The sequence below is a fragment of the Actinomadura sp. NPDC047616 genome (genome assembly GCF_040642915.1).
Lineage (GTDB): Bacteria > Actinomycetota > Actinomycetes > Streptosporangiales > Streptosporangiaceae > Spirillospora > Spirillospora miaoliensis.
In genome coordinates, this window is the sequence record NZ_JBEYTB010000002.1 from 499,538 (window position 1) to 613,278 (window position 113,741).

Annotated in this window: 104 protein-coding genes and 2 riboswitches (1 of these 106 cut by a window edge); of the genes, 38 read left to right on the forward strand and 66 right to left on the reverse strand. The window is 74.0% G+C overall.

The window, feature by feature from the left end; all coding sequences use genetic code 11:
- Positions 1–676 carry the 5' portion of a lysylphosphatidylglycerol synthase domain-containing protein gene (locus ABZ801_RS06530; RefSeq protein WP_360693679.1) on the reverse strand. It extends 371 nt beyond the left edge of the window, so the window shows 676 of its 1,047 coding nt (coding positions 1–676); the start codon lies at positions 674–676; the stop codon falls past the left edge of the window.
- A gap of 305 nt (positions 677–981) precedes the next feature.
- Positions 982–1,560 (reverse strand): glucose-6-phosphate isomerase family protein, encoded by a 579-nt coding sequence (locus ABZ801_RS06535; RefSeq protein ID WP_360693683.1) that lies wholly within the window; start codon positions 1,558–1,560, stop codon positions 982–984.
- Positions 1,561–1,830: 270 nt separating this feature from the next.
- Here ABZ801_RS06535 and ABZ801_RS06540 point away from each other — a divergent pair, with 270 nt between their 5' ends.
- The 11 genes from ABZ801_RS06540 (at position 1,831) to ABZ801_RS06590 (ending at position 15,145) form a co-directional block, all read left to right on the forward strand.
- A complete protein-coding gene (locus ABZ801_RS06540) occupies positions 1,831–2,667 on the forward strand; it encodes an SDR family NAD(P)-dependent oxidoreductase (protein ID WP_360693686.1) in 837 nt (278 codons plus the stop codon).
- 4 nt (positions 2,668–2,671) lie between these two features.
- The gene (locus tag ABZ801_RS06545; RefSeq protein ID WP_360693689.1) at positions 2,672–3,820 is read left to right on the forward strand and encodes a galactitol-1-phosphate 5-dehydrogenase; all 1,149 of its coding nucleotides are present in this window, start codon (positions 2,672–2,674) and stop codon (positions 3,818–3,820) included.
- Positions 3,817–4,905 carry a zinc-dependent dehydrogenase gene (locus tag ABZ801_RS06550; protein WP_360693692.1) on the forward strand — a complete coding sequence of 363 codons (1,089 nt, stop codon included), beginning with the start codon at positions 3,817–3,819 and terminating at the stop codon, positions 4,903–4,905. Before ABZ801_RS06545 ends, ABZ801_RS06550 begins: the two co-directional genes overlap by 4 nt.
- Positions 4,902–6,398, forward strand: a complete 1,497-nt coding sequence (glpK, locus tag ABZ801_RS06555) for a glycerol kinase GlpK (protein WP_360693695.1) — start codon at positions 4,902–4,904, stop codon at positions 6,396–6,398. The genes ABZ801_RS06550 and glpK overlap by 4 nt, the downstream gene beginning before the upstream one ends.
- A gap of 59 nt (positions 6,399–6,457) precedes the next feature.
- Positions 6,458–7,417, forward strand: a complete 960-nt coding sequence (locus ABZ801_RS06560) for a hypothetical protein (protein WP_360693698.1) — start codon at positions 6,458–6,460, stop codon at positions 7,415–7,417.
- 260 nt (positions 7,418–7,677) lie between these two features.
- Positions 7,678–8,577 carry a MurR/RpiR family transcriptional regulator gene (locus tag ABZ801_RS06565; protein WP_360693701.1) on the forward strand — a complete coding sequence of 300 codons (900 nt, stop codon included), beginning with the start codon at positions 7,678–7,680 and terminating at the stop codon, positions 8,575–8,577.
- Positions 8,578–8,943: 366 nt separating this feature from the next.
- Positions 8,944–9,897, forward strand: a complete 954-nt coding sequence (locus ABZ801_RS06570; protein WP_360693704.1) for a substrate-binding domain-containing protein — start codon at positions 8,944–8,946, stop codon at positions 9,895–9,897.
- Between the two features lie 3 nt (positions 9,898–9,900).
- Positions 9,901–11,427: a sugar ABC transporter ATP-binding protein gene (locus ABZ801_RS06575; RefSeq protein ID WP_360693707.1), complete on the forward strand. Its 1,527-nt coding sequence runs from the start codon at positions 9,901–9,903 to the stop codon at positions 11,425–11,427.
- A 23-nt stretch (positions 11,428–11,450) separates the two neighbouring features.
- A complete protein-coding gene (locus tag ABZ801_RS06580; RefSeq protein WP_360693710.1) occupies positions 11,451–12,476 on the forward strand; it encodes an ABC transporter permease in 1,026 nt (341 codons plus the stop codon).
- Positions 12,477–12,746: 270 nt separating this feature from the next.
- On the forward strand, positions 12,747–13,697 hold the full coding sequence (gene pip, locus ABZ801_RS06585) for a prolyl aminopeptidase (protein WP_360693713.1): 951 nt from the start codon (positions 12,747–12,749) through the stop codon (positions 13,695–13,697).
- A 68-nt stretch (positions 13,698–13,765) separates the two neighbouring features.
- Positions 13,766–15,145, forward strand: a complete 1,380-nt coding sequence (locus ABZ801_RS06590; RefSeq protein WP_360693716.1) for an amino acid permease — start codon at positions 13,766–13,768, stop codon at positions 15,143–15,145.
- A gap of 87 nt (positions 15,146–15,232) precedes the next feature.
- Here the strand turns inward: ABZ801_RS06590 and codA are convergent, their stop codons facing one another.
- The 4 genes from codA to ABZ801_RS06610 are packed head-to-tail and all read right to left on the reverse strand — an operon-like array spanning position 15,233 to position 21,909.
- Positions 15,233–16,516, reverse strand: a complete 1,284-nt coding sequence (codA, locus tag ABZ801_RS06595) for a cytosine deaminase (RefSeq protein WP_360693718.1) — start codon at positions 16,514–16,516, stop codon at positions 15,233–15,235.
- Complete coding sequence (locus ABZ801_RS06600) at positions 16,513–17,961, reverse strand: acyl-CoA synthetase (protein WP_360693721.1); 1,449 nt, start codon at positions 17,959–17,961, stop codon at positions 16,513–16,515. The genes codA and ABZ801_RS06600 overlap by 4 nt, the downstream gene beginning before the upstream one ends.
- Before the next feature lie 29 nt (positions 17,962–17,990).
- Positions 17,991–19,820: a hydantoinase B/oxoprolinase family protein gene (locus ABZ801_RS06605; RefSeq protein ID WP_360693724.1), complete on the reverse strand. Its 1,830-nt coding sequence runs from the start codon at positions 19,818–19,820 to the stop codon at positions 17,991–17,993.
- A 31-nt stretch (positions 19,821–19,851) separates the two neighbouring features.
- Positions 19,852–21,909 carry a hydantoinase/oxoprolinase family protein gene (locus ABZ801_RS06610; RefSeq protein ID WP_344955474.1) on the reverse strand — a complete coding sequence of 686 codons (2,058 nt, stop codon included), beginning with the start codon at positions 21,907–21,909 and terminating at the stop codon, positions 19,852–19,854.
- 186 nt (positions 21,910–22,095) lie between these two features.
- On the opposite strand from ABZ801_RS06610, the gene ABZ801_RS06615 reads away from it, so the two are divergent.
- The gene (locus ABZ801_RS06615; protein ID WP_360693727.1) at positions 22,096–22,470 is read left to right on the forward strand and encodes an FKBP-type peptidyl-prolyl cis-trans isomerase; all 375 of its coding nucleotides are present in this window, start codon (positions 22,096–22,098) and stop codon (positions 22,468–22,470) included.
- Positions 22,471–22,504: 34 nt separating this feature from the next.
- Here the strand turns inward: ABZ801_RS06615 and ABZ801_RS06620 are convergent, their stop codons facing one another.
- Together ABZ801_RS06620 and ABZ801_RS06625 are read right to left on the reverse strand one after the other, a co-directional pair.
- Entirely contained in the window at positions 22,505–23,395 is an 891-nt protein-coding gene (locus tag ABZ801_RS06620; protein ID WP_360693730.1) for a carbon-nitrogen hydrolase family protein, read from the reverse strand.
- The gene (locus ABZ801_RS06625; protein WP_360693733.1) at positions 23,392–24,024 is read right to left on the reverse strand and encodes a carbon monoxide dehydrogenase subunit G; all 633 of its coding nucleotides are present in this window, start codon (positions 24,022–24,024) and stop codon (positions 23,392–23,394) included. The genes ABZ801_RS06620 and ABZ801_RS06625 overlap by 4 nt, the downstream gene beginning before the upstream one ends.
- Before the next feature lie 245 nt (positions 24,025–24,269).
- On the opposite strand from ABZ801_RS06625, the gene ABZ801_RS06630 reads away from it, so the two are divergent.
- The gene (locus tag ABZ801_RS06630) at positions 24,270–25,124 is read left to right on the forward strand and encodes a polysaccharide deacetylase family protein (protein WP_344955466.1); all 855 of its coding nucleotides are present in this window, start codon (positions 24,270–24,272) and stop codon (positions 25,122–25,124) included.
- Here ABZ801_RS06630 and cutA read toward each other — a convergent pair.
- From cutA to ABZ801_RS06655, 5 genes are all read right to left on the reverse strand, one after another.
- Complete coding sequence (gene cutA, locus ABZ801_RS06635) at positions 25,061–27,517, reverse strand: aerobic carbon-monoxide dehydrogenase large subunit (RefSeq protein ID WP_360693736.1); 2,457 nt, start codon at positions 27,515–27,517, stop codon at positions 25,061–25,063. The two genes, ABZ801_RS06630 and cutA, sit on opposite strands and share 64 nt — an antisense overlap.
- Complete coding sequence (locus ABZ801_RS06640) at positions 27,517–28,065, reverse strand: (2Fe-2S)-binding protein (protein ID WP_360694155.1); 549 nt, start codon at positions 28,063–28,065, stop codon at positions 27,517–27,519. The genes cutA and ABZ801_RS06640 overlap by 1 nt, the downstream gene beginning before the upstream one ends.
- Positions 28,065–28,982 carry a xanthine dehydrogenase family protein subunit M gene (locus tag ABZ801_RS06645; RefSeq protein ID WP_360693739.1) on the reverse strand — a complete coding sequence of 306 codons (918 nt, stop codon included), beginning with the start codon at positions 28,980–28,982 and terminating at the stop codon, positions 28,065–28,067. The genes ABZ801_RS06640 and ABZ801_RS06645 overlap by 1 nt, the downstream gene beginning before the upstream one ends.
- Positions 28,979–30,490, reverse strand: coding sequence for a solute carrier family 23 protein (locus ABZ801_RS06650; RefSeq protein WP_360693742.1), 1,512 nt, complete (start codon positions 30,488–30,490; stop codon positions 28,979–28,981). The genes ABZ801_RS06645 and ABZ801_RS06650 overlap by 4 nt, the downstream gene beginning before the upstream one ends.
- A 315-nt stretch (positions 30,491–30,805) precedes the next feature.
- Positions 30,806–32,566: a PucR family transcriptional regulator ligand-binding domain-containing protein gene (locus tag ABZ801_RS06655; RefSeq protein WP_360693745.1), complete on the reverse strand. Its 1,761-nt coding sequence runs from the start codon at positions 32,564–32,566 to the stop codon at positions 30,806–30,808.
- Positions 32,567–33,153: 587 nt separating this feature from the next.
- Between ABZ801_RS06655 and ABZ801_RS06660 the strand changes: the two genes are divergently transcribed.
- The 4 genes from ABZ801_RS06660 to ABZ801_RS06675 all read left to right on the forward strand — a co-directional run bounded on the left by ABZ801_RS06660 (position 33,154) and on the right by ABZ801_RS06675 (position 38,305).
- Complete coding sequence (locus tag ABZ801_RS06660) at positions 33,154–34,125, forward strand: DUF2877 domain-containing protein (protein WP_360693748.1); 972 nt, start codon at positions 33,154–33,156, stop codon at positions 34,123–34,125.
- Between the two features lie 26 nt (positions 34,126–34,151).
- Positions 34,152–35,612 (forward strand): FdrA family protein, encoded by a 1,461-nt coding sequence (locus tag ABZ801_RS06665; protein WP_360693751.1) that lies wholly within the window; start codon positions 34,152–34,154, stop codon positions 35,610–35,612.
- Complete coding sequence (locus ABZ801_RS06670) at positions 35,605–37,029, forward strand: DUF1116 domain-containing protein (RefSeq protein WP_360693754.1); 1,425 nt, start codon at positions 35,605–35,607, stop codon at positions 37,027–37,029. Before ABZ801_RS06665 ends, ABZ801_RS06670 begins: the two co-directional genes overlap by 8 nt.
- Positions 37,030–37,093: 64 nt before the next feature.
- Complete coding sequence (locus tag ABZ801_RS06675) at positions 37,094–38,305, forward strand: aldolase (RefSeq protein ID WP_360693757.1); 1,212 nt, start codon at positions 37,094–37,096, stop codon at positions 38,303–38,305.
- 113 nt (positions 38,306–38,418) lie between these two features.
- Here the strand turns inward: ABZ801_RS06675 and ABZ801_RS06680 are convergent, their stop codons facing one another.
- The 5 genes from ABZ801_RS06680 to ABZ801_RS06700 all read right to left on the reverse strand — a co-directional run bounded on the left by ABZ801_RS06680 (position 38,419) and on the right by ABZ801_RS06700 (position 42,729).
- Positions 38,419–38,886, reverse strand: a complete 468-nt coding sequence (locus ABZ801_RS06680; protein ID WP_360693760.1) for a nitroreductase family deazaflavin-dependent oxidoreductase — start codon at positions 38,884–38,886, stop codon at positions 38,419–38,421.
- Positions 38,887–38,971: 85 nt separating this feature from the next.
- On the reverse strand, positions 38,972–39,568 hold the full coding sequence (locus tag ABZ801_RS06685) for a nucleotidyltransferase family protein (RefSeq protein ID WP_360693763.1): 597 nt from the start codon (positions 39,566–39,568) through the stop codon (positions 38,972–38,974).
- A complete protein-coding gene (locus tag ABZ801_RS06690) occupies positions 39,568–40,686 on the reverse strand; it encodes an XdhC family protein (RefSeq protein ID WP_360693766.1) in 1,119 nt (372 codons plus the stop codon). Before ABZ801_RS06690 ends, ABZ801_RS06685 begins: the two co-directional genes overlap by 1 nt.
- The gene (locus ABZ801_RS06695) at positions 40,679–41,809 is read right to left on the reverse strand and encodes a VWA domain-containing protein (RefSeq protein WP_360693769.1); all 1,131 of its coding nucleotides are present in this window, start codon (positions 41,807–41,809) and stop codon (positions 40,679–40,681) included. The genes ABZ801_RS06690 and ABZ801_RS06695 overlap by 8 nt, the downstream gene beginning before the upstream one ends.
- Before the next feature lie 5 nt (positions 41,810–41,814).
- Positions 41,815–42,729 carry a MoxR family ATPase gene (locus tag ABZ801_RS06700; RefSeq protein ID WP_360693772.1) on the reverse strand — a complete coding sequence of 305 codons (915 nt, stop codon included), beginning with the start codon at positions 42,727–42,729 and terminating at the stop codon, positions 41,815–41,817.
- A 155-nt stretch (positions 42,730–42,884) separates the two neighbouring features.
- Between ABZ801_RS06700 and ABZ801_RS06705 the strand changes: the two genes are divergently transcribed.
- From ABZ801_RS06705 to ABZ801_RS06715, 3 genes are all read left to right on the forward strand, one after another.
- Positions 42,885–44,189, forward strand: a complete 1,305-nt coding sequence (locus ABZ801_RS06705) for a sulfite oxidase (protein WP_360693775.1) — start codon at positions 42,885–42,887, stop codon at positions 44,187–44,189.
- 64 nt (positions 44,190–44,253) lie between these two features.
- A complete protein-coding gene (locus ABZ801_RS06710) occupies positions 44,254–45,654 on the forward strand; it encodes a selenium-binding family protein (protein WP_360693778.1) in 1,401 nt (466 codons plus the stop codon).
- A complete protein-coding gene (locus ABZ801_RS06715; protein ID WP_360693781.1) occupies positions 45,655–46,284 on the forward strand; it encodes a hypothetical protein in 630 nt (209 codons plus the stop codon).
- A 6-nt stretch (positions 46,285–46,290) separates the two neighbouring features.
- Here the strand turns inward: ABZ801_RS06715 and ABZ801_RS06720 are convergent, their stop codons facing one another.
- The 14 genes from ABZ801_RS06720 to ABZ801_RS06785 all read right to left on the reverse strand — a co-directional run bounded on the left by ABZ801_RS06720 (position 46,291) and on the right by ABZ801_RS06785 (position 60,421).
- Positions 46,291–46,902: a Uma2 family endonuclease gene (locus tag ABZ801_RS06720; protein WP_360693784.1), complete on the reverse strand. Its 612-nt coding sequence runs from the start codon at positions 46,900–46,902 to the stop codon at positions 46,291–46,293.
- A gap of 150 nt (positions 46,903–47,052) precedes the next feature.
- Entirely contained in the window at positions 47,053–47,502 is a 450-nt protein-coding gene (locus ABZ801_RS06725; RefSeq protein ID WP_360693787.1) for a PH domain-containing protein, read from the reverse strand.
- The gene (gene hisG / locus ABZ801_RS06730; protein WP_344955429.1) at positions 47,492–48,367 is read right to left on the reverse strand and encodes an ATP phosphoribosyltransferase; all 876 of its coding nucleotides are present in this window, start codon (positions 48,365–48,367) and stop codon (positions 47,492–47,494) included. The genes ABZ801_RS06725 and hisG overlap by 11 nt, the downstream gene beginning before the upstream one ends.
- Before the next feature lie 44 nt (positions 48,368–48,411).
- Positions 48,412–48,924 (reverse strand): 6,7-dimethyl-8-ribityllumazine synthase, encoded by a 513-nt coding sequence (gene ribH, locus ABZ801_RS06735; protein ID WP_344955427.1) that lies wholly within the window; start codon positions 48,922–48,924, stop codon positions 48,412–48,414.
- Positions 48,921–50,186 (reverse strand): bifunctional 3,4-dihydroxy-2-butanone-4-phosphate synthase/GTP cyclohydrolase II, encoded by a 1,266-nt coding sequence (locus tag ABZ801_RS06740; protein ID WP_360694158.1) that lies wholly within the window; start codon positions 50,184–50,186, stop codon positions 48,921–48,923. Before ABZ801_RS06740 ends, ribH begins: the two co-directional genes overlap by 4 nt.
- Positions 50,187–50,218: 32 nt before the next feature.
- The gene (locus ABZ801_RS06745; protein WP_360693791.1) at positions 50,219–50,857 is read right to left on the reverse strand and encodes a nicotinamide mononucleotide transporter family protein; all 639 of its coding nucleotides are present in this window, start codon (positions 50,855–50,857) and stop codon (positions 50,219–50,221) included.
- A complete protein-coding gene (locus ABZ801_RS06750) occupies positions 50,854–51,453 on the reverse strand; it encodes a riboflavin synthase (protein WP_360693794.1) in 600 nt (199 codons plus the stop codon). Before ABZ801_RS06750 ends, ABZ801_RS06745 begins: the two co-directional genes overlap by 4 nt.
- A 103-nt stretch (positions 51,454–51,556) precedes the next feature.
- Positions 51,557–51,687, reverse strand: a riboswitch (FMN riboswitch).
- A gap of 157 nt (positions 51,688–51,844) precedes the next feature.
- Positions 51,845–52,519: a ribulose-phosphate 3-epimerase gene (gene rpe, locus ABZ801_RS06755; RefSeq protein WP_344955421.1), complete on the reverse strand. Its 675-nt coding sequence runs from the start codon at positions 52,517–52,519 to the stop codon at positions 51,845–51,847.
- A 12-nt stretch (positions 52,520–52,531) separates the two neighbouring features.
- Entirely contained in the window at positions 52,532–53,497 is a 966-nt protein-coding gene (locus ABZ801_RS06760) for a phosphatase PAP2 family protein (protein ID WP_360693798.1), read from the reverse strand.
- A 125-nt stretch (positions 53,498–53,622) separates the two neighbouring features.
- A complete protein-coding gene (locus ABZ801_RS06765) occupies positions 53,623–55,053 on the reverse strand; it encodes a transcription antitermination factor NusB (protein WP_360693801.1) in 1,431 nt (476 codons plus the stop codon).
- Positions 55,053–55,979: a methionyl-tRNA formyltransferase gene (gene fmt, locus ABZ801_RS06770; RefSeq protein ID WP_344955415.1), complete on the reverse strand. Its 927-nt coding sequence runs from the start codon at positions 55,977–55,979 to the stop codon at positions 55,053–55,055. The genes ABZ801_RS06765 and fmt overlap by 1 nt, the downstream gene beginning before the upstream one ends.
- 1 nt (position 55,980) lies before the next feature.
- Positions 55,981–56,526 carry a peptide deformylase gene (gene def, locus ABZ801_RS06775; RefSeq protein ID WP_344955413.1) on the reverse strand — a complete coding sequence of 182 codons (546 nt, stop codon included), beginning with the start codon at positions 56,524–56,526 and terminating at the stop codon, positions 55,981–55,983.
- 68 nt (positions 56,527–56,594) lie between these two features.
- The gene (locus ABZ801_RS06780; RefSeq protein ID WP_360693805.1) at positions 56,595–58,271 is read right to left on the reverse strand and encodes a hypothetical protein; all 1,677 of its coding nucleotides are present in this window, start codon (positions 58,269–58,271) and stop codon (positions 56,595–56,597) included.
- A 17-nt stretch (positions 58,272–58,288) separates the two neighbouring features.
- A complete protein-coding gene (locus ABZ801_RS06785; protein WP_360693808.1) occupies positions 58,289–60,421 on the reverse strand; it encodes a primosomal protein N' in 2,133 nt (710 codons plus the stop codon).
- Positions 60,422–60,561: 140 nt separating this feature from the next.
- Here ABZ801_RS06785 and ABZ801_RS06790 point away from each other — a divergent pair, with 140 nt between their 5' ends.
- Positions 60,562–62,229 (forward strand): MFS transporter, encoded by a 1,668-nt coding sequence (locus ABZ801_RS06790; RefSeq protein ID WP_360693811.1) that lies wholly within the window; start codon positions 60,562–60,564, stop codon positions 62,227–62,229.
- Positions 62,230–62,418: 189 nt separating this feature from the next.
- On the opposite strand, the gene metK is transcribed toward ABZ801_RS06790, so the two are convergent.
- From metK to pyrR, 13 genes are all read right to left on the reverse strand, one after another.
- Positions 62,419–63,612 (reverse strand): methionine adenosyltransferase, encoded by a 1,194-nt coding sequence (gene metK / locus ABZ801_RS06795; protein WP_344955405.1) that lies wholly within the window; start codon positions 63,610–63,612, stop codon positions 62,419–62,421.
- Positions 63,613–63,813: 201 nt separating this feature from the next.
- The gene (coaBC, locus tag ABZ801_RS06800; RefSeq protein WP_360693815.1) at positions 63,814–65,037 is read right to left on the reverse strand and encodes a bifunctional phosphopantothenoylcysteine decarboxylase/phosphopantothenate--cysteine ligase CoaBC; all 1,224 of its coding nucleotides are present in this window, start codon (positions 65,035–65,037) and stop codon (positions 63,814–63,816) included.
- Between the two features lie 24 nt (positions 65,038–65,061).
- Complete coding sequence (gene rpoZ, locus ABZ801_RS06805; RefSeq protein WP_285492526.1) at positions 65,062–65,316, reverse strand: DNA-directed RNA polymerase subunit omega; 255 nt, start codon at positions 65,314–65,316, stop codon at positions 65,062–65,064.
- Positions 65,317–65,340: 24 nt separating this feature from the next.
- Positions 65,341–65,895 carry a guanylate kinase gene (gmk, locus tag ABZ801_RS06810; RefSeq protein ID WP_344955562.1) on the reverse strand — a complete coding sequence of 185 codons (555 nt, stop codon included), beginning with the start codon at positions 65,893–65,895 and terminating at the stop codon, positions 65,341–65,343.
- A gap of 169 nt (positions 65,896–66,064) precedes the next feature.
- A complete protein-coding gene (mihF, locus tag ABZ801_RS06815) occupies positions 66,065–66,391 on the reverse strand; it encodes an integration host factor, actinobacterial type (protein ID WP_285492525.1) in 327 nt (108 codons plus the stop codon).
- Positions 66,392–66,931: 540 nt separating this feature from the next.
- On the reverse strand, positions 66,932–67,645 hold the full coding sequence (gene pyrF / locus ABZ801_RS06820) for an orotidine-5'-phosphate decarboxylase (RefSeq protein ID WP_344955400.1): 714 nt from the start codon (positions 67,643–67,645) through the stop codon (positions 66,932–66,934).
- Complete coding sequence (locus ABZ801_RS06825; protein WP_360693820.1) at positions 67,642–68,631, reverse strand: dihydroorotate dehydrogenase; 990 nt, start codon at positions 68,629–68,631, stop codon at positions 67,642–67,644. Before ABZ801_RS06825 ends, pyrF begins: the two co-directional genes overlap by 4 nt.
- On the reverse strand, positions 68,632–69,555 hold the full coding sequence (locus ABZ801_RS06830; RefSeq protein ID WP_360693823.1) for a dihydroorotate dehydrogenase electron transfer subunit: 924 nt from the start codon (positions 69,553–69,555) through the stop codon (positions 68,632–68,634).
- A 74-nt stretch (positions 69,556–69,629) separates the two neighbouring features.
- Positions 69,630–72,971, reverse strand: coding sequence for a carbamoyl-phosphate synthase large subunit (carB, locus tag ABZ801_RS06835; RefSeq protein WP_360693826.1), 3,342 nt, complete (start codon positions 72,969–72,971; stop codon positions 69,630–69,632).
- Positions 72,972–73,086: 115 nt separating this feature from the next.
- The gene (gene carA / locus ABZ801_RS06840) at positions 73,087–74,217 is read right to left on the reverse strand and encodes a glutamine-hydrolyzing carbamoyl-phosphate synthase small subunit (RefSeq protein ID WP_360693828.1); all 1,131 of its coding nucleotides are present in this window, start codon (positions 74,215–74,217) and stop codon (positions 73,087–73,089) included.
- Complete coding sequence (locus ABZ801_RS06845) at positions 74,214–75,503, reverse strand: dihydroorotase (RefSeq protein ID WP_360693831.1); 1,290 nt, start codon at positions 75,501–75,503, stop codon at positions 74,214–74,216. The genes carA and ABZ801_RS06845 overlap by 4 nt, the downstream gene beginning before the upstream one ends.
- The gene (locus tag ABZ801_RS06850; protein WP_344955388.1) at positions 75,500–76,441 is read right to left on the reverse strand and encodes an aspartate carbamoyltransferase catalytic subunit; all 942 of its coding nucleotides are present in this window, start codon (positions 76,439–76,441) and stop codon (positions 75,500–75,502) included. The genes ABZ801_RS06845 and ABZ801_RS06850 overlap by 4 nt, the downstream gene beginning before the upstream one ends.
- Entirely contained in the window at positions 76,441–77,052 is a 612-nt protein-coding gene (pyrR, locus tag ABZ801_RS06855; RefSeq protein WP_360694161.1) for a bifunctional pyr operon transcriptional regulator/uracil phosphoribosyltransferase PyrR, read from the reverse strand. The genes ABZ801_RS06850 and pyrR overlap by 1 nt, the downstream gene beginning before the upstream one ends.
- A gap of 446 nt (positions 77,053–77,498) precedes the next feature.
- Between pyrR and ABZ801_RS06860 the strand changes: the two genes are divergently transcribed.
- The gene (locus ABZ801_RS06860; protein ID WP_285492517.1) at positions 77,499–77,993 is read left to right on the forward strand and encodes a transcriptional regulator; all 495 of its coding nucleotides are present in this window, start codon (positions 77,499–77,501) and stop codon (positions 77,991–77,993) included.
- A gap of 156 nt (positions 77,994–78,149) precedes the next feature.
- Here the strand turns inward: ABZ801_RS06860 and ABZ801_RS06865 are convergent, their stop codons facing one another.
- The 3 genes from ABZ801_RS06865 to ABZ801_RS06875 all read right to left on the reverse strand — a co-directional run bounded on the left by ABZ801_RS06865 (position 78,150) and on the right by ABZ801_RS06875 (position 80,564).
- A complete protein-coding gene (locus tag ABZ801_RS06865) occupies positions 78,150–78,434 on the reverse strand; it encodes a hypothetical protein (RefSeq protein ID WP_360693835.1) in 285 nt (94 codons plus the stop codon).
- Between the two features lie 510 nt (positions 78,435–78,944).
- Complete coding sequence (locus tag ABZ801_RS06870) at positions 78,945–79,460, reverse strand: SAV_6107 family HEPN domain-containing protein (RefSeq protein ID WP_344955379.1); 516 nt, start codon at positions 79,458–79,460, stop codon at positions 78,945–78,947.
- 354 nt (positions 79,461–79,814) lie between these two features.
- Positions 79,815–80,564, reverse strand: coding sequence for a L,D-transpeptidase family protein (locus ABZ801_RS06875; protein WP_360693838.1), 750 nt, complete (start codon positions 80,562–80,564; stop codon positions 79,815–79,817).
- Between the two features lie 65 nt (positions 80,565–80,629).
- On the opposite strand from ABZ801_RS06875, the gene ABZ801_RS06880 reads away from it, so the two are divergent.
- The 5 genes from ABZ801_RS06880 (at position 80,630) to ABZ801_RS06900 (ending at position 83,492) form a co-directional block, all read left to right on the forward strand.
- Positions 80,630–81,103, forward strand: coding sequence for a YbaK/EbsC family protein (locus ABZ801_RS06880; RefSeq protein ID WP_360693841.1), 474 nt, complete (start codon positions 80,630–80,632; stop codon positions 81,101–81,103).
- The gene (locus ABZ801_RS06885) at positions 81,100–81,459 is read left to right on the forward strand and encodes an arsenate reductase family protein (RefSeq protein ID WP_360693844.1); all 360 of its coding nucleotides are present in this window, start codon (positions 81,100–81,102) and stop codon (positions 81,457–81,459) included. Before ABZ801_RS06880 ends, ABZ801_RS06885 begins: the two co-directional genes overlap by 4 nt.
- Positions 81,460–81,507: 48 nt before the next feature.
- Complete coding sequence (locus tag ABZ801_RS06890) at positions 81,508–82,437, forward strand: hypothetical protein (protein WP_360693847.1); 930 nt, start codon at positions 81,508–81,510, stop codon at positions 82,435–82,437.
- 25 nt (positions 82,438–82,462) lie between these two features.
- Entirely contained in the window at positions 82,463–82,792 is a 330-nt protein-coding gene (locus tag ABZ801_RS06895) for a hypothetical protein (protein WP_344955369.1), read from the forward strand.
- Positions 82,793–82,907: 115 nt separating this feature from the next.
- Positions 82,908–83,492, forward strand: coding sequence for a GNAT family N-acetyltransferase (locus ABZ801_RS06900; protein ID WP_344955367.1), 585 nt, complete (start codon positions 82,908–82,910; stop codon positions 83,490–83,492).
- A 43-nt stretch (positions 83,493–83,535) separates the two neighbouring features.
- On the opposite strand, the gene metF is transcribed toward ABZ801_RS06900, so the two are convergent.
- Entirely contained in the window at positions 83,536–84,468 is a 933-nt protein-coding gene (gene metF / locus ABZ801_RS06905; protein ID WP_344955365.1) for a methylenetetrahydrofolate reductase [NAD(P)H], read from the reverse strand.
- 181 nt (positions 84,469–84,649) lie between these two features.
- On the opposite strand from metF, the gene ABZ801_RS06910 reads away from it, so the two are divergent.
- Positions 84,650–85,702 carry a polyprenyl synthetase family protein gene (locus ABZ801_RS06910; RefSeq protein WP_344955363.1) on the forward strand — a complete coding sequence of 351 codons (1,053 nt, stop codon included), beginning with the start codon at positions 84,650–84,652 and terminating at the stop codon, positions 85,700–85,702.
- Positions 85,703–85,949: 247 nt separating this feature from the next.
- Positions 85,950–86,933 carry a serine/threonine-protein kinase gene (locus ABZ801_RS06915; RefSeq protein ID WP_344955361.1) on the forward strand — a complete coding sequence of 328 codons (984 nt, stop codon included), beginning with the start codon at positions 85,950–85,952 and terminating at the stop codon, positions 86,931–86,933.
- Positions 86,934–86,990: 57 nt separating this feature from the next.
- On the opposite strand, the gene ABZ801_RS06920 is transcribed toward ABZ801_RS06915, so the two are convergent.
- The 4 genes from ABZ801_RS06920 to ABZ801_RS06935 all read right to left on the reverse strand — a co-directional run bounded on the left by ABZ801_RS06920 (position 86,991) and on the right by ABZ801_RS06935 (position 89,852).
- Positions 86,991–87,149, reverse strand: a complete 159-nt coding sequence (locus ABZ801_RS06920) for a hypothetical protein (protein WP_344955359.1) — start codon at positions 87,147–87,149, stop codon at positions 86,991–86,993.
- 130 nt (positions 87,150–87,279) lie between these two features.
- A complete protein-coding gene (gene thiE / locus ABZ801_RS06925; RefSeq protein ID WP_360693854.1) occupies positions 87,280–87,966 on the reverse strand; it encodes a thiamine phosphate synthase in 687 nt (228 codons plus the stop codon).
- A gap of 200 nt (positions 87,967–88,166) precedes the next feature.
- Positions 88,167–88,541 (reverse strand): Rv2175c family DNA-binding protein, encoded by a 375-nt coding sequence (locus tag ABZ801_RS06930; RefSeq protein ID WP_344955355.1) that lies wholly within the window; start codon positions 88,539–88,541, stop codon positions 88,167–88,169.
- A 108-nt stretch (positions 88,542–88,649) separates the two neighbouring features.
- Positions 88,650–89,852 carry an FAD-dependent oxidoreductase gene (locus ABZ801_RS06935; RefSeq protein ID WP_360693859.1) on the reverse strand — a complete coding sequence of 401 codons (1,203 nt, stop codon included), beginning with the start codon at positions 89,850–89,852 and terminating at the stop codon, positions 88,650–88,652.
- 103 nt (positions 89,853–89,955) lie between these two features.
- Positions 89,956–90,070, forward strand: a riboswitch (TPP riboswitch).
- Here ABZ801_RS06935 and thiO point away from each other — a divergent pair.
- From thiO to ABZ801_RS06965, 6 genes are all read left to right on the forward strand, one after another.
- A complete protein-coding gene (thiO, locus tag ABZ801_RS06940) occupies positions 90,061–91,182 on the forward strand; it encodes a glycine oxidase ThiO (RefSeq protein WP_360693861.1) in 1,122 nt (373 codons plus the stop codon). Its footprint overlaps the riboswitch before it by 10 nt.
- Positions 91,179–91,385 (forward strand): sulfur carrier protein ThiS, encoded by a 207-nt coding sequence (thiS, locus tag ABZ801_RS06945; RefSeq protein ID WP_344955349.1) that lies wholly within the window; start codon positions 91,179–91,181, stop codon positions 91,383–91,385. The genes thiO and thiS overlap by 4 nt, the downstream gene beginning before the upstream one ends.
- 101 nt (positions 91,386–91,486) lie before the next feature.
- Positions 91,487–92,242 (forward strand): thiazole synthase, encoded by a 756-nt coding sequence (locus ABZ801_RS06950; RefSeq protein ID WP_344955558.1) that lies wholly within the window; start codon positions 91,487–91,489, stop codon positions 92,240–92,242.
- A 159-nt stretch (positions 92,243–92,401) separates the two neighbouring features.
- On the forward strand, positions 92,402–93,385 hold the full coding sequence (locus ABZ801_RS06955; protein WP_360693865.1) for a DMT family transporter: 984 nt from the start codon (positions 92,402–92,404) through the stop codon (positions 93,383–93,385).
- A gap of 152 nt (positions 93,386–93,537) precedes the next feature.
- On the forward strand, positions 93,538–95,481 hold the full coding sequence (gene pknB / locus ABZ801_RS06960) for a Stk1 family PASTA domain-containing Ser/Thr kinase (protein WP_360693868.1): 1,944 nt from the start codon (positions 93,538–93,540) through the stop codon (positions 95,479–95,481).
- Positions 95,482–95,572: 91 nt separating this feature from the next.
- On the forward strand, positions 95,573–96,481 hold the full coding sequence (locus ABZ801_RS06965) for a deoxyribonuclease IV (RefSeq protein WP_360693871.1): 909 nt from the start codon (positions 95,573–95,575) through the stop codon (positions 96,479–96,481).
- Between the two features lie 476 nt (positions 96,482–96,957).
- Here ABZ801_RS06965 and ABZ801_RS06970 read toward each other — a convergent pair whose 3' ends face one another.
- From ABZ801_RS06970 to ABZ801_RS06990, 5 genes are all read right to left on the reverse strand, one after another.
- The gene (locus ABZ801_RS06970; protein WP_344955341.1) at positions 96,958–98,712 is read right to left on the reverse strand and encodes a cation acetate symporter; all 1,755 of its coding nucleotides are present in this window, start codon (positions 98,710–98,712) and stop codon (positions 96,958–96,960) included.
- Positions 98,709–99,089: a hypothetical protein gene (locus ABZ801_RS06975; RefSeq protein ID WP_344955339.1), complete on the reverse strand. Its 381-nt coding sequence runs from the start codon at positions 99,087–99,089 to the stop codon at positions 98,709–98,711. The genes ABZ801_RS06970 and ABZ801_RS06975 overlap by 4 nt, the downstream gene beginning before the upstream one ends.
- On the reverse strand, positions 99,082–100,134 hold the full coding sequence (locus tag ABZ801_RS06980) for a LytTR family DNA-binding domain-containing protein (RefSeq protein WP_360693876.1): 1,053 nt from the start codon (positions 100,132–100,134) through the stop codon (positions 99,082–99,084). Before ABZ801_RS06980 ends, ABZ801_RS06975 begins: the two co-directional genes overlap by 8 nt.
- A 117-nt stretch (positions 100,135–100,251) precedes the next feature.
- The gene (locus tag ABZ801_RS06985; protein WP_344955335.1) at positions 100,252–101,538 is read right to left on the reverse strand and encodes a histidine kinase; all 1,287 of its coding nucleotides are present in this window, start codon (positions 101,536–101,538) and stop codon (positions 100,252–100,254) included.
- Between the two features lie 96 nt (positions 101,539–101,634).
- Positions 101,635–102,264, reverse strand: a complete 630-nt coding sequence (locus ABZ801_RS06990; RefSeq protein ID WP_344955334.1) for a sulfite oxidase-like oxidoreductase — start codon at positions 102,262–102,264, stop codon at positions 101,635–101,637.
- Between the two features lie 262 nt (positions 102,265–102,526).
- Here ABZ801_RS06990 and aroF point away from each other — a divergent pair, with 262 nt between their 5' ends.
- From aroF to ABZ801_RS07005, 3 genes are all read left to right on the forward strand, one after another.
- Entirely contained in the window at positions 102,527–103,570 is a 1,044-nt protein-coding gene (aroF, locus tag ABZ801_RS06995; RefSeq protein ID WP_344955332.1) for a 3-deoxy-7-phosphoheptulonate synthase, read from the forward strand.
- Positions 103,571–103,873: 303 nt separating this feature from the next.
- Positions 103,874–104,800 (forward strand): EamA family transporter, encoded by a 927-nt coding sequence (locus ABZ801_RS07000; RefSeq protein WP_360693881.1) that lies wholly within the window; start codon positions 103,874–103,876, stop codon positions 104,798–104,800.
- 54 nt (positions 104,801–104,854) lie between these two features.
- On the forward strand, positions 104,855–105,739 hold the full coding sequence (locus tag ABZ801_RS07005; protein ID WP_360693884.1) for a DUF5954 family protein: 885 nt from the start codon (positions 104,855–104,857) through the stop codon (positions 105,737–105,739).
- Between the two features lie 22 nt (positions 105,740–105,761).
- Here the strand turns inward: ABZ801_RS07005 and thiI are convergent, their stop codons facing one another.
- The 8 genes from thiI to ABZ801_RS07045 form a co-directional block, all read right to left on the reverse strand.
- On the reverse strand, positions 105,762–106,997 hold the full coding sequence (gene thiI / locus ABZ801_RS07010; protein WP_360693887.1) for a tRNA uracil 4-sulfurtransferase ThiI: 1,236 nt from the start codon (positions 106,995–106,997) through the stop codon (positions 105,762–105,764).
- Positions 106,998–107,204: 207 nt separating this feature from the next.
- Entirely contained in the window at positions 107,205–108,230 is a 1,026-nt protein-coding gene (locus tag ABZ801_RS07015) for a 6-phosphofructokinase (protein WP_360694165.1), read from the reverse strand.
- 170 nt (positions 108,231–108,400) lie between these two features.
- On the reverse strand, positions 108,401–108,916 hold the full coding sequence (locus ABZ801_RS07020) for a hypothetical protein (protein ID WP_360693890.1): 516 nt from the start codon (positions 108,914–108,916) through the stop codon (positions 108,401–108,403).
- Positions 108,913–109,737: a DUF692 domain-containing protein gene (locus ABZ801_RS07025; RefSeq protein WP_360693892.1), complete on the reverse strand. Its 825-nt coding sequence runs from the start codon at positions 109,735–109,737 to the stop codon at positions 108,913–108,915. The genes ABZ801_RS07020 and ABZ801_RS07025 overlap by 4 nt, the downstream gene beginning before the upstream one ends.
- Positions 109,734–110,666, reverse strand: coding sequence for a TIGR04222 domain-containing membrane protein (locus ABZ801_RS07030; protein WP_360693895.1), 933 nt, complete (start codon positions 110,664–110,666; stop codon positions 109,734–109,736). The genes ABZ801_RS07025 and ABZ801_RS07030 overlap by 4 nt, the downstream gene beginning before the upstream one ends.
- Positions 110,667–110,785: 119 nt before the next feature.
- Positions 110,786–111,424, reverse strand: a complete 639-nt coding sequence (locus tag ABZ801_RS07035; RefSeq protein WP_360694167.1) for a response regulator transcription factor — start codon at positions 111,422–111,424, stop codon at positions 110,786–110,788.
- 88 nt (positions 111,425–111,512) lie between these two features.
- Positions 111,513–112,685 (reverse strand): DUF5931 domain-containing protein, encoded by a 1,173-nt coding sequence (locus ABZ801_RS07040; protein ID WP_360693898.1) that lies wholly within the window; start codon positions 112,683–112,685, stop codon positions 111,513–111,515.
- Positions 112,686–112,708: 23 nt separating this feature from the next.
- Complete coding sequence (locus ABZ801_RS07045; RefSeq protein ID WP_344955317.1) at positions 112,709–113,425, reverse strand: lysophospholipid acyltransferase family protein; 717 nt, start codon at positions 113,423–113,425, stop codon at positions 112,709–112,711.
- Between the last annotated feature and the right edge of the window lie 316 nt (positions 113,426–113,741).

Here is a 113,741-nt window from a genome sequence, read left to right on the forward strand (position 1 = left end):
CCGCCGACGCCGCCAGCATGATCGCCAGGTCGCCGGGGCGCCGCGCCAGCCGCGCGCACGCCTCGGCCGGCCCGCGCAGCCGATCCCGCAGGAGCCACACCGCGACACCGCCCACGGGCACCGCCACGGCGAGCACGGCCAGCAGGGGCCCGCCGAGCCCGTCGAGTCGCTCCCCCAGCCGTGCCGCCAGGGCGCCGTCACCGGTCGTCAGCGCGATCGGCAGCACCGCCGCGAACAGCAGCAGGTCGGCGACCCCGCCGCCGACCTGCAGGACGCCCGCCACCGCCACCGCCCGCCCCGCCGGGACGCCGCGTCCGGTCAGGTACCGGGCGTTGACCGCCACGGTGCCGAGCCCGCCCCCGGTCAGCCGGTTCGCCGTCGCCCCGGTGAACTGCGCCATGGTCGCGTGCAGCAGCGGCAGCCGCACCCCCGCCGCGCGGCGCAGCGCCACGGCCGAGAACCAGAAGTGCACGACGACCAGAACGGCCAGCACGGGCACCAGGCCCCAGTGCGCGTCCCCGATCCCCCGCAGCGCCCCCGACACCGTCGCGGCCGCCTCACCACTGGACGCCGTCACCCAGGCGCCCGCCGCGAGCACCGCCACGGCCAGCCCCCAGCCGATCGCCCGCCGGTGCTCTCTGGCACGGCGCAGGACATGGTGGGCGCGGACGTTCATCGATTCCTCCGGACGGGGCGGCAGCACTGTGTTCCAGCCAACCCGTCCGGCCGCCGAAGATCAGTGGTGCGACCACGCCAGTCGATGGTGGGGCCAGCCCCAGTCCCCCGGCCCCGCGGCCGCCAGGTGCGGGCGCTCCGGCGCGCCTCGGCCCATCCGGTCCGCCGCCGGACCGGATGGGCGCCCCGGCACGGCGTGACGACGCCCCGGCCGGCGGTCGCGGCTCGGCACCGCCGTGTCCGCCCCTGAGCGCACCGGACGGTCACCGGTACCGGGCGTCGGTCGTGCCGGGGCGTCGTCGTCGCTCAGCGGCTGTTGTAGGGGACCAGCTCGTAGCCGGAGGGAGCGCGCAGCACCCGCGCGCCCATGCCGTGGTCGAGCACCCACTGGTAGTCGTGCCCGGCGCAACCGGGGTAGACGGCGAGGAAGCTGTACGGCTCATCACCGACGTTGACGCTGCGGTGGGCCCAGTGCGGCGGGATGTAGCCGATGACACCGGGTTCCATGTCGATCCACTCGGTCCGCTGCCCGTCGAAGAGCAGCAGCCCTCCGACGCCGGTGAGACCGAGGTAGATCTCGCCCTGCGGGTTCGGGTGCTGGTGCCCCTTCGTCATGTAGAACTCCCCGCCGCAGGCACCCGGCCGGATCGTGGTGATCGACTGCGGCAGTTCCCGGTCGATCTCCGGCACCGGCGAGGAGGAGACCGTGTAGACGACCGGGTCGTCCTCCTCCACGGCCCGCTTCCATTCGCCCTGATCGGCGAACAGCCCTTCGAGGCTGGACATCCGGCGGGTGAGGACAGGCCCGGCCGGCTCGACGCTCGCGGTCGCGGGGTCGAACGAGATCCGCAGCGGGCTGACCGGGACGGTGGCGAACTCTGGCACGTGAACCTCCAGGCATGAGACGGGCGGGAACGGCCGCAATCCTGCACAGCGGCACAGTGAGGGCGCAAGTAGAAATTTCTTCTCTCTCTCTTTCAATACGTAGAAGTTACTGCGATACTGGCCGTGGCGCCACCTCCCGGCGCAGGTCAGCGGGGCCGGAGCCCCGGCCGCGGACCATGCCGCGTGACGGCCCCCGTCGGAGAGGGCACCGGTCCCCCGACCCGTGCCGTGGCGATTCCCATCCCCTGTCGACACCGATTGAGGTAACCGATGAACTCCGTGTACGAGCCCGCCCCCGGAGACGCCCTGGAAGGCAAGGTCGCGCTGGTCACCGGCGCCGCGTCCGGGATCGGCGACGCGGTCTCCCGCGTCTTCGCCGCCAACCGGTGCCGCGTCGCCCTCGTCGACATCGACGGCGACCGCCTGGACCGGGTCGTCAAGGAGATCACCGCCGCGGGCGGCGACTGCGCGGGCTTCCATGCCGACGTCACCGACGAGGAGCAGGTCACGGCGGTGTTCCAGGAGACCGTGCAGCGGTGGGGGCGGCTCGACCTGCTCGTCAACAGCGCCGGCCGCGACTCGCTGTCCCCGCCGGTGACCGAGGTGACGCTGGAGGAGTGGAACAAGACCATCGGCCCGAACCTGACCGCGGTCTTCCTGTGCTGCCGTGAGGCGTTCCGGATCATGCAGGAGCAGCCGACCGGCGGGCGCATCATGAACATGGGGTCGTCGTCGGCCCGTGTCGCCTCCGGTCCGGGCCACAGCCCGTACCGGGCGTCCAAGCACGGGATGATGGGGTTCAGCAAGAACATCCTGCTCGAGGGCAAGGACAAGAACATCGGCGTCACCGTCATCAACCCCTCGCACGTCAAGACGCCGATGACCGAGATCATCGATCAGGGCCTGTACGACGGCGACATCCCCGCCTACCTCGACGGGTGGCTGGACGAGAAGGAGATCGCCGAGGGCGTGCACGCCAGCTGCATCGAGGTCTCCAACGTCGCCGAGGTCGCCCTCTACGTCGCGACGCGGACGCCCGACGTGACCATCCCCACCATCTCGCTGTACCCGACCCACAAGGCCCACCGCTACGGGATGGAGGTGTGACCCGATGAAGGCGGCGGTTCTGCGGGAACAGGGCGTCATCTCCTACACCGACGTGCCGGAGCCCCGCCCGGTCGGCGACCGCTCGGTGCTCGTGCGGATCGGCGCGGTCGGCGTGTGCGGTTCGGACGTGCTGCGATACGGCCGGGGCAAGGCCTACCACTACCCGCTCGTCCTGGGGCACGAGTTCTCCGCCATCGTCGAGGAGGCCCCGGCGGGCAGCCGGTTCGCCCCCGGCGACCGTGTCGCGGTCTTCCCCCTGCTCCCCGACCCGGACGACCCGTTCACCCGCATCGGGGAGGCGGCTCTCGGCCGCGGCTACGACTATTACGGCTCCCGCCGGGACGGCGCCATGAGCGAACGCCTCCATGTGCCCGAGGCGAATCTCGTCCCGGTGCCCGGGAACGTACCGCTGGTGCACGCCGCCATGGTGGAGCCGGCGGCCGTCGCGCTGCACGCCGTGCTGAAGGTCCGCGTCCCGGCGTCGGGCACGGCGCTGGTCATCGGCGCCGGGCCGATCGGGGCGCTGGCCGCCCAGTGGCTGCGGCTGCTGGGGTGGACGCGGGTGCTGGTCGCCGACGTCGACGAGCGCAAACGCCGGCTGATGTCCTCGCTCGGCTTCGAGGTCGTCGACGCCTCCGGCGACACGGTGGCCGCCGTGCGGGACCTGACCGGCGGGCTCGGCGTCGACTGCGCCGTGGAGGCCGGCGGGCTTCCGCTGACCCTTCTCCAGGCGCTCGACGTCGTCGCGCCGCTCGGTACCGTGATCATGCTCGGCGACATCAACGGCGACGTCACCCTTCCCCAGCCGCTGGTGTCGTCCCTGCTGCGCCGTGAGGTCCGCGTCCAGGGGACCTGGAACTCCAAGATCACGCCCGCCGGACGCAGCGAGTGGGAGATGGTGGTCACCTGTCTCGGGCACGGGCTCGAAGTCGCACCGCTGATCAGCCACACCCCGTCGCTCGCGGACGCCGACGCGGTCTTCGACGATCTGGTGAACCGGCGGGTCTGGTACAACAAGGTCGTCTTCGCCGTGGCCGACGAGGCCCGCGCCGAGCTCGACGATCCCGGCGTCGCGCCCGCCGCCGCCCGCTCCGCGGCGTGGTCGGCGAGCGGAGCCCGTGCGTCCGGGGAACCGCTGGGGGCCCGGCCATGAAGGCGGCGCGGTTCCACGAACCCGGTGTGATCCGTCTCGACGAGGTCGAGACGCCGAGGCTGCGCGACGGCGAGATCCTCGTCCGGGTCCGCGCCGCGTCGATCTGCGGCACCGACCTGCGCATCTCCCGGCACGGGCACTTCAAGATCGCCCCGGGTGAGCGCCGGGTCCTCGGCCACGAGGTCAGCGGCGACGTCGTCGAGGTGCGCGGCTCGGTGGAGGGCTACGCGGTCGGCGACCGCGTCGCCGTGGCGCCCAACGTGGGCTGCGGCCGGTGCGAGCTGTGCCGCGCCGGCCAGAACCAGATGTGCCCGCGGTACGAGGCGTTCGGCGTCAGCATCGACGGGGGCTTCCAGGAGTTCATGCGCGTCCCGGCCTTCGCGCTCCGGCGGGGGAACGTCTTCCGGCTGCCCGACGGGGTCGGTTACGCCGACGCGGCGCTCATCGAGCCGTTCTCCTGCTGCTACAGCGGACAGCGCAGGCTCGGGGTGGGATTCGAGGACGTCGTCCTGATCGTCGGCGCCGGCCCGATCGGCGCGTTCCACACGATGCTCGCGCGGCTCGCCGGGGCCCGGAAGATCATCGTCGCGGGCCGGTCCCGGCCGCGTCTGGACGCCGTCCGCCGGCTCGGCGCCGACGTCGTCGTCGACGTCCGCGAGCAGCGGCTCGCCGACGTCGTGATGGCCGAGACCGACGGCCGCGGCGCCGACGTCGCCGTCACGGCCGTGTCCAGCGCCCAGGTGCAGGCCGAGACCGTCGAGCTGCTCGCCACGCACGGCCGGATCAACTTCTTCTCCGGCCTCGGCGGCCTGGAGCCGCCGCGCATCGACACCGACCGCCTGCACTACAAGGGCCTGCTGCTGACCGGGACCACCGGGTCGAGCAACTTCGACTACGACCGGTCACTGCAGTTGGTCCGCGACCGGAACCTTGCCCTGTCCTCGCTGGTCAGCGATACCTTCCCGCTGGAACGCATCCAGGACGCCCTCGCCCACGCGGCCTTGGGCTCGGGGATGAAGACGATGGTGGTCCTCGACGACGCCGGGCACCGGGACGGGCGCACCCCGACGGGAGTCAAGCGATGAAGAAGTACGTCCTGGCCTTCGACTCGGGGACGACGAGCATCCGCGCGATCCTGTTCGACCGCGCCGGGCGGGTGATCGCGATAGCCCAGCAGGAGTTCCCGCAGCTGTATCCGCGGCCCGGCTGGGTGGAGCACAATCCGCTCGACATCTGGAACACCCAGATCACCGTCGCCAAGCAGGCCCTCGCCGAAGCCGGGGCGAGCGCCGAGGAGGTCGCCGCCATCGGCGTGACCAACCAGCGCGAGACGACGGTGGTGTGGGACCGCGACAACGGCGCCCCGGTCATGAACGCCATCGTCTGGCAGGACCGGCGCACCTCCGGCTACTGCGACGACCTGAAGGCCCGAGGTCTGCAGGACCACGTCCGGTCGGCCACGGGCCTGGTCATCGACTCCTACTTCTCCGCGACGAAGATCAAATGGATACTCGACCACGTCCCGGGGGCCCGGGAACGGGCCAGGCGCGGGGAACTGCTGTTCGGCACGATCGACAGCTGGCTCGTCTGGAACCTCACCGAGGGCCGCAGCCACGTCACGGACTACTCCAACGCGTCCCGCACCATGATGTTCGACATCAACAGGCTGGACTGGGACGACCGGCTGCTCGAGGAGTTCGGCATCCCGCGGGCGATGCTGCCCGAGGTCCGGCCCACCAGCCAGGTGTACGGCCACACCGGCGAGTCGCTGTTCTTCGGCACCCGCATCCCCGTCGCGGCCGTCGTCGGCGATCAGCAGGGCTCCCTGTTCGGCCAGGCCTGCTTCGCCGAGGGCCAGGTCAAGGCGACCTATGGCACGGGCGCCTCACTGCTGATGAACACGGGCGACAAGCCCGTCATGTCCAGTTCCGGGCTGCTCACCACCATCGCCTGGGGCCTGGACGACCGTGTCGAGTACGCCCTCGAGGGGCTCATCTTCGTCTCCGCCGCGTCGGTCAAGTGGCTCCGCGACGAGCTCAGGCTGGTCCATGACTCCGAGGACACCGAGTACGCCGCCCGGCGCGTCCCCGACACCATGGGCGTGTACTTCGTGCCCGCCTTCGTCGGGCTGGCCGCGCCCTACTGGGACGCCTACGCGCGGGGCGCCATCCTCGGGCTGACGCACGGCGTCACCCGCAACCACATCATCCGCGCCACGCTGGAGGCCATCGCCTACCAGATCCGCGACGTCATCGGCTGCATGAAGGACGACAGCGGCATCACGCCGCACGAGCTGCGGGTCGACGGGGGCGCCGCCTGCAACAACTTCCTCATGCAGTTCCAGGCGGACATCCTCGGCGTCCCCGCGCTGCGTCCCACCGTCACCGAGTCCTCCTCGCGCGGTGCCGCCTTCCTGGCCGGCCTCGCCACCGGCTTCTGGAGGGACCAGCGGGAGCTCATGGACTCCTTCGAGCTGGAGCGCCGGTTCGAGCCGTCGATGGACCAGGAGACCAGCGACCGCCTGTACGCGGGCTGGAAGAAGGCCGTGTCCCGCGTCGGCGACTGGGCGGAGCACTGATGGGCACGCGCGCCCGGTCATCGACACAGCGATCGTCCTCAAGGAAGGAGACCCGGCCCGTGGCCGCCTACCGTCCCGCGACACGACCGACGATGTACTTCATCGGGGTCACCACACGCCAGTCCTCCATCATGCGGGTGTTCCCCGCCTGGGCGCAGGCCCTCGGCCTGGACGCCCGGATCAGCGGCATCGACCTGCCGATCGACGACGCGCCCGCCCGCTACCGCGAGGTCGTGGCGTTCGTCAAGAACGATCCGCTGTCGCTCGGCGCGCTGGTCACCACCCACAAGCTCAACCTGTACAAGGCCGCCCGCGACCTGTTCGACCGCGTCGGCGCGGACGCCGAACTCCTCGACGAGGTCAGCGGCATCTCCAAGCGCGGTGACCTCCTGTGGGGCAACGCGATGGACCCGATCAGCAGCGGGCTGTCCCTGGAAGCGATCGTGCCGGACGGCTACTGGGCGGACACCGGTGCCGAACTGCTGCTCCTCGGCGCGGGCGGCTCAGCGCTGGCGCTCACGCTCTACCTGCATCGCCGTGCCGTGGACGGCCGGGACGTGCCGTCCCGGGTGATCATCACCAACAGGCGCGCGCACCGCCTGGACGAGATGCGGGCCGTGCACCGCAAGATCGGCTTCGCCGTCCCGGCGGACTACCATGTCGCGCCCGCCCCCGAGCACAACGACGCACAGGCCGGCCTGCTCAAGCCCGGGTCCGTGGTGGTCAACGCCACCGGTCTCGGAAAGGACAGGCCGGGCTCTCCGCTCACCGACGCCGCGCCCTTCCCCTCCGACGGCATCGCGTGGGACTTCAACTACCGCGGCGACCTGCGGTTCCTCCGGCAGGCGCGGGCGGCCGCGGACCGCAACGTGCGGGTCGAGAACGGCTGGACCTATTTCATCCACGGCTGGACCCGCGTCATCGCGGAGGTCTTCCAGATCGACATCCCGACCTCCGGCCCCGAGTTCGACCGCCTGTCCGCCATCGCGCGATCCGCCGCGGAGGGAGGCACGGCGTGACCGCAGGCACCGCCACCGCGGGCCCGCCGCACTCGGCGGGACGGAGCTCGTGGACACGCCCCGGTCCGCGATGAAGTACCGTGCGTATCGCCCCGGCACCGCCCTTCTCCGGCACGCCACCGCCGTCTCCGGAGCCGTCTCCGGAGCCGCCTCCGGGGCCGGCGGCGCCGGCGGCTCCCCGTGGCGGGCGCGGGGTGCGCGGGCGGAGGGCGCGCAGACGTGTCGATGACAGTCGTCCACCACAGTGACCGGAGCCGAAGATGACAGCCCAGGGCATCGAAGACGCGAATATTCTTCAGCGTATATCGAGCAAATACCGGTACCTGGCCCCGGCGCTCCGTCAGATCGCCGACCTGATCCTCGGCGACCCCGGAGAGTGTCAGACGATGACCATCACCCAGCTCGCGGCCGCCGCCGGTGTCGCCGAGTCGTCGGTGTCGAGATTCGTCCGGGAGTTCGGGCTCGTCGGCTACCAGGACCTCCGGCTCCGGGTCGCCGAGGCGGTGTTCCAGAGCCGGTCGGCGGGCGAGTCGGCCGACCAGCAGGTGGTGTACGAGGGCATCACCCGGGAGGACGGCATCGCGACGATCATCGCCAAGATCGAGCGCAGCAGCCGGCACGCGGTCCGGCAGACCGCCACACGGGTGGACGTGGAGGCCCTGACACGGGCGGTGAGCCTGATCGACCGCGCCTCCGGCGTGATGTTCTGCTGCATGGGCTCGTCGGCGATAGCGGCCGAGAACGGCGTCATGCGGTTCATGCGCGCCGGTAAGAAATGCGTGTTCTTCCGCGACCAGAGCGGCCAGATCATGGCGGCGACCAACGCCACGGCCGGCGACGTCGTCATCGGGATAAGCGACTCCGGCCACACCACCGTGGTCGCCGAGGCGCTTCGGCTCGCCTCCGAACACGGCGCCGCGACGATCGCCATAACGTCGACCGAGGACTCTCCCGTCTGCGCGCACGCGGACGTGGTCCTCTACACCTCCAATCCGGCCATCGGGGGCGGCCTCTACGGAGAGTCGGTCACGTCCAAGTGGGGGCAGATCCTCGTCGTCGACATGCTCTACGCGGCGTTCGCCGCGCGCAATGCCGATGCGACGTTGGCGCACCTGGAAGAGACCTATACCGCGGCGATCCAGCACTCGCGCACCTCCTGACGCGCACCTCCTGACGCGCACCTCCTGACGCGCACGTCCTCCTCATCACCGCCGGCTTCCCGGACGCGGTGGCCGCGGGCCTGATGCGGGGCCCGCGGCTCCGGCGACCGCCGCGCCGGCGGCTTCCGCCATGCCCTTCCACGGCCCCGGCTCGCCCACGCCGGCCGATCCCGTCGCCTCGTCGCCATCGCCGAGCCGTCCGGCGCCCCCGCGCGGCGAGGGCCTTCAACGCCCGCTGACCGGGGCGAACTCCGCTGCAAACGGGTCTTGACACCCGAATGAGGGCAGTGGAACCATTCGCAGAAATAATTTCGCACTCACCAAAAGATGATCGAAATTACTTCTACCCCACCCCATGGAGTAACCGTGATCCGTCCCCGAACCGCCGCGCTGCCCGCGCTCGCGGCCGCCCTCACCGTCGCCGGGTGCACGGCGACCACCGCCACGTCCGGCACCGGCTCCGACGCCGGCTCGTCCTCGGGCAAGGTCAAGGTGGGCATCACCGTCCAGACCTTCACCAATCCGTTCTTCGTCGCCGAGGCGAACGGGGCGAAGGCCGAGGTGGAGAGGCAGCACGGTCAGGCCTTCGTCGAGCAGGCCGACCAGGACGTGCAGAAGCAGTCCGACCAGATCGACGCCTTCATCCGGCGGCGCGTCGACGTGGTCGTCGTCGACGCCGTGGACTCCAAGGGCATCGGCCCGGCGGTCGCGCGGGCCAAGGCGGCGGGCATCAAGGTCGTCGCCATCGACGTCGGCGCGGAGGGCGCGGACGCCACCATCACCACCGACAACGTCCAGGCCGGCCGGATCGCCTGCGAGCACCTCGGCACGCGGGTGCGGAGCGGCCCGATCGCGATCCTCGACGGGACCAACATCACCGCTGTCAACGACCGCATCAACGGGTGCCTCACGGCGCTCAAGGCGTTCCCCGGCATCAAGGTGGTCGCGCGGCAACGCGGTCTCAACAGCCGCGACTCCGCGCTGCCCATCGCGACCAACATGCTGACCGCCACCCCTGGCATCAAGGCCTTCTTCGCCATCAACGACCCCACCGCCGCCGGGGTGGAGCTCGCCGCCAAGCAGAAGGGCCGCACCGACGTGTTCATCGCCAGCGTCGACGGCGCGCAGTCGGCGGTGGAGTCGATCACCCGTGGCGGGCTCATCGCCTCCACGTCGGCGCAGGATCCCGTCGGCATGGGCGCCAAGGGCGTGCAGACCGGCATCCAGCTGGCGGCCGGCAAGCCGGCCCGGACCACGGTCCTGGTTCCGGCGACGCTCGTGACCAAGGACAACGCCGCGTCCTACAAGCCCTGGGGCTGACAGATGTCCGTCCGCGAACAAGAGCCGCTCGTCCGGCTGCAGGGCGTCACCAAGCGCTTCAAGGGGTTCACCGCCGTCGACCACGCCGACCTGGACGTGTACGCCGGCGAGGTGCACGTCGTGGCCGGAGAGAACGGGGCGGGCAAGTCCACACTGATGAAGACGCTCGCCGGCGTCCACCCGCTCGACTCCGGCCGCATCGTCCTCGGCGGCGCGGCGGTGTCGATCCCCGACACGGCGACCGCACGCCGGCACGGCATCGCGATGGTCCACCAGGAGCTCACCCTGGCCCCGAGCCTGTCCGTCGCCGAGAACATCGTTCTGGGCCGCGAGCACCGGACCAGGTTCGGGCTGTTCGCCCGGGCCCGCGCACGCGACGAGGCCGCGAAGGTGCTGGCGACGCTCGGTGCCCGGTTCTCCGTCGACGCCGAGGTCGCCGAGTTGTCCACCGGCCAGCAGCAGCTGGTCGAGATCGGCCGCGCCGTCGCGGAGGGCGCCCGCGTCCTCGTCTTCGACGAACCGACCGCGGCGCTGTCGGCCCGCGAGGCGGCGGCACTGCTCGACCTGGTGGAGTCGCTGCGTGACAACGGCATCGCGATCCTCTACATCACCCACCGGATGGAGGAGATCCAGCGGCTGGCCGACCGTGTCACCGTGATGCGGGACGGCAGGGTGATCGCCACGCTGCGGCGCGACGAGGCGACACCCGAGGCGATCGTCACCCGCATGGTGGGGCGGCCCGTCGAGAACCTGTACCGGCACGCGCGTCCCGAGCCGCGCGACCGGGTCAGGCTGCGGGTGACCGGCATCTCCGACGGCGCGTACATCCGGCCCTCCTCGTTCGAGGTCCGCGCCGGCGAGGTGCTCGGGATCGCCGGGATCGTGGGCGCGGGCCGCAGCGAGCTGGTCCGCCTGGTCTTCGGCGCCGACACGGCCGCCTCCGGGCGCGTCGCCGTCGACGGCGCGCAGGTCTCCATCCGCCGGCCCGCCGACGCGATCGCGCACGGCATCGCGCTCGTCCCCGAGAGCCGCAAGCAGCAGGGGCTCTTCCTCGACCTGTCGATCGAGGAGAACATCGCCATGCTCGGCCTCACCCACCGTCCCCCGCGGCTCGTGCGGCCCGCGCGCCTGCGCTCGACGGCCGACCCGCTCGTCACCAGGCTCGGCATCCGCTGCCGGGGCCTGGACCAGCCGGTGGGTCACCTGTCCGGCGGCAACCAGCAGAAGGCCGTCCTCGCCAAGTGGCTGTCGCTCGACCCGAAGGTGCTCATCCTCGACGAGCCCACCCGGGGCATCGACATCGGCGCGAAGGCCGACATCTACGCGCTCATCGACGAGATCGCCGCCGCGGGGGTCGCGATCATCCTCGTCTCGTCCGAACTCCCCGAGGTCCTCGGACTCAGCGACCGCGTCCTGGTGATGCGGGAAGGACACATCGTCGCCGAACTGACCGGCGAAATGCTCAAGGAGGACATCGTCATGCAGTACGCGACCGGTGCCGACGTCACTCCCGGGCGGCCGGCGGCATGAACGCGGCGAGCGGAGACAACGTCATGGAGACGGCGCCGGCGTCGGCGAAGCCGGCGGACGCGCCGCGGCCCGGGACGCCGGACGGCCGGTCACCGGGCGGGGCCGGCGCCGGCCGGGTCGCGGCACTGACCTCGCAGCGGTTCGGGCTCGCGCTGGCGCTCCTCGTGCTCGTCGCGGTGTTCGCCGTCGTCTCGCCCGAGTTCCGGACCCTCGACAACCTGTTCGACGTGACCCGGCAGGTGGCCGTCACGGCGATCCTGGCGGCCGGGGCCACGCTGGTGATCCTCACCGGCGGCATCGACCTGTCCGTCGGCTCCCTGGTCGGCCTGACGGCGCTGGTGTCCGTCGCGGCCTCCGCGCACGGCCTGTCACCGGCGGTCGCGCTGCTGCTCGCCGTGGCCGTCGGGGCGCTCGTCGGCCTGTTCAACGGCACGCTGGTCGCGCGGGCCGGGCTGTCGGCGTTCGTCGTCACCCTCGCCGCCCTCACCTGGCTGCGCGGCGTCGTGTACGTCGGCACCAGCGGCGGCGCCGTGTTCACCAAGGACACCTGGTTCGCCTTCCTCGGCCAGGGCGCGGTCGCCCGGGTCCCGGTACCCGCGCTGATCATGCTGGCGGTCTTCCTGGGCTGCGGTCTGCTGCTGCGCCGCTCGGTGTTCGGGCGACATGTGACCGCGGTCGGCGCCAACCCCGAGGCCGCCCGGCTGACCGGCATCTCCGTGCCCCGGGTGCTCGTCCGGGTCTACGTGCTCAGCGGTGTCTGCGCGGGGATCGCGGGAGTGATCGTCGGCGCGCGGCTGCAGTCGGCCGTCCCGGATCTGGGCACCGGATACGAGCTGCAGGCGATCGCCGCGGTCGTCCTCGGCGGCACCAGCCTCAGCGGCGGCCGCGGCGGCATCGGCGGGACGTTCATCGGCGCGATGCTGATCGCCGTGCTGGTCAACGGCATGACCCTGCTCAACGTGTCGTCCTACTACCAGCTGATCATCCAGGGCGCCGTCATCCTCGCCGCGATCGCCATCGACCGGCTGCGACTGCGCGGCGGCCGCTAGCCCGACGACCGCGGCGACCTCGCCGTGCCGGCGCGACGGGGGCCGCGGGCGGATCGCGCGCCGCGGCCCGGACGCCCGGGCCGCGGCGCAGGCGGCGGCCCGGGCCGCGGCGCAGGCGGCGGCCCGGGCCGAGCGGACGATGGCGAACACGCCGTACTTCCTCGGACGCATCGTGCCGAGCTTCATGGCCCGCGTCCCCGACGTGAGCTGCTCCGCAAAGTGCCGGGCTCCTGGGACGCGCGGCCTCCCCGTCGAGTAGTACTTGATCGCATGAAGGGGTTCTATCCGCCGGTCGAGCCGTACGACTCCGGGCTGCTCGATGTGGGCGACGGCAACGAGATCTACTGGGAGACCTGCGGGAACCCGGACGGCAAGCCGGCGGTCTTCCTGCACGGCGGGCCGGGCGGAGGAGTGCTGCCGGGGTTCCGGCGGTTCTTCGATCCCGCCGCGTACCGGATCGTGCTGTTCGACCAGCGCAACTGCGGCGCCAGCAGGCCGCACGCCGGTGACCCCGCCGTCTCGCTGGAGCACAACACCACGCCGCGTCTGGTCGCGGACATGGAGCGGCTGCGCGAGCACCTGTCCATCGACCGGTGGCTGGTCTTCGGCGGAAGCTGGGGCAGCACGCTGGCGCTGGCGTACGCGCAGGCGTATCCGGAGCGGGTCACAGAAATGGTCCTGCGGGGCATCTACCTCGTGCGGCCGGAGGACGAGGCGTGGGCGTTCACCCCGACCGGCGCGGCGCACCTGTTCCCGGCCGAGTGGGCCGCGTTCCGGGACGCCATCCCCGCCACCGAACGGGACGACCTCGTCGCCGCTTATGGCCGCCGCGTCCACGACCCCGATCCGGCCGTGCACCTTCCGGCGGCCCGTGCGTGGATGGCGTGGGAGCTGGCGGCCAACACGCTTTTGCCGGTGGAGCCTCCGGAGCTCGACGACGCCGCGCTGCTGGCGTTCGCCCGCATCACCCACCACTACATCGGCAACGGCGGGTTCCTCCCCGCGGAGGGGCTGCTGGCGGGCGTCGACCGCATCCGGCACATTCCCGCCGTGATCGTCAACGGGCGTTACGACATGAAGACGCCTCCGGGGCAGGCGTGGGCGCTGCACCAGGCGTGGCCCGAGGCCGAGTTCCACATCGTGGAGGACGCGGGGCACGGCGGCTCGGAGCCCGGCACCCTGCACCGTCTCGTCGAGGCCACCGACCGCTTCCGCGCCTGACGGTCTCGAATCGGTCACCGGTCGGTGAAGGGGGCGTCAGGGGCGGCGCCACGGGTGATCACTGGGCGATGGAGGAGGTCCACACCACAACCGGGGACGGCGAGGCCGGGCTGCGGCGGGCGCTGCGGCCGCGGCACCTGAGGATGATCGCGCTGGGCGGGATCATCGGGGCCAGCCTGTTCGTGGGCAGCGGCGCCGTCGTCCACACGGTCGGCCCCGCCGCCGTGCTGTCGTACGTGATCGGCGGGCTGCTGGTCGTGTTCGTGATGCGCATGCTCGGCGAGATGGCCGCCGCGCAGCCCGCGCTCGGGTCGTTCATGGAGTACGCGCGCGAGTCCCTGGGCGGCTGGGCCGGATTCACCGTCGGCTGGCTGTACTGGTACTACTGGGTCGGCATCGTGGCGTTCGAGGCCGTGGTCGGCGCGCAGATCCTGCAGAAGTGGGTGCCGGGCGTCCCACAGTGGGCGTTCTCCCTGGTGCTGATGCTGGCGCTGACCGCGACCAACCTGGTGTCGGTGCGCTCGTTCGGCGAGGCCGAGTACTGGCTGGCGTCGGTCAAGGTCGCCTGCATCACCGTGTTCCTCGTGGTCGGGACGCTGTACGTGGTCGGGCTGTGGCCGGACTCCACCGGGTCGGTGACCCACATCGCCGACGACGGGTTCCTGGCCAAGGGCGGGTTCGCGGTCGTGCACGGCGTGGTGATCGTGGTGTTCTCCTACTTCGGGGCGGAGATCGTCACGATCGCGGCGGCCGAGTCGCGGGAACCGGCCAAGGCGATCGCCACCGCGACCGTCACGGTGGTGTGGCGGGTGCTGCTGTTCTTCGTCGGGTCGGTCACGCTGCTGGTGATGATCACGCCGTGGGAGCGGGTTCCGCACGACGGCACCAGCCCGTTCGCCGCCGCGTTCGACCGCTTCGGCATCCCCGGCGCCGAGACGATCATGAACGTGGTGGTGCTGACCGCGGTGGTGTCGGTGCTGAACTCCGGGCTCTACATCGCCTCGCGCATGCTGTTCGCGCTGCGCGAGCACGGGTGGGCGCCGCGGTGGACCGGCGACACCCGGCGGGGGGTGCCGTGGAAGGGCATCCTGCTCAGCACCGTGCTCGGCTACGTCACGGTGGTGATGAGCTTCGTGTCGCCGGACCGCGTCTTCTACTTCATCATCAACTCGGCCGGGGCGGTGGCGCTGTTCCTGTACGGGATCATCGCGCTGTCGCAGCTGCGGATGCGGACGCGGCTGGAACGGGAGGCCCCGGAGAAGCTCAAGCTGAGGATGTGGCTGCATCCGTGGCTGAGCTGGGCCACGTTCGTGTGCGTGCTGGCGGTGCTGGTGTCGATGGCGGTCGTCGACGACACCCGGTCGCAGCTGTGGCTCAGCCTGATCAGCCTCGCCGGGTTCCTGGCCGCGTACGCGGTGATCGTCCGCCGGCGTGCCGGCCGGGCGTAGTCGGCTGCGGGCCGGACGCGGGCCGGACCCCGGTCAGATCCAGCCCATGTCGCGGGCGCGGCGGACGCGGCCAGGCGGTGACACCCGTCATCTGTCGCGGTCGCGGACGAAGTCGATGTCGCGGGGGTCCTCGCCGGGCCAGGTGAGGCGGGTGGACGTGGCGGGCGTCTCGGCGACGAGCCGGCCGCGGGACACGACATGGGTGGGCCGGGTCTGGCGGCGGACCGCGTCGAAGCGGGACGCGGCGGGCAGCACGACGAAGCTGGCCGGACGTCCCTCGGCGACGCCGTAGCGGTCGCCGAGGCCCAGCACCCGGGCGGCGCGTTCGGTGACCATGGCGAACGCCTCGTCGATCTCGGCGGGGCCGGTGAGCTGCGCGGCGGCGACGCCGACGAGGGCGACCTGCAGCGGTGAGGCGGTGCCGAGCGGGAACCAGGGGTCCATCACGTCGTCGTGGCCGAACGCCACGTTCACCCCGGCGCCGAGCATCTCCTTGACCTGGGTGAGGCCGCGCCGCTTGGGGTAGCCGTCGAACCGTCCCTGCAGGCACAGGTTCGCCAGCGGGTTGGACACCAGGTTGATGCCCGCGCGGGCCAGGATGCGCTGGAGCTTGTAGGAGTAGGCGCCGTTGTAGGAGCCCATCGCGGTGGTGTGGGAGGCGGTGGCGCGGTCGCGCAGGCCGGTGCGGCGGGCGAGGGTCGCCAGCACCTCCACGAACCGCGACTGCTCGTCGTCGATCTCGTCGCAGTGCGCGTCCAGCATCAGCCCGTGCTCGGCGGCGACCTCGAAGGCGATCTCCAGGGAGTGGACGCCGTCCTCGCGGGTGTCCTCGAAGTGCGGGATCGCGCCGACCGCGTCGACGCCGCGCCGGGCCGCCTCCGCCAGCAGGTCGGCGCCGCCGTCGAACGAGCGGATCCCCTCCTGCGGGAAGGCGACGAGCTGCAGGTCGACCACGTCCCGGACGCGTTCGCGGACCTCCAGCATCGCGTCCAGGGCGACCAGCCCCGGGTCGGTGACGTCGACGTGGCTGCGCACGTGCAGCACGCCGTTGGCCGCGTACCAGCGCAGCACCTCGGTGGCGCGTGAGATCACGTCGTCGCGGGTGAGGGCGCGCTTGCGCTCGCTCCACACCGCGATGCCCTCCCACAGCGAGCCGGAGGCGTTCCAGCGCGGCTCCCCGGCGGTGAGGGTGGTGTCGAGATGGACGTGGGGTTCGACGAACGGCGCCGAGACCAGGCCGCCCCGGGCGTCGATCCACTCCTCGCCCGAGCCCTGCCCGGCGGGCAGGACGCGGCCGAAGCGGTCGCCGTCGATCTCGATGTCGTACGCGCCCTCGCGCCCGTGCAGGCGGGCGTTGCGCAGCAGTCTCACGCGGTCTCCGTGGGGTTCTCGGTCAGGCGGGTCTTGACGACCTTGCCCATGGCGTTGCGCGGCAGCGACCCGACCAGGTGCACGACGCGGGGCCGTTTGTGCGCCGACAGCCGCTCCGCCACGAAGTCGATCAGTTCCGGGCCGGTCGCGCCGTCGGCGACGACGTAGGCGGTGACCTGCTCGCCGAGGTCGGCGTGCGGGGTGCCGACCACCGCCGCCTCCCGCACCGCCGGATGCGCCAGCAGCGCGTTCTCCACCTCGCCCGCGCCGATCCGGTATCCGCCGCTCTTGATCAGGTCGGTGGACGCGCGGCCGACGATGCGGTGCCAGCCGTCCGGCCCGATCGCGGCGATGTCGCCGGTGCGGAACCAGCCGTCGGGGGTGTACGCGGCGGCCGTGGCCTCGGGACGGCCCAGGTAGCCGCCGAACAGCATCGGCGCGCGCACCTGCAGTTCCCCCGGCGTCTCCCCGTCGGCGGGGACGGCGGACCCGTCCTCGGCCACCAGCCGCGTCCGCACGCCCGGAAGCGGGGTGCCGACGTGGCCGGGCCGCCGGTCGCCACCGGCGCGGGCGGAGATCGTGATGAGCGTCTCGGTCATGCCGTACCGCTCGACCGGCCGGTGCCCGGTCAGCTCGGTCAGGCGGTCGAACACCGGCACCGGCAGCGCGGCGCTTCCCGACACCAGCAGCCGCGCGCCCCGCAGGGCGCGGGCGGACGCCGGGTCGTCGCACACCCGCGACCACACCGTGGGGACCCCGAAGAACAGCGACCCGCCGTGCCGCTCCGCGGCCGCCGCGTACGCGGCGGGACGGGGACGTCCCGTGTGCACCAGCGGCGACCCGGTCCGCAGCGCGCCCAGCACGCCGAGGACCAGGCCGTGCACGTGGAACAGCGGAAGGCCGTGGACGAGCACGTCGCCGGCCGTCCACTCCCACGCCTCGGCCAGCGCGTCCAGCCCGGCGGCGATCGCGGCCCGGGAGATCAGCACGCCCTTGGGCGCGCCGGTGGTGCCGCTGGTGTAGAGGATGAGCGCGGTCGCGTCGCCGGGCGGCGGCTGCGGCGCCGGCGTGGACGACCCGGACGGCAGGGCGTCCACGGGGACGAGGGGCGGGCCGCCGGCGGCCGGGTCCCAGGCGCCGCGGGCGGCCAGCAGCAGCCGCGCCCCGGAGTCGCCGAGGATGTGGTCGCGTTCGGCCGGGCCCGAGTCGGGCGGCAGCGGCACGACGGGCACGCCCGCCAGGATCCCGCCGACCACGGCGACGACGGTCTCGACGGTGGCCGTGGCGTGCACCGCGACGGCCTCGGCGCCGCCGATCGCGGCCGCCACCGCCGCCGCGCGGGCGAACAGCCCGGCCCGGGACAGGCCCCGGCCGTCCACCCGGACCGCGTCCGGCGCGTCGGGCGCGTCCCCCGCGTGCCCCGCCGGGTCGCCGAGCAGGTCCATCGCTCCCCTTCCGTCCTTCTCCGGTGCTCTCAGGCAGTATGCCCGCCGGGGAGATCGACGTCGGCGTGGGGACGGCCGCCGGACAGGCGGGGGAAGCCGGGGCCACGGTCGAAGAACGGGGCGGGTCCGCGCGCGGCGCGCAGCTCGGCCCGCAGCGCCTCGGTGGCGGCACGGTCGACGGCGCCGTCGGCGAGCACCACGCCGTAGTCGTCGCGGGCGCCCGCGGGCGACACCTTGCCGTCGCGCACGTCGGCGGCAACGCGCTCGGGGTCGCGGTCGAACGGGTCGCCCCACCCGCCGCCTCCGGTGGTGCGGATGCGGATGACCTGGCCCGCGCGCACCGGATGGTCGTCGACCAGACCGTCCATCTCCTCGCCGTCGATGTCCACGCGGAACGGGCGCCCGGCGCGGCCCCCGTTCACGCCCCAGCACGACAGGATGGACCGGTCGGCGATCGACATGTAGCGGGCGTCGCGCAGCATGCGGATGTGCTTGTCGTAGCCGAGGCCGCCGCGGAACCTCCCCGGCCCGCCCGAGTCGACGGCCAGGCCGAGCCGCTCCACCACGAACGGCCAGCGGGCCTCGGCGAACTCGGCGGGGATGTTGCGGGAGTCGGGGACGATGTGGATGGTGTCCTCGCCGTCGGCGTGGTGGCGGCCGCCCGAGCCGCCGCCCAGCACCTCCCGCATCAGGTACGGGCCGCGGTCGTCCTCCCCGTACACGCCGGTGTAGCGGATGGTCTCCTGGTCGGCGGGCATGCGGCCGCCGGTGGCCTTGGCCAGCACCCCGGCCAGCACGCCCAGCAGCCGCAGGATGACGAAGGTGCGCGCGTTGGTCGGCGCCGGGAACACCGGCGTCAGCAGCGTGCCCTTGTCCGGGAACCGCATCTCGATCAGCGGCACCACGCCCTCGTTGACGTCCAGCTCGGCGGCGCGTTCGGGCGTGTCGGCCAGGTTCCGCAGGACGGGCGCCAGCCACTTCTTCAGGAACACCCCGTCGGCGTAGTCGCCCGCGTGGTTGATCGGGCCCTTGGCCTGCGGGGACGTGCCGGTGAAGTCGATGACCAGCGGCACCTCGGCGGACGCGTCGGCGGTCAGGGTGATGCGCTGGGCGTGCAGGCGCGGCGGGTCGACGCCGTCGTGCTCGGCGTAGTCCTCCCACACGTACGTCCCGTCGGGGATCTTCGCCAGCAGCTCGCGGCGGAACGTCCGGGTGGTCTTGTCGATGATCGCGTCGAAGCAGTCCTCGACGGCGGCGCGGCCGTACCGGCCGAACAGGTCGGCCAGGCGGCGGGCGCCCATCAGGCAGGCCGAGCACTCGGCGTCCAGGTCGCCGGCCAGGGAGTCGGGCATACGGGAGTTGCGCGTCATGATCCGCAGCGCCGCCTCGTTGGGGACGCCCCGGTCCCACAGCCTGATCGGGGGCACCATGAGCCCCTCCTCGAAGGCGCTGCGCGCGTGGCTGGGCATGGACCCGGGGACGGCGCCGCCGATGTCGTCGTGGTGGCCGAACGCCTGCACGAACGCCACCACGTCCCCGTCGTGGAACACCGGCACGGTGACGCACAGGTCGGGCAGGTGCCCGATGCCGCCCTCCGACAGGTACACGTCGTTGTGGAAGAACACGTCCCCGGGACGCATCGTCTCGATCGGGAAGTCCCGGACGATCGGCTGCACCAGCGCCGAGTACGAGCGGCCGGTCAGCTTGCGCAGCCGCCGGTCGTGGATGCCGGCGCGGAAGTCGTGCGCGTCCCGGATCATGGGCGAGCGGGCGGTGCGGGCGATCGCGGTCTCCACCTCGCGCTCCACCGACGCCAGCGTCCCCTCGACGATCTCCACGAGGATCGGATCGGCGCTCATGCCGTGTCTCCCGCCCGCCTCCGCGGCTCGCTCATGGGGCGTCGTCTCCCTTCGTGATCACGAGGTTGCCGTGGGCGTCCACGCGGGCCCGGAAGCCGGGGTGCAGCGGCAGCGTCGAGCCGAACTCCTCGATCACCGCCGGGCCGCGCAGCACGTCGCCCGGGGCGAGCCGTTCCCGCCGGTAGACGGGGGTCGGCGTCCAGTCGTCGAAGTGGACGTCGCGCACGCCGGTGCGGGCGCGTTCGGGGTTCCCGTCGCCGGGCGGGCGTTCCCGCAGGCGGGGACGGGTGATCGGGCCGATGCCGGAGACGCGCAGGTTGACCCACTCGACGGGATGGCGGACGGTGTCGTCGCGGTAGCAGTAGCCGTACAGCGCCTCGTGCGCGTCGTGGAAGCGCCGCACGACCTCGGCGCGGAACGCGTCGTCGACCGGCCCGTCCGGCGCCGCGACCCGCACCTCGAACGCCTGCCCGTAGTAGCGCAGGTCGGCCGAGCGGGCGAAACGGTGTCGCCCGGCGGGGAACCCCTCGCGTTCGAGGGCGTCCGCGGCGCGGCCCTCCAGCTCGGCGTAGGTCGCCCCGAGCACGGCCGGGTCGAGCTCGGTGTCGCGGGTGACGCGGGTGCGCACGTAGTCGTTCCTGACGTCCACGGTGAGCAGGCCGAACGCCGACAGGCTGCCCGGGTCGGCGGGGATCACGGCGGCGGGCAGGCCCAGCACGTCCAGCAGGCGGCAGGCCTGCAGCGGGCCGGAGCCGCCGAACGCCACCAGCGGGAAGTCGCGCACGTCCAGCCCGCGCCGGACGGTGATCTGCCGGATCGCGTTGGCCTGGTTCCACGCCGAGATCTCCAGGATCCCGGCGGCGGCGCGGTCACCGGACAGTCCCAGCTTCGCCCCGAGGGACTCCACGCCCGCCCGCGCGGCCGCCACGTCCAGCGGGATCTCCCCGCCGAGCAGGTGCGGGGGGATGCGGCCGAGCGCGGCGTGCGCGTCGGTGACGGTCGGCTCGGTGCCGCCGCGTCCGTAGCACAGCGGGCCGGGGTCGGCGCCCGCGCTGCGCGGCCCGACCTTCAGCGTGCCCTCCGGGGAGATCCAGGCGACCGAGCCGCCGCCCGCCCCGACCGTCACGATGTCGATCATCGGGATCCGGACGGGGTGGCGTCCGACCGCGCCCTCGGTGGTGAGGGTCGGCTCGCCGTCCAGCACCACCGCCACGTCCGTGGACGTGCCGCCGCCGTCCAGCGTCACCACCGAGGGGTAGCCGGGCGCCGCCACGTAGGCGGCGCCGAGCGCGCCGGCGGCCGGGCCGGACAGCACGGTGGTGACGGGCTGGTGGACGACCTCCTCGGCCGACAGCACCCCGCCGTTGCTCTTCATCACCCGCAGCGGCGCGGGCAGCAGCCCCGACAGGCGGGCCAGGTAGCGGCTCATCGTCGGCTTGACGGCGGCGTCCACGAGGGTGGTGACCGACCGTTCGTACTCGCGGTACTCGCGCAGCACCTCGCACGACAGCGACACCACCGCCTCGGGGTGCTCGCGCGCCAGCACCTCGCGCATGCGCAGCTCGTGGGCGGGGTCGGCGTAGGAGTGCAGGAAGCACACGCCGATCGCGTCGATGCCCTGCTCGCGGAACCAGCGGGCCGCCGCGACCGCGGCCTCCTCGTCGAACGGCCGCAGCTCGGCGCCGGTGTGGTCGAGCCGCCCGCCGACGGTGCGCACCCGGTGCACCGGGACGATCCGCGGCGGCTTGACCCAGAAGTAGGAGTTGCCGTAGCCGTCCGGGACGCTCTGCCGGGCGATCTCCAGCATGAACTCGAAGCCCTCGGTGGTGACGAAGCCGAGGTCGTCGAGCCGGTCCTCCAGCAGCTGGTTGGTCGCCACGGTCGTGCCGTGCGACACCGCCGTCAGCGCCGACGCCTCGGCGCCCACCAGGCCGAGGATCTTGCGGGCGGCGTCGCCGAACCCCTCGGCCGGGTCGGCGGGGGTGGACGGGGTCTTGGTGGTGAACAGCTCACCGGTGTCCTCGTCCAGCGCCACCACGTCGGTGAACGTGCCGCCCGTGTCGATGCCGATCCGCAGCCGCCGTGCCATGCCTGGTGTCTACCGGTGCGGCCACGGCGCCGAAACGTCGCAAACTGCCAACGGAACGCCCGATCTTTGGCGACCTTCACGCGCCGTGTTCGGGCCGCCGCGCGCACCCCGCTACGCTGAACGGCGACCGAGCACGAGGGCGCGACGTCCTCACGTGCGCATCCGACGACACCCCTGGAGCCCTGTATGGCCCTGGAACGGCCCGAGATCGACTTCCCCGAGGGCGAGCCGCCCGCGTTCCTCGACATCACCGACATCGAGGTCGGGGACGGCCCCGAGGCCACCAAGGGCTCGCAGGTGTCGATGCACTACGTCGGCGTCGCCTTCTCCACCGGCGAGGAGTTCGACGCGTCCTGGAACCGCGGCCAGACCCTCGACTTCACCCTCGGCTCCGGCCGCGTCATCAAGGGCTGGGACATGGGGATCCAGGGCATGAAGGTCGGCGGGCGCCGCAAGCTGGTGATCCCGCCGCACCTGGCCTACGGCAACCACAGCCCCAGCCCGGCGATCAAGCCCGGCGAGACCCTGATCTTCGTGGTCGACCTGGTCGACGTGAAGTAGCCCGCCCGGCGGCGGCGCGCCCGGCGGGCCGCCGCTAGCGCGGGAACGGGGTGGACGCCGGTCCCAGCAGGTCGGCGGCGTACTTCCCGTACACCTCCAGGTTGCGTTCGGCCAGGTGGTCGAAGGAGTGCCGCACCGACGAGCCGGGCGTCAGCGACGCCATCGCGGCGGCCGGGTCCAGCCGCGCCGCCGCCCACCCCTCGTGGGTGGCCGCCCGCGCCACGACCTCGGCGATCGGCGTCACCACCATCGAGTTGCCGAAGTACAGGGTGCCCGCGGGGTCGGCGCCGACCGCGTTGGCCGCCACGACGTACACGTGGTTGTCGTAGGCGCGGGCGCGGGTGGTCAGCTCCCAGATGTCGGCCGAGCGCAGCAGCGCCGAGGGGCGGCACACCACCTCGGCGCCGCGCACCGCCATGATCCGCCACAGCTCGGGGAAGTCGCCGTCGAAGCAGATCGCCATCCCGATCCGGCCGAGCGGGGTGTCGACGACCGTCACCTCGCCGCCCGGCGCCGCCCAGCCGCCGTGCCGGGCGTCCTCCACGCGGAACGGGTGCACCTTGCGGTAGACGCCGAGCACGTCGCCGTCCGGCCCGACCAGCACCGCCGCGTTGTGGACGGTCTCGGCGGCGCGTTCGTAGGTGCCGAAGCACACGTGCACGCCCAGTTCCCGCGCGACCCGCTGGATCGGCTCGCTCACCGGCCCGGGGACCTCCGACACCAGCCCGCGCAGCTCCGCCGCGGGCACGCCCGGGTTGAACCCGGTGGTGCACGTCTCGGGCAGCACGACCAGCTCGGCCCCCGAACGTTCGACGCATCGCCGCGTCCACGACACGGCCCTGTCGATGTTGCGCCGCACCGACGCCTCGGTCAGCGGCCCCGGCTCCGGCGCGAACTGGACCGCGGCCGCGGTGAACGCCCTCATCGCCTGGCCCTGCGGCCCAGCGCGTAGCCGACCGCGACCCCGGCCAGGGCGACCGCGCCGCCCGACAGGAACGCCGCGAGCATCGGCCCCGGCGACACCGGCGGGGGCACCGGAACCGTCGGCGGCATCGGCGCGATCGGCCCCGCCGCGACCGCGGGGGGCGCCTCGGGCGCCGGGGCGGGGACGGCGGGCCGGGTCAGGTCGCGTTCGACGGCGGCGAAGAACTCGGCGGCCGTCTTGCGGGCGACGGTGCCGAGCACCCGCTGCCCGACCCCGCCGATCATGCCGCCGACGGTCGCGTCCGCGTCGTAGTCGACCCGGGTGCCCTCGCCCGAGTCCTCCGACAGCCGCACGCGCACCGTCGCGTCGACCGTGCCGGGCGCGCCCTGCCCGCGGGCCCGCAGCGTGAACGCCCGGGGCGGATCGGGATCGGTCAGCTCCACCCGGCCGACGTAGGTGCCCCGGACGGACGCGACGCCCGCCGAGACGGTCATCGTGTAGACGTCCTCGCCGGTCGCCTCCAGCGAGCGGCAGCCCGGGATGGTGCGGGCCAGCACCGCCGGATCCCGCAGCGCCTCCCAGACGCGCGGCAGCGGCGCCCCGACCATCGCAGTCCCCATCACCTTCATGAGCCGACCCTAAGGAATCCCCGCGCCCGGCCGAACGGCAACTCCTGCCGAGCGCGCGCCGCGTCTTGGGCAGAATCGGCCCCCGCGTGGACACGGCATGATCAGATGTATGCCGTCGTGTGACTCGGCTCCCCTGCGGGGAACGCGAACCTCAGCGGGTGTCCAAGCGTCCACCCAAGCGTTGACCGCCGACCGTCGCGCGACACGGCTTCGACGTCGGCCGAGGGAACGGGAGAACGCGCCTGATGCGAGGGAAACTGCCGGTGGCCGCCACGGTGGCGGCCGGTGTGCTGGGCGTGGCCGCGGGGACGTGGCCGACGGTGCGCGCCGCGGCGGGCGGCGACTCCGGCCCGTCCATGCGCAGCCAGCTCGCCGCCGTGGTGGCCGACCAGCACTGGCCCGCGCCCAGGCCCGGGTCGTGGACGCCGCCGCGGCCCGCCCCGGACGGCCTGCCGCCCGTCATCAACCGCATCACCACCAACGACAAGGTCGTCTTCCTCACCATCGACGACGGCTACGAGTACGACGCGGAGTTCGTCCGGCTGGTGCGCACCCGCAAGGTGCCGATCATGACGTTCCTGACCACCCGGTACGTCGACGGCCACGGCCAGTACTTCTGGGCGCTGCGCCACGCCGGGTCGCGGATGGAGAACCACACCATCTCCCACCCCGACATGCGCACGCTCGGCCCCGAGGCGCAGCGCAAGGAGATCTGCGAGGCGTCCCAGACCATCACCCGGCAGTACGGCCGGCGGCCGGAGATCTTCCGCCCGCCGTTCGGCAGCTTCAACCAGGCCACGCGCGAGGCCGCCAGGCAGTGCGGCATCAAGTCGCTGCTGCTGTGGTCGGCCGAGTACTACAACGGCACCACCGGCCCCGGCGTCGGCTTCGACGGGTTCGCCCGCGCCGACGGCGGCAAGGGCTTCAAGCCGGGCGACATCGTCCTCATGCACTACCGCAAGGGCCTGGCCAAGCAGTTCGAGACGATCCTCGGCTGGATCCAGCAGCAGGGCTTCCGCCCCGCCGCCGTGGAGAACTACCTCCCCCGGTCCCTCGGCGGCAACGCACCGGACGCTCCCACGCCGCCCAAGCAGCAGTGATCCGCGTCGTCCTCGGCGTTCTGGGAGCGGAGGCGCAGGTGGTAGAGGTCGTCGGGTGACAGGGGCATGCGGTGGACGCGGATGCCCTCGGCGTCCTCGATCGCGGCGGCGATGACGGCCGAGACCGGGATGACGCCCGCCTCGCCCGCGCCCTTGACGCCCAGGGGGTTGAGCGGCGACGGGGTCTCCAGGTGGGCGGTCTCGATGCGCGGGATCTCGGTCGCGTACGGCATGAGGAAGTCCATGAACGAGGCGTTGAGGAGCTGGCCCGACTCGTCGTAGGCCATGCGTTCGTACAGGGCGCCGGCGATGCCCTGCGCCACTCCCCCGTGGATCTGGCCCTCGACGATGCGCGGGTTGACCAGACGGCCGCAGTCGTGCACGACCGCGTACCGCAGGACGCGCACCTCGGCGGTGTCGGGGTCGGTCTCGACGATCGCGGCGTGCATCCCGGCGGCGAACGTCGAGCGGACGGGCGAGTAGTAGCCGCGTCCCTCCAGCCCCGGTTCCTCGCCGCGCAGCGGGGGCTCGGCGGCGTCGCCGCCGACGGCGAACTGGGTGGCGCGCGCCGCCTCCTCGTCGAAGGCGTACCGCAGCGGGTTGGACAGGACGGCGACGGTGCGCAGCGGCACCGACGCCGAGGGGTCGCCCTTGACGTGCACGATCCCGTCGGTGATGTCCAGGTCGCGCGGGTCGGCCTCCAGCGCCTCCCCGGCGATGCGCAGCGCCTTGTCCCGCACCTTGCGGGCGGCCAGCGCGATGGCGTTGCCGCTCGTCACGGCGGCGCGGGAGGCGAACGTGCCGACCGCGTACCCGAAGCGGCGCGTGTCGCCCGTCGTGACGTGCACGTCCTCCACCGGGACGCCCAGCTCGGCGGCGGCGATCTGGGCGAACACGGTCTCGTGCCCCTGGCCCTGCGAGGTGAGCCCGGTGGCCACGTGCACGCGCCCGGACGTGTCGATCTCGACGTGGCCGCCCTCGTACGGCCCGACGCCCGTGCCCTCCACGTAGCAGCCGAGGCCGATGCCGACGCGGCGGCCCTCGGCGGCGGCCCGCGCACGCCGCTCCGCGAAGCCGTCCCAGCCGATCAGTTCCTTGAGACGGGCGAGCAGCGCCGGGTAGTCGCCGGAGTCGTAGATCAGGGGACGGCCGTCCTGGAACGTCAGGCCCTGGTCGTAGGGGAACTCGTCGGGGCGGATGAAGTTGGCCTCGCGCACCTGCGTCCGGTCGCGGCCGAGGTGGTCGGCGATGCGGTCCATCGTGCGTTCCATGCAGAAGACGCCCTGCGGGCGGCCCGCGCCCCGGTACGGGGTGACGATGACGGTGTTGGTGTAGAGGCTGGTGACCTCCGCCCGGTAGGCCCCGATCTTGTACGGGCCGAGCAGCTGGGTGGAGGTGACGATCGGGATGATCACGCCGTACGGGGTGTAGGCGCCGTGGTCGTGCAGGATCCGCACGTCCAGGCCGAGCACGCGCCCGTCGTCGTCGAACCCGACCCGCACGTGCTGCACCTGGCCGCGCTCGTGGGCGGCGGCGACGAAGTGCTCGCGCCGGTCCTCGGCCCACTTGACCTCCCGGTCCAGCAGCCGGGCCGCCCACGGGACGAGGATCTCCTCCGGCCACGGGTGGACGATCTTGACGCCGAAGCCGCCGCCGACGTCCGGGGCGATCACCTCGACCTTGCCCGGCGGCAGCTCCAGCTTGGCGGCGATGGCGGCGCGCACGCTGGTGGAGGCCTGGGTGGAGGAGTAGACGCGCAGCGACCCGTCGGCGGCGTCCCAGCGCGCGTACACGCCGCGTCCCTCCAGTGGCATGGACGCGCTGCGCTCGATGTCGAGGCGGAACTCCAGCACGTGCGGGGCGGCCTCGATCGCGGCGTCCACGTCGCCGCCGGTGTGCTGGCGCAGGACGGCGCCGACGTTGCCGGGCACGTCGTCGTGCACCAGGTGCTCGGCGCGGGCCGCCGCCTCGATCCCGACGACGGCGGGCAGCGGCTCGTAGTCGACCCGGATGCGGGCGGCGGCGTCCTCGGCCAGGTAGCGGTCGCGCGCCACGACCATCGCGACGGGCTCGCCGACGTGCCGGACGACGTCGCGGGCCAGCGGGTGGGCGGTGCGGCCGTGGGTGAGGGACGGGTGCGGGATCAGCAGCGGCAGCGGTTCGCCGACCCGGCCCGGCAGGTCCTCCCAGGTGTAGATGGCCACGAGCCCGTCCACGTCGAGGGCGTCGGCCACGTCGATGTCCAGGACGCGGGCGTGCGCGTGGGGCGAGCGGACGAACGCGGCGGCGAGGGCGTCGCGGCCGAGGTCGTCGAGGTAGCGGCCCTGCCCGGTGAGCAGCCGGGGGTCCTCCCGCCGCGGGATCGGCTCGCCGAAGACGCGGGTGCCGCCCATCAGCCCGCCTCCCCGGCCCGGAGCCCGGCCCGCCGTTCGGCCTGGACCTCGCCCCGGGTTTCGCCCTGGGCCTCGGCCTGGAGTTCGGCGGCCCGGTGGACCGACCGGATGATGTTCTGGTAGCCGGTGCAGCGGCACAGGTTGCCGGAGATGCCCTCTACGACCTCGTCGTCGGTGGGACGGGGGTTGCCGCGCAGCAGCGCCGTCACCGTGCACAGGAAGCCGGGGGTGCAGTAGCCGCACTGCAGGCCGTGGCACTCCTGGAAGGCGCGCTGCACCGGTGACGGGGTGCCGTCCGGCGCGGCCAGGCCCTCCACGGTGGTGATCTCGTGCCCGGCGGCCGTGACGGCGAACATCAGGCACGAGCGCACCGGCTCACCGTCCAGCAGCACCGTGCAGCACCCGCACACGCCGTGCTCGCAGCCGACGTGCGTGCCGGTCAGGCCGAGGTCGTGCCGCAGCAGGTCGGACAGCAGGCGGCGGGCGGGCGCCCGTGCCGTGCGGTGCACCCCGTTGACGGTCAGCTCGACGTCGTAGGTCTCCTCCATCACCACCCCGCCTCCTCGTTGATCGCGGACGTGTGGGCGCGGCCCAGCGCGTCGGCCGTGGCGGCGCGCAGCGCGCGTTCGGTGAGCACGCCTGCTAGATGCCGCCGGTAGTCGGCGCCGGCGTGGATGTCGGACTCGGGGTCGAGGCGCTCGCGGACGAACCCGGCCACCCCCGACCAGTCGGCGTCGCCGGGCGGGCGGCCGGTCTGCGCCTGGCGGGCCCGGCGCGTCAGGTCGAGCACGAGCGGTGTGGCGGCCACGCCCAGGTATCCGGCGCGGGCGGCGCTGACCCGCAGGTCCTCGTCCAGGCTGACCACGGCGGCGACCCCGGCGAGCGCGTAGTCGCCGTGCCGGCGGGACGTCTCGGTGAACGCGACGCCGGTGCGGGGCGGCAGGGCGGGGAAGAACGCCGAACCGGCCAGCTCCCCGGGACGCAGGGTGCTCTCCAGCGGTCCGGCGAAGAAGTCGGCGGCGCGGACGGTGCGGCGCCCGGCGGCGGACACCGCCTCGACCGTGCCGTCCAGCACGGCCAGCACGGCGGGCAGCTCGGCGGCCGGGTCGGCGTGCACCAGGCTGCCGACGACGGTGCCCCGGTTGCGGATCGCCGGGTGCGCGACGTGCCGCAGCGCGGCGGGCAGCAGCGGCTGGACGGCCGCGACGCCGGCGGAGCGTTCGACGGCGGCGTGCCGGGCCAGCGCGCCCACGCGCACCCCCCGCGCGTCGGCACGGACGTCGCCGAGACCGGCGACCCGGTTGATGTCGACGATGTGGGCGGGCTCGGCCAGCCGCATGTTGAGCAGCGGGATCAGGCTCTGCCCGCCCGCCAGGACCTTGGCGTCGGCGCCGTGCTCGGCCAGCACGTCCAGCGCCTCGGCGAGCGTGGCAGGGGCGTGGTAGGCGAACGGCGGCGGCTTCACGGCTGGGCGTCGCCTCCCGCGGTCGCCGCCTCGGCCGTCCCGCCGGGCGGGCCGCCCGGTGCCGGGCCGCCGGACGCGGTCCCGCCGGACGGGGGCGCGCCGCCCGCCGGGGCCGCGGCGGCGGAACCGCCGAGCCGGTCGGAGATGGAGCGCAGCAGGTGGTAGCCCACCAGCACGACGATCGTGCCGAACGCGATGCCCTCCAGCTTGAAGTCCTCGTTGATCTCGTGCACCACCGGGCCGAGCGCCAGGATGATGCCCGCGCCGACCGGGACCATGTTGACCGGGTCGGCGAAGTCCACCCGGTTCTCGACCCAGATCTTGGCGCCGAGCAGCCCGATCATCCCGTAGAGGATCACGGTGACGCCGCCGAGCACGCCGCCGGGCGTGGCGGCCACCAGCGCGCCGAACTTGGGGCACAGCCCGAACAGGATCGCGATGACCGCCGCCAGGTAGTACGCCGCCGTCGAGTAGATCCGGGTGGCGGCCATGACGCCGATGTTCTCGGCGTAGGTGGTGGTCGGCGAGCCGCCCACCGAGCTGGCGACCACGGTCCCGACCCCGTCGGCGAACACCGCCCGGCCGATCAGCGGGTCCAGGTCGGTGCGGGTCATCTCCCCCACGGCCTTGACATGCCCGGTGTTCTCGGCGATCAACGCGATGACGGCGGGCAGCACCAGCAGGACCGCCGACAACTTGAAGTCGGGGGCGTGCATGTGCGGCAGCCCGAACCAGTCGGCCTGCCGGACGCCGTCGAAGCTCACCCGGTCGTGCGGGAACGCGGTCGCCACGCAGTACGGGCCCTCGGGCGCGCAGGCGCGGCCCGCCGCGTCGCGCAGGTTCTGCCCGGGCAGGACGGACGTGACCGGCCCGGCGGCCCGGTCGAGCACCCACGACAGCGCGTACCCGAAGACCAGCCCGACCAGCACGGCGACGCGGCCGACGAACCCGCGGAACACCACCATGACCAGGAACACGAACGTCATGGTGATCAGCGCGACCCAGTGGTCCTGCGGCCAGTAGGTGTCGGCCACCACGAACGCCAGCCCGAACCCGATGAGCATGACCACCGCACCGGTGACCACGGGCGGGAACACCCGGTGGATGAGCCGCGGGCCGAGCAGGTGGATGAGCACGCCGCACGCGGCCAGCACGCCCCCGGCGACCAGGATCGCGCCCGTCACCCAGGCGTCGGTCCGGGCGGTGTCGACGCCCGCCCTGATGGCGAACACCCCGCCCACGAACGAGGCGCTGGTGCCCAGGTAGCTGGGCACCCTCCCCTGGACGATCAGCAGGAACAGGATCGTGGCGACGCCCGACATCATCACCGCGAGGTTCGGGTCCAGCCCCATCACCAGCGGGAACACGAACGTCGCGCCGAACATCGCCACGACGTGCTGGGCGCCGATGCCGGCCGTGCGCGGCCACGACAGCCGCTCGTCCGGCGCGACGACCTCGCCGGGCGGCGGCGTCCCGCCGTCGCCGTGCACCTTCCAGCCGATGCCCATCCCCGCCCTCCCTCGGGCCGCCCGCGTCCGCGGCGCGTCTACGGCTCTTTGCCCCGCTACACGGCCTTTTACGGCCTTGCGGGCAAACTAGATCCAGGCAGGGGGGCGGGCATCGGCGACATCTGCCAAACCCGCGACCCGCTGTTGGGTGGGGAGTGTGGCGTACGTCACCGACGTGTTACGTATCCGGGCGCAACGGACATGCCCCGGCACGTTCGAACGAAGGTGGCAGGAGGACGGGGGGTCGGCGGGGGGGTTCTGAGAGTTGGCGGGTTCGGGGGGAGCGTCGGGAGTCGTCGGTGCGTGCGGAGAGGGTCAGATGCCGCGCATGCGCAGGACGTGCAGGGCCAGGGTGAGGTTGAGGCGCAGGTGGGCGTCCTCGGTGAACGGGCCGAGCATCCGTTCCAGCTTGCCGATGCGGTAGCGCAGCGTGTTGTAGTGGAAGTGCAGGCGCCGGGCCGTCTCGGCGACGTTGAGGTTGGTCTCCAGCAGCACCTGCAGGGTGCGGCGCAGGTCGACCAGCTCAGGCTCGTCGTCGCCCGCCAGCTCGCCGAGGGTCTCCCGGACGAAGGCGTGCAGCTCCTGCGGATCGGACACCAGGCTGAGCAGCCGGTAGACGCCCAGCTGGTCGAAGTGCGCGCGGGCGCCGTCGCCGTGCAGCTGCCGGCCCACCCGCACCGCCTTGACGGCCTGCTCGTAGGCCTCGGGCAGCGCGGACGGCGAGGAGACCGTGCGGCTGATGCCGGTGGAGAACGTCCGCTTGGCCGACAGGTGCTCGGCGAAGATCGCGGTGGCCTCCTTCAGCATCGCCTGGACCGGTCCACTGGAGAGTGCCGCCTCGTCGCCGTCCGCCATCCCGATCACCGCGACGACCTCGTGGGCGAAGCTGGCGACCGCGGCGCCCCGGTCGTGCCGCCGCACCGCGGTGCTCCAGGCGGCGGCCAGCCGCTCCTGGGCGACCCGCTCGTCGGCGCCGCGGCCCCCGCCGCGCGCCACCTCGCCCGCCTGACCGTTCTGGCCGCTCTGGCCGTTCTGGAGGCTCTGGGCGCTCTGACCGTTCTGGCCGTCGGCCGGGCGGGTGCGGCCGTCCAGCTCGGCGACGACCACCATGACCGGACGGTCCAGGTCCCAGCCGAACCCGGCGCAGTGCGCGATCACCCGGTCGTCCTCGCCGGCCCGGCCCGACAGGATGTCGCGCAGGTAGTCGGCGCGGTACTTGCTCTCCACGGCGGCGACGGCCTGCTGCTTGGTCACCACCAGCGCGGCCACGGTGGCGGCCCGCTCCAGAATGCCGAGGTCGGCCTCGCGCAGCGTGCCCGCGGGGCTGTAGGCGATGATCCGGCCGTGGTCGAAGCCCCCGGCCACCACGGGCACCACCAGGTGGTCGCCCTCGCCGTTGACGCACACCCCGGGACGCCCCGACAGCACGTCGAACGCCCGCATCGCCTGGATGTGCTCGTCGGGGCCGGATCCGGCCAGCACCCGCTGGTCGCCGTCCAGCACCACGACGGCCACGTCCAGCAGCGTGGCGACCTCGTCCACGACCTCCTGCAGGCCGCCGCCGCACAGCACGATCTGCACCAGCGCCCGGTGCACCTCCTCGGTGCGGGCCAGCACGGCCGCCTGCCGGTTGAGGATGTCGGTGAGCACCTGGTTGAGGATGTCGTCGAAGCCCACGTCGTTGGGCAGCAGGATGAGCGGGAAGCCGCGCCGGTCGGCCTGCGCGATCATCTCGGCGGGCAGCGAGTCCAGGTACCGGCCCAGCTTGATCGCCAGCGCGGCCAGGCCCCGCTCGTCGAGGTCGGCCACCAGGTTGTCCAGCGACTGCGGGGTGTTGCGCAGCGGATATCCGGTGGTCAGCAGCAGTTCGTTCGGCTTGACCCACGCCAGTACGTCGGGCACCTCCATGACGTTGAGCCGCTGCACCACACGGTCCAGCCCCGAGCGGCCTCCGATGAGCCGCGCCCCGGCGAGGGTGGACACCCCCAGCACCTCGCCGACGGGCAGGCCGTAGGTCAGCGTGCCGGTGCTCGCCAGCCGCAGCGCGGGCGGGCCTGGATCCGCATTCAGTGACATCACTTCGCTCCCAACCGTGAACAGGCGCCGAGGTTCTTCGGCCGCCGACTATCTACGGGCGCGGCCCGGGTGGGGGCTGGCCCGGCGGTCCCGGGGTCGGGTCCCCCCGGGACGTCACTTCGCATGCGCGGCCCGGCGGTGACGCACCTGCCGGTTCGCCCGGCCCGGTCGGCGGCCGGTCGCGCCGGCCAAGGGCGATCGTCCGCCCGGCGACGCGGCCGGTCAAATGGCCCGTCAAATGGCCGGTCGCACGGCCGGACGCACGGCCGGACGCGCGGACGCAGCGCAGCCCTGAGGCCGCCGGAACCGTCCGGGCGGTCCCGGCCGGTCGGGGCTGCCTGCGTGAGGTGCTCACCAAAGCTCGCTCAAGGGAACGGTCACCTCGCTTTTGCTGCTTACATCGCGCAAGATGCCCCGATCGCTACCGGTATGCGATCAACCCTGACAACAAACACCAAGGACGGAGACCATCCTTGGCAGGATTCACCATACGTCCGGTGGCGGGCCCGGTCTACGGTCCTGCCTGAGGTCGGGCCCGAGCGACCGCCGACGACACACGCCCGGCGGCACCGGCCTCGGGAGGATCCGTGACCATCGTCCTGCGTGACCCGATCCCGCTGCGCGCGCTCACCGGGCGACCCCCGGCCGCCGGCGCCGCGGGGCTCCCCCTGCGCCCGCTGCTGGAGGCGCCGCGCCGCCCGGCGCGGGTGATCGCCGCCTTCCCCTCCGCCGTCTACCTGGAGATGCGCGTCGAGCCGCGGGCCGACCCGCGCACCGGCACCTGCCGCGCCCCCGAACCCCGCGTGCTCGCGGTGGTCTGCTCCGACGCCGTCCGGCTGCCCAACGCGCTGGTGCTGGCCGCGACCCGGCGCGAACGCCCCTTCCGCTCCGTCCGCGAGGGCGCCGAGGCCTGGGTCGGCGACGGCCTGGTCGAGACCGACGGGCTGTACGTGCGGGCCCGCCGCTGGTGGGACCCGGTGCCCGCGCTCGGCCCGCTCACCCCGTCCGGCGCGGCCCGCGGCCTGCGCGAGCTGGAGGACGCCCTCGACGAGGCCGACGCCGCCGCGGCCTGCGGCCTGGCCGGGCATCCCGACCCCGAGGCCCTGGCCGGCGCCTGCGCCGCGGGCGATCTGGCGGGGGCCGTCGAGGCCGCCGAGCGGATCGTGGGCCTGGGCCCCGGGCTGACGCCCAGCGGCGACGACATCCTGTCCGGCCTGCTGGTGTCGCTGCGGCTGGTCGGCGGCGCCGTGCGGGGCGGCGAACGGGCCGTGTGGCTGGCCGGCTGGCTCGGCGCCGCCGTCACCGCCGACGCGGGCACCCGCACCACGGCGCTGGCCGCGACCCTGCTGCACTGCGCCGCGTCCGGCTCCGCCGGGGCCGACGTGGCCGCCGTGCTGCGCGTCGTCGCGGGCCACGAGGCGCCCCGCCCGGCCGTGCGGCGGCTGCTGGCCGCCGGGCACACCTCCGGCGCCGACCTGGCCTGGGGCGTGCGCGCGGGCTGCCACGCCGCGCTGGCCCTGGCCGCGTCCGCCGCGTCCCCCCACCGGGCCACTGCATGACGGAATGCGTCGCGATCGGGGGCACCATGAGCACGACGGGGACGACCGGCGGCAGGTGGGTCGAGGTGCGGCGCGGCGCCTACCACGACTCGGTGACGCTGATGCGGGTCAGCCGCAGCCTGGCCGAGCGGCCGGATGTGGCCGAGGCGATGGCCGCGATGGGCACCGACCTCAACCGCGAGATGTTCGGCCGGATGGGCTTCGAGGTGCCCGCCGACGCCGGTCCGGGCGACCTGGTGGTGGCGATCCGCACCGCCGCCGACGCGCCCGGCCACGCCCTGGACGACGCGCTCCGCGCGCTCGACGAGCTGCTGAGCCGCCCGGCCGCGGCCGGGACCGCCGGTGAGGAGGAGCCCGCGCGGACGACCGCCTCGGCCGCGCGGCGGATCGACGCCGGGCTGGCGCTGCTGTCGATGCCCGGCCCGCAGGTGTTCCCCGAGGCCATGGACGCCCTGGACGCCGGGCTCAACGTCATGGTGTTCAGCGACAACGTGCCGGTCGAGCAGGAGATCGCGCTCAAGGAGGCGGCGGCGCGGCGCGGCCTGATCGTCATGGGCCCCGACTGCGGCACCGCCGTGGTCGGCGGCGCGGGCCTGGGGTTCGCCAACGCGGTGCGGCCCGGCCCGGTCGGCGTGGTGGCCGCGTCCGGCACCGGCGCGCAGCAGGTGATGTGCCTGCTGGACGCGGCGGACGTGGGCGTCAGCCATGTGCTCGGCGTGGGCGGGCGCGACCTGTCGCTGGAGGTCAGCGGGCGCTCGGCGCTGGCGGCGCTGGCCGCGCTCGACGACGACCCCGCCACCGAGCTGATCGTCGTGGTGTCCAAGCCGCCCGCCCCGCGCGTGGCCGGGCTGATCCGCGAGGCGGCGCGCCGCCTGGACACCCCGGTGGTGTTCGCGCTGCCCGCCCCCGGCGAGGACGACCTGACGGCGGCGGTGGAGCGGGCCCTGACCGCCCTCGGCCGCCCGGTGCCGCGCTGGCCGCGCTGGCCCGCGCCGCAGCCGCCGGTGCCGCCCGGCCGCGCGCTGCGCGGCCTGTTCGCCGGCGGCACGCTGCGGGACGAGGCCGACGCGATCGTCCGCGAGTCCCTGGAGGGCGGCGGGCACGCGCTGCTGGACTTCGGCGACGACACCTACACGCGCGGACGCCCCCACCCCATGATCGATCCGACGCTGCGGCTGGCGGCCGTGGCCGAGCACGCCGCCGACCCCGCCTGCGGGGTGCTGCTGCTGGACGTGGTGCTCGGCCACGGCGCCGAGCCCGACCCGGCCGCCGCGCTGGCCCCGGCGATCGCGGCGGCCCGCGCCGACCGCGCCGACCTGGCCGTCGTGGTGTCGCTGTGCGGCACGCCCGGCGACCCGCAGGACCGCGACCGGCAGGCCGCGGCGCTGCGGGAGGCGGGCGCGTCGGTGTTCGCCTCCAACGCCGAGGCCGCCCGCCACGCCGTCCGCCTGCTGCAAGGGCTCGTGGAAGGAGTCCCGGATGAGTGACGCGCGCCCCCGGCTGGGCGGACTGCTGACCCGCGAGTCACGCGTCGTCACCGCGGGCGTCGGCGTGCTGGCCGAGGCGCTGGCCCAGCAGGCGGTGCCGGTGGAGGCGGTCGACTGGCGTCCGGCGCCGGAGGAGTCGCTGCCCGCGCTGAACGCCGTGCTCGGCGACCCGCGCCGGGCCGAGGCCAACGCCCGCGCCGTCGGGCGCATGCTGTCGGCCCGGCCGCACCTGGTGGACGTGCGTCCGGCGTCGGAGGTGCTGGGGCTGGAGCCGGGCGCGTTCCTGCACGCCGGCCCGCCCCTGGAGTGGGACCGCGCGTCCGGGCCGATGCGCGGCGCGCTCATGGGCGCCATGCTGCTGGAAGGGCTCGCCGGCACCCCCGAGGAGGCCGAGCGGGCCCTCGCGCGGGGCGCGGCGACGCTGGAGCCGTGCCACCGCCACGGCGCCGTCGGGCCGATGGCGGGCGTGGTGAGCCCGTCGATGTGGATGCTGGTGGTCGAGGACGCCGAGCACGGCGGCACCGCCTGCTGCTCGCTCAACGAGGGCCTGGGCAAGGTGCTGCGGTACGGGGCGTACGGGCCCGAGGTGCTGGAGCGGCTGCGCTGGATGGGCGCCGTCCTCGGCCCGCTGCTGCGCGACGCGGTGCGCCGCCACGGCCCGATCGACCTGGTCGCGCTGATCGCGCAGGCCCTGCAGATGGGCGACGAGCTGCACAACCGCAACCGCGCCGCCACGTCCCTGCTGGTGCGCGAGCTCGGCGCCGACCTGGTCGCCGCCGACGCGCCGCGCGCGCACGTCGCCGAGGTGTTCCGGTTCGTGGCGGGCAACGACCACTTCTTCCTGAACGCGTCCATGGCCGCCGCCAAGGCCGCCGCCGACGCCGCCCGCGACGTCCCCGGGTCCACGCTGGTGGTGGCGATGGCCCGCAACGGCACCGACTTCGGCATCCAGGTGTCGGGCACGGGCGACCGGTGGTTCACCGGCCCCGCGCAGGTGCCCGACGGGCTGTACCTCGGCTCCTACGGCCCGGCCGACGCCAACCCCGACATCGGCGACTCGGCCATCACCGAGACCGCCGGGATGGGCGGGTTCGCGCTGGCCGCCGCGCCCGCGATCGTCCGGTTCGTCGGCGGGGAGGTGCCGGACGCGGTGGCCGCCACCCGCCGGATGTACGAGATCACGCTGGCCGAGCATCCGGCGCTGCAGATCCCGCTGCTGTCGTTCCGCGGCACCCCCGCGGGCGTGGACGTGACCCGGGTGGTGCGCACCGGAATCCTGCCGGTGATCGACACCGGCATCGCCGGGCGGGAGCCGGGCGTCGGGCAGGTCGGGGCCGGGCTGGTGTCGCCGCCGGCCCGCGTCTTCGCCGACGCCCTGGCGGCCCTGGCCGCCGCCGTCCGGCCGGGGCCGGCGTGACCGGGCCGACGATCGGCCCGCCGACCGCTGCGCAATCCGGGTGATCTTGGGGGATCATGGCGGGGTGAACCTCAGCGTTGCCTCGATCGACGACCTGTCCGCCCGTGTCGACGCCGTACGCGCCGAGCACGACCGGCACTTCCCGGGCCCGGCCACCGGACGCCAGCCGGTGCACACCGTCTACGTCCCCGCCGACCGGTTCTCCCCGTCCACGCCCACCGACTTCGGCGCCGAGGCGCTGCGGCTGCTCAACACGCACACGCCCGGCGCGGGGTCGTTCGGCACCGCGTTCGGCATCGACCCGGAGATCGCCGGGACGGTGCGCGAGCGGGTGGCGGCCAAGCTGGCCGCCGAGCCGGTCGAGGACGTGCGCGTCGACTTCGAGGACGGCTACGGCGTGCGCGACGACGCCGAGGAGGACGCCCACATCGCCCAGGTCGTCGAGGCCGTCGCCGCCGCGTACCAGGGCCGGACGCTCCCCCACTACTGGGGCCTGCGGGTCAAGTCGTTCGCCGACGGCGGCCACGTGCGCGCCATGCGGACCCTGGACGGCTTCCTGACCGCGCTGCGCGACCGGCTCGGCCGGCTGCCCGGCGGGTTCACCATCACCTTCCCCAAGGTGGTGATGGCCGAGCACGTGACGATCTTCGTGGAGTACCTGGAGCGGCTGGAGGCGGCGCTCGGGCTGCCCCCCGGGATCCTGCGCTTCGAGGTCCAGGTGGAGACCACCGAGGCGATCATCGACCACCAGGGCCGGTTCGGGCTGCGCGCCATCGTCGAGGCCGCGGCCGGGCGGCTGACCGCCGCGCACTTCGGCGTGTTCGACTACACCGCCGCGTGCGGGCTGCCGCCCGCCGAGCAGCGCCTGGACCACCCCGCCTGCGACTTCGCCCGGCACGCCATGCAGGTGTCGCTGGCGGGCACCGGCGTGCGGCTGTCGGACGGCTCCACCAACGTCGTCCCGCGCAACGACGGCCCCGACGAGGTCAACCACACCTGGGCGGTGCACGCCGCGCACGTCCGGCACTCCCTGCGGCACGGCTTCTACCAGGGCTGGGACATGCACCCGGCGCACCTGCCGAGCCGCTACGCCGCCGTGTACGCCTTCCACCTGTCCGGGGTGGACGAGGTGATCGGCCGCGTCCGGGCCTGGCACGAGCAGGCCGCGGGCAAGGGCGACGGCGTCCTCGACGAGCCCGCCACCATCAAGGCCCTGACCGCCCGCCTGCGCCGCGCCGTCGACTGCGGCGCCCTGGACGAAAGCGTCCTGCCGTGACCATGTGGGGGACGACCCCCACTGCGGTCACCTGACCTGCCCCACTGGGTGACGACCCCCAGACCCCCGCAAGTCGGTCAGGCGGTCCTCGCTCCGCTGGCGCTCCGCTGCGGTCACCTGACCTCCGGCTCGCAGATCACCACGGGGATCTCGCGGTCGGTCCAGGACTGGTAGTCGGCGTAGTCGGGGTACATGGCGACCAGCCGGGGCCACAGCGCCTCGCGTTCGGACGCGTCGGCGGTGCGGGCGCGCATGGGACGGCGGTCCGGCCCGATCTGCACCAGCACGTTCGGGTTGGCGGTCAGGTTGTGGTACCAGGCGGGGTGGCGCGGGTGGCCGCCCACCGACGCGACGATCACCACGCGGTCGTCGTCCTGCATGTACAGCAGCGGCTTGGTGCGGTGCGTGCCGCTGCGGCGGCCGATCGTGGTCAGCAGGCACACTGGCGCGCCCGACCGCGGGAACCGGCGGCCGAGCCGCCCGCCCGACAGCCGGTACAGCGCCACGTGCGCCGCGCTGGTGACCTTCATGAACCTGGAGAAGGCGGGATTGTCGAGATGGGCGGGGCGGGGCTTGGACATGACGACCTCCACCGGACTGCCGGACCAGTGCGGTCCATCCGACCCGAAGCGATCACCACAGTCAACGGGACATGCGGCACGGGCGTCAGCGGGCGTCTCCGGGCGGCCGGGTGAAGGCGGCCAGGTCGGCGGGGGTGTCGATGTCGTCGGGGGCGGCGACGTCGTCGCAGGGGACGGGCGTGACCAGGTCCGGACGGGCGCGCAGGAACGCGCGGGCGCCCATGTCCCCGACGGCGGCCTCGGCGGCGCCCGCGAAGTGCTCGCGGGCGATGAGCACGGGATTGCGCGGCGCCCCGCCGTAGGTGGCCACGGCGACGCGGGCGCCGCCCCGGTACGCCTCCACCAGCCGGCGCACGGCGGCGGCGCCGACGCGCGGCTGGTCGACCAGCGCGACGACGACGGCGGGCGCGTCCGGCGGCAGCGCCGCGAGCCCGGCCCGCAGCGACGACCCCATGCCGGTGCGCCAGGCGGGGTTCGGCACGACGATCGCACCGATCACCTCCACGGGCGCCGCCCCGGTCACCACGATCACCGGGGCGCAGCCGCCCTCGCGCAGCACCCGCACGCCGCGGTCGACGAGCCGTTCGCCCTCGACCTCCACCAGCGCCTTGGGCCGCCCGAGCCGCCTGCCCGCACCGGCCGCCAGCAGCAGCCCGGCGGGGCCGTCGCCGTGTGCCGCCATCAGCTGGCGTCGCCGTGGATGCGGCCGGACGTGCTGCTGAGCGGGCGGCCCGAGCCGCCCCAGCGGAGCTGGATCAGCTCGGCGGCGATCGACACGGCCGTCTCCTCGGGGGTGCGGGCGCCCAGGTCCAGGCCGATGGGCGAGCGCAGCCGGGACAGCTCGGCGTCGGTGAGCCCGGCCTCGCGCAGGCGTTTCGTCCGGTCGTCGTGGGTGCGGCGCGACCCCATGGCGCCCACGTACCCGGCGGGGGTGCGCAGCGCGACCTGCAGCAGCGGCACGTCGAACTTGGGGTCGTGGGTGAGCACGCAGATCGCGGTGCGCTCGTCCACGTCGATCTCGTCCAGGTACTTGTGCGGCCACTTCACCACGACCTCGTCGGCCTCGGGGAACCGCTTGGACGTGGCGAACACCGGCCGGGCGTCGCACACGGTCACGTGGTAGCCGAGGAACTTGCCGACGCGGGCGACGGCGGCGGCGAAGTCGATCGCGCCGAACACCAGCAGGCGCGGCGGCGGCGCGAACGAGTGCACGAACACCGACAGCTCGTCCAGGCGCCGCTCCCCCTCGCGGCCGTAGTGCCGCTGCCCGGTCAGGCCCTGGGCGAGCATGCCGCGCGCGTCGTCGTCCACGGCGGCGTCGAGCCGGGCCGCGTGCGGCGCGCCGGGCGCCAGGCTGCCGGACGCGCGGTCCGCCCAGATCACCCGGCGGGCGCCGAGCCGTCCCGGCCCGCCCACCACGGTGGCGACCGCCACCGGCTCGCGCGCCTCGATCGAGGCGGCGACCCGGTCGAACTCGGGAAAGGTGGCGGGGCCGACCGGCTCGACCAGCACGTCCAGGATGCCGCCGCAGGTCAGGCCGACGGCGAACGCGTCGTCGTCGCTGACCCCGTACCGCTGCACGACCGGCTCCCCGGACGCGATCACCGACTGCGCCAGGTCGTACACCGCGCCCTCGACGCAGCCGCCCGACACGCTGCCGACCACCTCACCCGACGGTGACACCGCCATGGCCGCGCCGGGCGGGCGGGGCGCGCTGCGGAAGGTGTTCACCACGGTCGCCAGCCCGAACGTCTCGCCCGCCGCGTACCAGGACGCGATGTCGCCGAGCACGTCACGCATGGGCGCCTCCCTGTCTGCTGGACGTCCCGACCAGGCGGGCGAGTTCCTGCAGCGCGCCGAGACTGTGCCCGGAGGTGAAGTCGTCGACGTGCGGCAGCGCCGCCGCCATGCCCGCCGTGAGGGGTTCGTACCCGGGACGGGCCTTGTGCGGGTTGGCCCACACCACGCGGTGCGCCAGCCGCGCCAGGCGGCGCATCTGCTCGCCGAGCAGCGTGGCGTCGCCGCGTTCCCAGCCGTCGGAGGCGATGACCACCACGGCCCCGCGCGCCATGCCGCGCTGCCCGAACCGGTCGAGGAACTCCTTGAGCTCGGCGCCGAGCCGGGTGCCGCCGCTCCAGTCGGGGATCGCGGCCGACACCGCCGCCATCGCCGTGTCGGGGTCGCGGTGCCGCAGCTCGCGGGTGAGCCGGGTCAGGCGGGTCCCGACGCTGAACACCTCCACCGTCCGGCCGCCCGAGCGGGCCGCGGCGTGCGCGAACCGCAGCAGCGCGTCGGCGTAGGGGCTCATCGACCCGCTGACGTCGACCAGCAGCACCACGCGCCGCCGCCGGGTGCGGTGGGCGCGGCGCCTCAGCAGCGAGATCTCCCCGCCGCGGCGCAGCACCTCGCGGACGGTGCGGGCCGGGTCGAGCCGTCCGGCGGGGGCGGGCGCGAACCGGCGGGACCGGCGCCGCGCGGACGAGGCGTCCAGCAGCGCGATCAGCCGGTTGATCTCGGCGCGTTCGGCGGGGCCGAGCCGGGCCACGTCGCGGTGCCGCAGCACCTCCACGTCGCCGGCGACGGCGAGCGCGGCGCCGGCCGGGTCCCCGGCGTCGCCGGCCTCGGCGCCGGACTCGGCGGCGGGGCGGCGCACCACCACCGGGGGCGGCGGACGGCGGCCCGGACGCGCCGTCCGCCCGGAGAAGTAGGCGGCGAAACAGCGGTCGTAGCGGGGCAGGTCGTCGGGGTCGGAGCACAGCGTCAGCCGTCCCGCCCAGTACACGTCGGCGGGGTCGAGGACGTCGAGGTGGTCGAGCGCGGCGAGCATGGCGTGCACGCGTTCGGGATCGGCGCCGACGCCCGCCGCGCGCAGCGTGCGCGCGAACCCGACGATCGTGTCGGTGACGTCCCGCGTCGCGCCCATCGCCGTCACGTCCCGCCGGGCGGGCCGCCGCCGTCGACCAGCGCGGCCAGGCCGTGGCCGCGCACGCGCTCCTGGTCCTCGCGGTACTTCAGGACGGCGCCGAGCGTCACCGCCGCCACGTCCGGGTCCAGGTCGCGGACGCCGAGCGCGACCAGCGCCTCGGTCCAGTCCAGGCTCTCGGCGACGCCGGGCGGCTTGAGCAGGTCCTGGGCGCGCAGCCGCTGGGCGGCGCGGGCGACCTGCCCGGCCAGCCGCTCGGACGCGCCGGGCAGGCGGCGCCGGATGATCGCCACCTCCCGGTCGTAGGAGGGGTGCTCCAGCCAGTGGTACAGGCAGCGGCGCTTGAGCGCGTCGTGCACCTCGCGGGTGCGGTTGGACGTCACCACCACGACCGGGGGCCGTTCGGCGCGGATCGTGCCGAGTTCGGGCACCGAGATGGTGAAGTCGCTCAGCACCTCCAGCAGGAACGCCTCGAACTCGTCGTCGGCCCGGTCGATCTCGTCGACCAGCAGCACGCTGGGCACCGTCTCCAGGGCGCGCAGCAGCGGCCGGGCGACCAGGAACCGCCGGTCGTACAGTTCGCCCTCCAGCCGGGTGACGTCGGTGACCCCGGCGGCCTCGGCGGCCCGCAGGTGCAGCAGCTGGCGGGGGAAGTCCCAGTCGTAGAGGGCCTGGGCGGCGTCCAGCCCCTCATAGCACTGCAGCCGGATCAGCGGCGCGTCCAGCACCCTGGCGAGCGTCTTGGCCAGCTCGGTCTTGCCGACCCCGGCCTCGCCCTCCAGGAACAGCGGCCGCCGCATCCGCAGCGCCAGGAAGCAGGCGGTGGCCAGGCCCTCGTCGCACAGGTAGCCGTGCCGGTCCAGCAGGCCCGCCAGCTCGACGGGCGAACGGGTCTCGGCGACGGCCGCGGGCTCCCACACGCTGCCAGGCTACTCACCGGGCGCGCGTCTCTCACCGGCAGTATCCGCCGATTTCGCAGCCCCCCAATTTTTGGTCAATCAAGTAGGGAAAGTTGACTTTCGGTCGCCGGTTCAGCAGCATCGCCGGTATGGACCTTGACGGTACGCAGCCGGACGTGAGCGGGGCGGATCTGACGGACGAGGCCGTCTACGAGCGGGTGCGGGCGGCGCAGTGGCGGGCACGGCTCGCCGGAGGGCTCTCCCGGCGGGCGATGTTCCGCCTCGGCGCGGGGGCGGCGGGCCTCGGCCTGGGCGCGGCCCTGACCCGTACGGCCGGCGCCGCGGCCGCCTCCGCGCAGACGCCGGCCGCTCCCGCGCAGGCGTCCGCCGGGCCCATCGTCAAGCCGCTGCCGCCCGAGCTGTTCGTCGTCCACGGCACCAACGCCGAGACGCGGTGGGAGGCGATGCGCGGGCAGGGCCTGCTCACCCCGGCCGACCGGTTCTTCGTCCGCAACCACGTGTCCACCCCGCTGATCGACGCGCGCACCTGGCGGCTGAAGCTGTGGGGCACCGGGCTGCACGGCTCCCCCACCGAGGACCGTCCCGTCGAGTTCACCTACGAGGACCTGCTCGGCATGCGGTCGGAGACGCTGACGGCCTTCATCGAGTGCACGGGCAACGGGCGCAGCTACTACACCTCCCAGCAGGGGCAGCAGGTGTCAGGCACCCCCTGGAGGCTGGGCGCGGTCGGCGTGGCGCGCTGGCGGGGCGTTCCGCTGGCCGCCGTCCTGGAACGTGCCGGGCTGACCCGCCACGCCGTGGACGTCCTCCCCCGCGGCCTGGACCCCGACTACACCGACGGGGGCGAGAACCTCGGCCGCGTGCGCCGCCCCCTGCCCGTCGCCAAGGCCCTCAAGGACGTGCTGCTGGCCTACGAGATGAACGGCGCGCCCCTGCCGCCCGACCACGGCTACCCGGTGCGGCTGGTCGTCCCGTCCTGGGTGGGCATCGCCTCCATCAAGTGGCTCGGTGACATCCAGGTGGCCGACCAGCCCCTCTTCTCGCCCTGGAACACCCGCTACTACCGGCTGTTCGGGCCCGGCTACCCCGAGGAGGGCAGCGCGCCTCTCACCCGCATGAACGTCAAGAGCGCGTTCGAGCTGGCCTGGGACGCCACCCTGCACGGGGGCCGCACCCACGTGCTGCACGGCCGCTCCTGGTCGGGCAACGGTCGCGTACGCCGCGTGGAGGTCAGCGTGGACGGCGGCGCCACCTGGCGGAACGCCCGCCTGCACGGCCCCGGCCTGGCGCGCGCCTGGGTGCGGTGGGAGCTGCCGTGGCGTCCCCCCGGCCCCGGCCGTCACGAGCTGCTGGCGCGGGCCACCGACGAGACGGGCGCCGTCCAGCCCGCCACCGCGCCCCACAACACCCTCGGCTATCTCTTCGGGGCGGTAGTCCGGCATCCCGTGACGGTCACCTGACCGGTCCCGGCACACCGCCCCGCACCAACGTGACCCCGAACCGACGAATGGGTAGGAGCCTGCCATGGCACTGTGGAAGCCGGACCCCACCTTCTACGCCTCGCCCAGGGAGGCCGTGAACGCGCCTCCGGAGACGCTGGCGTACGTCGCCGCGTTCGACCGGGCCGCCGCCAAGCCCGACGCCATCGCCGTCCTGGACGTGGACCCCGACTCCGACTCCTACGGCTCCGTGGTCGGCTGGACCGAACTGCCCAACCTCGGCGACGAGCTCCACCACTTCGGCTGGAACGCGTGCAGCAGCGCCCTGTGCCCCTACGCGCCGCACCCTCACGTCGAACGCCGCTACCTGATCGTGCCGGGGCTGCGCTCATCGCGCGTCTACGTCCTGGACACCAAGGACGACCCCAAGAAGCCCAGCATCGTCAAGACCATCGAGCCGGAGGAACTGGCCGAACGCGCCGGCTACTCCCGCCCCCACACCGTCCACTGCGGCCCCGAGGGCCTGTACCTCACCGCACTGGGCGGCGCCAATGGACAGGACGGGCCGGGCGGGATCGCGCTGCTGGACCACACCTCCTTCGAGGTGCTCGGCCGGTGGGAGGTCGACCGCGGCCCGCAGCACCTGGCCTACGACGCCTGGTGGCACATCGCCCACGACGTCCTGATCACCTCCGAGTGGGGCACCCCGTCCATGGTGGAGGACGGCGTCGTCGGCGAACTGCTGCTCGGCCGCAAGTACGGCCACGCCCTGCACTTCTGGGACCTGCGCAAACGCTCCCACGTCCAGACGGTCGACCTGGGCGACGAGCACCAGATGGTGCTGGAGCTGCGACCCGCCCACGACCCGACCAAGCTGTACGGGTTCGCCGGGGTCGTGGTCAGCGTCGAGGACCTGTCGGCCTCGGTGTGGCTGTGGCACCGCGACGGCGACCGGTGGGCCGCCCGCAAGGTCATCACCATCCCCGCCGAACCGGCCGACGCCGAGGACCTCCCGCCCGTCATCCAGCCGTTCGGCGCGGTCCCGCCGCTGGTCACCGACATCGACCTGTCCGTCGACGACAAGTGGCTGTACGTGTCGTGCTGGGGCACCGGCGAGCTCAAGCGCTACGACGTCAGCGACCCGTTCAACCCCGTGGAGGCGGGCTCGGTGCGCATCGGCGGCATCGTCGGCCGCACCCCGCACCCCGCCGCGCCCGACCTGCCGCTGGCCGGAGGCCCGCAGATGGTGGAGGTCAGCCGCGACGGCCGCCGCGTCTACGTCACCAACTCCCTCTACGGGTCCTGGGACGACCAGTTCTACCCCGACGGCGTGGGCGCCTGGATGGCCAAGCTCGACTCCACCCCGGACGGCTTCGCGTTCGACGAGCGGTTCTTCCCGCACGGCGAGGAGTTCCGCGGCCTGCGTCCCCACCAGACGCGCCTGCAGGGCGGCGACGCGTCCTCCGACTCCTACTGCTACCCGTAGATGACCAACGGCTCCCTGGCGGCGCTGGTGGCACTCGGCGCCTTTCACGGCCTCAACCCGGGGATGGGCTGGCTGTTCGCGGTCGCCCGCGGCCTGCAGGAACGCAGCCGCGCGCGGCTGCTGCAGTCGCTGCCCGCCATCGCCGCCGGGCACGCCGCATCCGTCGGCGCGATCGCCGTGCTGGTCTCCCTCACCCGTTCGGTGACCACCACCCGCGTGATCGCCATCGTGGGCGGGGCCGTGCTCGTCGGCTTCGGCCTGTGGCGCCTGCTGTCGCAGCGGCACTTCCGCTGGGTCGGCATGCGGCTGTCGCTGTGGCAGCTGGCGGGCTGGTCGTTCCTGATGTCCTCGGTGCACGGCGCGGGCCTGATGCTGCTGCCCGTCCTGACCAGCATGCCCGCGCCGGAAGGCCACGACCACCGCCTGCACGCCGACGGTGGCGCCCTGTCGGCGGGGATCTTCGTCACCGGCGTGCACACCCTGGCCATGTTCGCCGTCGCGGGCGTCGTCGCCGTCGCCGTCTACGAGTTCCTCGGCCTGACCGTCCTGCGCCGAGCCTGGCTCAACCTCGACCAGATCTGGGCCCTGGCCCTGATGGCCGCCGGCACCGCCACCCTCCTCACCGCCTGACGCCCCTCACCCCTTACGCCGGCTCCAGACGTCGGTGAAGTCGATCTCGATGTCGAACGGCACCTTCACCTGCAGTCGATCATGGTGGATGCCGGTCAAGGCATAGCCTCCGGACTCCAGATCACGCTCATAGACGTGCACAACGGTACGCCCTCCATCGTGCTCCACCCGCCAGAAGTGCCGGATACCGCCCGCCGCGTACTTGCGCGGCTTGGTGTCGCGATCCCGATCCTCGGAGTCGGGCGACACCGCCTCGATCGCCAGCACGACGTCGTCGGGGAAGTAGTGAGTGCTCGGGCTCGTCCGCTCATAAGCCTCGGCGGTGACGACCAGCACGTCAGGCTCGGGGACCTGGCGCTTGGCGAGCTTGACGGCCATCTCCCGCTCCGCCCGGAACTCCGCGGGCGCCTGGCGATCGAGTTCCTGGACAAGAAGGTTGATGACCCGGTTGTGCCATTTCTCCTGCGGGCTCACGAAGACGAGACTCCCGTCGATCAGCTCCGTGTGCCGGGGGAGGCCGCGCATCTTGAGGAAGTCGTCGGCGGTGAACCCGCCCGGCGGGGGGATCACCCATTGTGGCAGCGACGGCGTAGTCGCGTCGTCACTTTCCGCAGGCATCGCACTCACCCTCCCTAGTTAAGCTCAATGCCCGTGCCGCGCGCATCCGAACAGGGAGAGTTGATTCTGGTCACCATGCGCCCCCAGGGGGCCTTCGCGGCACAAGCCGAGCCCCCGCGAAGCGGTCACCGCATCGCCGTGGGGCGCGGGTCACTGGGGGTCGGGGGCTTCGGCGTGGGTCTTCAGGAGGGCCTGGAGCTGGGCGAAGTCGTGGGCGGCGCGGGTCTTCTCGGTGGCGTTGATGCCCATGACGCCCAGGGTGGTGCCGTCGGCGAGGTCGAGGGTGGGCCACGGGTCGCCGACGTTCATCGTCACGTCCACCACCTCGGCCCAGGCCAGGCGGCGGGTGCGGAAGGCGTTGACGACGGTGAGGCCCGACGTGTCGGCGGCGACGTGGCAGCGGGCCAGCATGTGCAGGATCCAGGCCAGGCCCAGGCCGAACAGCACCAGCAGGATGCGGTCGGCGATCTGGAAGCTGGGGGCCACGACGATGGCGAGCACGACCATGCCGAGCACGATCACGCCCGCCATCGTGTAGGCCACGATCCGCGTGGTGCGCGGGCGCCACACCACCGGAAGCGCCGGGACGTCAGTCGACAATCTTGGAAATCGGGATCTCGAGGATGTCACGGGCACCGGCCGCCTTGAGCGCCGGGATCAGGGTGTTGACGCCGCGCTTGGCGACCACGCTCTCCACCGCGTGCTGGTCGCCGCCCGCCAGCGGCGTGACCGTCGGCGCGGACATCGACGGCATGATGTCCAGCACCGCGGGCAGCTGGTCGTTGCCGACGTTCAGCTTCAGCAGCACGTTGCCGCGGGCCCGGATGGCGCCCTGCAGCAGCAGGGAGACGTCCTCCATCGCCGCGCGCTTGGCCTCGTCCTCGTAGGCCTCGCGGTTGGCGACCAGCTCGGTGTAGCTGGTCAGCAGGGTGTCCAGGATGCGCAGCCCGTTCTTGCGCAGCGACGAGCCGGTCTCGGTGAGGTCGACGATCGCGTCCACGATGTCGGGCACCTTGGCCTCGGTGGCGCCGTAGGACGGCACGACCGTCGCCTTGACGCCGTGCTTGTCGAGGAAGCGCCGGGTCAGCGCCGGGAACTCGGTGGAGATCCGCACGCCCTCCGGCAGGTCGGACACCCGCTGCCAGGGGGCGTCGTTGGGCACCGCGATGATCACGCGGACCGGGTTGGAGGTGGCCTTGGAGTACTGCAGCTGCCCCAGGCTCACCACGTCGGCGTCGGTCTCGGTGATCCAGTCGCGGCCGGTGATGCCGAGGTCGAACAGGCCCTGTTCCAGGTAGGTCGGGATCTCCTGCGGGCGCAGCACCCGCACCCGGTCGATGCGCGGGTCGTCGATGGAGGCGCGGTAGTCGCGGTCGGAGGCGCGGCGGACGGTCAGGTCGGCCGCGTCGAACAGCTCCATGGTCGCCTTTTCCAGGGACCCCTTGGGCAGGACGAGAGACAGCACGGTGAAACCTTTCGAAGGATGGAATCGACGGAACCGGGGGACGTTCAGGAGCCAGGATGCTCCACGCCGTGCCCGGCGTGACCGTGATGCCGCAGCCCTCGCAGGGTCAGTGCCGTGTCGAGTGCGGCCACAGTCGCCTCCCATCCCTTGTCCTCGCGGCTGCCCGGCAGCCCGCTTCGGTCGAGTGCCTGTTCCATGGTGTCACACGTCAGGACGCCGTTGCCCACCGGTGTCGACTCGTCGAGCGCGACCCGCGTCACGCCGGCGGTGACCGAGTCGCACACGTAGTCGAAGTGGGCGGTCTCGCCGCGGATCACCGCGCCGAGGCACACCACGGCGTCCAGGTCGCGGGCGAGCCGCTGGGCGACCACCGGGATCTCCAGCGCCCCCGCGACGCGCGCGACGACGGGCTCGGCCACGCCGCACGCCTTGGCCGCGGCCAGCGCCCGCTCCAACAGGGTATCGGTGACCTGCGGATGCCAGCGCGTGCACACCACGCCGAGGGTCAGGTCGCGCGCGTCGACGACGGTGTCCTCGGGACGGCCCGTCCCGCTCATGAGACCTCCTCCTTCGCCGCCAGGCCCTCGATCTGGTGGCCGAGACGGTCGCGCTTGGCCGCCAGGTAGCGGCGGTTGTGCTCGGTGACGACGGTGGGCAGGCTCTCGCGGCCCAGGATCCGCAGGCCGAAGCCGTCCAGCCCGGCGAGCTTGCGCGGGTTGTTGGTGAGCACCCGGACCGACCGCACGCCCAGCTCGCGCAGCATGTGCGCGGCGTTGGAGTACTCGCGGGCGTCGGCCGGCAGCCCCAGCTCCAGGTTGGCGTCCACGGTGTCGGAGCCGCCGTCCTGCAGCGCGTAGGCGCGCAGCTTGGCCAGCAGGCCGATGCCGCGGCCCTCGTGCCCGCGCAGGTAGAGGATCACGCCGCGGCCCTCGGCGGCGACGCGTTCCATGGCCGCGTCCAGCTGGGTGCCGCAGTCGCAGCGCTCGGAGTGCAGCACGTCGCCGGTCAGGCATTCGGAGTGCGCCCGCACCAGCACGTCCTCGCCGTCGCCCAGGTCGCCGAGGACGAGCGCGACGTGCTCGCCGCCGTCGATCTCGCTGGCGAACCCGACGGCCCGCCACATCCCGAACCGGTTGGGCAGCCGGGTCTCCACGACCCGGGTGACCGTCGGCTCGCGGCGGCGCCGGTACTCGGCGAGCTGCTCGATGGAGATCAGCCTGAGCCCGTGCTCCTTGGCGAACACCTGCAGCTCGGGCAGCCGGGCCATGGTGCCGTCGTCGTTGACGACCTCGGCCAGCACGCCGACCGGCGGCAGGCCGGCCAGCCGGGCCAGGTCCACGGCGGCCTCGGTGTGGCCGCGGCGGCGCAGCACCCCGCCGGGCCGGTAGCGCAGCGGGAAGATGTGCCCCGGCTGGACGAGGTCGGCCGGGCCGGTGGCGGGGTCGGCCAGCAGCCGGATGGTGTGGGCCCGGTCGGCGGCGGAGATGCCGGTGTCGATGCCCTCGCGGGCGTCCACGCTGACGGTGAACGCGGTGCGCATGGCCTCGCCGTTCTGCGCGGTCATCAGCGGGACGCCCAGCCGGTCCAGGTCCTCGCCGGGCATCGGCACGCAGATCACGCCGCTGGTGTGGCGGATGGCGAACGTCAGCAGCTCGGGGGTCGCCCTGGCGGCGGCGAAGATGATGTCGCCCTCGTTCTCGCGGTCCTCGTCGTCGACGACGAGGACGGGCCGGCCCGCCGCGATGTCGGCGACGGCGGCCTCGATGTCGTCGAAGACGCCCTCGGTGTCGGTCTGGGTGTCGGTCTGGGTGTGGGTCACGGTCTCGGTCACGGTGTCGGTCACGGTCTCGGTCAATTGGCCACCGCCTCGGGTCGGGGGGTATGCACGCTTCGCGCCTGCCAGATACGGCGCCAGTCGCGGTACCCGTTCAACACGAGTACCAAAAAGACGCCGTACACCGCGCCGGTCACCCACAGGCCGGACATCAGGGCCAGGGGCACGCCCACGAGATCGACCGCCAGCCAGATCCACCAGAAGTCGATCAGCGCGCGGCCCTGGGCGAAGGTCGCGGCCGCGCTGCCCACGAAGATGTAGGCGTCCGGCCAGGGCGCCCAGGACGCGTCGAAGTGCTCGAACAGCATCGCCACGACGACCGTCCCGGCCACCGTGGCGGCCAGCAGCGCGGTGCGCTCGCGGACGGTGCCGAAACGCACGGGCAGGCCGTCGGCCCGGCGCGTGCCGTGCGCCCACCTCTGCCAGCCGTACACCGCCAGCACGGCGAACATCACCTGCTTGAGCGCGTTGCCGGTGACGTGGGCGCTGAGGGACGCGGCGAACAGCAGCACCGATCCGGCCAGCTGCACCGGCCACGTCCAGACGGTGCGCAGCGTCGCCAGCCAGACCGTGCCCAGGGCGCAGGCGTTGCCCACCAGGTCGGTCCACAGCACCTTCTGCCCGGCGACGTGGAATCCGGCCTCGTACCAGCTCACGGGACCACCCGGCTCCCGAGCATGCGCTCGACGTACTTGGCCACCACGTCCACTTCGAGGTTCACCGGGTCGCCGGGCCGCTTGAGCCCGAGCGTGGTCAGCTCCAGGGTGGTGGGGATGAGCGCGACGCTGAAGCGGTCCGCGCCCGCCTCGACCACGGTGAGGCTGACGCCGTCGACGGTGATGGAGCCCTTGTCCACCACGTAGCGGGACAGCTCGGGCGGCAGGGAGAAGGTGACCACGTCCCAGCGTTCGCCGGGCTCGCGGGAGATCAGGCGGCCGACGCCGTCCACGTGGCCCTGCACCAGGTGGCCGCCGAGCCGGTCGGACAGGCGCACGGGGCGCTCGAGGTTGACGCGGGAGCCGGGGCCGAGCGCGCCGAGGCTGGAGCGATCCAGCGTCTCCTTGACCGCGTCGGCGGTGAAGGCGTCGTCCTTGACCTCGACCACGGTCAGACAGACGCCGTTGACGGCGATCGACGCGCCGTGCACCGCGTCCTGCGTGACGAGCGGACCGCGGATGGTGATGCGCGCCGAGTCTCCGGCGGGCTCCAGCGCGACGATCTCGCCGAGTTCCTCGACGATGCCGGTGAACATGTCCCGGGGCCTCCTCATGCGTCGGCACGGGCTCCGGGACGTGCGTACGGTGCGTACGGCCGGCGTCCCCGTCCCGGCCGCCACGGCGGCGGAAAAGGACGCCTCGCGCGCTGCCTCCCATCCGGACTTTCACCGTCGGTCCCGGAATTCCACCGGGTCAACCGGCCGATGGATTCGGCCGGGTCGCGGACTGTCACCGCCGGTTCGGACTTTCACCGACCCCGGAGCACGCGTTCACTGCTGCCAACCAGTGTGCCATGCCGCGCATTCCCGGCCGGATGTGAGACTTCCCACGGCCGGATGTGGCCAACCAAGCGCTCGCTTGGTAGCGGTCCACCCGGCAGGGTTCAGCCGGCCGGGGTTCGCCGACAGAGGTGCAGCAGGCGAGGGTTCAGCCGGCGGGGGCGGCGCGCTCCGCCTGGGCGCGCAGGCGGCGCACGGCGTCGGCCGGGTCGTCGGCGCCGTACACGGCGCTGCCCGCCACGAACACGTCGGCGCCCGCCTCGGCGCACCGCTCGATCGTCTCGGCGCTGACGCCGCCGTCGACCTGCAGCCACACGTTCAGGTCCCGCCCCTTGATCATCTGGCGGGCGCGGCGGACCTTGGGCAGCACCACGTCCAGGAACTTCTGCCCGCCGAAGCCCGGCTCGACGGTCATCAGCAGCAGCATGTCGATCTCGCCGAGCAGGTCCTCGTACGGCTCGACCGGCGTCGCCGGGTTGATGCCGAGGCCGGCGCGGGCCCCGGCGGCGCGGATGGCGCGCAGGGTGCGGATCGGCGCCTTGGCCGCCTCGGCGTGGATGGTGACGCTGCCCGCCCCCGCCTCGGCGTACTGGGGCGCCCAGCGGTCCGGGTCCTCGATCATCAGGTGGCAGTCCAGCGGCAGCGCGCTGTGCTTGAGCAGCGCCTGCACCACCGGCAGCCCGAGGGTGAGGTTGGGCACGAAGTGGTTGTCCATCACGTCGACGTGCACCCAGTCGGCGGCGCCGGAGATGGCGGCCACGTCGTCGGCGAGCCGGGCGAAGTCGGCGGACAGGATGCTGGGAGAGATCTGCGGTGCGGCCATGATGGACCGAGTCTATTGCCGCACCTCGGCGCGCTCCTCACCCGCCCGGGTGACCGCGCGGGTGGTGCGCGGCGCCAGCCCGAGCCGCATGAACGCCTCCGGCGCCCCGGCCGTCGCCCACAGCGCCAGCAGCGCATGCCCGGCGAACGCCTGCACCGGCTGGGTGCCGAGGAACAGCCCGAGGGTGTAGAACGCCGACACGCCCACCGCGCCCACCGGGACGCGCGCCAGCCGCCGCCACACCTGCCCGGACGCGTCGTACCCGCCCCGGTAGGCCATCCACGACAGGCCCGCCAGCAGGCCGAACAGACCGCCCGCCGCGGCCGCGGAGTCGCCCACGGTGATCGGCTCGACGCGGCCGCCGGCCGCCGCGATCGCGTGCGCCCAGGACGCGGGCCAGTGCCAGCCGTCCAGCGCCTCCACCGCGGCCCAGCCGAACCCGGCGAGGACCAGCGACACGCCCAGCGCCAGCCCGAGCTGCGCGGCGAGCGGACGCCGCGTCCACCACGGCACCACCAGCGGCTCCAGGTGCAGCCCGACCGCCAGCAGGACCGCGCCGATCGCGTACCCGGCGGCCACCTGCCCGATCGAGTGCACGCCCAGCACGACCCGCGACGCCCCGATCAGGCCGATCATCACCAGCGCGACCGCCCAGGCCGCGCGGCGCAGCGCCGGACGGCCCGCCGGTGCCCGCGCGGCGGCGAAGCCCCAGAACACCGCCGCGCTCTGGGCGTGCCCGGACGGCATGCCGAACGAGTCGCGCGGCTCGTGCCCGGTGATCGAGGTGTCGGTCCAGAACGGCCGCGGCTCGTGGAAGAACAGCTTCAGCACGGTGTTGAGCACCGTGCTGATCGTCAGCAGCACCGCGGCCCTGGCCCCCCACCGGGGATCCACGCACCAGTAGACGAGCACCAGAAGCGACAGGTAGACGCCGCCGCTCCCGATGAACGACATGGCCTCCATGAAATCGGTGAGCACCAAGGACTCCCCCGGGACGTTCCTGTCCGGCAGACCGCCAACGTTACTGAGACGTCCCCAGAAGAACCGCCGTCCAACACGCAAAGGTTCCCTGGCGTTACCGAGAGCAGGTCAGAGGGCGTGTCTCAGCGGCGGCGCAGCAGGGCCAGGAACATCGCGTCGGTGCCGTGCCGGTGCGGCCAGAACCGGGCGTAGCCGTCCTCGGCCGTCGCGACGCCGGTCAGGGCGGGCGCGACGGCGGCGAGCGCCGCCGGGGAGTCGAGGCGCTCCACGTCGTCGCGGCCGCGCAGCACGTCGTCCACGACCACGCTGGTCTCGGCCAGGTGCGGCGAGCACGTCACGTACGCGACCACCCCGCCGGGGCGGACCGCCTCCAGCGCCGACGCCAGCAGCCCCCGCTGCAGCGGCGTCAGCTCGGCCACGGCCTCGGGGCCGCGCCGCCACCGCGCCTCGGGACGGCGCCGCAGCGCGCCCAGGCCGGTGCACGGCGCGTCCAGCAGCACGCGGTCGAACGCGCCGGGACGCCAGGCGGGCGCGGTGCCGTCGGCGACGATCACGCCGGCGCGGTCGTCCACGGCGCCGCGGACCAGCCCGGCGCGGTGCGGCTGCACGTCGGCGGCCAGCAGGCGGGCGTCGCGCTGCGCGGCCACGGCCGACAGCAGGCCCGCCTTGCCGCCGGGCCCGGCGCACATGTCGAGCCAGCGGGCGTCGGGGCCGTCCAGCGGCACGGCGGCCAGGGCGAGCGCGACGAGCTGGCTGGCCTCGTCCTGGACGGCGGCGCGGCCCTCCTGGACGGCCGGGATCGCGGCGGGGTCTCCCTCGGGCAGCACCGCCCCGTAGGGGGAGTGCGGCGCCGGCTCGGCCCCCGCCTCGTACAACTCCTCCGGGGTGGCGCGGCCGGGCCGGGCCACCAGGGTGACGTGGGGACGTTCGTTGTCGGCGGCCAGCAGCCGTTCGATCTCGCCGCGGTCGGGCCCGAGAGAGTCGCGCAGCGCCGAGACGATCCACGTGGGGTGGCTGTGCGCGACCGACAGCCGCGCCACCTCGTCGCCGCCCTCGGGCGCGACGATGGCCAGCCACGCCGTCAGGTCGCGGGTGGCGACCTTGCGCAGCACGGCGTTGGCGAACTTGGCGTGCCCCGGGCCGGCGACCGACCTGGCCAGGTCGACGGCGGTGCCGACGGCGGCGTGCGGCGGGATGCGGGTGGCCAGGATCTGGTGGGCGCCCAGCCGCAGCACGTCCAGCAGCGGCGGGTCGATGCGGCGCAGCTCACGGTCGCTGCACAGCGCCAGGACGGCGTCGTAGGTGCCGCGGCCGCGCAGTGTGCCGTAGGTCAGCTCGGTGGCGAGCGCGGCGTCGCGTCCGGTCAGTCCGCGCGAGCGCAGGCGGTTGGGCAGCAGCAGGTTGGCGTAGGCGTCGCGGGTCTGCACGGCCCGGATGACGTCGAACGCGGTGCGGCGGGCCAGGTCCTCGGGGGGACGGCCGGTGCGGCGGGGGCCGCCGGGCCGGCGGGGGGCGCCGCGGCGGCCGCGCTGGTTGCGGTGGGCGGGCGGCATCAGTCCAGGCGGTCCTCGTCGGTGAGCCGGACGCCGCGCGTCCAGTCGAGGGCGTTCATGCGGCGCTTGCCCTGCGGCTGGACCTCGCCGAGCACGACCGGGGACGTGCTCGTGCCGGCCAGCACCTCGTTCTTGCGCACGCGCAGCGCGCCGGGGGGCAGCGGGTCGCCGCCCACGCAGGGGCGGACGGGGCCGAGCTTGAGGCGTTCGCCGCGGAAGGTGGTCCAGGCGCCGGGCGCGGGCGTGCAGGCGCGGACGAGCCGGTCGACCCGCATGGCCGGGGCGGCCCAGTCGACCCGCGCGTCCTCCGGGGTGATCTTGGCGGCGTGCGAGACGCCGTCGCCGGGCTGCGGGCGCGGTTCCAGGATGCCCGCCTCGATGCCGTTCATCGTGTCGACCAGCAGCCGCGCGCCCGCGTGCGCGAGGCGCTCCATCAGCGTCCCGGCGGTGTCGTCGTCGCTGATCGGCTCGGTCAGCACCCCGTAGACCGGGCCGGTGTCCAGGCCCTCCTCGATCTGGAAGGTGGCGGCGCCGGTCACGTCGTCGCCGTGCAGGATGGCGTGCTGGACGGGCGCGGCGCCGCGCCAGGCCGGCAGCAGGGAGAAGTGCAGGTTCACCCAGCCGTGGCGGGGGATGGCGAGCGCGACGGGCGGCAGCAGCGCCCCGTAGGCGACGACGGGGCAGCAGTCGGGGGCGATCTCGCGCAGCCGGTCCAGGAACTCGGGGTCGCGGACCTTCGCGGGCTTGAGGACCTCGATCCCGGCCTCGGCGGCGCGCCGCCCGACCGGGCTGGGCGCCGGCCTGCGGCCGCGTCCGGCGGGCGCGTCGGGACGGGTGACGACGGCCGCCACCTCGTGCCCGGACTCCAGCAGCGCCTCCAGCGACGGCACCGCCGCCTCCGGGGTTCCGGCGAAAACGAGCTTCACCCTAGATGGCCTTCCCGAACGTGGGGTGCGGGGACTGCTTGACCACCGGCGCGGGCTCGCCGAACCACTCGGCCTCGCGGATCGCCTTCATCGCGGCCCTGCGCTGCTCGGCGTCCATCCGGTCGATGAAGATCACGCCGTCCAGGTGGTCGGTCTCGTGCTGGACGCAGCGGGCCAGCAGGTGCGTGCCCTCCAGGGTGATCGGCTCGCCGTGCATGTTGAAGCCCTTGGCGACCGCGCGGACCGCGCGCGGCGTGGGGAACGACAGGCCGGGCAGCGACAGGCAGCCCTCGTCGTCGGTCTCCTGCTCCTCCGACAGGTCCAGGGTCGGGTTGACCAGGTGGCCGAGGCGGTCGTCGACGTAGTAGGTGAACACCCGCAGGCTCACGCCGAGCTGCGGCGCGGCCAGGCCCGCGCCGGGCGCGTCGATCATGGTGTCGGTCAGGTCCTTGACGAGGCGGCGCAGCTCCTTGTCGAAGTCCTTGACCGGTTCGGCCGGGGTGCGCAGCACGGGGTCGCCGAAGAGGCGGATGGGCTTGACGGCCAACGAGGACTCCGTTCCCTACGGTGCTTCTGCGAGTTCGCGCCCTGTCACGCGGTGGGTGTGCTCCCAGTCTACGAAGATCCGGAGGCGTCCCCGCCCCGCGGCGCCGCGCCGTTGCGGCTGGACCGCGCCTTGTAGGCGGCGGTGCGGGCCGCCTTCGCCAGCGCCTTGTCGGGGTGGTGGTCGCCCAGCGCCACGAGCACGTCGGTGGCGTCGGGGTGCTCGGCGCGCCAGATGTCGTCGATCAGCGCGCCCATGTCGGCGTCGGCCGGCGCCTTGGCCAGGGCCGCCCGCACCGCCTCGTCGGGTTCGGCGGTCTCCATCATCCCGGCGACCGAGTCGACGAACATCCACACGTACTCGGCGCGGCTCAGCTCGGCGCCGGGGTCGCCGTTGCGGCTCAGCCACAGCGTGGCGTACGGCCGGACGGGCGCGTGCCGCACGGCGTCCCGGACGGCGCCGGCGGCCTGCGGGCCGACGCGTTCGAGCACGGCGGCGGCCAGGTTGCGGGCGCCGGGGGTGCCGGTCCGCATGACCTCCAGCAGCTCGGCGGCGGCGTCGCGGGGGTCGCGGCGGGCCAGCCAGCCGTCGATCTCCTCGTCGGCGGTGTCGTGCCGGTGCCAGGTCAGCCCGGCCACCAGGTCCGCGGCCGGGACCTCCGCCAGCTCGCCCACCTGCGGCGCCACGAACCCGTCGGCCAGCAGCAGCTCCCGCACGCCCCACACGCCCAGCGGGGTGAGCGCGAAGCCGCCGTCGCGCGTCTCGGCCACGCCCCAGCGGACCAGGTTGTCGATCTCCTCGGCCAGCGCGGTCTCCACCGCGGCGGTCAGGGTCCGCCGGTCGTCGGCGACCTCGTACTCCTGCTCGACGTGGAGCATCAGCGCGGCCGCCAGCGGCTCGGGGGCGGTCGGCTCGTCCTGCTCGTAGAGGTGGATGAGCACGCCGGTCAGCTCGTTCTGCACCAGCTGGGCCGGGCTCAGGCCGCCGGACGGGTCGTGCTCGGGCACCGCCACGGCGTCGAACAGCCGCAGCCAGGCGTCCAGGACCGCGTGGTCGTCGTCACCGGCGTCCTCGGTGATCCCCGCCTCGTCCGCGGCCTGCCGGAGCCGGTCGGAGCCGCCCGACAGCGCCTCGGCGACGAGCGGGGAGCGGCGCGCGGCGGCGGCCAGCTCGGCCTCGGGCGCCAGCCGGACCGGCGGGACGACCAGTTCCTCGGCCCGGCGCAGGTACTCCTCGGTGCGCGCGAACCGCTCGGCCTCCGGCAGCGCCTCGAACTCGCGCACCCACCGCTCGACCGCCTCGGCGTCGTCCGGGTCGACCCCCTCGGCGACCATCATGCCGTGGATCACCTCGGCCGCGGCCTGCCGTTCGGCGGTGTCGGCGGCCGTCACCACCTCGGCGAACCGGGGCGCGAGCGCGTCCAGCTCGGCGGTCAGCTCGGCGGCGCGTGCGGCCGGGACGGCGCCGGACTCGCCGAGGAACGCCACGAGGCGGTGCGCGGTGGCGAGGATGTCGGGCACCTCGTCGGCGCCCGCGACCACCGTCTCGGGGAAGATCTCCAGCAGCAGGCGGCGCAGCAGCGCGGGCGTCAGCCCGCCCGGCCCGGCCAGCCCGAGGTCGTCGCGCATGAGGTCGAGCAGCAGCCGCGCGCCCCGCGGGTCGACGGACTCGCCGCCGTGCTCGTCCGCCCACTCCCGCAGCGCGTCGTCCACGCCGCTGACCCAGTCGTCCACGCAGTTGTCGGCCACTCGGAGAACCCTAGTGGTCAGACCAGCTCCAGGGGGTCGATCTGGACGCGCACCGTTTCCGGAGCTTTACGAGCGCTGCGCACTCCCTGCGCCTCCTTCAGCGCGCGGGCGAGCGCGAGCCCCGCGCCGCGCGGCACCCGGATGAGGGCGCGTTCCCTGCCCTGGGCCTCCCTGTCGGGGGACGCGCCGGAGGGCGGGGTGGGCACCGGCACGGGGCCGAGCACCTCGGCGCCGTCCGGCAGGCGCGCCTCGGCCAGCAGTTCGCGGACCGCCGCCGGGGACGCGGTGAGCGAGGCCATGCGCACGGCGGGCGGGAACCCCACGCCGCGCCGTTCGGCCAGCTCCCGTTCGGCGAACGTGACCGGGTCCCAGCGGATGAGCGCCTGCACGGCCGGGAGCGACCCGTCGGCGGCCACCACGACCGGCGCCGAGGGGCGGACGAGCGCGGCGGCGTTCATCCAGCGGCGCAGGGTCTCCTCCCCCGCCCGCAGGTCGGGACGGCCCAGCAGCACCCAGCCGTCCAGCAGCAGCGCGGCCGCGTAGCCGCCGTCCGCGACCGGCTCGGCGCCGGGCGTGGACACCACCAGCGCGGGCTCCGCGCCGACCGTGTCGAGCACCCCGTCGCGCCCGGAGGTCCTGACGTTGACGCCGGGGAACGCCCTGCCCAGCTCCTCGGCCGTGCGCCGCGCCCCGACGACGACCGCCCGCACGTGGATGTGCCCGCACTGGGGGCAGCGCCAGTCGCCCGCGATCCGCCCGCACCAGCGGCAGTAGGGGGTGGCGTGCGACGACGTCAGCGCCAGCGGCCCCTGGCAGGCGCCGCACCGGGCCGGGCCGCGGCAGCGCCCGCACGCCAGGCCCGGCAGGTAGCCGCGGCGCGGCACCTGCACCAGCACCGGGCCGTCCCGCAGCGCGCCCCGGGCCGTCTCGAACGCCAGATGCGACAGGCGGGCGGTGCGGGCGGCGCCGTCGCGGGCCAGCTCGGCGTCGTCGCCGGCGGGCCGCACCCGCGGCATGACCTGGCGGACGCGCGTCCGCTCGGGCGCCAGCGCGTGCGCCCAGCCGGTCTCCACCAGCTGGGTGGCCTCGGTGGTGCGGGTGAACCCGCCGAACAGCGCGGCCGCGCCGCCCCGGTGGGCGCGCAGCGCCAGCACCTCGCGGGGATGCGGGTACGGGGCGTGCGGCTCGGCGTGCACGTCGTCGCCGTCGTCCCACAGCACGACCAGGCCGAGGTCGGCGACGGGCGCGAACATCGCCGCCCGGGTGCCGACGACGGCGCGGGCGGTGCCGCGCAGCACCGCCAGCCAGCGCCGGTAGCGTTCGGCGGGGCCGGGCTCGGCGGTCAGCGCGACGTGCCGTCCCTCCCCCAGCTCGGCGGTCAGCGCCGCGTCCACGCGGGCCACGTCGCGCCCGTCGGCCAGGACGACCAGCGCGCCGCGCCCGGCCGCCAGGGTCACCGCGACGGCGCGGGCGATCGCCGCCGTCCACGCGGGGCCGGGCAGGGCCGTCCACACCGCGCGGGGCGCCCGCCCGTCCGCCAGGGCGGCCAGGAACGACGGCCCGGCCGGGTACTCCCGCCACGGCCCCGGGTCCGGTGCCGGCCCGTCCGCGTCGGCGGCGGGGGCCGCGGGCGGCTGCTCGGCCTCCACCCGGGCGTGCCGCGGCGGGATCGCCAGGCGCAGCACGTCGGCGAAGGTGCCCGCGTACCGGTCGGCGACCTCGCGGGCCAGCGCCGCCACCTGCGGGGTCAGCACCGGCTCGGGCGAGACGACCCGCTCCAGGTAGGCCAGCCTGCCCTCGTGGGCGCTGTCGGCGACCCGGTCGAGCAGCAGCCCGTCCACCAGCTGACCGGCGAACCGCACCCGCACCCGGCACCCGGGCACCGCCTGCGCGTCGAGCTGGGCGGGCACAAGGTAGTCGAACGGACGGTCCAGATGGGCCAGCGGCACCTCCACCGCGACCCGCGCGACCGGCAGCGTCTCGGCGGGCGTCCGGGCGCCCTTCCTGCCCGCGCCCTTCTTCTCCGCGCCCTTCTTCCCCGCGCCCTTCTTCCCCGGACGCCCGTCCGGACGGGCGGGGCGCTCGGCGGCCACGCGCGGGACGTCGTCCAGCCCCGGGATCAGCTCCGCTCCCCCGCCGTCGTTGCTCACGCCAACCGTCCTACCAGATCAGGCCGACGCCACGGCGGCCACGGGGCCCGGGCCGCCGCCGCGCACGGTTTGTAAGCCGTGGCGAATTCATTGGATTATTGCCCGATGCTCCGAGCGTCCCCTACGCCCCTTAAGTCGCTGTGACCGCGGTCCCCGACCTCTCCCACCTGCGCGAACGGCCGTCACGCGCCGACCGTCCCGGGGACGCGTCCCCGCGCTCCGGACGCCGGCGCCGCTGGACGGACCCGCGCCACCCCGTCACCGCCGCCACCCTCCTGGCGGCGGCGCTGCACCTGGTGTGGGGGTTGTTCCTGGCGGCCGAGGGCGGCGACCTGGCGGCGCAGAACGCCTGGACCCACTTCGCTCGCGACCACCCCGGCTCCCCCTACAGCCTGTTCTGGTACGGCGGCATGCACCCCGCCTCCTACAGCGTCCTGTCGCCGTACCTGATGGCCTGGGCGGGGATCCGCACGGTCGCCTGCGTCACCGGGACGCTGTCGGCCACGCTCACCGCCTACCTGCTCGTGCGCTTCCGGGCGCCGCTGACGCTGCCCGCCGCGCTGTGGGCGGCGTTCTCGCTGTCGTGCAACGCCGCCGCCGGACGGGTGACGTTCGGGCTCGGCCTGTTCTTCGCGCTGATCGCCGCCGTCGTGGCGTTCTCCCGGCGCGGCGCCCCCCTGGTGCGCGGCGCCGCGCTGACGTCGCTGACCGTGCTGACCACGCTCGCCAGCCCCGTGGCGGGCCTGTTCGTCATGGTCCTGGCGGCGGCGCTGTTCCTGACCGGACGGCGCCGCACCGGCTGCGCCCTGGCCGCCGGCCCGCCGGCGGTGGTGGCCGCCACGACGCTGCTGTTCCCGTTCAAGGGCGTCCAGCCGATCTCCTTCACCGCCGTGGTGCTGCCCACGCTCGCCAGCGTCGTCGCGCTGGTGCTGTGCGCGCCCCGGGAGTGGCGCACCGTCCGCGTCGGCACCGCCGTGTACCTGGCCGGGATCACGCTGACCTTCTTCATCCCCTCCCCCGTCGGCAGCAACGTGGAGCGGCTGGCGCTGATGTTCGGCGGCGTGCTGCTGCTGTGCGCCATGGCCGTCGTCCGCGACCGGCGCAGGCTGGCCGTGCTCGGCGTCGCGTTCGCCGTCACCGCCGTGTGGCAGGTGTTCAAGCCCGTCGACGACCTGATCCACACCCGGCCCGCGATGGCCGCCGCCCGGCACTCGGACGAGCTGGTCGCCCAGCTGCTGCGGCGCGGCGCCGACCGGGGCCGCGTGGAGGTCGTCCCGCTGCGCTCGCACTGGGAGGCGTCGGGTCTCAGCCGTCACGTCGTGCTCGCCCGCGGCTGGAACCGGCAGGTCGACGCCGACCGCAACGCGCTGTTCTACGACGACACCCTCACCCCCGCCGCCTACCGCGAGTGGCTGCTGCGCTGGGGCGTGCGGTACGTCGTGCTGCCCGAGGTGGAGACCGACTGGTCGGCCGAGGAGGAGGCCGAGCTGATCCGGCGCGGCCAGCCCTGGCTGCGCGAGGTCTGGCACGACGAGCACTGGCGGCTGTTCAGCGTCACCGACCCCCAGCCCCTGGCCGACCCGCCCGCCACGGTCGTGCGCATCACCGCGGACCGGCTCGTCCTGGACGTGCCCCAGGCGGGGGCGTCGCCACTCGTGCGGGTCTCCTGGTCCCCGTGGCTGGCCGTCCAGGGCCCCGGGGGCGCGTGCCTGTCGCACGAGGGCGACTTCACCCGCCTCCACACCACGGCCCCCGGCCGCTACACCCTCAAGGCCGCCTACAAGCTCCCGCGCGGCACGGCCTGCTAGCCAGGCGGCACGCGACACCGAAGACCGCGCTACAGAAGACCGCAACGTCGAAGGCCCCGTGGAGCACGGACTCCACGGGGCCTTCGAACAAGCCTCCACGCGAACCGATCTCGCCGCTTCTGTGATCGCCCCCCGGCCGTCAGGCGAGGGGGCGGATCGTGAACGCGGTGGACGCGCGCGGCCGGGGCGTCACAGGCCCGCGGCGCTCGCGAGGTCCTTGGCGCGGTCGGTGCGCTCCCAGGAGAAGTCGGGCTCGGGACGGCCGAAGTGGCCGTAGGCGGCGGTCTGCTGGTAGATCGGGCGCAGCAGGTCCAGGTCGCGGACGATGGCGGCCGGACGCAGGTCGAACACCTCCAGGACGGCCCCCTGGATCTTCTCGACCGGCAGCTTCTCGGTGCCGAAGGTCTCCACGAACACCCCGACCGGGTGGGCCTTGCCGATGGCGTAGGCGACCTGCACCTCGGCGCGGTCGGCCAGCCCGGCGGCCACGATGTTCTTGGCGACCCAGCGCATGGCGTAGGCGGCCGAACGGTCCACCTTGGAGGGGTCCTTGCCGGAGAACGCGCCGCCGCCGTGCCGCGCCATGCCGCCGTAGGTGTCGACGATGATCTTGCGGCCGGTCAGCCCCGCGTCGCCCATCGGGCCGCCGATCTCGAACCGGCCGGTGGGGTTGACCAGCAGCCGGTACCCGTCGGCGTCCAGGTCGAAGTCGGCCAGCACCGGGTCGACCACGTTCTCCTTGACGTCGGGGGTCAGCAGCTCCTTGAGGTCGATGTCGGGGGCGTGCTGGCTGGAGACCACCACGGTGTCCAGGCGCACCGCGCGGTCGCCGTCGTACTCGATGGTCACCTGGGTCTTGCCGTCCGGGCGCAGGTAGGGCACCACGCCCTGCTTGCGGACGTGCGACAGCCGCTGCGCCAGCCGGTGCGCCAGCGTGATCGGCAGCGGCATCAGGTCGGGGGTCTCGTTGGTCGCGTAGCCGAACATCAGGCCCTGGTCGCCGGCGCCCTGCCGGTCGAGCTCGTCGCCGGCCTCGCCCTCGCGGGCCTCGTAGGCGTCGTCGACGCCCTGGGCGATGTCGGGCGACTGGGCGCCGATGGAGACCGACACGCCGCAGGAGTGCCCGTCGAAGCCCTTCTTGGACGAGTCGTATCCGATCTCGAGGATCTTCTCCCGGATCACGCCCGGGATGTCCACGTAGGTCTCGGTGGTCACCTCACCGGCGACGTGCACCTGCCCTGTGGTGATCATGGTCTCGACGGCGACCCGGCTCTTCGGGTCGTCCTTGAGCATCGCGTCGAGAATCGCGTCGCTGATCTGGTCCGCGATCTTGTCCGGGTGTCCCTCGGTGACGGACTCGGAGGTGAACAGGCGGCGAGACACGTACGTGAACTCCTTGCAGCGGCTGCTGACTGATGTCGCAGGACGGATTGTGGACTCGGCGGGGACACGGGTTCCCCGCACCGTGGCGACGACGGTGTTCGAGGAAGTCTAGCGACAATGATTCCTCGGCACGGTCCGACGACACCACCGGACAAATGCGGTATTTGACCAGTTGTCGCGGTTCGTCGCCACCGGACGCGCTCAGGACGCGCCGGCGCGCGGTTCGAGACGTTCGGCGACCAGGTCCCAGACCACGTCGGCCAGGTCCTCCTTGGGGCCGCGCGGCACCGGGGTCTCGGCGCCGTCGGCGGCCAGCACCACCGCGGCGTTGTCCGGCCGCCCGAACGCCAGGTCGGCGCCGACCTCGTTGACCACCAGCAGGTCACAGCCCTTGCGGGCGAGCTTGTCGCGCCCCGCGGCCAGCACGTCGTCGGTCTCGGCGGCGAACCCCACCACCACCTGGCCGCCGCGCGGCCGGGCGCTCAGCTCGGCCAGGATGTCGGGGTTCTTGACCAGCGTGATCGGCTCCGGCTCCGCCCCCGGCACCTTCTTGATCTTGGAGTCCCGGTAGCCCGCGGGACGGAAGTCGGCGACGGCGGCGGCCATCACCACCGCGTCGGCGTCCGCGGCGACCTCCAGCACGGCCGCGCGCATCTGCGCGGCCGACTCCACGGCGACCACCCGCACGCCCGCCGGGTCGGGCAGGGCGACGTTGGCGGCCACCACGGTCACCCGCGCGCCGCGCGCCACCGCCGTGCGGGCCAGCGCGTACCCCTGCAGGCCCGAGGAGCGGTTGCCGATGAAGCGCACCGGGTCGATCGCCTCACGGGTGCCGCCCGCCGAGATCACCACATGCCGGCCCGCGAGGTCGGGCGCGGCGCCGCCGCGCGCCAGCACCCGCCGGCCCACCTCGAACAGCTCGGCGGGCTCGGGCAGCCGTCCCGGCCCGGTGTCGGCGCCGGTCAGCCGTCCCGAGGCGGGATCGACGACGAGCGCGCCGCGGGAGCGCAGCACGGCCACGTTGTCCTGGGTCGCCGGGTGCTCCCACATCTCGGTGTGCATCGCGGGCGCGAACACCACCGGGCACCGGGCGGTCAGCAGGGTGCCGGTGAGCAGGTCGTCGGCCCGGCCGTGCGCGGCCCGCGCCAGCAGGTCGGCGGTGGCGGGGGCGACGAACACCAGGTCGGCCTCCTTGCCCAGGCGGACATGCGTCACCTGGTCGACGTCGTCCCACACCTGGGTCGACACCGGGTGGCCCGACAGCGCCTCCCACGTGGCGGCGCCGACGAAGCGCAGCGCGTCGGCGGTCGGCACCACGCGCACGTCGTGTCCGGACTCCGTGAACCGTCGCAGCAGCTCGCACACCTTGTAGGCGGCGATGCCGGCGCCGACGCCGAGGACGACGCGCGGCCTGGGATCGGTCATGTTTCGTTATGCGGTCGGGGCGTCTCAGCCCTCGATCGGCTCGGCGTGCAGGAGGCCCTCCCGCGTCTCGCGCAGCGCGATCGACAGCGGCTTCTCCTGCACCTGGGTCTCCACGAGCGGGCCCACGTACTCCAGCAGCCCCTCGCCGAGCTGCGCGTAGTAGGCGTTGATCTGCCGGGCGCGCTTGGCGGCGATGGTGACCAGGCCGTACTTGGTGTCGACGACCTCGAGGAGCTCGTCGATCGACGGGTTGGTGATGCCCTCGGAACTGGCTGCCACTATGTGGCCTTCCCTTAGACGTGGCTATTGACGAACAGCCATCAAGGTTAGCAGTTCGTGGCACACGTCCTGGACGGACGTGTTCACCAGCGTCACGTCGAACTCCTTCTCGGCGGCCAGCTCGACGCGTGCCGCCGCCAGCCGCCGCTCGATCACGTCCGCGGGCTCGGTGCCGCGGCCGACCAGGCGGCGGACCAGCTCCTCCCACGAGGGCGGCGCCAGGAAGACCAGCATTGCCTCGGGCATCGCCCGCCGGACCTGGCGCGCACCCTGCAGATCGATCTCCAGCAGCACGGGCCGCCCGGCGGCCAGCCGTTCCACGACCGGCCGCCGTGGGGTGCCGTAGCGGTTGCCCGCGAACTCGGCCCATTCGAGCAGTTCCCCTTCGGCGACGAGCCGGTCGAAACCGGCGTCGTCGACGAAGTAGTACTGCACCCCGTGGGTCTCACCCGGCCGGGGGGGCCGGGTGGTCACCGAGACCGACAGCCACACCTCGGGGTGGGCCCGCCGGATCTCGGCGACGACCGTGCTCTTGCCGACGCCCGACGGCCCGGACAGGACCGTCAGCCGCCGGAGCATGGAGTCGTGCGACGAGGGGGAGCCGCCCGGCGCGGTGTTGGGCGCGCCGGGACTGGACGGGATGGAGCCGGATGAGGGCGCGCCGCCGGACGTGCCGGGGGGCCTGCCGCCGGGCGCGCCGGAGCCGGCCGCGACGGTTGCACCGCCGCGCCCGCCCGTGAGTCGCTCGTCAGCGGTTTCCACCGCCGCCGAACTCACGCTCCAGGGAGGCGCGCTGGTTGGCGCCGAGACCCCGCACGCGGCGGGACTCGGCGATGCCCAGGCGCTCCATGATCTGCTTCGCACGGACCTTGCCCACACCGGGCAGCGATTCCAGGAGGGCCGACACCTTCATCTTCCCGATGACGTCGTCGGTCTGCCCCTCCTTGAGGACCTCGGCAAGCGAGGTTCCCCCGTGCTTGAGCCGGTTCTTGACCTCGGCCCGCTCCTTGCGGGCCTTGGCAGCCTTCTCCAGGGCTGCGGCGCGCTGTTCGGGGGTTAGGGGCGGAAGAGCCACGCCGGGTCACCTCAGGTTTCCACTCGACGGAGTCGGACGGGTTGGGAAACTAGCGAGTTCACGCCCTATAAAGCAACGTGAAGTGCCGTTTGGCCCGCCACAAAATCACGAAAATCACTCCCTGGGGTGTCCTGAATACGGAGTGTACACAGCCGGGGGTCGCCTCGGCGCCACCCCCGCCCCATCTGGGACTTTCGCAAGATCGTGAAAAATCCCCAGGCAACGCCCCATATGTGTCAGTTGTCACCCTTTTCTCCGGGGCTTTCGCACGAGGTACGGACCCGCGACCGCGATTCCGACACGTCGGCCGGACCATCGCCGGTGATACGCGTCACATTTTCCGCCGAGGCCGTGTTTTCCGGAAAACGGACCCGCGGAAGTGACGTCGATCACCTGTCCGAAATGTCCTAAAACTTCCCGCATGACAGGTTAATAGAGGTGACCGGCCGAGTGGCCGCCGGGGCCCGGCGGCCCGCCGGGCGGCCGTTCAGGCGACCGTTCGGGGAACGGCCGGGCGGGGTGACCGTCCGGGCGGCCGTTTCAGGCGGCGGGGCCGGCCGTGGTGCGGCGCAGCGCCGCGGCGATGCCCGCGGCCGCCGCGCCCGGGTCGGCGGCGCCGGTGATGGGGCGCCCGATCACCAGCAGGTCGGCCCCGGCCGCCAGCGCCTCCTCGGGCGTGGCGACGCGCGCCTGGTCCTGCGTGTCGGCGCCTGCGGGCCGCACGCCGGGGGTGATGAGGGTGATGTCGGGGCCGACCTCCGCGCGGACCGCAGCGGCCTCCTGAGGCGAGCAGACGAGCGCTTGGGCACCGGCGTCCACCGACAGGGCCGCCAGGCGCCGTACGGCGTCGTGCGCGGGCCCCGCCAGGCCGATGCGGGCCAGATCGTCGTCGTGCAGGGACGTCAGCACCGTCACCGCCGCGATCCGGGTGTCCGGCGCGGCGTCCACGGCGGCGCGGATCATGGCGGGGCCGCCCGCCGCGTGCACGGTGAGGAACGCCGGCCTCAGCCGTCCCACGGCGCGCGCCGCGCCCGCCACGGTGGCGGGGATGTCGTGCAGCTTCAGGTCCAGGAACACCTGGACGCCGCTGGCGCCGCGCACGCTGGCGACCACGTCCGGCCCGTACCGCAGGTACAGCTCCAGGCCCACCTTGACGGTGCTGACGTGCGGCGTGACCAGGGAGGCCCACCGCGCGGCCGTCTCCAGGTCGGGGGCGTCCAGCGCCACGGCGATGGGGGCGGGGGCAGCGGTCACGGCAGCTTCTCCTTCGTCTCCGCCGGCACGGGCTCCTCGGGGCGGACCTGGGGCGGGACGTAGCCGGCGGGCTTGTGGGCCAGGCCCACGGCGTCGGCCAGGGTCAGCCGGCGCGCCGCCAGGGCGTCCTCCAGCTCGCGCAGGATGCGGGTGCCCGCGGACGGGTCGTGGAACAACGTGGTGCCCACCGCGACCGCCGAGGCCCCGGCCAGCACGAACTCCAGCGCGTCCAGTCCGGTGGCCACGCCCCCCACGCCGACGATGGGGGTGCTGGGCAGCGCGGCGTGCACCTGGTAGACGCAGCGCACCGCCACGGGCCGCACGGCCGGGCCGGACAGTCCGCCCGACACGCCCGCCAGCGTGGGCCGCAGCGTGCCGGTGTCGATGGCCATGCCGACCATCGTGTTGATCAGGGTCAGCGCGTCGGCCCCGGCGTCCACGCAGGCCAGCGCGATGGTGACGATGTCGGTGACGTCGGGCGCGAGCTTGGCGATCACCGGCACCCGGCTGTTGGCGCGCACCGCCCGCACCACGGCGGCCGACGCGCGCGGATGCCAGGCGAACATCCGGCCGCGGTCCTCGACGTTGGGGCAGGCGACGTTCACCTCGATCGCGGCGACGCCGGGCACGCCGCGCAGCCGCCGGGCCAGCTCGCCGAACTCCTCGACGCTGTTGCCGGCCAGCGACACGATCGTCCGCACGCCCTGCTCGGTCAGCCACGGCAGGTCGCGTTCGAGGAAGCCGTCGATGCCCGGGCCGGGCAGGCCCATCGCGGTCAGCAGCCCGGCGGGCGTCTCGGCCATCCGCGGGGTGGGCCGTCCCGCCCGCGGCTGCGCCATCACCGAGGTGGTGACGAACGCGCCGAGCCGCGTCAGGTCGGTGAACTGGGCCAGCTCGCGTCCGGTCCCGCCGCAGCCGGACGCCGTCAGCACCGGGTTCGGCAGCTCCAGGTCGCCCAGCCGGGTCCGCATCCTGTCCGAGGACATCTACTGGGCCTCCTCGCGGGCGCGGTCGGTGACGTCGTCCCGCTCCGGGACCGGCCGGGTGTGCAGGACGCGGGGGGCGCCCAGGGCGTCGAACGGGATGGTGCCCAGGTCGCCCCAGCGGACGCGGTCGCCGCGCAGCACCGGCCCCTCGGTGCAGGCGCGCACCATGCGGGTCACCCCGTCGTCGCCGTGGAACGGCAGCACGCACGTCATGCACACGCCGATGCCGCACGCCCCCGTCTGCTGCAGGAACTCCTCCACCGACACCTGGGAGGGCAGGCCGACGTCCCCCGCGATGCGGGTGACCGTGCGCAGCAGGGACGTGGGCCCGCAGCCGTAGACGACGTCGGAGGCGGTCTCCTCGATCACGCGGGGCAGCACCTCGCGCAGCGTGGCCTTCTCGCCCAGCGAGCCGTCCTCGGTGGCGACGGTGGCGCTGTCGCCGATGCGCTGGGCCATCCGCGACCCGAACACCTGCCGGGACGTGGCGCCCGCCAGCACGAAGTGCACCTGGCAGCCGCGCCGGTGCAGCGTGTCGGCCAGCGCGAACAGCCCGGCCGCGCCCGGCCCGCCGCCCACCAGCAGGCAGCCGACCGGGTCGCGGGGCAGCCGGAACGGGCGGCCGAGCGGACCGGCCACGTCGAGCCGGTCGCGCGACCGCAGCCCGGCCAGCCAGCGGGTGCCCGGATCGCGGACGGCGAACACCATCTCCACCGTCCCGCCGTAGTCCGACTTGACCTCGTGGACGGCCACGCACCGGCGCGCGAGGCGACTGGTGTGCTCGCCGCCCACGGCGAGCGCCACGAACTGCCCCGGCCGGAACCGCTCCGCGACCCCGGGGGCCACCGCCGTCAGCGCGTGGTAGTCGCCCACCTGGCGCACCGTCAGAACGGTTGCCGACGTCTGCACCGGTGTGTCGGACACCCGTCTCCCTCTCGTCGTCGTCGGGCCGCGCGGCCCGGCGGCTCACCCGCCGGACAGCCCCGGCCGACCTCCCGTCACGCGGGCCCGGCGCCGTGCGCGCCGCGCAGGCGTTCGGCGTGCTCCTGCAGCGAGCGCACGCCGACCTGGCCGCCGACGATGGCCTCGATGCCCTGCACGGCCGCCGCCAGGCCCTGCACGGTCGTCACGCACGGCACGCCGCGCAGCACGGCCGCGGTACGGATCTCGTAGCCGTCCAGCCGCGGCCCCGACTGTCCGGGGCTGCCGAAGGGAGTATTGACGATGAGGTCCACCTCGCCGTCGAGGACGCGCCGCACGATGGTGGGCTCGCCGTCGGGTCCCGGGCCGTCGCTGTGCTTGCGCACGATCTTGGCATGCACGCCGTTGCGGCGCAGGACCTCCGCGGTCCCCTCCGTGGCAAGAATCTCAAAGCCCAGGTCAGCAAGGCGCTTGACGGGGAACACCATGTGCCGCTTGTCCCGGTTGGCCACCGACACGAACGCGCGGCCCTTGGTGGGCAGGGAGGCGCCGTAGGCGGCCTGCTGCGACTTGGCGTAGGCGGTGCCGAACCCCTCGTCGATGCCCATGACCTCGCCGGTGGAGCGCATCTCGGGGCCGAGCACGGTGTCCACGCCCTGGCCCTCGGGGGTGCGGAACCGGTTGAACGGCAGCACCGCCTCCTTGACGGCGATCGGCGCGTCCAGCGGCAGCGACCCGCCGTCGCCGGACGCCGGCAGCACGCCCTCGGCCCGCAGCTCGGCGACGGTGGCGCCGAGCATGATCCGGGCGGCGGCCTTGGCCAGCGGCACGGCGGTGGCCTTGGACACGAACGGCACGGTGCGCGAGGCCCGCGGGTTGGCCTCCAGCACGTACAGCACGCCGGCCGACAGCGCGTACTGGACGTTCATCAGCCCCCGCACGCCGATGCCGCGGGCGAGGGCCTCGGTGGCCTCGCGGATGCGGCGCAGGTCGTCGTGGCCGAGGGTGATGGGCGGCAGCGCGCACGCCGAGTCGCCGGAGTGGATCCCGGCCTCCTCGATGTGCTCCATGACGCCGCCGAGGTAGAGCTCCTCGCCGTCGAACAGGGCGTCCACGTCGATCTCGATGGCCTCGTCGAGGAACCGGTCGACGAGCACGGGGTGCTCCAGCAGGCCGCCCTGGCTCTGCAACTCCAGGTACGACTCCAGCGTGGCGTCGTCGTAGACGATCTCCATGCCGCGGCCGCCCAGCACGTAGGAGGGCCGCACGAGCACCGGGTAGCCGATCTCGGCGGCGATCTCGCGGGCCTCCTCGAAGGAGGTGGCGGTGCCGTGCTTGGGCGCGGGCAGCCCGGCGCGGTGCAGCACCCGGCCGAACGCGCCGCGGTCCTCGGCCAGGTGGATGCTCTCCGGCGAGGTGCCGACGACCGGCACGCCCGCGTCCTTGAGCTGCTGGGCCAGGCGCAGCGGGGTCTGCCCGCCGAGCTGGACGATCACCCCGGCGACCTCGCCGGTGCGCTGCTCGGCGTGCACCACCTCCAGCACGTCCTCCAGCGTCAGCGGCTCGAAGTACAGCCGGTGGGAGGTGTCGTAGTCGGTGGAGACGGTCTCGGGGTTGCAGTTGACCATGACGGTCTCGTAGCCCGCCTCGGCCAGGGTGAACGAGGCGTGCACGCAGGAGTAGTCGAACTCCACGCCCTGCCCGATGCGGTTCGGCCCGGACCCCAGGATGATCACCTTGGGCTTCGTGCCGGGCGGCACCTCGGTCTCCTCGTCGTAGGAGGAGTACAGGTAGGGGGTGCGGGCGGCGAACTCGGCGGCGCAGGTGTCGACGGTCAGGTAGACGGGCCGGACGCCGAGGGCGTGCCGCAGCTCCCGCACCACCTCCTCCGACAGGCCGCGCAGCTCGCCGATCTGGGCGTCGGAGAAGCCGTGCCGCTTGGCCCGCAGCAGCTTGTCGCGGGTGAGCGCGTCCTCGGCGGTGCGGATCTCCTCGGCGATCTCGTTGAGCGCCGCGATCTGGTCCAGGAACCAGGGGTCGATGCCGGTGGCGTCGTGCAGCCGCTGGACCGACGCGCCCGCCCACATCGCCCGCTGGACGGCGCGCAGCCGCCCGTCGTGCGGACGGGTCGCCTTCTCGACCCACTCCTCGGCGTCGCCGCGGTCCCCGGCCCAGGAGAACGAGGAGCCCTTCTGCTCCAGCGACCGCAGCGCCTTCTGCAGCGCCTCGGTGAAGCACCGGCCGATCGCCATGGCCTCGCCCACCGACTTCATGTGGGTGGTGAGGCCCTGGTCGGCGCCGGGGAACTTCTCGAACGCGAACCGCGGCACCTTGACCACCACGTAGTCGAGGGTCGGCTCGAACGAGGCGGGGGTCTCGGCGGTGATGTCGTTGGGGATCTCGTCCAGCGTGTAGCCGATGGCCAGCCGGGCGGCGATCTTGGCGATGGGGAAGCCGGTGGCCTTGGACGCCAGCGCCGACGACCGCGACACCCGCGGGTTCATCTCGATGACGACCATGCGCCCGGTGCCGGGGTGCACGGCGAACTGGATGTTGCAGCCGCCGGTGTCCACCCCGACCTCGCGGATCACCGCGATCGCCACGTCCCGCATGTTCTGGTACTCGCGGTCGGTGAGCGTCATGGCGGGCGCCACGGTGATCGAGTCGCCGGTGTGCACGCCCATCGGGTCGAGGTTCTCGATGGAGCACACGATGACGACGTTGTCGGCGGCGTCCCGCATGACCTCCAGCTCGTACTCCTTCCAGCCGAGGATCGACTCCTCCAGGAGCACCTCGCTGGTCGGGGACGCGGCGAGCCCGGCGCCGGCGATGCGGCGCAGGTCGTCCTCGTCGTAGGCCATGCCGGACCCGGCGCCGCCCATGGTGAACGACGGCCGCACGACGAGCGGGTAGCCGAGCTCGGCGGCGCCGGCCAGGCACTCGTCCATGGTGTGGCAGATCACCGAGCGGGCCGACTCGGCGTTCAGGCCGTGCTCGCGGGCGACCTTGTCGACGACGGCCTTGAACCGCTCGCGGTTCTCGCCCGCCTGGATGGCGTCCACGTCGGCGCCGATCAGCTCGACGCCGTAGCGCTCCAGCACGCCCGACTCGTACAGCGCGATGGCGGTGTTGAGCGCGGTCTGGCCGCCCAGGGTGGGCAGCAGCGCGTCCGGCCGCTCCTTGGCGATGATCTTCTCGACGACCTCCGGGGTGATCGGCTCGACGTAGGTGGCGTCGGCGAACTCCGGGTCGGTCATGATCGTGGCGGGGTTGCTGTTGACCAGCACCACCCGCAGGCCCTCGGCCTTGAGCACCCGGCACGCCTGGGTGCCGGAGTAGTCGAACTCGCACGCCTGGCCGATCACGATCGGGCCGGAGCCGATCACCAGGACGGAGTTCAGGTCGGTCCGCCGCGGCATCAGCGGGCACCCCCCATCAGCTCGCAGAAGCGGTCGAACAGGTTCGTGGCGTCGTGCGGGCCTGCCGCCGCCTCAGGGCGGCGCTGCGTGGTACTGGACGCTCGGATCAGAGGCATCAGCCGTGCACCTTCCTCAGATCCATCAGCTCGCAGAAGCGGTCGAACAGGTTCGTGGCGTCGTGCGGGCCTGCCGCCGCCTCCGGGTGGTACTGGACGCTGAACGCCGGGTAGTCGAGCAGCCGCAGGCCCTCGACGCAGCCGTCGTTGAGGTTGACGTGGCTGACCTCGCCGCGTCCGTACGGGGTGTCGAACGTCCCGTCGGTCGGCGCGTCCACGGCGAACCCGTGGTTGTGCGCCGAGACGTCCACCTTGCCGGTCGTGCGGTCCTGCACGGGCTGGTTGATGCCCCGGTGCCCGAACCGCAGCTTGTAGGTGCCGAGGCCCAGGGCCCGCCCGAAGATCTGGTTGCCGAAGCAGATGCCGAAGAACGGCCTGCCGGCGTCCAGCACCCCGCGCAGCGCGTCGACGGCGTAGCCGGCGGCGGCCGGGTCGCCGGGGCCGTTGCTGAAGAACACGCCGTCGGGGTCGAGCGCCAGGATGTCCTCGGCGGTGCTGGCGGCGGGCAGCACGTGCACCTCGCAGCCGCGCTCGGCCATCCGGTACGGCGTCATGGACTTGATGCCCAGGTCGACGGCGGCCACGGTGAAGCGCTTGGCGCCGTGCGCCGCGACCACGTACGGCTCGGGCGTGGACACGTCGCGGGCCAGGTCGGCGCCCACCATGGACGGGCTGGCCAGCACCTTGTCCAGCAGGTCGCCCTCGGGGGCCAGGGCGGCGTCGCCGCTGAAGATCCCGGCGCGCATGGCGCCCTTGTCGCGCAGGTGGCGGGTGAGCGCACGGGTGCCGGGGGTGGCGATGCCGACGACGCCCTGCGCGCGCAGCGCCGACCCCAGCGAGCCGGTGGCGCGCCAGCTGGACGCCACGCGGGCGGGTTCGCGCACCACGTACCCGGCGACCTGGATGCGGCGCGACTCGGGGTCCTCGTCGTTGACGCCGGTGTTGCCGATGTGCGGGGCGGTCATCGCCACGATCTGCCGGGCGTAGGACGGGTCGGTGAGGGTCTCCTGGTAGCCGGTCATGCCGGTGGCGAAGACCATCTCGCCGAAGGTCTCCCCCAACGCCCCGTACGCGACCCCGCGGAACGTCTTGCCGTCTTCCAGAACCAGCACGGCGGGAGGTGGGGTCACTGCAGCTTCCCTTCCAGTACGGTCGCACGGCCGCGCAGGAACGTCGCGACGATCCGTCCCGGCAGCTCCAGCCCCAGGTAGGGGGTGTTGCGGCTCTTGGACGTCATCGCCGTCGGGTCCACCGGGCGGCGCGGCGCCGGGTCGTACAGCGTGATGTTGGCGGGCGAACCCGCGGCCAGCGGACGGCCCTGCCCGGACAGGCGGCCGATGCGCGCGGGGCGGAACGCCATCCGGTCGGCCACCCCGGCCCAGTCGAGCAGTCCGGTGTCGACCATGGCCTCCTGGACGACCGGCAGCGCGGTCTCCAGGCCGATCATGCCCATGGCGGCCTCGGCCCACTCGGTCTCCTTGGCCTCCACCGGGTGCGGGGCGTGGTCGGTGGCCACGCAGTCGATGGTGCCGTCGGCCAGCGCGTGCCGCAGCGCGGTGACGTCGTCGGCGGTGCGCAGCGGCGGGTTCACCTTGTAGATGGGGTCGTAGGTCTCGGCGCGGGTGTCGTCGAGCAGCAGGTGGTGCGGGGTGACCTCGGCGGTGACCCGGCAGCCGCGGCTCTTGGCCCACCGGATGATCTCCACCGACCCGGCGGTGGACACGTGGCACACGTGCACCCGCGAGCCCACGTGCTCGGCCAGCAGCACGTCCCGGGCGATGATCGCCTCCTCGGCCACCGCGGGCCAGCCGGGCAGGCCGAGCCGGGCCGACACCTCGCCCTCGTTCATCTGGGCGCCCTCGGTCAGCCGCGGCTCCTGGGCGTGCTGGGCGATCACGCCGTCGAACGCCTTGACGTACTCCAGCGCCCGCCGCATGATCACCGCGTCGGACACGCAGTGCCCGTCGTCGGAGAACACCCGCACCTGGGCGGCCGAGTCGGCCATGGCGCCCAGCTCGGCCAGCTGCTCCCCGGCGATGCCCCGGGTGACCGCGCCGACCGGCTGCACGTCGCAGTATCCGGCCTCGCGGCCCAGGCGCCACACCTGCTCGACCACGCCCGCGGTGTCGGCGACGGGGTCGGTGTTGGCCATCGCGTGCACGGCGGTGTACCCGCCCATCGCCGCAGCCTTGGTGCCGGACTCGACGGTCTCGGCGTCCTCGCGTCCCGGTTCCCGCAGGTGGGTGTGCAGGTCGACCAGGCCGGGCAGCGCGATCAGGCCGTCGGCCCGCACGACCTGGGCGCCCGCCGCGTCCAGCCCCCGCCCGATCTCGGCGATCACGCCGTCGCGGACGAGGATGTCGGCGGGGTCGCCGCCCAGGATCCGCGCGTCCTTGATGAGATAGGTGACGCTCACCTTGCGACGACCTCCTTGCCGATGGCGGGCTCGGAACCGCCGAGCAGCAGGTACAGCACGGCCATGCGGGCGCTGACGCCGTTGGCGACCTGCTCGACGATGGTGGAACGGGGGGAGTCGGCCACCTCGGCGGCGATCTCCACGCCGCGGTTCATCGGGCCGGGATGCATGACGATGGCGTCGTCGGACAGCCGTGCGAGCCGTTCGGCGTCCAGGCCGTAGCGGCGGCTGTACTCGCGGACGCTGGGGAAGTACGCGGCGTTCATGCGCTCGCGCTGCACCCGCAGCATCATCACCACGTCGCTCTTGGGCAGCACCGCGTCCAGGTCGTAGGACACCGAGCACGGCCAGGTGTCGACCGCGACCGGCAGCAGCGTGGGCGGCGCGACCAGCGTGACGTCGGCGCCGAGGGTGCCCAGCAGCAGCACGTTGGAGCGTGCCACACGGCTGTGCAGCACGTCGCCGACGATCGTGACGCGGCGGCCCTCCAGGTTGCCCAGGCGGCGGCGCATGGTGAACGCGTCCAGCAGCGCCTGGGTGGGGTGCTCGTGCGTGCCGTCGCCGGCGTTGACGACGCTGCCGTGCACCCAGTTGGCCAGCCGGTACGGGGCGCCGGACGCGCCGTGCCGGATGACCACGCAGTCGGCGCCCATGGCCTCCAGCGTCAGGGCGGTGTCCTTGAGGCTCTCCCCCTTGGACACGCTCGACCCCTTGGCCGAGAAGTTGATCACGTCGGCGGACAGCCGCTTGGCGGCCGCCTCGAACGAGATGCGGGTGCGGGTGGAGTCCTCGAAGAACAGGTTCACCACGGTGCGGCCGCGCAGCGTCGGCAGCTTCTTGATGGACTGGTCGGCGACCCGGGCCAGCTCCTCGGCCGTGTCCAGCACGAGCAGCGCGTCGTCCTTGCTCAGGTCGGCCGCCGAGATCAGGTGTCGCATCAGCCGTGCCTCCCCTCGGCCGCGCGCGGACGCCCGTCGGCCGGGCCCAGCAGCACCGCGTCGCGCCCGTCGTTCTCGGCGAGCATGACCTTGACGGTCTCCCGCATGGAGGTGGGCAGGTTCTTGCCCACGTAGTCGGCGCGGATCGGCAGCTGCCGGTGGCCTCGGTCGACGAGTACGGCCAGCTGCACGGCGCGCGGGCGGCCCAGGTCGCCCAGGGCGTCCAGCGCGGCGCGGACGGTGCGGCCGGAGAACAGCACGTCGTCCACCAGCACCACGATGCGGTCGTCGACGCCGCCGGCGGGCAGCTCGGTGCGGTTCAGCGCGCGGGCGGGCTTCATCCGCAGGTCGTCGCGGTACATCGTGGCGTCCAGCGAACCGCGCGGGACCGGGCGGCCCTCCACGCGCTCCAGCAGCTCGGCCAGGCGGCGCGCCAGCGTCACGCCGCGGGTCTGGATGCCCAGCAGGACGACGTCGTCGCCGCCCTTGGTGCGCTCCAGGATCTCGTGTGCGATGCGGGTGAGCGCACGCCGGATGTCGGGACCCTCCAGAACGGCCTTGTGCCCGGAGTCCTTTCCGGGATCGGTGGGCCGGGGGTCACCGTCCGCCACGCGCGCCTCCGCCGGCTCCTCCCGCCGGGGGGCAGCATTCACCACTGAAACCTCCTTTCCCGCCTCACGGGACGGGCCTTAAAGGACGCTCGTCCGTATCACCGTAGCAGTCCCCCCGCTCTGCCCCGTACCGGGGATACCGGGCGTCTTGCCTGGTGAGAGCGGTCACATTCGGGGAATGTACGGATCGGGCGCCGGACGTGACCGGTGCGCGCGACGGGCCGGCCCGATCCGGACGGTCCGGATCGAGACCTGCGGATTCGACCGCTTTTTTCCAATCAGCTTGACCTAGGGCCGTCCCCGTTTTACCGTCACTGTCCGTAACCATCGCTGGAGACGGACCCTTGGGGCGGTGCAGCCTCCGGGTCCGGGCTTCCCCCCGGGCACGAAGGAGCGCGTTCCGGGGGCCCGACAACGACGACGAAAGTGAGCCTGGGGGACCGCACATGCCGTCTGAATACGCTAAGGCTCTTGGGGCGCGCCTACGCGCCATCCGCACCCAGCAGGGCCTGTCCCTGCACGGCGTGGAGGAGAAGTCCCGCGGCCGCTGGAAGGCCGTCGTCGTGGGTTCGTACGAGCGGGGCGACCGCGCCGTCACCGTTCAGAAGCTGGCCGAGCTCGCCGATTTCTACGGCGTGCCGGTTTCCGAGTTGCTGCCCGGCGGAGCCGCGCCGAGCCCGCTCGGGCCTACACCGAAGCTCGTGATCGATCTCGAGCGTCTGCAGCAGCTTCCGAAGGACAAGGCCGGTCCCCTCGCCCGCTACGCCGCGACGATCCAGAGCCAGCGGGGCGACTACAACGGAAAGGTCCTGTCCATCCGGCAGGAGGATCTGCGGTCGCTGGCGGTGATCTACGACAAGTCGCCGTCCGAACTGACCGAGGAACTGATCGGCTGGGGCGTTCTCGACCCGGAGGCCCGGCGCGCCGTGGAGGCGTTCTGACCACCTGACCGGGAGCCCCTCGACCCGGCGTCCGGGGCCTGGTCTGCGAGACGAGCCCCTCGCCTCGCGTGCCAGGCCCCGGACGGCATCGCCCGCCGCATCACCACCGGCGCGTCACCACCGGCGCGTCACCACCGGCGCGTCACCACCGGCGCGTCACCACCGGCGCGGCGCCGCCGCGGCGACGGCGAGCACGCCCGCCATGGCGACCGCGCTGACGGCGAAGCCGAGCGCGAAGCCCCACTCGGCGGGGAACCGTCCGCCGTCCGGCACCGACGCCGTGACGATCACGGCGCTCACCTGCGTCCCCAGCGACGCCCCTACGGTGCGGAGCAGCGTGTTCACACCGGTGGCCACCCCCGTGTGCGCCGCGGGCACCGCCGCGACGACGAGCAGTTCCGCGCCCAGGGTCAGCGCGGCCAGCCCCGCCGCCAGCAGCACCGCCCCCCACCAGGCATCCGAGCGTGGGGCCCGGGCCGCCGTTTGAGCGTGCGCCCATCGGGGGGCGCGGGGGGAAGCGTGGCAGGTAGCAGGGATTGGCAGCAGGCGGCGCGGTGGTGGGCTGGATGTGCGGGGATGTCGCACCGGGCGTCCGAGGGGGCCGGGGCCGCCGTTGGTCCAGGGAGGGGAACGGCGGCCCCGGCGGGCGAGGCGGCCAGACCAGGGGAGGATGACCGCCTCGAGATGGGGGTCCGGGCGTCGCCCCGTGGGACACCGCACACGGGGCTGTGGCGGGGCCGACCGCGGGACGGCGAGCGGGCCGACTGGGCCCGGTCGGAGGTCTGCGGGGCCTCCCCCGGCTGGGCACCGAGGACAGGGCTGCGGCGAAGTCGGCCGTAGCTCACCCGGGCGGTGGCTTTGGGAGCGTCTTCTGGGTGGGTGTCTGGTCGAGGGTGGGGGGTGACGGAGCAGGTCGTGGGGTGGTGAGGTGTTGCGTGCTCCGGGCTTGGGTCAGCTGGCGCGGGAGTCGGGGATGGGGAGGGTGGGCTGGCTGGGGATGCCCAGGGTCTCCTCCACCAGGGAGACGAACACCTCGGCGTCGTGCAGGAGTTCGTCGGCCTCACGCGCGGTCACGGCGCGGGGCAGGCCCGCCTCGGCGGCGGCGCGCTTGTCGGCGCCGGCGGCGAAGAAGGCGGCCCACTCGCGCAGGGCGGGCTCGGCCTCGGGGAGCAGCACCCACACGCTGCGCGGACGGCCGCGGCGGTGGGTCTCCACGGGCTCCTTGGAGGCCAGCACCGCGGCGGCGGCGCGCAGCGCGGCCAGGTGGGCGCACACGTAGCGCACGGCGGGCGAGGTGGCCTCGGCCGCCTCGGCCAGGCCCATGCGGGCGGCCTGCAGCTGCCCGGTGGCCGTGTGGGCCGGGCGTGGGGCAGGAAGCGGGCGTGGACGTGGGCGGGGCAGGTCGCCGAACTGGGCGGAAGAGTGAACAGCGGAGTGGGCGCCCCGCGTGGTCTTCGTGACGGACATGGCCTGTCTCCTTCCGGCTCGGGCCGGCCTGGCCGGCCGGGCGGAGCGCTTCCCCTCGCTCCGCCCGGCCGTCCGTCCCGCCGGATCGCGCGCTGATCCGGCGGGGACGGGCGGGGGTTCCGGGGGACGTGCCCCCGTGAACACCGCGGACCCCGGCGACACCGGCCGTCGGGCCGGCGAGCAGGGGGCCGCGCCCCGTAGCCCTGGCACGGTCCGCGAGTCCCGTACCACGTCGAACATAAGTTCGACGCATTCACAGTAAACCGTCCCCATGACGATTCGTCAACGTGTTCGAACACGGCGACGATCGCCCTGGTCAGGGCCAGTAGAGCAGGCGGGTCCGACAGTCGCGGGCTAGGCCGGACGGCGCACGTGGACGGCGACCCCGTTGGCGACGATCTTCGGGAAGTACTCGGCGATGTGCATGGGCAGCCGCACGCAGCCGTGCGAGGCCGGGTGGTCCGGCACGCTCGGCGCGCCGTGGAAGGCGATGCCGCCGTTGAAGTAGATCGGGTTGTAGAGCCGGCCCAGCGGCGCGACGCGCCAGCCGTCGATGCGGCGCTGCGTGCGGTAGTCGCCGGTCGGGGTGACGGCGTGGCGGCAGTGCTCCTTCTTGGTCTTGGGGTCGGTGGTGCAGAAGCGCTCGCCGGACCCCGCCGAGACATGCGAGATCAGCCGCAGCCTGCCGTCCTTGTAGACGACGAGGTACTGGCGCGTCAGGTCGACGTCGACACGGTCGGCCTCACGCCGCTTGGTCAGCGGCTGGGGCTGCCTGGGGGCGTCCAGCGCCTTCCAGACGCCGGCGTCGACGGTGCCGTTGACCGCGAGGCGGTTGACCTTCTGGAAGGCCCACACCGCCATCTGGGTGGACGTCCCGAAGCGGCCGTCGGCGGTCCCCGGGTCGTAGTGGAGTTGCTTGAGGCGGGTCTGCAGCTGCCGTACGGCGTCGCCCTTGGACCCGAGCTTCAGCGTGGGACGCTGGGCGGGCGCGGCCGCCTGCTCGACGGTGGGGGTGGTGGCGCCTTCGGCGGCCGTCGCCGCCTGGGTCGTGAAGCCGGTCGCGACCACCGCGCCGGCCAGTACGGCTGCCATCCGTGCACGCATCCGCATACCTCCCTTCCTGGGCAAATGCACCCAAGGTACAGTTCTCGACACTCTAGAGTGCTGCCATGCATGCGAACGCCGAACGGGTGGCAAAGGCCCTGCGGGAGCGGGGCGCGACCGGCGAGATCGTCGAGCTGCCCGAACCCGCCCCCACCGCCCAGGCCGCCGCCGAGCAGCTCGGCTGCGCGGTCGGCGCGATCGCCAACAGCCTCGTCTTCGACGCCGACGGCGCCCCGCTGCTGGTGCTGACGAGCGGCGCCCACCGGGTCGACACAGGCCGGGTGGCCGCGCTGGTGGGGGCGCGCAAGGTCAGGCGGGCCACGCCGGAGTTCGTCCGGCAGGCGACGGGTCAGCCGATCGGGGGTGTCGCTCCGCTCGGGCACCCCGCCCCGATCCGTACGCTCGTGGACGTGTGGCTGGACAAGCACGACGTGGTGTGGGCGGCGGGCGGGCATCCCCACACCGTCTTCCCGACCTCGTACGAGGAGCTGGTGCGCATCACCGGGGGCGACCCCGCCGACGTGGGAGTGGACGAATGACGACCGAGATCTGGCACAACCCGCGCTGCTCCAAGAGCAGGGCCGCCAAGGCCGCGCTGGACGAGGCGGGGGTCTCCTACACCGAGCGCCGTTACCTGGACGATCCGCCGACCGCCGAGGAGCTCGACGCGGTGCTCACCCGTATCGGCGCCGAGCCGTGGGACGTGGCACGGCTGAACGAGCCCGTCGCCAAGGAGCTGGACCTGAAGAACATGGAACGCGACCGCGCGCGCTGGATCGAGGTGATGGTCGCCAACCCGGTGCTGATCCAGCGGCCCATCGTCCTGACCGGTGACGGCGTCGCGGTCGTGGCCCGCGACCCCGACTCGGTGCGGCGGGTACTCGACAGCGAGTGATGCCGGTGTGATTCTGGGGAACCGGACCCACGACGTTCGGGAGGGCGGATGACCGCGCAGATGCGCACCGGGCCGGCCGCGCGAAACGCCGACTTCCGCGGCATCGATCCGCCCGCGCTCAACCAGCTCCTCAAGCAGATGCAGGAGGCGGCCACGGCGATCCGGGGCTGGCTCAACGGCCACCGCCCCCCGCCGGGGGTGTCGGCCGCCGGGTACCGGCAGGCCGACCAGGTTGCGCAGTGGACGGCCGACCAGCTCGGCATGCTGACGCGCCGCTACAACTACGCGGTCACCCATCCCGACCGGGGCGGGGGCGTCCAGACGCCGCCCGCCCCGTCCCCGGCGCCGGGCCCGTCCGGCGGCCCGGGCACGGGTGCGACGCGGGGCGTCCCCACGCCCAGGGGCGGCGCCGGCAAGGGCGGGCAGCCGTCCAAGGGCGGCGGGGCGCCGTCGCGTCCGTTCAAGCCCGCCCCCGCGAAGCCGCCCCGCAACACGACGCCGAACGGCGCGGGCGACATCGGCAACTTCCCCACCCGGGAGGCCGCCGCCAAGGCCGCGCGTGCCGACGCGCTCGCTGTGTCCGCCGCGCTCAAGGACCACAAGCCCGTCCCCGATTCGGTGTGGAAGCACCTGAAGGCCAACGCCGACGACCCCGACTACACCGAGAAGCTCTATGAGCGGCTCGGCCCGGCCGGGGTCGCCGCCCTGCTCCAGGCGGCCGACGGGAACAAGACGCGCCTGGGCTTCGTGCAGGAGTCCCTGGGGACGGCCAGCCACCACCTCACGATGGACGTCACGTGGCTGCGCACGCTCCTGGAGGAGGCCGAGAGCCGGGAGGTCCGTTCCGTCGCGGTGCAGGTGCTCACCGGCGCGGACATGAGCCAGAAGGCCCGCGACGCGCTGGCCAAGCTGGGCCTGCACGGCCCGACGGCCGCCTCACCCCAGTCCGACCAGCGTCAGCCCGCACTCGAAACCTGAGACACAACAGACCTGAGAGGTCGTCATGGCCGCTCCGCCGCCCCCCGGGAGCCTGCCTCCGCCGCTGGACGAGTCCGCGGCGGCCAAGCTGTCGCCCCACGAGCGTCCAAACCCCGCCTACCGGCAGCTCTACCAGGCGTACGCCGACGCCTACGGCAGCATCGGCAGGCTGCGCCAGGCCCTGGACGCGCCCGTCAAGACGCTGGGCGGCACGGACGCCTGGCTGGGCCCGGAGGCGCGGCAGTGGGGCGGGCAGCTCGACGAGAACCGCGCCAGCCTGCAGAAGGCCGCCGACCGCATCCTGTGGGACATCTACGACCGCCTCAACGCCACCCAGCGCACCGTCCCGGCCTGAACGCCCCTCCTCCCCCTGGACGCCGTGAGGCCGCAACGCCCGTGGCCAGGGCGAAGCGATCGCTCGCCCCCGGCCGGACACAGGCGGCGCCACGGGCGGGTCTAGGCTCTACTGCGTGAGGGAGCCGAAGCTGCGCGAGATCGACCATCGTGCCTTCCTGCGCCGCCTGAACCCCATCGTGGAGGTGTACGCGGCGGCGATGCGGCCGCCCCGCGACCAGCTTCCGGGACGGCACACGATCATGCAGCGGCACGCCGCGTACCCGGGGTTCCGGGCGTTCGTGGCCGAGCGGCGCGGGGCGCTGCCGGGCCTGAACGGGCCGGTGCGCGGGTTCATCTACGGCTTCCACGGCGGGGCCGGGCAGTGGTGGCACGACGTGGTGTACCAGGCGCTGGCCGAGAAGGGCGGCCCCGAGCACGCCGCCGCCTGGATGGACGACGCGTTCGAGGTCGCCGAACTGCACGTGCATCCCGAGCACCAGGGCCAGGGCCTGGGCCGGGCGTTGCTGAACGCCCTGTGCGAGGGCCGTTCGGAGCGCACGGCGGTGCTGTCAACGCTGAACAGCCCGCCGGACTCCCCGGCCCGCAACCTGTACCGCTCGGTGGGCATGGTCGACCTGCTCACCGACTTCGAGTTCCCCGGTGGCGGCCCCCGCTACGCGGTCATGGGCGGCACGCTGCCGCTCACTCCCAGGCACTGAGCCCGGGCCAGGCCGGCGGCCCGGGCGGCCCAACGCCCCGGGATCAGGCGGTGGCGCGGGCCGGGCGGGCGGCGCTGTGGCCGGACTCCTCCAGCAGCGCGTACACCTCGCGGGTCGCCGTGGACTTGTTGAAGGTGATGAAGTGGATGCCGGGCGCGTCCTGGTCGAGCAGCTCACGGCACAGCTCGGCGGCGTGCTCGATGCCCAGCCGCCGCACCGCCTCGGGGTCGTCCGCGACCGCCTCGAACCGCTCGCGCACCTCGGGCGGGAACGGGGCGCCCGACAGCTGCTCGGAGCGCTCGATGGTGCTGAGCTGGGTGACCGGCATGATGCCCGGGATGATCGGCACGTCGCAGCCGGCCGCCGCCACCCGGTCGCGCAGCCGGAAGTAGTCCTCGGCGCGGAAGAACATCTGGGTGATCGCGTAGTCGGCGCCCGCGCGGCACTTGGCCACGAAGTGCCGCGTGTCGCTCTCGATGTCGGGCGAGCGCGGGTGCTTGTAGGGGAAGGCGGCCACGCCCACGCAGAAGTCGCCGTACGCGCGGATCATGCCGACCAGCTCGGCGGCGTACTCGACGCCCTCGGGGTGCTTGACCCACTCGCCCATCGGGTCGCCGGGCGGGTCGCCGCGCAGGGCCAGGATGTTGCGCACCCCCGCGGCGGCGAACCGGCCGACCAGGTGGCGCAGCTCGGCGCGCGAGTGGTTGACGGCGGTGAAGTGCGCCACCGGGGTGAGGGTGGTGTCGGTGGCGATGCGCTCGACGATGTCGACGGTCGTGTCGCGGGTGCCGCCGCCGGCGCCGTACGTCACCGACACGAACGACGGGCGGAGCGTCTCCAGCTCGCGGATCGTCCGCCACAGGTTCCGCACCCCCTGCTCGGTCTTGGGGGGGAAGAACTCGAAGGAGAACGTCTTGCGGCCGTCTGCCAGCAGCTCGCGGATCGTCGGGGCGCGGTCGGGACGTACGGATCGCATCCCCCAAGCGTAGTGGTGGGGGCCCCGCCGGCACGATCCCGAGGTCGTCCGGCGGCACGATCCGAGTACCGCCCCCGGTGCGCGCGCCGATCCAGCCTGGCCGAAGATGAAATTACGGACATGGTGCGAAATACTCGCCTCGTCCGTAGGTGATCAACCAGCGAACGGAACGATCAGGAACATGACGACGCGCCGCATCCGCAAGGAGGTCGACGAGGCTCTGCTGGCCTTCGTCGACCACCGGCGGCCGGACCTGCTGGCGATCAGCCCGGATCTGGCCCCCCTGCTGGACGCGCTGGACGCGCTGCTCGCGGGCGGCAAGCGGCTGCGCCCGCAGTTCTGCTACTGGGGCTGGCGCGGCGCGGGCGGCGACGAGGCGCCGGGCATCGTGACCGCCGCCGCGTCCCTGGAGCTGCTGCAGGCCAGCGCGCTCATCCACGACGACGTGATGGACTCCAGCGACACCCGGCGCGGCCAGCCGTCGGTGCACCGCCGGTTCGAGGAGCTGCACCGGCGCGACGGCCTGCTGGGCGCCCCCGAGCCGTTCGGGCTGGGCGCTGCGATCCTGCTGGGCGACATGTGCCTGGCGTGGTCGGGCGAGATGTACGAGACCAGCGCGCTGGCACCGGAGCGGCTGGCCCGGGGGCGCGCCGTCTACGACCGGATGCGCACCGAGGTGATGTGCGGCCAGTACCTGGACGTGCTGGAGGGCGCGCGGCGCGGCGGCACCGTCGACACGGCGCTGCGCGTGGTGGAGTACAAGAGCGCCAAGTACACCATCGAGCGGCCGCTGCACCTCGGCGCCGCGCTAGCCGGGGCGCCGCCCGAGGTGATCGAGACGCTCAGCGCGTACGGGCGGCCGCTCGGCATCGCCTTCCAGCTGCGCGACGACGTGCTCGGCGTGTTCGGCGACCCGGCGGAGACGGGCAAGCCCGCGGGCGACGACCTGCGCGAGGGCAAGCGGACGGTGCTGGTCGCGCTGACCGCCGAACGCGCCGAGCCCGCGCAGGCCGAGATCCTGGAGCGGCATCTCGGCGACCCGGCGCTGGACGCCCCGGGCGTCGACCGGCTGCGGACGATCATCGAGGAGAGCGGCGGGCTGGCCGCCTGCGAGGAGATGATCGACCGGTACGCGGCCGAGGCCGCCGCCGCGCTGGCGCACGCCCCGCTGGCCCCCGAGGCCGTCACCGCGCTGGAGGAGCTGGCCGTCGCCGCCACCGCCCGCCAGGCCTGACCGGCGCGGCGCCGCCCGCCGGCCCGTCCGGCGCGGCGCCGTGCGCGTGCCCGTCACATGCGGGGTGCCCGTCACATGCGGGGTGCCCGTCACATGCGGGGTGCCCGTCACGTGCGGGGTGGCCGTGCCGTGCGGCGCCGTGCGCCCGCGACGAGGTAAAAGATCAATGTTCGGGACGCGCGGACGGGGTCGGCACGGTACAAAAGAGGCATTCCCCAACCCCCGCCTCCCCGAGCCGGAGCCCGACGTGCCCACCACGCCCCGTCCCTCACCGCCCGAACGGCGTGCGCGACGCGACCCGCGGCCGCGTCGCGACCGGCGCGTGCGCGGCCCGCTGGCCCCGGACGACCCCCGCCGCATCGACGACTACCGGCTGCTGGGCCGGCTCGGCGAGGGCGGCCAGGGCGTCGTCTACCTGGCCCGGTCGCCGCAGGGCGAGCTGGTCACGGTCAAGCTGCTGCGGGGCGGCTCGGCGGCCGGCCAGCGCGCGCTCGGCCGCTTCCGCAAGGAGGCCGACGCGGCGCTGCAGGTCGCGGGCCGGCACACCGCCCGGATGCTGGACGCCGACGTCACCGGCGACCGCCCGTACATCGTCAGCGAGTACGTCGAGGGACCGTCGCTGCAGCGGGTCGTCGAGGAGCAGGGGCCGCTGCCGGAGGAGCGGCTGCGCACGGTGGCGCTGCGCACCGCCGCCGCGCTGGCCACCATCCACCGGGCGGGCATCGTGCACCGCGACTTCAAGCCGGGCAACGTGGTGCTCGGCCCGGACGGCGCCAAGGTCATCGACTTCGGCGTGGCCCGGATGGCGGACGCCACCACGATCACCACGGGCCCGGTGGGCACGCCCGCCTACATGGCGCCCGAGCAGATCGAGGACGAGCCGGTCGGCCCGCCCGCCGACGTGTTCGCCTGGGGCGCCACGGTGGTGTTCGCCGCCACGGGACGTCCCCCGTTCGGCAGCGGGCCGAGCGCGGCGGTGATGCGGCGGGTGACGTCGCGCCGTCCCGACCTGGGCGACATGGACGGCCCGCTGCGCGACCTGGCGCTGCGCTGCCTGGACAAGAACCCGGCCGCCCGGCCCACGGCGCGGCAGCTGGTGCGCGCGCTGCGGGAGGGACGCGCGCCCGCCCCCAAGCCGCGGCCCAGGCGCATCCCCGCCTACCGCTGGCGGATGATGGTGGCGCTGGCCGTGGTGATGGCGGCCGGGTTCGTGCTCGGTCTGCTGTGGTGAGCGGGGCCGCGCGGCGCGGGACGCCGCGCGGCCGGTGAGTGCCGGGTCAGGGCCGTATCACCAGTGCGGCGGACGGTCGTCCAGGAGCCGGGAGTCGTCGTCGCCGCGCCATTCGCCCCATCCGGTGTCGGTGTCGTCGGTGGTCTGGTCGGGGAGGATCTCCAGCTCGTCGTCGGCCAGGTCGACCACACGCTCGTCGTCGGGTCCCATGCTCATGGGTCCATTGTCGGACATGCCGGCGCGTGCCCGTCGCCGGGGCGGCGATCACGGGGCGACCGTACGGCGACCTCCGGGAGAACGGGCGGCGACGCCCCCGATGACCAGGCCCGACGCTCAGGCCCGATGATCAGGCCGGATCGGCGGAGCGGGCGGCCAGGCGGCGGGCCAGCTCGGCGGCCGCGGCGCCCGGGTCGGCCGCCTCGGTGAGGGCGCGGACGACGACCACGCGGCTCGCCCCGGCGGCCAGCACCTGGTCGAGGTTGCCCGCGTCGATGCCGCCGATGGCGAACCAGGGGCGGACCTCGCGCTGCGCGGCGACGTACTCCAGCAGCTTGGGCCCTGGGGCGGGCCGTCCCGGCTTGGTGGGGGTGGGCCACACCGGGCCGGCGCAGAAGTAGTCGACGCCCGGCTCGGCGGCGGCCGCCGACGCCTGCTCGTCGGAGTGCGTGGACCGGCCGATGAGCACGTCCTGGCCGACGATGGCGCGGGCCGCCTGCACCGGCAGGTCGTCCTGGCCCAGGTGCAGGACGTCGGCGTGCGCGGCGTGGGCGACGTCGGCGCGGTCGTTGACGGCCAGCAGCGCCCCGTGCCGCTCGCAGGCCGCCCGGAACACCCGCAGGTACTCCAGTTCCTGCCGCGCCTCCAGGCCCTTCTGGCGGAGCTGGACGATGTCGACGCCGCCGGCCAGCACCGCGTCGAGGAACTCGGGCAGGTCGCCCTGCCGCTCCCTGGCGTCCGTGCAGAGGTAGAGGCGGGCCCGGCTGAGCCGGGCGCGCAGGGCGACGGCGCGTTCGGAGGGCAGGTGCCTGGACACGGTGGGAGAGGTTCCTTTCACTGTTGTGCGCGTGCGTGCGCTCTGTCTGTCCGCGCGCGGCGCGTGTCTTGCGGTTGATACCCGGCGCCGGGGGGCCGGATGCGGATCGCGGGGTCACGCGCCGGTGCGCACCGGCCGTGCGGCGGCCGGTGCGCACTTCTCCGGTTGCGCCCTCCCTAGAAGGCCAGGGCCTGGGCGCCCTAGAAGGCCAGGGCCTGGGCGCGGCGGCGGACCTCGGTGCCGCGGTTCTCGCTGAGGGCCTGGACCGGGGTGCCCGGGAGGGTGTCGTCGGCGGTGAACAGCCACCGCAGCGTCTCGAGGTCGCTGAAGCCCGCGTCCGACAGCACCGTCAGCGTGCCGGACAGTCCCTTGATCACCTGGCCGTCCCGCAGGAACGCGGCGGGGACCATGAGCTGGCCCTCGCGGCGGACGGCCAGCAGCTTGCGCTCGGCGAGCAGCTGCTTGATCCTGCTGTGCTTGACTCCCAGCCGCGCGGCCACCTCCTTGAGGGTGAGCCACTCCCCCGCCAGGGCGTCGGTCCGGGGATCGAGATCGCGCTCAACGGTTGCGTGCATCTGCGTCACGCCCCCTGCCTACCACGCCCCCGCTCCTCTCAAACCCCGGCGCTTCCCGGAAGGCCGCCGGGCGCCGCCGCCGGCGTCGCGGCGCCGTCACGTGCGCCGTCACGGCTTCACCGTCTCGCGGACGGGACGCTCGGGGTCGGCGAGCAGGTCCGGGTCGACCGGCGTGCCCGCGGTCATCACGCGGCGCGCCTGCACCAGGTCGCGGGGACGGTCGACGGTGAGGATCGCGTCCAGGCGGTCGCCGGTGAGCCAGCACACCGACCACTTGGAGCCGTCGGGGTCGCCCCGGTACAGCGCGCGCTCGGCCACCGGGTGGTGGCCCGCGTACTGCACCATCCGGCCGAACTGCTCGGACCAGAAGTACGGCACGGGGTCGTACTCGGCGTCCTCCCCGACCAGGGTGGCGGCCGCGACGGCGGGGGCGTTGAGGGCGGTGTCCCAGTGCTCGACGAGCAGGCGCCGCCCGTACCTGTTCGACCACCAGGCGGCGCAGTCGCCCACCGCCACGATGTCGGACCGCGGGGTGCCCGCGACGGTGACGCGGAACGCGGCGTCGGTCGCCACGCCGCCGTCGATCTCCACGCCGGAGCCGTCCAGCCAGCCCAGCTCGGGGCGGACGCCGACGCCGACCACGATCGCGTCGGCGGCGACGCGGTCGCCGTCGGCCAGCAGCAGCGACCCGGGCTCGACGGCGGCGACCTTGACGCCCGTGCGCAGCTCCACGCCGGCCTCGCCGTACCAGCGGGCCGTCAGCGCCCCGACCTCCGGGCCGATGGCGCCCGACAGGGGGGCGTCGGCGGCCTCCACCACCGTGACCGAGCAGCCCTTCCTGGCGGCGGTGGTGGCGACCTCCGCGCCGATCCAGCCCGCGCCCACGATGACGAGGCGGACGCCGGGCGTCAGCCGCGCGCGCAGGTCGCGGGCGTCGTCGATGGTGCGCAGCACGTGCTGGGCGCCGTGGCCGGGCAGGGTGACGGGCGTGGCGCCGGTGGCGATGACCAGCCCGTCGAACTCCAGCTCGCCGGCGGTGGTGACGACGGTGCCGCCGCGCGGGTCGCCGGGCCGCAGCGCGGTGGCGCGCTCGCCGAGCAGCGTCTCGCAGCGCAGGTCGTCCCAGTCGACCTCGACGGTGGTGTCGTCGGCGTCGCCCGCCAGCACCGCCTTGGACAGCGGCGGCCGGTCGTAGGGCCGGTGCCGCTCGGCCGAGACGAGGATCACCTCTCCCTCGTGCCCCTTGCGGCGCAGGGCCTCCACCGCCCGCACGCCCGCCAGCCCGCCGCCCACCACGATCACCCTGTTCATGAAGGCTCACCTTAGTCCGCCCGGTTCCGGCCGCTTCGGACGGCCGTCCGCCACGCGCATGCCCGCACACGGGACCGGACTAATGGGACGTAGGGTGGTAGATGCGAGAAACCGCGGGAGTCCGGTACGACCGGGCTGAGAGGGCGGCTGTGCGGGCCGCCGACCGCCAGGACCTGATCCGGATCATGCCGGCGAAGGGAGTGCACACTTGGAGATCGTGATCATTGGGGCCGGGGTCGTCGGGCTGGCCACGGCCTGGCGGACGGCCGCGCGCGGCGCGTCGGTCACCCTGGTCGATCCCGATCCGGCGAGCGGCGCGTCGGCCGTCGCCGCCGGGATGCTGACCCCCGTCAGCGAGCTGACCTACGGCGAGGAGCCGCTGCTGCGGCTGGGCCTGACGTCCCTGGCGCGCTACCCGGCGTTCGTCGCCGAGCTGGAGGAGCTGACCGGGGCCGACACCGGACTGCGCACGGACGGCGTCCTGCAGGTCGCCTTCGACGCCGACGACCTGGCGTACCTGGACGACCTGCGCCGTTTCCAGGAGGCGCTGGGGCTGACCCCGCAGACGCTGACCGGACGGGAGTGCCGCCGGCAGGAGCCCATGCTGGCGCCGGGCGTGCGCGGCGGGCTGCTCGTCCCCGAGGACGGCTCGATCGACCCGCGCAGGCTGACCCCCGCGCTGCTGGCCGCGGCCGAGAAGCTGGGCGTGCGGCTGGTCCGGCGGCGCGCCGAGGCCGTGCTGGTCGAGCGCGACGCCGTCGCCGGCGTGCGGCTGGACGACGGCTCGCGGCTGCCCGCCGACCGGGTGCTGCTGGCGGCCGGGCCGTGGTCGTCCGACATCGGCGGCCTGCCGCCCGGGACCGTTCCACCGGTGCGTCCGGTGAAGGGCCAGGTGCTGCGGCTGCGCACCCGGGTGCCGTTCCTGCGGCGCTGCACGCGCGGGCTGGTGAAGGGCTCGTCGATCTACCTGGTGCCGCGTGCCGACGGGGAGATCGTGGTCGGCGCCACCCAGGAGGAGATGGGCTTCGACACCCGCGTCACCGCCGGGGGCCTGTGGGAGCTGCTGCGCGACGCGCGCGAGCTGCTGCCCGGCATCACCGAGCTGGAGTTCGCCGAGGTGTCGGCGGGGCTGCGGCCCGGCTCGCCCGACAACGCGCCGGTGCTCGGCCCGTCCGCGCTGCCGGGGCTGGTGCTGGGCACCGGGCACTTCCGCAACGGCATCCTGCTGACGCCGGTCAGCGCGGACGCGCTCACCGAGACGCTGCTGGACGGGACGGTGCCCGAGGAGGCCCGTCCCTTCACCCCCGATCGCTTCGAGGTCACGGCATGAAGGTCAAGGTCATCGTCAACGGGCAGGCGCGCGAGGTGCCCGAGGGCACCAGCGTGGCCGAGCTGGTGTCGTCCGTCGCCCCCGCCGTCTCCGGCGTGGCGGCGGCGCTCAACGACGAGGTGGTACGGCGCTCCGACTGGGACGCCACGACGCTACGGGAGGCGGATCGGCTCGAGGTGCTGACCGCCGTGCAGGGAGGTTGACGGTGCGAGAGCAGACGGCCCACACGACTCCGGCCGGCACGGCCGCGGCGGGCCGGGCCCCGGGCGGCGAGGCCCCGGACGGCGGCGCGGACCGGCTCGTCATCGCGGGCGAGGAGTTCGGCTCCAGGCTGATCATGGGCACCGGCGGCGCGCCCAGCATGCACGTGCTGCGCGAGGCGCTGACCGCGTCCGGGACCGAGCTGACCACCGTCGCCATGCGCCGCGTCGACCCGGCGGCGCGCGGCTCGGTGCTGGACGTGCTGCGCGAGTGCGGCATCCGGGTGCTGCCCAACACGGCGGGCTGCTTCACGGCGGGCGAGGCCGTGCTGACGGCCAAGCTGGCCCGCGAGGCGCTGCACACCAACTGGGTGAAGCTGGAGGTGATCGCCGACGAGCGCACCCTGCTGCCCGACCCGATCGAGCTGGTGGACGCGGCCGAGCAGCTCGTGGACGACGGGTTCGTGGTGCTGCCCTACACCAACGACGACCCGGTGCTGGCGCGCCGCCTGGAGCAGGCGGGCTGCGCCGCGGTGATGCCGCTGGGCTCGCCGATCGGCTCGGGGCTGGGCATCCGCAACCCGCACAACATCGAGCTGATCGTCGAGCAGGCGAACGTGCCGGTGGTGCTGGACGCGGGCCTCGGCACCGCCAGCGACGCCGCGCTGGCCATGGAGCTCGGCTGCGACGCGGTGCTGCTGGCGACCGCCGTCACCCGCGCGCAGCATCCCGCCGTGATGGCCGCCGCCATGCGGCACGCCGTGGAGGCCGGGCGGCTGGCGCGGCTGGCGGGGCGGATCCCCAAGCGCCGCTACGCGCAGGCGTCGTCCCCCTGGGAGGGCATCAGCACCGGCGCCTGACCCTTCATGAAGGATCGCTAAACGCATCCCTGTAGAAAGATTCGCTGGACCTGAAAGATCGGCGGACGCAGACTGATCCACGTTCTCCCCCGGCCCGCGCCCTGACCGGCGCGAACGCTTCGGGGTTCATGGAAACGTCCGCTTTCTAAGGTGCAGCGCATGGAACGACAGACAGAGGCGGCGGCCCGGCCGCCGGTGGACCGGCGCGCCGTGGCCGCCGCGGCGTTCACGGTCGTGATGTGGGCGTCGGCGTTCGTGGCGATCCGCAGCGCGGGCCGGGAGTTCTCGCCGGGCGCGCTGGCGCTGGGCCGCCTGCTGGCGGGTTCGGCCACGCTCCTGCTGCTGTGCCTGGTGCGCCGGGAGGGCCTGCCGCCGCGCGCCGCCTGGCCCGGCGTCCTGGTGTCCGGGGTGCTGTGGTTCGGCGTCTACAACGTCGCCCTGAACTGGGGCGAGCAGGAGGTGGACGCGGGCACCGCCGCGATGGTGGTCAACGTCGGCCCGATCCTCATCGCGCTGCTGGGCGGCTGGCTGCTCAAGGAGGGGCTGCCGGCGCGCCTGCTGGCCGGGATCGCGGTGTCGTTCACCGGCGCCGCCGTGGTGGGCGTCTCCCTGTCGGACGGCGGCCCGGACGGCGGTTCCGCGGCGCTGGGCGTGGTGCTGTGCCTGCTGGCGGCCGTCACCTACGCGGCGGGAGTGGTGAGCCAGAAGCCCGCGCTGAGGCACGGCTCCCCGCTGCAGGTCACCGCGTACGGCTGCGTGGTGGGGACGATCGCCTGCCTGCCGTTCTCCGGGCGGCTGGCCGGAGAGCTGGCCGACGCGCCCCTGTCGGCGACGCTGAACATGGTGTACCTGGGGGTCTTCCCGACCGCCCTGGCGTTCACCACCTGGGCGTACGCGCTGGCCCGCACCTCGGCGGGCAAGATGGGCGCGACCACCTACGCCGCTCCCGCCCTGGTGGTGCTGATGTCGTGGACGCTGCTGGGCGAGGTGCCGGGGCCGTTCACCCTCGCGGGCGGCGTGCTGTGCCTGGCCGGAGTGGCCGTGTCGCGCGGCGGGCTCGGCGCCGTCCGCGCGTGGATCGCCCGCCGCTCCCCCGCCCCCGTCCCCGAGGAACCGGCGGCCGAGCCCGCCCCCTCACGTTGAGCGACGATCGCGGCACATCCCGTCGCCGTCCGCGCCCCTCGAAACCGCAGTTCGCGTCGAAATGGTCACGCTGCGCAGCCGATCAAGGGCGGATCGATGCTCATACTCCCGACTGATGATGCGCACCGGAAAAGCCGCCTAGACTCGCAGCGATGGACACGACGGTTGCCGACCCCCTCGTCGGGCGGGTACTCGACGGGCGCTACCGCATTGAGTCCCGTGTCGCGCGCGGCGGCATGGCCACGGTCTACGTCGCCCGCGACCTGAGGCTCGATCGCGTGGTCGCCATCAAGGTGATGCACGCCAACCTCGCGGCCGACGACGAGTTCGTCGCCCGCTTCATCGGCGAGGCCAAGGCGGCCGCCGCGCTGTCGCACCCCAACGTGGTCGCGGTGTACGACCAGCGCACCGACGGCGAGCACGTGTTCCTGGTCATGGAGTACGTGCCCGGCCGCACGCTGCGCGACCTGCTGACCGAGCGGGGACGCCTCGGCCCCCGCGCCGCGCTCGAGATCACTCAGCCGGTGCTGGCCGCGCTGAGCGCCGCCCACCGGGCCGGCCTGGTGCACCGCGACGTCAAGCCGGAGAACGTGCTGATCACCGAGGACGGCCAGGTCAAGGTGGCCGACTTCGGGCTGGCCCGGGCCGAGAGCGCCAGCAAGATGACCAAGACCGGGCTGATCATCGGCACCGTCGGCTACCTGGCGCCCGAGCAGGTGCTGTCGGGCAACGCCGACGTGCGCACCGACGTGTACGCGGCCGGGGTGATGCTCTACGAGCTGCTCACCGGCGAGCTGCCGCACCAGGGCGACACGCCGCTGGCGGTCGCCTACAAGCACGTCAACGAGGCCGTGCCGCCGCCGTCGGGCCTCGTGCCGGGCCTGCCGCAGCAGCTGGACGTGCTGGTCACCCGGGCGACCGCGCGCGAGCCCGCGCAGCGGCCGCAGGACGCGGGGCAGTTCCTGGCGCTGGTGGCCGAGGTGCACGGCGGCCTGCCGCCCGACATCGACTGGCGCGTCGAGCAGGCGTCCTACGGCCGCACCGCCGTCATGGAGGCCCCGCAGGCCCCGCCGCCCGTGCCGGGACTGCCGCACGGCGGGCGCACCGCCGTGCTGTCGCCCGCCGAGACCGGGCCGTCCCTGGTGCCGCCGGGCGACCACGCCCCCAGGCGCGGGGTCGGCGCGACCGGCCGGTACGTCCTGATCGCGATCGGCGCGGTCGCCGCCGTGGTGCTGGCCTGGTCGGTGTGGTACCAGACGTCCGGCCAGTACGACCACGTGCCCGACCGCCTCATCGGCATGAAGGTGGCCGACGCCCGCCAGGCGCTCGCCGACGCGGGCCTGCGGGCCCGGATCGCCCCCGAGGTCTACAGCGACCGGGTCGACAAGGGCGAGATCGCCAAGGCCGACCCGGCGCCGGGCACGCGGATCGCCAAGGGCGAGACGGTGACGCTGACCCCGTCCAAGGGCCGGGTGCCGCGCGAGGTGCCCGACGTGCGCGGCCGCTCCCTGGACGACGCCAAGCGCATGCTGCGCGACGAGGGCCTGCAGCCCGGCCGTGAGAGCAGCACCCCGTCCCAGACGGTGGCCAAGGGCCGCGTGGTGCGCACGAACCCGGCCGCGGGCGAGAAGCAGTCCCCCGACGTGCCGGTGCAGATCGTCGTCAGCAGCGGCATGTCCATGCCGAACGTGGTGGGGCAGAAGAGCGACGACGCCGCCAACCGGCTGCGCTCCATGGGCCTCGACGTCAAGATCGAGCGGCGCCGGGACGGGAGGCGACCCGGTGACACGGTGCTGTCGCAGAACCCCGAGCCGGGTACCGGCGTGTCGTCCGGCGACGAGGTCACGCTCGTGGTCAACCGCCGCGACTGCCTGTTCGGCGAGTTCTTCTGCGACGACGACCGCGGGCGCGACCGGGGCGACCGCCTCCCGGTGCCGCCGGTGATCGGCCAGTCGTTCGACGACGCCAAGCGCGCGCTCAAGAGCTCCGGCTTCAAGGTCAAGATCGGCAGCAAGCTGGGCGACCGGGTGGTCGGGCAGAACCCGCTGCCCGGCTCCTCCGCCCAGCGCGGCCAGGAGATCACCATCTGGGGCTGACCGCCTCACGGCGGACGCGCACGGCGGCCGGGCGGGGTCGACGGGCGGGATGGACGGACACGGTCCGGCGGCCAACTATGCTGAGCGGCCTATGGCCTCCTCATCCGTGACCTCGTCCTCCACCGGCACGTCCTCCGCCTCGCCGGCGCCGGCCGTCGTGGGCGGCCCGGTCGGCGCGCACGTCCCGGTCGCCGGCGGGCTGGCCACCGGCGGCCTGAAGTACGCCGCCGAGATCGGCGCCGAGGCCGTCCAGGTGTTCGTGTCCAACCCGCGCGGCTGGGCGCTGCCGGAGGGCCGGCCCGCCGAGGACGCCCGGCTGCGCGAGCAGGACGACCTGCCGGTCTACGTCCATTCGGCGTACCTGGTGAACTTCGGCTCGCCCAGCGCAGAAACGCTGGCCAAGTCGGTGGCGTCGGTGCGGCACGCGCTGCGCCGGGGCCGCGACATCGGCGCGCGCGGCGTGGTCGTGCACACCGGCTCGGCGGTCAGCCAGTCCTACGAGGACGCCATGCGGCAGGTCCGCGAGCAGGTGCTGCCGCTGCTGGAGGAGATCCCCGGCGACGGGCCCGACCTGCTGCTGGAGCCCATGGCCGGGCAGGGCAGGATGCTGTGCGCCAAGGTGGAGCAGCTCGGCCCGTTCTTCGAGGCGCTGGACCACCACCCCAGGCTCGGGGTGTGCTTCGACACCTGCCACGCGTTCGCCGCCGGTCACGACCTGTCCGCCCCGGGAGGGGCGGCCGCGACGATCGACGCCCTCGTCGAGACGGTCGGCGAGGGACGGCTCAAGCTCGTCCACGCCAACGACTCCAAGGACGCCTGCGGATCGGCCAGGGACCGCCACGAGAACATCGGCGCGGGCCGGATCGGCGAGGAGCCGTTCGCGGAGCTGTTCCGCCACCCGGCCGTGGCGGGCGTCCCGTTCATCATCGAGACGCCCGGACGCGCCCCCGAACCGCACCGCAAGGACGTGGAGACCCTCAAGCGCCTGCGCGACCGCTGAGACCGCGGGCACCGCACCGCCGAGGTCGCGTACACCGCACCGGGCCGGCCCCACAGACGGAAAACGGCCCGGGCGTCGCTGAACAACCCCCCGACTATTCAGCGACGCCCGAGCCTCACGCCGTCGGATCCCACCCCCCCGGTACGGGATCCGACGGCTCCTGATCCGGCTTTTCGGTGCCGTGCCGGATCTCCTCTGTTGTTCCGTGCGGAGGGGGCGGTTCCGCCGCCGACGGGCCGATGCGCTCGGGCCCGTGCCGCGTCCACTCGCTCCCCCCGAAGCGGTGTGGTGCGTGGTGCCAATGGAAACAGTAGAGGGATCCGATACCGATGGGGAGGCGATGGCCGGTCCCCCTCGGCCAACGGCGGGTAGCCGTCGATGTGCGTCGCGTCGCCGGCCGACGAGCGGTCGATCGATGACGACGAACGGTTTCGCCGCGACAGGGGGAACGGTCCACTTTCTTCGGCGAAGAGGCGTCAACGATTGACGATTTCCTCCGGCAGGTGCAACCGGGCCAGCGCCCGGTCGGCCCGGCGGGGCACCCGGCGGCGCGTCAGCAGCGACCCGCCCACCATCACCGCGAACGTCACCGGCACGATCGCCATCGCCGGCTGCGTCAGCAGCGCGGCGGGCCAGCCGTCCCACGGCCCGCCGAACAGCCGCGTGACGGCCGCCGCCACCGCCAGGCCCCCGCCCACCAGCAGCCCGGCGCCCGCACCGAACGCCGTCAGGCCGCGCCACCAGATGCCGAGCAGCAGCAGCGGGCACAGCGAGCACGCCGACACGGAAAGCGCCAGGGTGACCAGCCTGGCCGCGCCGATCGCGCCGACGTCCTGCGCCAGCGTCAGCGGAACGCCGAGCGGCACGGCCAGCGCGAACACCGTGCCGAGGCGGAAGGCCGCCACGCCGCCGCGCAGCACCCGCTGCGAGACCGTGCCCGCGATCGCCACCACGATGCCGCAGGACGTGGAGATGAACGCGGCGAACGCCCCCGCCGCGACCAGACCCGTCAGCAGCGCGCCCGCGGTGCCGGGCACCAGCCGCTGCGGCACCATCAGGATGGTCGCGTCGGTGTCGCCGGTGACGAGCAGCTCGGGCGTGTAGAAGCGGCCGAGCGCCCCGTACACGGCCGGGAAGAGGTAGAACAGGGCCAGCAGCACCGGCACCATCGCGGCGGTGCGGCGCGCCGTCCTGCCGCAGGTGTCGGTGTAGAAGCGCATCAGGATGTGGGGCAGCCCCATCGTGCCCAGCAGCACGCCCAGCAGCGCCGAGTACGTGGCGAACAGCGGGTGGTCGTGGCCCCGGGCGAACGGCAGCGCCCAGGTGTGGTCCTCCTGGATCGGCAGCCGTTCGGCGTGCGGCACCCAGGCCCCCGCCGGGAACCGCAGCTCGGTGCCCTCGGCCACGGTGTGCCGGCCCTTCACCAGCCGTAGCGGCCGCCCGTGGTGGACCCTGCCGTCCAACGCGCCGCGCACCGTCACGTCCGTGTCGGCGGGCACCCGCACGGCCACGTCGGTCTGCACCCGTACGACGGTGGCGCGAGGGAACTTCGGCGGCCCGTCCCCGGTCGGGTCGCGGCCTCCGTCCAGCCGCCAGACGGCCAGCACGGCGACGGCCGGGATCGCCACCGCGCACACCTTCACCCAGTACTGCATCGCCTGGACGACGGTGATGCTGCGCATGCCGCCCGACAGCACCAGGCCCGCCACCACGGCCACCACCAGCGCCCAGCCCGCCCACGGCGGCGCGCCGGTCAGCACCCGCAGCGTGACGCCCGCGCCCTGGAACTGCGGCAGCAGGTAGAACCAGCCGATGACGCACACGCACACCGACACCAGGCGCCGCACGGCCAGCGAGCCGAGCCGCCACTCGGCGAAGTCGGAGATGGTGTAGGCGCCCGAGCGGCGCAGCGGCGCGGTCACGAACGCCAGCAGCAGCACGTACCCGGCGACGGCCCCGATCGGCAGCCACAGCATGTCGGCGCCGTAGGCCAGCAGCAGCCCCGCCGACCCGAGGAACGCCGCCGCCGAGATGTACTCGCCGCTGATCGCGGCGGCGTTCCACAGCGGCGTCACCCCGCGCGAGGCGACCAGGAAGTCCGAGGCGGCGGCGTCGCCGGCGGGGACGCGTCCCCGCAGCGCGGTCGAGCCGCGCACCGTGGTCAGCGCCGTCATCAGTCCCAGGACGACGATCAGCGCGGTCAGCGCGATCGCCACCGCCGACGCGATCACTGGTGGTCCACGAAGCGCGCGAACTCCCGCTCGGTGCGTTCGGCCCGCCACAGCTGCCGGACCGCCAGGGTGATCCAGACCGGCTGCACGCACAGCACCAGCAGCGGCCAGGCCAGCGGCACCCCGTGCACCCGGGCCCGCGCCAGCGCCGGGACCAGGATCAGCAGCAGGGGCAGCCCGATGATCGCGGCCAGCACCACCCCGGCGGTCAGCAGCGCCGAGCGCAGCTGCGCGCGGATCAGCGCGCGGGCGTACACGGCGCCGAGCTCGGTCTGCTCGTCGAGGTCGCGGGCGATGCTCCAGCCCGTGCCGACCGGCCCCCGGCGGGCCCGGTGGGTGCGCGGGTTGGACACCGCCACGCGGCGCGGCTCAGTCATCGCCGTGTCCGCCGCCGCGTCCGCCGCCGGGCCCCCACTCGTCGTCCCGCCCGTCCTGGTCGCCGTCCCGCCTGCCGGGCCCGCCGCCCTGCTGACCCCGCTCGCCGCCCTGCTGACCCCGCTCGTCGCCCTGGCGGCCCGGCCCGCCGCCGCGCCCGCCCTGGTCGCCGCGGCGCCTACCGGGCTCACCGCGCCCGCCGCCCGGCTCACCGCGCCCGCCGCCGTCGCCGCGCCTGTCACCGGGCTCGCCGCGCCTGGTGCCGGGCTCGCCGTGCCGCCCGTCCTGGTCGGCGTTGCGGAAGCGGCGCACCAGCAGGTCGCGCACCTGCCGGGTGTGGCGGCGGGCGACCGGCAGCAGCTCCTGCCCGACCTGCACGGCCGCGCGGCCGCCGTCGAAGCGCAGCTCGGTGATGTGCGCCAGGGCCACCAGCGTGCTGCGGTGGATGCGGATGAACCCGGCCGCCTCCCAGCGGCGCGCCAGCTGGGCCAGCGGCATGCGCACCAGGTAGCTGCCCTCGGCGGTGTGCAGCCGCACGTAGTCGCCCTGCGCCTCCACGTACGTCACCTCCCGGCGGGGCACCAGGCGGGTGCGGCCGCCCAGCTCCACCGGCACCATCTCGTCCTCGGGCGGACGGTCGACGGCGTGCTCCTCCTGCGCCGCGACGCGGTGGACCGCCTCGTCGACCCGGCGGACGGCCTCGGCCAGCCGCTCGGGCCGCACCGGCTTGAGCAGGTAGTCCAAGGCCCCCAGCTCGTAGGCGGTGACCGCGCAGTTGTCGTGCGCGGTGACGAACACCACCACCGGCGGGGCGGCGAACCCCGACAGCAGCCGGGTGAAGTCGAGCCCGTCCAGGCCCGGCATGCGGATGTCGAGGAACACCGCGTCGAGCCGGTCGCCGGACACCAGCATCCGGCTCAGGTTGCGCAGCGCCGCGGCGGCGTCGCTGACCCCGGTGACGCGCTCGATCCGCGGGTCCTCCCGCAGCAGGTAGACCAGTTCCTCCAGGGCGGGGACCTCATCGTCAACGGCAAGGACGCGCAGCATAAGAGGACCCTGCCGCGATTACCGATCGTCCGCAATCGGTTTCACAGAGTGAAGGAGTTTCGCCGACGCCCCGTTGACCGCACACGAGCACCGTCCCCGGCGCCGGGACGCCGGCGCTCAGTCGGGGAAGACGCCCGGACTGTACTTGGGAACGCGCAGGTTGACCTTGGTGCCCGCCCCGACCGCCGTCTCGACCGTCAGCCCGTACTCGTCGCCGTAGACCTGCCGCAGGCGCTCGTCCACGTTGGCCAGGCCGATGCCCGCGCCGCCGCGCCGCTCGCGCCCGGCCGACAAGGGGCCCGCGGCCAGGATCTCCCGCAGCCGGCCGGGGTCCATGCCGACCCCGTCGTCCTCCACGCTGATCGCCGCCTCGGCCCCCGCGTCGCGCGCCACGATCTGGATGCGGAACGACTCGCGGGCATCGGCCATGCCGTGCCGGATCGCGTTCTCCACCAGCGGCTGCAGCGACAGGAACGGCAGCGCCACCGGCAGCACCTCCGGGGCGACCTCCACGCTGAACTGCAGCCGGTCGCCGAACCTGGCCCGCTCCAGCAGCAGGTACCGGTCGATGGAACGCAGCTCGTCGGCCAGGGTGGTGAAGTCGCGCGGGTTGCGGAACGAGTAGCGGGCGAAGTCGGCGAAGTCCAGCAGCAGGTCACGGGCCCGTTCGGGGTCGGTGCGGACGAACGAGGCGATGGTGGTCAGCGAGTTGTAGACGAAGTGCGGGGAGATCTGGGCCCGCAGCGCGCGCATCTCGGCCTCGGCCAGGCGCGCGCGGGAGGAGTCCAGCTCGGCCAGCTCCAGCTGGCTGGACACCCACCGCGCCACCTCGCCCACCGCGCGCACGCGCGCCGCCGACGCGCTGCCCCCGTAGGCGGCCAGCGCCCCCTCCACCCGTCCCTGCACCGACAGCGGCGCCACCATGGCCACGCGGATGCGGCACCTGGCGTCCTCGCACGACAGGACGTCCGGCCCGACCACGCGCGGCCGCCCGGACTCCAGCACCGGCCGGGCATGCCGCAGCACCGCCCAGGCGTGCCGGGAGCCGCCGGGGCCGTCCCAGACCAGCAGCCGGCCGCAGGGCGCGTCCGGCCCGTCGTCCGGCCCGCCGGGGGGCCCGTCGTGCGGTTCGTCGTCCTGCGCGGCGGCCACCAGCGCCACCGCCTCGACGCCGAGCAGCGTCCGCAGGTGCCGGGCCGCCTTGCGGGCGGAGTCGCGGTTCAGCCCGGCGCGCAGGGACGGCGAGGCCCGCGAGATGGTGTGCAGCGTCGCGAACGTCGCCTCGTCGGCCATGCTGCCGAACCCGCGCCGGGACCGCAGCCACGGCCGGAGGGCGCACGCGCCGAGGGCAGCGGCGAGGGTCGCCCCGCAGACCAGAATTCCGGTCACGGACGGTATCAACATGAAGACACACAGTAATACCCATGAGGGGGTGCGGCCCTGCCGTTTGGGGCAACAGGTACCGTCCAGCACAGATCAAGGGCCGCCAAGGCGCGTCGATCAGTGGGGCGGGGCCTCGCCTTCCTCCTCCTGATACGAGTAACGCTGCTCGTTCCAGGGGTCGGCGACGTTGTGGTAACCGCGTTCCTCCCAGAAGCCGCGGCGGTCCCTGACCATGTACTCCACGCCCCGGACCCACTTGACGCTCTTCCACGCGTACAGGTGCGGCACCACCAGGCGGACGGGGAAGCCGTGGTCGGGGGTGAGCCGCTCCCCGTTGCGGTGCGTGGCGAACATCGTCTTGTCGGCCAGGAAGTCGCTCATGCGGATGTTGGCGCTGTAGCCGTACTCGGCCCACACCATCACATGGGTGACGTCCGGATGGGGCGGGGCCAGCTCCACGACGGTCGAGCCGGACACGCCCTCCCACTCGTTGTCGGGGATGGAGAACTTGGTGACGCAGTGGAAGTCGCCGACCGCCCTGGCGCGCGGCAGCCGCTCGAACTCCTCCCACGTCCAGCGGTGCTGCCCGCCGGACTCGGTCGCGCCGAACACCCGGAAGTCCCACGAGTCGGGACGGAACTTGGGCACCGGACCGTAGTGGAGGACGGGCCAGCCACGGGGGACGTACTGCCCCGGCGGCAGCGGCTTGCCGGGCGGTTTACCGGAAGGCTCATCGGGTGGGGACATGACGCGGCCATACTGCCATCCGGCGTGAGCTGAGCCATATTCGCCCCCCTCCCCTCTCGCCCGCCGGGCCGTGGGTTACTCTTGTCGGGTGCGCAACGTCGTGTATTTCTTTTGGTTCGACCAGCCCGGGCGGCTGGTCTGCCAGACGCTGCGCTGACAGACCTCAAGGCGACAAGCCCCGGGCCGCTACGGCCCGGGGCTTTCGTCGTTTCAGGGCGCGGACGCGGGGTCCACCGGACCCCGCCGTATGAGGAGGCACAGCATGGTCGTCGTCATGGCCCAGGAGGCCACCGAATCGGATATCCAGGCCGTCGTCTCGCTGGTCGAGACGGCGGGAGGCGAGGCGTTCGTCAGCCGGGGCGTCGAGCGCACCATCATCGGGCTGGTCGGGGACGTCCAGCAGTTCGCGTCGCTGAACCTGCGCGGCATGGGCGGCGTCAGCGACGTGATCCGCATCTCGGCCCCGTACAAGCTGGTCAGCAGGGAGAACCACGCCGAGCGTTCGGTCGTGCGGGTCGGCGGCGTGCCGATCGGGCCGGGCACGATGACGCTGATCGCGGGCCCGTGCGCGGTGGAGACCCCGGAGCAGACCCTGCAGGCGGCGCAGATGGCGCGCGCGGCGGGCGCCACCCTGCTGCGCGGCGGCGCGTTCAAGCCGCGCACCTCACCGTACGCCTTCCAGGGCCTCGGCGAGGCCGGGCTGAAGATCCTGGCGGACGTGCGGGCCGAGACGGGCATGCCGATCGTCACCGAGGTCGTCGACGCCCACGACGTGGAGCTGATCGCCGGATACGCCGACATGCTGCAGATCGGCACCCGCAACGCGCAGAACTTCGCGCTGCTGCAGGCCGCCGGCGAGTCGGGCATGCCGGTGCTGCTCAAGCGGGGGATGAGCGGCACCATCGAGGAGTGGCTGATGGCCGCCGAGTACATCGCCCAGCGCGGCAACCTCGACATCGTCCTCTGTGAGCGGGGCATCCGCACCTTCGAGAAGGCGACCCGCAACACCCTGGACATCTCCGCGGTGCCGGTGGCGCAGCGCCTGGGCCACCTGCCGGTGATCGTCGACCCGTCCCACTCGGGCGGCAGCCGCGACCTGGTGCTGCCGCTGACCCGCGCGGCCATCGCGGTCGGCGCGGACGGTGTGATCATCGACGTGCACCCGCACCCGGAGACCGCGCTGTGCGACGGCCCGCAGGCGCTGGTGGACGGCGACCTGCGCGAGCTGGCCCGCGTCGTGCGCGAGCTGCCGCCGCTGGTCGGCCGCAGGCTCACCGAGTCCGCCGACGAGCCCGTCCCGGCCTGACGCCTCCCCAGGCCGGACGCGAGACGGACGCGGGCCGCGCGGTCACCTCGGTGATCGCGCGGCCCGCGCCGGATGGTAGTGTCGCGGCCATGGCGTACTGGACGGCGAACCTTGGGCCGCCCCGCTCCTGACCGGGGTGCGGCGACCTTTTCCTCTTCTTATCCTCCGCCCGGCCCGGCGCAGACGCGCCCGGCCCGGCGACGCGTGCCGCCCGCCGCGTGACCGCGGCCCGGCTGCGGCGCGTCCGGCTGCGCCCCGGACCCGGATCATCTCGTCCGATTCGAGTTCAGGAGCGAGTCTCTGTTGTCCGTACGTCCTGATTCACCGCGCGCGCTCTCGCGCGTCGCGGCGCGCCGCGACGGCCGCCGCTCCGGCGCCTCCGACATCCTGCTGGCCGCCGTCCTGTGGGGCACCGCCGGGCCGGTCTTCACCCTGGCGCCGCACTCGGCGTCGCCGGTCTCGGTGGCCTCGGCCCGCATCGTCCTGGGCGGCGCGCTGCTGTTCGCCCTGGTGGTGTTCACCTCCCGCCGCACGGCCCTGCGGGGCCTGCTGCGGCAGGGCCGCCGGGCCTGGGTCCCGCTGGCGGTCGGCGCCGTCTGCGGGGCCGTCTACCAGGTCACCTACCTCGCCTCGGTCGCCCTCACGGGCGTGGCGATCGCGACCGTGGTGTCGCTGGGCAGCGCGCCCGCCTTCGCGGGCCTGCTGACCCGGCGGGGCCTGGGCCGCCGCTGGCCGGCGACCACGGCGGGCGCCGTCGCCGGCTGCGCCCTGCTGATGAGCGGGGGCGAGACGTCCGGGGTCGACCCGGGCGGGGTGGCGCTCGCGCTGTTCTGCGGGTTCACCTACGCCGCGTACACGATGGTGGCCGCGCGCCTGATCGAACGCGGCGCGGACGACCAGGTGGTGATGGGTTCGATCTTCGGCGGGGCGGCGGTGCTGCTGCTGCCGGTGCTGCTGGCGGGCTCACCCGGGTGGCTGCTGGACGTCCGGGGCGCGGCGGTGGCCTGCTATCTGGGCGTGGTCGGCACGACGGTGTCGTACGTGCTGTTCGCGCGCGGGCTGCGCACCACGCCGGGCGCGACCGCCACCACCCTGAGCCTGGCCGAGCCCGCCGTGGCCGCCGTCATCGGCCTGGTGCTGCTCGGCGAGCACCTCGGCGGCGTCGCGCTGGCCGGGCTCGGCCTGCTCGCCGTCAGCCTGGTGACGTTGGTGTTCCCTGCGCGAAGGTAACAAATTGGTCTGAACCACTCGCCAGGACGGGCCCGGGCGAGGATGATGACCGGCATGACGACGGGCGAGGGCGACGCCGCCGGACGGCTGTTCCCCGAGGACCTGGACGGCGTCGATCCGGTCGCCGCCGTGATGCTGGCCGACGCGTGCCGGTCCATCGCCGCCTACCCCGAGCCGGTCGGGGTGGGCGCCCTGTTCACCGCCGCCGAACGGGTCCCCGGCGGCTGGCAGGTCGTCTGCGCGTGCGATCCGCTGCCGCAGGGCGCCCGGGAGCTGCTGGCCGACCATCTCGACGACCGCGCCGCGTTCGCCGGCGGAGAGCGCGGCGCGGCGTTGCGCGCGGCGGCACGGGACCTGTGCGCCGGGCCGCCGCGCGACGAGGTGCGGGCGGGCGGCCTGCGGTTCCGCGTGGTGCGGATCGAGCAGCTGGTGCGCAACGGGCCGGACGGTCCCGAGCCGCCCCGTCCCACCGATCTCGACCTCGACCCGGGCCGCGAGCACCCGCGCGGCCCGTCCGACCGCGCCCACGACTTCCTGCCCGACGGCTGGGCCACGCCCGACATCGCCACGGCCGAGCTGCTGTGGCAGCTGCTGGACGCGGCGGCGCGCGCGGGCACCCGGCCGCCCGAGCCGTTCCTGACGCCGCTGCCGCTGGCTCCGGCGTTCACCGTGGCCGAGCGGACGGGCGGCCGCTGGCGCCCGGTGGGCCGTCTGCACGACGCGCCGCGGCAGGCGCGTGAGGCGCTGGCCGTCTACTTCCGGCACATCGTCCCGGCGGTGGAACGCCCGGACGCGGGCCATCTGGCCGAGTACGCCGAGGCCGCCGAGCTGATGGCCGACGGCACCCGCCGCAACGGCATCACGGTCGCGGGCCGCCGGTTCCGGATCGTCCGCATCGAACGCCTGGCCCTGATGGGCTCCGACGGCCCGCGGTGCTAGCGCCGCGCCGACCGCAGGACGGTCAGCCGGCCGCTTCGGTGTAGACGGGGCGGTGCTCCTGGACCGACTCGGCGAGGCGCTCGGCCAGCTCGCCGACGTCCAGGCGCTTCTCCAGCATCCGCAGGTCCTCGATGCGGGCGCGGGTCTCGGCGCGGCGCGGGGCCAGCACGGTGCAGCAGTCCTCGTCGGGCAGCTCGGAGATCGACAGGGTGCGGATGCGGCGGGCCTGGTCCATGATCTCGGTCTTGTCCATGCCGATCAGCGGCCGCAGGATCGGCAGCTCCACCGCGTCGTCCAGGGCGGTGATGTTGGCCAGGGTCTGGCTGCTGACCTGGCCGAGGGCGTCCCCGGTGACCAGCGCGGCGCCGCCCAGGCCGCGGGCGACCAGCTCGGCGGTGCGCAGCATGACCCGGCGCTGCGCCACGACCGCCAGCCGGTCGGCGCCCGAGGACTTGATCTGCTGCTGGGCCTTGCCGAACGGCACCACCAGCAGCCGCGAACCGCCCTGGAAGCGGTCCAGCTCGCGCACCAGCGCGTACGCCTTGTAGATCGACTCCGGGCCGGTGAACGGCATGCCGGAGTAGTGCAGGAAGTCCACGCGCAGGCCGCGGCGCATCATCCGGTAGGCGGCCACGGGCGAGTCGATGCCGCCCGACAGCAGCACCAGGGCGCGGCCGCTCATGCCGACCGGCAGCCCGCCCTGGCCGGGCAGCCCGCCGGTGAACACGAACACCTCGTCCCGGTCGACCTCGATCGACAGCGTGTGGTCGGGGTTCGACAGCCGCACCGGCAGCCCGTAGGCCTCGACGATCGCGGCGCCGATGGCGCGGTCCAGCTCGGTGGAGGTCATCGGGAAGCGCTTGTCGCGGCGGCGCGAACGCACCGCGAAGCTGCCGGTGCGCCCGGCCATCAGCGCCAGCGCGGCGCTCTCCACGCTGGCCGGGTCCTTGCCGACCGCCCAGGCGCGGTGCGCCCACACGATGCCCATCACGTCGGTGATGCGCGCGGCGAGCCGCTCGACGGCGGCCTCGTCGGCGCCGGGCGCGCGCACCACCATCACCCCGTGGCGGCGGATGATCTCCACCCGGGGCGCCATGCCGCGCACGGCCGCCCGCACGTTCTCGGCCAGCCGCCGTTCGAACCGCTCGCGGTTCTTGCCCTTGAGCACGACCTCACCGAGTTTGAGCAGCACGCACGGCTCGCCGTCGACCGGCGGGTGCCCGGTGACGGACGCGGTCGCGGCGTCGAGCGTGGGCATGCGGGATCCTTCCTGCGAAAGTCCAGAAATGGGCAGATTTCTAGTGTGGCCCACACGCCCCAACGCCGCGACTCGTAAAGCTGTTCCCGGGCCCGTCCCGCCGATTCCGGGCCGGGAGACCGGCCCCGGGCGAGCGCGCCATCCGCGCGTGAAGCGAGCCGCCGGGGACGCTCCACGCGCGGATGGCGGACGAACCTTCGTCGCGGCTCAGCCGAAGAAGACCTCGGCCTCCTGGTAGCGCTCCAGCGGGACGGTCTTGAGCTCCTTGGTCGCCTCGTCCAGCCCGACCCGGACGATCTCGGTGCCGCGCAGCCCGACCATCTTGCCGAAGTCGCCGTCGCGGACGGCGTCGATGGCCTGCAGGCCGAACCGGGTGGCCAGGACCCGGTCGAACGCCGAGGGCGTGCCGCCGCGCTGGATGTGGCCGAGCACGGTGCAGCGCGCCTCCTTGCCGGTGCGCTTCTCGATCTCGTCGGCGAGCCGCTGGCCGATGCCACCGAGCCGGACGTGCCCGAACGCGTCGAGCTCGCCGGTCTGCAGCTGCATCTGCCCGTCGATCGGGTGGGCGCCCTCGGCGACCACGATGATCGGGGCGTAGCGGGTCTTGAACCGGCTCTCGACGTACTCGACGACCTTGTCGATGTCGAACGGCCGCTCGGGGATGAGGATGACGTTGGCGCCCGCCGCCATCCCGGCGTGCAGGGCGATCCAGCCCGCGTGCCGGCCCATGACCTCGCAGATCAGCGCGCGGTGGTGGCTCTCGGCGGTGGTGTGCAGCCGGTCGATGGCCTCCATCGCGATGTTGACCGCGGTGTCGAACCCGAAGGTGTAGTCGGTGGCGCTCAGGTCGTTGTCGATGGTCTTGGGCACGCCGACCACGTTGACGCCGTTGGCGTACAGCTCGCGCGCCACGCCCAGGGTGTCCTCGCCGCCGATGGCGATCAGGGCGTCCACGCCCAGCCCGGCCAGGTTGTCCTTGATCCGCTCGATGCCGCCCTCGACCTTGATCGGGTTGGTCCGCGAGGAGCCCAGGATGGTGCCGCCGCGCGGCAGGATCCCGCGCACCGCCTGCACGTCGAGGGCCACCGTGTCGCCCTCGAGCGGACCGCGCCAGCCCGCCCGGAAGCCCACGAACTCATAGCCGAAGTTCTGGACGCCCTTGCGCACCACCGCGCGGATGACGGCGTTCAGCCCGGGGCAGTCGCCACCGCCGGTCAGCACTCCGACGCGCATGCCCTCTCCCTCTCCTGCCATGATGGGCCCTCCCTCGACTTCTTCACTGGTCAGCCTAGTCGTCCGCACGGTCGCACAGGAGCCGACCGGCGCGCCGGGGCGCGCCGGCGGACGGCGTCATTGGTCTAGACCATAGCCGTTCGGCGGAGCCGCGTGGGCGGTTCGCCGGATCACCGGCGCGTACCTCCGCCCAGCACCCTCACCCGCCCCAGGAGCTGCACCGCGACGCCTCCGGGGACGCGCCGCACGGCGGCCCGGCGGCGCCTCGGCTCGCCCTGCCCGTCGTAGGCCCAGCGGGCCTCGGCGAGGGCCAGGTCGAGGGCCGCCTCCGGCGGCAGCTCGGCGCGGTGGGCGAGGGCGAAGTCCCACGCGTCGCGGACCGAGCCCCGGGTGGGAAGCCCGGCCGCCCACGCGGCGAACACGCGCGGCCAGTCCGTCCCGTACGAGGCTGCCAGGATCGGCCACACCCGCGCCACTTCCCCCGCCCGTTTGCGCAGGATTCCATCGGCGGCGGCACGGACGGCGGCGGCGTCGAAGCCGTCGGGGACGGGCGCGCCGGCGGTCATGGCGCGCACCAGAGCCTCCTGGGCCGCCGCCAGCGCCGGATCGAAGTCCCCGGCCCGCGCGGGGTGACCGGCGGGCTCGGCGGGCTCGGGGTGGCGGACGGGTTCGGCCTGACGGGTCACGTGACGCGCTCCATCCCGGCGGCGTCGGCGATCGCGTCCAGCTCGGCGCGCAGCTCGGCGGCCGGCGGGTAGCGGCCGTCGCGTTCCAGCAGCAGGCCGGGCGGGCGGTGCCGGGCGCACAGCTCGGCCACCAGGTCGACGACCTCGCCGGGCACCGGCGCGGTGTGGGTGTCGTGGTAGCGGCCGTCGTGCTCGGCGCCGCCCGCGACGTGGCAGTACGCGACGCGTTCGAGGGGCAGCTGGTCGAACAGCGCGACGGGGTCCTCGCCGCGGTTGCGGGCGTTGGCGTAGACGTTGGCGACGTCGAGGAGCAGCAGGACGCCGGTGCGCTCCACCAGCTCGGTGAGGAAGGCGCCCTCGTCGTACTCGGCGTCCGGCCAGTCGAACAGCGCGGCGATCGGCTCGACGGCCAGCGGCACGGGCAGTTCGGCGCGGGTGCGCCGGATGTTGGCGGTGAGGGCGTCCAGTGCGGCGCGGGTGCGCGGCACCGGCAGCAGGTGGCCCGCCTCGATGCCGCCCGCGCGCACGAACGCCACGTGCTCGCTGACCAGCGGGGACCCGAGGGCCTCGGCGCACGCGGCCAGGTGCGCGACGCGTTCGGGCGCGACGGGCTCGGCGCCGCCGAGCGACAGCTTCACCCCGTGCGGGACGACGGCGACGCCGCGCTCGCGCAGGTCGAGCAGGTCACGGGGCGGATGCGCCGGGTGGACGCCCTCGGCGATCACCTCGGTGAAACGCAGCCCGGGAAGCTCCCGGACGAACGCGGTGATCTCGGGCCGCCAGCCGATGCCGACGCCCAGCGTGGCCAGGGCGGTGCTCATCCCCCGCATCCTCCGCCGCAGCCGCCGCCACCGCAGCTGCTGCCGCCTCCACAGCTGCTGCCGCCTCCACAGCCGCTGCCACCGCCGCCACCGCCCGCGGCGGCGCTCGTGCCGCTGCTCCGGACGATCTCCTCGGCGGTGGCGGCCTCCAGGAACCCGGGGGCCATGCCCACCAGCAGCACCGGGCCGAAGATCGCGACGCCGTACGCCGCGGCCATGGAGCCGTAGGTGTCCCAGGCCGGGGACTGGGCCGGGTGCAGGTGCGCGTGACGCGCGGACGCCTCGGTCACCGCGCGCGCCCCGGCCCCAGTCCGGGTCAGCCGGTTGCGCGCGGCGGACAGCAGCACGACGATGAGGACGCCGAGCACGCTCAGCGTGAACAGCAGGAACAGGAACGGCTTGCCGCCGGCCATCCCCTGCGCCAGCCTCACCACGCCGAGCCCCCACAGCAGGACCAGCGGCAGCACCGCCGCCCTGCGCAGCCGCCGCTCGCGGCGCCCGAGCAGCAGGCCGTCCCGGACGAGCCCGTCGGCCAGCGCGTCGACGGCGGCGGACACCCGCGGCTCGTACGGCAGGCTCCTCCAGCGCTGCACGCCGTCCTTGCCCTGGACCGTCTCGTACACGGCGTCGTCGAGCGGCGTGCCGTCGACCGGCGGACCGGCGATCCGCAGCCTGCCCTCCTCGGTCACCGCGATCGCGCCCTCGGCGTGCAGCCTGGCCAGCGACGCCGTCGCCGCGCGCGAGCGGCCGTCGACCAGATACGCCACCTCGTAGGGGTGCGGGTCGCGCTCCGGTTCGCGGCCCCTCGCCAGCATCGAGCGAACGCACACGACAATGGTGAACACCACGACCGTGGCGGGCAGGTACGCCCCCCACAGGAAGACCGGCCCGGAAATCCCCCACGTGTCGCCTGCCGCAGTCAAGGGCACGTCACCCTCCCCTCGCCCCCGGGGCCACGCCCCTGGGAACCTCTGCCTCTATTGATGCGGCAAAGAGCGATTCGGTTTCGGGTCACGGGACACATTCGCGTGCCGTTTCGCCGCGGATGTCAGTCGTCCTGGTCCAGCCCCTTCTCGATGGCGTAGCGGACCAGCTCCACGCGGTTGTGCAGTTGCAGCTTGCCCAGGGTGTTCTGGACGTGGTTCTGCACCGTGCGGTGCGACAGGACGAGCCGCTGGGCGATCTGCTTGTACGTCAGCCCCTTGGCGACCAGCCGCAGCACCTCGGTCTCGCGTTCGGTCAGCCGGGGCGTGCCGTCGTCGGCGCGCCGGGCGGCGGACGCCAGGCGGCGGTACTCCCCCAGCACGAGCCCGGCCAGGCCCGGGGTGAACACCGCGTCGCCGTCGCCGGTGCGGCGCACCGCGTCCAGGAACTCCTCGCGCGCGGCGGACTTCAGCAGGTAGCCGGTGGCCCCGGCCTTGACCGCCTCCAGCACGTCCTGCTGCTCGCCGCTGGCCGACAGCACCAGGACCCGGACGGGCGGGTCGGCGGCGGCCAGGTGCCGGGTCACCTCGACGCCGCTGATGTCGGGCAGCTGCAGGTCGACCACCGCCACGTCCGGGCGGGCCGCGGCGGCGACGCGCACCGCGGTGCGGCCCTCCCCCGCCGTGGCGACCACCTCGTGACCGGCCTCGGCGAGGTCGCGGGCGACCGCGTCGCGCCACATCGGGTGGTCGTCGACGACCATCACCCGCAGCGGCCGGGGCGCGTCGGCGCCGTCGCCGGAGGGAACGGCGGGGGGAACGGCAGGGGGAACGTCGCTCACGCAGGCCACCCTACGGCCGGGGCCGCCGGTCCGGGGCGCGGGGAACGGTCATCTCGATCTCGGTGCCCTCGCCGGGCGCGGTGACGATGGCGACGGTGCCGCCCAGGTCGCGCACGCGTCCGCGGATGGACTGGGCGACGCCGAGACGGCCGTCGGCGGCGGCCCGCTCCAGCCGTCCCTCGGGGATGCCGGGGCCGTCGTCGCGGACGCTCACGGTCACCTCGTCGTCGCCGTCCTCCACCAGGACCCAGGCGCGCACGCCGTCGCCGCCGTGCCGGCGGACGTTGTCCAGCGCCGCCGCGACCGCCGCCTCGATCTCGTGCGCGGCGTGCGCGGCCAGCGGCACGGGCGTGGCCGGGGTGGACACGGTGACCGACGCCGCCGAGTGCGCGGTCAGCAGCGGGCGCAGATCCGTCTGCTCGCCCCGGTGCCCGGTCTCGGCCGCGGGCGGGGAGACGCCGATCAGCGCGCGCAGGGCGGCCTCCTGCTCGCCGGCCAGCCGTCCCAGCTCGGCGGCCTCCCCGCCGAGCTCGCCGCCGCGGCGCTTGACCATCGCCAGCACCTGCAGCACCGAGTCGTGGATGCGGCGGGCGAGCCGTTCCCGCTCGCGCGTGGCGGCCTCCATCTCCACCGCGCGGGCCAGCCGCGCCTCGGCGTCGCGGGCCAGCTTCACCACGTGCCCGACGACGAGCCCGGCCATGAGCAGCAGCACGATGCCGTTGAACGTCCGGTCGCCGAGCCCGCCGGCCGTCCCGGCCAGCACGTGGATCAGCAGGTCGCCGACGCCGAGCACGACGGCCGCGGTCAGCCCCAGCCGCTTGCCGCCCCGCACGGCCCACGACAGCACCGCCGCCGCGACCCACGAGACGGGGAGGGTGGGACGGCCCGCGGCGATGCCCTCGGGGCTCTCCACCCACACGGTCGCCAGCAGGCACCCCATCGCCACCGCCAGGTCGGCGGCCAGAAGCGGCCAGCCGCGGCGCCGGGGGTCGGCGAAGGCGAACGTGGCCCACGCCGTCCAGGCGGCCATCACCGCCAGCACCGCCCAGCCGCCCAGCGGACGCGCGTAGCCGCCCGAGTTCATGGCGATCAGCGTCGCGGCGTAGACCAGCGCCAGCGCCCGGTAGACGGCGACCGCGCGCCACAGCGCGACCTCCAGGTCCACGGCGCGCCGGCCCGTCACCGCGCGTCGCTCCGCACCGCTCGTCACTCGTCGTCGTCTTCGGGACGCGGCGTCTTCCCGGCCATCTCCGCCTTGACCTCGGCGGCGTACCGGTCGACGTACTCCTGCCCGGACAGCTCCCGGATCGCCTGCATGATCTCGTCGGTGACCTTGCGCAGCACCTTCGGGTCGTCCTCGCCGCCGTAGTAGCGCGACAGGTCCAGCGGCTCGCCGAACCGCACGCCCGGGCGCACGCCCAGCCGCGGGTACGGCTGCCCGGACGGCATCAGCTCGAACGTGTTGATCATCGCCATGGGGATCACCGGCACCCGGGCCTGCAGCGCCAGCCGCGCCACGCCCGTCTTGCCCTTGTAGAGCCGGTTGTCGGGGGCCCGGGTGCCCTCGGGGTAGATGCCGAGCAGCTTGCCCTCGCGCAGGATGCGCAGCCCCGTCTGCAGGGCCTCCTCGGCGGCGCTGCCGCCGGTGCGGTCCACCGGCACCACCCCGACGCCGGTGAAGAAGCCCTTACTGATCAGGCCCTTGACGCCTTTGCCGGTAAAGTACTCGCGCTTGCCGATGAAGTAGATGGGACGCATCAGCGGCAGCGGGCCGAAGAAGTGGTCGGCGAACGACAGGTGGTTGGACACCAGCAGCGCGGGGCCGCGCTTGGGGACGTTGCGCATGCCCGAGTTCCTCGGCCGCCACACCAGGTACAGGATGGGCGAGAGCACGATCCTCAGCAGGATCCAGAACCAGAGCATGCCGCCACCTTCCTCCGGGACGGGTGCGCCGCCGCGCGGGCGCACCGGTCCGACCGACCGGGGATGATGCGACATCTTCCCATTCCCCGCGAGGGCTGCCCACACCGTCACCGCCTGCCCGGATCCTCGTGGCGACGCGTAGTCTCGGCCGAGGAAATCCCGCCCGGGGGCTTGTCCGGCGCGGCGCAGCGAATACCGTGGGACACACGTTTCAAGGCGTCCGGACGCGCCGCCACCCCCGCGGGCGGTGCCGCCGGACACTCGTCACTGGGGGAGCGGAGGCCGTATGCCGGTGCCGTCGGTCACGCCGGAGTCC

Bases quoted from the DNA above. Each gene is read 5' to 3' on its own strand.
- ABZ801_RS06565 (WP_360693701.1), top strand. From the start codon at position 7,678: ATGACAGCCCAGGGCATCGAAGACGCGAATATTCTTCAGCGTATATCG.
- ABZ801_RS06850 (WP_344955388.1), bottom strand. From the start codon at position 76,441: ATGCGACACCTGATCTCGGCGGCCGACCTGAGCAAGGACGACGCGCTG.
- ABZ801_RS06630 (WP_344955466.1), top strand. From the start codon at position 24,270: ATGCGAGGGAAACTGCCGGTGGCCGCCACGGTGGCGGCCGGTGTGCTG.
- ABZ801_RS06690 (WP_360693766.1), bottom strand. From the start codon at position 40,686: ATGCGTGACGTGCTCGGCGACATCGCGTCCTGGTACGCGGCGGGCGAG.
- aroF (WP_344955332.1), top strand. From the start codon at position 102,527: ATGGTCGTCGTCATGGCCCAGGAGGCCACCGAATCGGATATCCAGGCC.
- ABZ801_RS07045 (WP_344955317.1), bottom strand. From the start codon at position 113,425: ATGCTCTGGTTCTGGATCCTGCTGAGGATCGTGCTCTCGCCCATCCTG.
- ABZ801_RS06580 (WP_360693710.1), top strand. From the start codon at position 11,451: ATGGAGACGGCGCCGGCGTCGGCGAAGCCGGCGGACGCGCCGCGGCCC.
- ABZ801_RS06825 (WP_360693820.1), bottom strand. From the start codon at position 68,631: ATGTCCTCGGACAGGATGCGGACCCGGCTGGGCGACCTGGAGCTGCCG.
- ABZ801_RS06920 (WP_344955359.1), bottom strand. From the start codon at position 87,149: ATGAGCATGGGACCCGACGACGAGCGTGTGGTCGACCTGGCCGACGAC.
- carB (WP_360693826.1), bottom strand. From the start codon at position 72,971: ATGCCGCGGCGGACCGACCTGAACTCCGTCCTGGTGATCGGCTCCGGC.
- ABZ801_RS06540 (WP_360693686.1), top strand. From the start codon at position 1,831: ATGAACTCCGTGTACGAGCCCGCCCCCGGAGACGCCCTGGAAGGCAAG.
- ABZ801_RS06685 (WP_360693763.1), bottom strand. From the start codon at position 39,568: ATGGCGGCACACGGCGACGGCCCCGCCGGGCTGCTGCTGGCGGCCGGT.
- ABZ801_RS06650 (WP_360693742.1), bottom strand. From the start codon at position 30,490: ATGGGCATCGGCTGGAAGGTGCACGGCGACGGCGGGACGCCGCCGCCC.
- ABZ801_RS06910 (WP_344955363.1), top strand. From the start codon at position 84,650: ATGACGACGCGCCGCATCCGCAAGGAGGTCGACGAGGCTCTGCTGGCC.
- ribH (WP_344955427.1), bottom strand. From the start codon at position 48,924: ATGAGCGGGACGGGCCGTCCCGAGGACACCGTCGTCGACGCGCGCGAC.
- ABZ801_RS06980 (WP_360693876.1), bottom strand. From the start codon at position 100,134: ATGCTGCGCGTCCTTGCCGTTGACGATGAGGTCCCCGCCCTGGAGGAA.
- ABZ801_RS06930 (WP_344955355.1), bottom strand. From the start codon at position 88,541: ATGCACGCAACCGTTGAGCGCGATCTCGATCCCCGGACCGACGCCCTG.
- cutA (WP_360693736.1), bottom strand. From the start codon at position 27,517: ATGGGCGGCACCCGCGTCTTCGGCGAGCCGATCCCGCGGCGGGAGGAC.
- gmk (WP_344955562.1), bottom strand. From the start codon at position 65,895: ATGCTCCGGCGGCTGACGGTCCTGTCCGGGCCGTCGGGCGTCGGCAAG.
- ABZ801_RS06860 (WP_285492517.1), top strand. From the start codon at position 77,499: ATGCCGTCTGAATACGCTAAGGCTCTTGGGGCGCGCCTACGCGCCATC.
- coaBC (WP_360693815.1), bottom strand. From the start codon at position 65,037: ATGACCGATCCCAGGCCGCGCGTCGTCCTCGGCGTCGGCGCCGGCATC.
- ABZ801_RS06655 (WP_360693745.1), bottom strand. From the start codon at position 32,566: ATGTCACTGAATGCGGATCCAGGCCCGCCCGCGCTGCGGCTGGCGAGC.
- ABZ801_RS06625 (WP_360693733.1), bottom strand. From the start codon at position 24,024: ATGAAGGTGATGGGGACTGCGATGGTCGGGGCGCCGCTGCCGCGCGTC.
- rpe (WP_344955421.1), bottom strand. From the start codon at position 52,519: ATGGCCGCACCGCAGATCTCTCCCAGCATCCTGTCCGCCGACTTCGCC.
- ABZ801_RS06670 (WP_360693754.1), top strand. From the start codon at position 35,605: ATGAGTGACGCGCGCCCCCGGCTGGGCGGACTGCTGACCCGCGAGTCA.
- thiI (WP_360693887.1), bottom strand. From the start codon at position 106,997: ATGCCCACGCTCGACGCCGCGACCGCGTCCGTCACCGGGCACCCGCCG.
- ABZ801_RS06710 (WP_360693778.1), top strand. From the start codon at position 44,254: ATGGCACTGTGGAAGCCGGACCCCACCTTCTACGCCTCGCCCAGGGAG.
- metF (WP_344955365.1), bottom strand. From the start codon at position 84,468: ATGCGATCCGTACGTCCCGACCGCGCCCCGACGATCCGCGAGCTGCTG.
- ABZ801_RS06975 (WP_344955339.1), bottom strand. From the start codon at position 99,089: ATGACTGAGCCGCGCCGCGTGGCGGTGTCCAACCCGCGCACCCACCGG.
- ABZ801_RS06640 (WP_360694155.1), bottom strand. From the start codon at position 28,065: ATGGAGGAGACCTACGACGTCGAGCTGACCGTCAACGGGGTGCACCGC.
- ABZ801_RS06870 (WP_344955379.1), bottom strand. From the start codon at position 79,460: ATGTCCGTCACGAAGACCACGCGGGGCGCCCACTCCGCTGTTCACTCT.
- ABZ801_RS06590 (WP_360693716.1), top strand. From the start codon at position 13,766: ATGGAGGAGGTCCACACCACAACCGGGGACGGCGAGGCCGGGCTGCGG.
- ABZ801_RS06545 (WP_360693689.1), top strand. From the start codon at position 2,672: ATGAAGGCGGCGGTTCTGCGGGAACAGGGCGTCATCTCCTACACCGAC.
- ABZ801_RS06615 (WP_360693727.1), top strand. From the start codon at position 22,096: ATGGCCCTGGAACGGCCCGAGATCGACTTCCCCGAGGGCGAGCCGCCC.
- ABZ801_RS06935 (WP_360693859.1), bottom strand. From the start codon at position 89,852: ATGAACAGGGTGATCGTGGTGGGCGGCGGGCTGGCGGGCGTGCGGGCG.
- ABZ801_RS06600 (WP_360693721.1), bottom strand. From the start codon at position 17,961: ATGGACCTGCTCGGCGACCCGGCGGGGCACGCGGGGGACGCGCCCGAC.
- pip (WP_360693713.1), top strand. From the start codon at position 12,747: ATGAAGGGGTTCTATCCGCCGGTCGAGCCGTACGACTCCGGGCTGCTC.
- ABZ801_RS07005 (WP_360693884.1), top strand. From the start codon at position 104,855: ATGACGACGGGCGAGGGCGACGCCGCCGGACGGCTGTTCCCCGAGGAC.
- ABZ801_RS06885 (WP_360693844.1), top strand. From the start codon at position 81,100: ATGACGACCGAGATCTGGCACAACCCGCGCTGCTCCAAGAGCAGGGCC.
- ABZ801_RS07035 (WP_360694167.1), bottom strand. From the start codon at position 111,424: ATGGTCGTCGACGACCACCCGATGTGGCGCGACGCGGTCGCCCGCGAC.
- ABZ801_RS06610 (WP_344955474.1), bottom strand. From the start codon at position 21,909: ATGGCACGGCGGCTGCGGATCGGCATCGACACGGGCGGCACGTTCACC.
- ABZ801_RS06985 (WP_344955335.1), bottom strand. From the start codon at position 101,538: ATGTTGATACCGTCCGTGACCGGAATTCTGGTCTGCGGGGCGACCCTC.
- ABZ801_RS06550 (WP_360693692.1), top strand. From the start codon at position 3,817: ATGAAGGCGGCGCGGTTCCACGAACCCGGTGTGATCCGTCTCGACGAG.
- ABZ801_RS07025 (WP_360693892.1), bottom strand. From the start codon at position 109,737: ATGAGCACCGCCCTGGCCACGCTGGGCGTCGGCATCGGCTGGCGGCCC.
- ABZ801_RS06890 (WP_360693847.1), top strand. From the start codon at position 81,508: ATGACCGCGCAGATGCGCACCGGGCCGGCCGCGCGAAACGCCGACTTC.
- ABZ801_RS06990 (WP_344955334.1), bottom strand. From the start codon at position 102,264: ATGTCCCCACCCGATGAGCCTTCCGGTAAACCGCCCGGCAAGCCGCTG.
- ABZ801_RS06880 (WP_360693841.1), top strand. From the start codon at position 80,630: ATGCATGCGAACGCCGAACGGGTGGCAAAGGCCCTGCGGGAGCGGGGC.
- glpK (WP_360693695.1), top strand. From the start codon at position 4,902: ATGAAGAAGTACGTCCTGGCCTTCGACTCGGGGACGACGAGCATCCGC.
- ABZ801_RS07015 (WP_360694165.1), bottom strand. From the start codon at position 108,230: ATGCGCGTCGGAGTGCTGACCGGCGGTGGCGACTGCCCCGGGCTGAAC.
- ABZ801_RS06955 (WP_360693865.1), top strand. From the start codon at position 92,402: ATGGAACGACAGACAGAGGCGGCGGCCCGGCCGCCGGTGGACCGGCGC.
- ABZ801_RS06875 (WP_360693838.1), bottom strand. From the start codon at position 80,564: ATGCGTGCACGGATGGCAGCCGTACTGGCCGGCGCGGTGGTCGCGACC.
- ABZ801_RS06575 (WP_360693707.1), top strand. From the start codon at position 9,901: ATGTCCGTCCGCGAACAAGAGCCGCTCGTCCGGCTGCAGGGCGTCACC.
- ABZ801_RS06750 (WP_360693794.1), bottom strand. From the start codon at position 51,453: ATGTTCACCGGCATCGTCGAGGAACTCGGCGAGATCGTCGCGCTGGAG.
- ABZ801_RS06895 (WP_344955369.1), top strand. From the start codon at position 82,463: ATGGCCGCTCCGCCGCCCCCCGGGAGCCTGCCTCCGCCGCTGGACGAG.
- ABZ801_RS06680 (WP_360693760.1), bottom strand. From the start codon at position 38,886: ATGTCCAAGCCCCGCCCCGCCCATCTCGACAATCCCGCCTTCTCCAGG.
- ABZ801_RS06715 (WP_360693781.1), top strand. From the start codon at position 45,655: ATGACCAACGGCTCCCTGGCGGCGCTGGTGGCACTCGGCGCCTTTCAC.
- ABZ801_RS06665 (WP_360693751.1), top strand. From the start codon at position 34,152: ATGAGCACGACGGGGACGACCGGCGGCAGGTGGGTCGAGGTGCGGCGC.
- thiS (WP_344955349.1), top strand. From the start codon at position 91,179: ATGAAGGTCAAGGTCATCGTCAACGGGCAGGCGCGCGAGGTGCCCGAG.
- ABZ801_RS06720 (WP_360693784.1), bottom strand. From the start codon at position 46,902: ATGCCTGCGGAAAGTGACGACGCGACTACGCCGTCGCTGCCACAATGG.
- ABZ801_RS06695 (WP_360693769.1), bottom strand. From the start codon at position 41,809: ATGGGCGCGACGCGGGACGTCACCGACACGATCGTCGGGTTCGCGCGC.
- ABZ801_RS06620 (WP_360693730.1), bottom strand. From the start codon at position 23,395: ATGAGGGCGTTCACCGCGGCCGCGGTCCAGTTCGCGCCGGAGCCGGGG.
- ABZ801_RS06605 (WP_360693724.1), bottom strand. From the start codon at position 19,820: ATGAGCGCCGATCCGATCCTCGTGGAGATCGTCGAGGGGACGCTGGCG.
- ABZ801_RS06965 (WP_360693871.1), top strand. From the start codon at position 95,573: ATGGCCTCCTCATCCGTGACCTCGTCCTCCACCGGCACGTCCTCCGCC.
- pknB (WP_360693868.1), top strand. From the start codon at position 93,538: ATGGACACGACGGTTGCCGACCCCCTCGTCGGGCGGGTACTCGACGGG.
- ABZ801_RS06765 (WP_360693801.1), bottom strand. From the start codon at position 55,053: ATGCCGCCCGCCCACCGCAACCAGCGCGGCCGCCGCGGCGCCCCCCGC.